The following is a 94,824-nucleotide window of genomic DNA, read 5'->3' as shown; positions in this document are numbered from 1 at the left end:
GGGCGCGGGCGCGGGGACGGCGGCGGGGACGGCGGCAGGGACGGCGGCAGGCGAGGCGGCCGGCGCGGCGGCGGTGACGGCGGCCGGCGGGGGCGCGGCGGAGCAGGTCGGTGACGTCGTCCGCTGGGCGGCCTTCTGCTGCGTCCTCGTCCCCGTGGTGCTCGTCGGCTACGGCACGTCCCTCGGCGGGGCCGCCGGGACCGCGCTGGGGCTCGTGTCGGTGACGGCGGCCTGCCGGCTGCTGCTGCGCCGCTCGGAGCGCGGACTGCGGGCGGAGACGGTCCGCCCGAGGCGCCGGAACTAGCCTCCGAGGGCTCCCGGGCCGACCCCGCCCCCCTTCGAGTTGACAGGTTCGTACACTCGACCCCATATGTTTTCAGCCAACTTCCGGTTGCCGGCGAGTCCTTGGCGGAACGGTTGGCCAACCCGGGTGCCGGAGGCCGCGGAAGCCTTGTCCCGGGGGCCCACACCCCCCGCGTACGGGGGCGTTCGCCGCACCGCGCGGCCCGTCGGCGGCTGCCGGAGGGAAGAGTTCGCGATCGATCGCTTCACGCCAAGTTGCCTTGTCGACAATCCACCGGATGGAGAACTTGTCACGCCGGCGCCACGGGACACAGTAGATTCGATCATGGGTACCGAAGACTGGGGTCTCGTGCAAAACCGAGGGGAAACGTGCAGCAGCGACACGACCAGGGAGACGCGAACACCGAGGGGGGCTTAGCGTCATGAGCCAGGACTCCGCCGCACCGGAGGTCGCACGGAAGCTGTCCGGGCGCCGCCGTCGCGAAGTCGTCGCGGTGCTGCTGTTCAGCGGCGGCCCCATCTTCGAGAGCTCCATCCCGCTCTCCGTGTTCGGCATCGACCGGCAGGACGCCGGAGTGCCCCGCTACCGGCTGCTCGTCTGCGCCGGCGAGGAGGGCCCGCTGCGGACCACCGGTGGGCTCGAACTCACCGCGCCGTACGGCCTGGAGGCCATCGGCCGGGCGGGCACCGTCGTCGTCCCGGCCTGGCGGTCGATCACCTCGCCGCCGCCGCCGGAGGCGCTCGAAGCGCTGCGCCGTGCGCACGAGGAGGGGGCCAGGATCGTCGGTCTGTGCACCGGGGCGTTCGTCCTGGCCGCGGCCGGACTGCTCGACGGCCGCCCGGCGACCACGCACTGGATGTACGCGCCGACGCTCGCCAAGCGCTATCCGTCGGTCCATGTGGACCCGCGGGAGCTCTTCGTCGACGACGGGGACGTGCTGACCTCCGCCGGCACCGCGGCCGGAATCGATCTGTGTCTGCACATCGTGCGGACCGACCACGGCACCGAGGCCGCGGGCGCCCTGGCGCGCCGGCTGGTCGTCCCGCCGCGGCGCAGTGGCGGTCAGGAGCGCTACCTCGACAGGTCTTTACCTGAGGAGATCGGCGCCGACCCGCTGGCCGAGGTCGTCGCCTGGGCGCTGGAGCACCTCCACGAGCAGTTCGACGTGGAGACGCTCGCCGCGCGCGCCTACATGTCACGGCGGACCTTCGACCGCCGGTTCCGCTCTCTGACGGGCTCCGCCCCGCTCCAGTGGCTGATCACCCAGCGGGTGCTGCAGGCGCAGCGGCTCCTGGAGACCTCCGACTACTCGGTCGACGAGGTCGCCGGCCGGTGCGGCTTCCGCTCCCCGGTGGCGCTGCGCGGCCACTTCCGGCGCCAGCTCGGCTCCTCGCCGGCCGCCTACCGGGCGGCGTACCGCGCGCGGCGGCCGCAGGGTGAGACCGGCACCGCGGTGCTGGAGCAGGCGGTGCCGGCCCAGGGCTCCGCGGGGCTCCGCAGGCCGCTGGAGCCGGGCAAGCCGCAGTCGGACGCGTACGCGCCGGGCCGTGCGGCCCTGCCGGGGCAGCGCAGCGCGCCGTAACGAGACCGCCGCCGCCACAAGCGGTGCGACGCAGGACCGACGGGCCCTCGGGGACACCTCCCCCGGGGGCCCGTCGGCCTGCCCGGGCCGGGGGGCCGCCCGGTCGGTCACGGCGCGGTCCCGGCCTGATCGGCACGCCGCCCGCCGGGGCGGGAGCCCCTAAGGTAGGACGCATGAACGATCGCATGGTGTGGATCGACTGCGAGATGACCGGGCTCTCGCTGACGGACGACGCACTCATCGAGGTGGCCGCGCTGGTCACCGACTCGGAACTGAACGTGCTCGGCGACGGGGTGGACATCGTGATCCGCCCGCCGGACGCGGCCCTGGAGACCATGCCGGAGATCGTGCGCCAGATGCACACGGCCTCGGGGCTGCTCGACGCGCTCGCCGACGGCACGACGCTCGCCGACGCGGAGGCCCAGGTCCTCGCGTACATCCGCGAGCACGTCAAGGAGCCGGGCAAGGCGCCGCTGTGCGGGAACTCGGTCTCCACGGACCGCGGCTTCCTCGCGCGCGACATGCCCGCCCTGGAGGGCCACCTGCACTACCGGATCGTCGATGTCTCCTCGGTCAAGGAGCTGGCCCGCCGATGGTACCCGAGGGCGTACTTCAACAGTCCGGAGAAGAACGGCAACCACCGGGCGCTCGCCGACATCCGCGAGTCCATCGCCGAGCTGCGCTACTACCGCGAGGCGATCTTCGTCCCGCAGCCCGGCCCGGACTCGGAGACCGCGAAGAAGATCGCGGCCCGTCACGTCCTGCCCGCGCAGTGACCCCCCGCTCGCGCCCCCGGACACCCCCGGAAGCCCCCGCGGAAAACGGTGGCGCGAGCACCCTCCAGAACCCTGTAGACTTCTTCTCGGCCGGTCGGGGAAACCTTCGGGAAAACCGCCGGTCGTGGTGGGTATAGCTCAGCTGGTAGAGCACCTGGTTGTGGTCCAGGATGTCGCGGGTTCGAGTCCCGTTACTCACCCTGATGACTCAGGCCCCGGTTCGAAAGAACCGGGGCCTGAGTCGTTTTCGCATGCCTTCACCCGTACGGGCGAGACGGTGATCCACTTCACCGGACCCACTGTTAGCTTCCCCTTATGTCCCGAATCTCCACAATTCACACGTATTGGGCTGGGTGAGGCCGCGTGGGAGTCCTCCGTGACCACCCCGAACTCGCCCTCTTCCTCTGCCTCGCCGGCGGCTACCTCCTCGGCAAGGTCCGCGTCGGCCCCATCACACTCGGCGGCATCTGCGGCACGCTGATCGTCGCGCTGCTCCTCGGCGCCTGGACGAAGGTCACCGTCTCCGACGACGTGAAGACGATCTTCTTCGCGCTCTTCATCTTCTCGCTCGGCTATCTGGCGGGTCCCCAGTTCTTCGCCAACCTCAACAAGAAGAGCCTGCGCTTCTTCACCCTCTGCCTCATCGAGGTCGTCTGCGTCGTCGGCATCGCCCTCGGGCTCGCCAAGGCCTTCGACCTCGACGTCGGCACCGCCGCCGGAATCCTCGCCGGCGCCGCCACCGAGTCCGCGGTCGTCGGCACGGCCACGGAGGCCATCGGCAAGCTCTCCGACCTGACCCAGCAGCAGATCACCGAGTACCAGGGGCACGTCGCCACCGCGTACACGGTCTGCTACCTCTTCGGCCTCGTCACCATCGTCATCTACACCAGCCAGATCATGCCGATGCTGCTGCGGATCAACCTCCGCGACGCCTCCCGCGCCCTGTGGGAGAAGATGCGCGGCGCCGGCGGCGGTCTGGAGTCCGACGAGCGCGAGGCGCTCCCCGGCATGGTCGGCCGGACGTTCCTGGTCACGCTCGCGGACGGCGCCACCGTCTCCCAGGTGGAGCGGCAGAACGGCAGCCGGGTCACCGTCGAGGCGGTCAAGCGGGGCACCAAGGTCCTCACCCCTCCCCCGCCGGACTTCGAGCTGACCCTCTCCGACCTGGTCCTGATGGTCGGCCGCCGGTCCAACATCATCGACGCGGGGCGACACGTCGGCCCCGAGACCCCGGCGATCCCCGGCCTCGACACCCCGCTCGCCACCACCCAGGTCTCCCTGACGGACAAGGCGGTGGCCGGCAAGTCCATCGACACCCTCACCAAGGAGCACCCGGAGTTCTCCTCCGGCGGGGTGTACGTGACGGACGTGCTCCGCAACGAGCAGCACCTGCCCGCGACCCCGGAGACCGTCGTCCACCGCGGTGACGTGCTCACCCTCGTCGGCGCCCGCTCCGGCCTGGGCAAGCTGGCGGCGAAGGTCGGCGCGACCGTCAGGAACGACGCCACCGACTTCATCTACCTGGGCCTCGGCATCGTCTGCGGCAGCCTCATCGGCCAGATCTCGGTGAAGTTCGGCGGCGTCCCGATGTCGCTCGGCACGGGCGGCGGCTGTCTGATCTCCGGGCTGCTCTTCGGCTGGTTCCGCTCCCGGAGCCAGACCTTCGGCGCCTTCCCGCCGCAGGCCGCCACCACCCTCAAGGACATGGGCCTCGCGATCTTCATCGCCTGCACCGGTCTGGTGTCGGGCCCCCAGGCCTGGCCGCTGCTCAAGGAGTACGGGGCGCTGCTGCCGTTCGCGGGGATCGCGATGGTCCTGATCCCGGCGACGATCTCGCTGATCGTCGGCCGCAAGCTGCTGAACATCGAAAAACCGCTGCTCATCGGCGCCATCGCGGGCCAGCAGTGCTCGACCCCGGCGATCACCTCGGTGACGCAGGTCGCCCAGAGCTCGGTGCCGATGCTCGGCTACACGGTCACGTACACGCTCTCGAACTTCCTGCTCCCGCTGACCGGGCCGCTGCTCGTCGGCATTCTGGGGGCGTGAGGAGCCGCAATGATCGATTTCCTCAACCGGAACATCTTCCAGCCCCACCCCGAGCTGCTGGTCTTCATCACCGTCGCGCTCGGCTTCCTCTTCGGCAAGCTCCGCTACAAGGCGATCGCGCTCGGCGCCGTCACCGGTTGTCTGGTCGCGGGTCTGCTGCTCGGCGCCCAGTTCAAGATCACGATCGACGGCACGGTGAAGAACCTCTTCTTCACCATGTTCCTCTTCGCCCTCGGCTACAAGGTCGGCCCCCAGTTCTTCCGCGGCCTGAAGAAGGACGGCCTGCCGCAGGTCGTCAACGCGGTCGTGGTCTGCGTGACCGGCCTCCTGGTCTCCTGGGGCTTCGCCGTGATGCTCGGATACGGCCCCGGGCTCTCCGCCGGTCTCCTCGGCGGCGCGCTCACCCAGTCCGCCGTCATCGGTGTCGCCCAGGACGCCATCGGCAACCTGCCGGGGCTCTCCGCCGACCAGATGAAGACCGAGGAGAACCTGGTCGCGATCGGCTACGCCGTCACGTACCCGCTCGGCACGATCCTCTGCGCGATGCTCCTCGCCAACGTCCTGCCCAAGCTCTACAAGCGGGACCTGGCCGCCGAGTCGGCGCAGATGGCGAAGGAGCTGGACGCGCCCGGCGACAACCCCGACCTGGCCGAGGGCTACTACGAGGTCGTCCTCCGCGCGTACGAGATGGACCACTCCCCGCTCGTCGGCCGGACCATCGACGACTTCGAGAACCAGCAGAAGGAGCTCGGGCACCGGATCTACATCACCCGGGTGCGGCGCGAGGGGCAGATCCTCGCGCACAGCCGGCAGACCGTGCTGCGCTCGGGCGACGTGCTCGCGGTCAGCGCCCTGCGCGGCTCGCTCATCGACTTCGACGCCCGCACCCACATCGGGCCCGAGACCGACGACGTCGAGCTGCTCGGCTACCAGACCGAGACCCTGCACGTGGTCGCCTCGGAGAAGGCGCACCTGGGGCAGACGGTCGCGGAGCTGCGCCGTGAGCCGTTCATGGTCGGCGTGTACATCGACAAGATGTACCGCTCGGGCGCGGAGTTCCCGTACCGGCTCTCGACGAAGCTGGAGCGCGGCGACACGGTGATCCTGTCCGGTCCGAAGCGGCTCGTGGACCCGGCGGGCAAGGCGATCGGCAAGCCCGTGCCGACCTCGTTCGCGACCGACATGCTGTGGGTGGGGCTCGGGATCTTCCTCGGCGGCTGCATCGGCATCCCGGCCCTCACGGTCTCCGGCGTCCCCATCTCGCTGTCCACCTCGGGCGGCGCGCTGATCATGGGACTGGTCTTCGGCTGGATCCGCGGCAAGTACCCGACGTACGGCAACGTGCCGCCCGGCGCCCAGTGGTTCATGGACACCCTGGGGCTCTGCCTCTTCGTCGCGGTCGTCGGCATCAACGCCGGACCGAGCTTCACCAGCGGCCTGTCGACGGCCGGCTGGGGCCTGCTCGTCTGGGGCGCGGTGGCGACGGTGATCCCGCTGATCGTGGGCTTCCTCGTCGGCCACTACGTACAGAAGATCCGGTTCCCGATCCTGATGGGCGTCCTGGCGGGCGGCCAGACGACGACCGCGGCGATCGGCGCGATCAACGAGCAGTCCAAGTCCCAGATCCCGACGCTCGGCTACACGATCCCCTACGCGGTGGGCAACGTCCTGCTGACCATCTGGGGCGCCGTGATCGTCATCCTCAACCACTGACCACGTGATCGTCATCCGCACCCCCAGACCCACGTGATCGTCATCCTCACCCACCGACCCACCTAAGGACGCCGTCATGCCCAGGACCACGTTCACCCGTCAGGAGATCCAGTCCTTCGCGCAGCTCTCGCCGTTCGAGCTGAAGGACAAGTTCATCCAGCTCGCGCAGGCCGCGCAGGCGGACAAGCCGGGCCAGAAGGACAAGTCGCAGACCCAGATGCTCAACGCCGGCCGCGGCAACCCGAACTGGGTCGCCACCGGCCCCCGTGAGGCCTTCTACGCCCTCGGCTACTTCGCGCTCTCCGAGTCGCGGCGGGTCTGGACCGCCGACAACCTCGGCGGCATGCCCGAGCTCCCCGGCTCCGGAGAGCGCTTCGACACCTTCGTACGCCGCCACCCGGACCTGCCGGGCATCGAGCTGCTGCAGAACTGCGTGGAGTACGCGGTGGAGCGCTTCGGCTTCGACAAGGACGCGTTCGTGCACGAGCTGACCGACAGCACGATCGGCGACAACTACCCCGTACCGGACCGGATGCTCACCCACACCGAGCAGATCGTCCGCGGCTACGTCCACGACGAGATGTTCGACAAGCGGCCGCCGGCCGGGAACCTGTCGCTGTTCGCGACCGAGGGCGGCACGGCCGCGATGTGCTACGTCTTCGACTCCCTGATGAAGAACGGGATCCTGAAGAAGGGCGACCGGATCGCGCTGATGGTGCCGGTCTTCACCCCGTACATCGAGATCCCCGAGCTCGACACGTACGAGTTCGACGTCGTCACCGTCAACGCGAGCGATTTCGCGGAGACCGGCGTGCGGGAGTGGCGCTACCCGACCGAGGAGGTCGCCAAGCTGGCCGACCCGTCGGTCAAGCTGGTCTGCGTCGTCAACCCGTCCAACCCGCCGTCCCTGGCGATGAGCGAGCGCGTCGCGCACCAGATCAAGGACATCGTCGCAGGACCGAACCCGAACCTGCTGATCGTCACGGACGACGTGTACGGCACCTTCGTGGAGGGCTTCCGCTCGCTCGCCGCGGACATCCCGCGCAACACGCTCCTCGTGTACTCGTACTCCAAGCACTACGGCTGCACCGGCCACCGGCTCGGCGTCATCGGCCTGAACGACGACAACGTCATCGACGAGATGCTCACGAAGCTGCCGCAGGCGGAGAAGGACCGGCTGAACAGGCGGTACGGATCGCTGTCCCTGGAACCGGAGAAGATCCGCTTCATCGACCGGCTCGTCGCCGACTCCCGCCAGGTCGCCCTCAACCACACCGCCGGGCTCTCCCTGCCCCAGCAGGTGATGATGGCGCTCTTCTCCCTCTTCGACATGCTGGAGGAGGGCCAGGCCTACAAGCACAGGATCCGGGCCATCGTGCGGCAGCGCCTCGACCTGCTCCTCGAAGGCGCCCAGATGAAGATCGCCGACGACCCGCAGCGCGCCGGGTACTACATCGAGCTCGACCTCCTCGCGGAGGCGGAGCGGGTGCACGGCAAGGACTTCGCGGACTTCCTGGAGAAGAACTACGAGCCGGTCGACCCGCTGTTCCGGCTCGCCGAGCAGACGAGCGTGGTGCTCCTGAACGGCGGCGGCTTCGACGGCCCCGAATGGTCGGTCCGCGTCTCGCTGGCCAACCTCGACGACCTGGACTACCTGAAGATCGGCCACCACCTGCGGGCGATCTTCAACGACTACGCGGAGGAGTGGAAGGCCACCCGGGTCGTCTGACCCGTACCAAGGGGGGCGCGCCCCGGTCGGCGGTGGGGTGGAACCGGCCGGGGCGCGCGGTGTGGGGGGACGGGCAGGTCCGCTACTTGTACGTGCCGAAGGCCTTCGTGAAGGCCAGCGGCTGCTGGAGGATCGAGGAGCAGGTGGGGTCGGCGTAGGTCACGGCGCCGGCCGCGCACTGCTTGTCGCGGGTCGAGGACCACATGGAGAGCCAGCCGAGGCCCTTGGACTTCGCGAAGTCGACCAGCTGGGTGGCGTCCTCGACCTTGAAGACCTCGCTGCTGACGTCGTTGACGCCGATCATCGGGGTGACGGCCACGGCCTTCCAGGCGGCCGCGTCGGAGAGGCCGAGGACGCCCTTGATCTGGGCCTGGGTCGCGGTCGCGGCCTGGATGGCGTACGTGCCCATGTCGGCGCTGTACGCGGGGCCGTAGTCCATCGCCATGATGTTGACGGCGTCGACGCGGACCCCGTTCCGCTTGGCGTCGGCGATCAGGTCCACGCCGGGCTGGGTGAGGCCCTCGGGCATGACGGGCAGGGTGAAGGAGACGTTCAGACCGGGGTGGGACTTCTGGAGCTGGGCGATCGCCTGGGAGCGGCGGGTGTTGGCGGCGGTGTCCGGCAGGGCCGCGCCCTCGATGTCGAAGTCGACCTTGGTGAGCTTGTACTGGTCGACGACCTTGCCGTACGCGGCGGCGAGCGCCGAGGAGGTCGAGCAGTTGAGGGCCAGCTCGTGGCCCGCGGCGCCGCCGAAGGAGACGCGGACGTCACCGCCCTTGGCGCGCAGGGCGCCGATCTGGGCGGCGACCTTGTCGTTCGCGAGGTCGGTGACGCCGCCCCACAGCGGGGCGCAGGAGCCGCCGGAGGTGATGAAGGCGAGGTTGAACTCCTTCACGCCGGTGGCGTCGGCGGTCGCGAGCAGGTCGTACGTGGGGTAGAGCGAGGTGTCGACGTACGGGGCGTACCTGGCGGCGGTGGCGGGGGCGCCGGTCGGGGTCGGCGTGGGGGCCGGGGTCGCCGTGGCGGTGGGCTTCGGGCTCGTGGTCGCGGTCGCGGTCGGTGTGGGCTTCGCGGTCGCGGTGGCGGTCGGCTTCGGGGTGGCCGTCGCGGTGGGCTGCTCGGTGGGGCGTCCGCTGGGGGTGGGGGCGGGGCCTCCGGCGGAGCAGACGGCCTTGTTGATGAGGCAGTTGGCGGGGTCGCCGGCCTGGCCGGTGGCGGAGGTGACGAAGCCGACGGTGACGGACTGGCCGGGCGCCAGCTGCTTGTTCCAGCTCGCGGGCTTCACGGTGACGTGGCTGCCGGAGACGGTGTGCTCGCCGTTCCAGAGGGAGCCGATGGTGGTGCCGGCCGGGAGGTCGAACTCCAGGGTCCAGTCGGACTGGGTGGCGGTCGTCTCGTTGGTGACGACGTACTGGCCGGTGTAGCCGCCGGTCCAGGAGCTGGTCCGGGTGTAGGCGGCGCCGACGGCGGCGGCCTGGGCGGTGCCGGTGAGCCAGAAGGCGGCGCCGCCGACCACGGCCGCCGTGACGACCGCTCCGACGGCCTTGTTCCGGGTGCTCGTCCTGCGCCGGTGCGAACTGCTGCCCATCGCGTGCCTGCCTCTGTGTGCCGGGGGTGGGGGTGGGGTGCGGCAGCACGCTAGCGCCGGGGAATCGGACAAATGGGCCCACTCGGGCCGAGGTTGGGATTCTTACGCTCCGCTTAAGGAAGGCATCGGAACCACGAAAGGTTGGGCGCGGTGCGTCACGCCCTGCGGCGGCGGCCGCGCCGGCCCGCGCCCCCATCCGTACGGGCTCCGCGTCCGTCGAGGTTGATCCAGATCCGTACCTCCGTGCCGCCGAGGACCGAGTGGCCGATGCGGACGTCGCCGCCGGTCGACTCGGCCATGCGGCGCACGATGTCGAGGCCGAGGCCGGTGGAGCCGTCGCGTCCGCTGCCCGCGCCGCGGGCGAGCGCGGCGGCGGGGTCGGGGATGCCGGGGCCCGCGTCGGAGACGAGGACGATGACGGCGTCCTCGCCGTTGTGGACGTCGAGGGAGAAGGCGGTGCCCTCGGGGGTGTGGCGGAAGACGTTGCCGAGCAGGGCGTCGAGGGCGGCGACGAGTTCGGGGCGTGCGACGGGGATGCGGACCGGGCGCTCGGTGCCCGCGACCCGGACCCGGCGGCCCTCGTCCTCGGCGAGCGCCGACCAGAACTCCATCCGCTCGCGGACCACTTCGGCGGCGTCGCAGCCGGCGCCGGGGCCGGTCGCCTGGGTCTGCGGCTTCGCGTCGCGGGCGGTGCGGATGATGATGTCGACCTCGCGCTCCAGCTGCTCGACGGCCGCGCGGGTCTGCTCGGCGGCGGGTCCCGAGCCGAGGGAGGCGGCGTTGAGCCGGAGGACGGTCAGCGGGGTGCGGAGCCGGTGGGAGAGGTCGGCGGCCAGCTCGCGCTCGTTGGCGAGGAGCTGGACGACCTGGTCGGCCATCGAGTTGAAGGCGACGGCGGCCGACTTGAGTTCGGGCGGCCCCTCCTCGGGGACGCGTGCGCCGAGCTTGCCCTCGCCGAGGTCGTGGGCGGCGCCCGCGAGCCGCTGGGCGGGCCGGACCATGCGGACGCCGAGGCGGTCGGCGACGGCGACGGAGCCGACGATCAGGGCGATGCCGACGCCGGCGAGGACGAGCCAGGCGGTGGCGACGCCGTTGCTGACCTCGCCCTCGGGGACGAAGAGCTCGACGACGGCGACCTGGCCGCTGCTGAGCGCGGTGGGCTGGAGCAGGGCGAAGCCGCCGGGCACCTCGGCGATGGAGGCGCGGCCGAGGCTGCGGGTGGCGGCGAGTTCCGCCGGGTCGGCGCGCCGGGTGCCGATCTCCAGGGCGGTGCCGCCGGGTTCGGCGGCGGGCACGTGGATCGCGAGCCGGCCCGCGGCGCCGTCCTCGGTGGTGGCGACGGCCTTGTCGAGTTCGTCGCGGTCGGTGGTGATCGCGAGGACGGGGGCGAGCCCGGCGGCCCGCCGTTCGGCGTTGGAGAAGGCCCGGTCGCGGGCCATCTCCTTGACGACGAGTCCGAGGGGGACGGCGAAGGCGAAGACGACCATGGCGGTGACGGCCAGCGACACCTTGACGAGCGCCCATCTCACGGCTGCGTCCCCGGTTCCTGCTCGCGGGGCGGCTCCAGCTTCACGCCCACCCCGCGCAGGGTGTGCAGATAGCGGGGCCGGGCGGCCGTTTCACCCAGTTTCCGCCGCAGCCATGACAAATGTACGTCGATGGTCTGGTCGTCCCCGTACGACTGCTGCCAGACCTCGGCGAGCAGCTCCTTGCGCGGGACGACGACGCCGGGCCGCCCGGCGAGGAAGGCGAGCAGGTCGAACTCGCGCCGGGTCAGGTCCAACGGCGCCCCGTCGAGCTCCGCCTGACGGCGCAGCGGGTCGACCGTGAGCCCGCCGACCCGGATGACCCGCGAGGGCGGCACCTCGCCGGCGCCGGCCCGGGAGCGGCGCAGGACGGCGGCCATCCGCGCGGAGAGGTGGTCGACGGAGAAGGGCTTCACGAGGTAGTCGTCGGCCCCCGCGTGCAGGAGCCGTACGATCTCGGCCTCGTCGTCCCGGGCGGTCGCGATGATCACCGGGACGTCGGTGATCCCGCGCAGCATCTTGAGCGCCTCGGACCCGTCGAGATCGGGCAGACCGAGGTCCAGGATCACGACGTCGAAGCGGAAATGGGCGACCTCGCGCAGTGCCTCCAGGGCGGTGCCGACGCTCCGTACGGTGTGGGAGGCCTCGGTCAGCTGCCGGATGAGGGCGGAGCGCACGAACTGGTCGTCCTCGACCACGAGCACACTTGCCATGGCCCGCACCGTACGCCATTCGGGTGAGGCTGTGAGCAAGGTCCACCCTCCGGTACGGACCTGATCCCGGTGGTGCACTATGTCCCGGTGCGAAGAGGACTCGTTCACGCCCTGGCCTGGTCGCTCGCCACCGGCGCGGCGGTCACCCTGTCCTGGTGGGGAGTGCACACGGTGCTGTCCGGCACGGTCTACGACCCGCCGCGCGCCCTGCCCCTCCCGGCCGGCACCACCATCGGAACGCCCGCGTCCGGCGGCGACCCGCAGACCTCCTCCACCGCGCGGCCCGGGAGCACCACGCCCTCCGCGCCCGCCACCCCGAAGTCCACGCCGAGCGGGCCCCGTACGACCCCGGCGACGCCGTCCGCCACCCCTTCGCGCCGCCCGACGCCCACGGCGGAGGCGCCGGCCACGACCCCGCCGCCGGACTCGGGCTCGGGCGTGCAGACGTACCCCGTGGACGGCGGCCGGGTCACCTTCGACCTCGGCGAGACCTCGGCCGAACTGGTCTCGGCGACGCCCGCGTCGGGCTGGCAGATGCAGGTGTGGAAGCAGCCGACCTGGATCCGCGTCACCTTCACCAGGGACGGCCGCGAGCTGTCGGTCTTCTGCGTGTGGCACGACAGCGCGCCCCGGGTGGAGATCGACGACCGGCAGACCTGATCCCCCGGGTCAGCGGAAGACGGACGCCGGCGGTACGGGTGAGGGCTTGGCGCTCGCGTCGGTGACCGGGGACGCCCCGCCGGCGAAGTCGGCGAGGGCCCGGCCGTGCTCCACCCGGCCCGGGTGCGGGTCGGTGGCGACCCGGCGGGTCAGTTCGGCCACCGGCAGTTCGCGGTCCGAGGCGAGCAGCACGGCGTTGCCGAAGCGGCGGCCGCGCAGGACCGTCGGATCGGCGGCGAGCGCCAGCTCGGGGAAGACGGCGGCGGCGGTGGCGATCTGGCCGCGCAGATGGGTCAGGGGCGGCCCGTCGGCGAGGTTCGCCGCGTAGAAGCCGCCCGGCCTCAGCACCCGCCGCACCTCGGCGAGGAACTCGGTGCTGGTCAGATGGGCGGGGGTGCGGGCCCCGCTGAACACGTCGGCGATGACGAGGTCCGCCCAGCCGTCCTGGACCTTGGCGAGTCCGGCGCGGGCGTCGGTGGAGCGGACCCGGATGCGGGCCCCGGCGTCGAGGGGCAGTTCGCGGCGGACGAGCTGGACCAGGGGCCCGTCGAGCTCCACGATCTGCTGGGTGGAGCGGGGCCGGGTCGCGGCGACGTACCGGGCGAGGGTGAAGGCGCCGCCGCCGAGGTGCACGACCTGGAGCGGCCGGTTCGGCGGGGCGGCGAGGTCGGCGATGTGGCCGAGGCGCCGCTGGTACTCGAAGGTGAGGTGCGCGGGGTCGTCGAGGTCGACGTGCGACTGCGGGGCGCCGTCGATGAGCAGCGTCCAGCCTCGCGGGCGCTCCCGGTCGGGTATGAGTTCGGCGAGACCGCCGTCGACGGTCTCGACGACGGAGACGGCCGCCGCCGCCCGGTCACGCTGCTTGTTCCTGGCCACGGGCCCATTATCCGGGCAAGCCCGGACAGCAGCTCAGTGGCAGCCGTCGGCCGCCTCGATGAGGCGGGCCGCCTCGCCGAGCGCCTCGCGCAGGACGACGGGGTCGGTGACGGGGTCGGTGTCGCCGGGGGGCAGCAGCCAGCCGGCCGGCCGGGGCGCGTCGCCGGCCGGCTCGGGGAGCTCCGGCAGCTCGGGGAGGCGCAGGCCCCGGCCCGAGGTCCGCGTACAGGCGCTGCCCGGCATGTCCCAGGCGGCGGCGGTGCCGGGCGGCACCAGGAAGCCGAGGGTGTCGCAGGTGCCGTCGTGGACGACGGGGCCGACGGCGGGGGCGGCGGCGCGGCGCAGGATGTCGACGGCCTCCAGGCCCTGGCGGACCGGGACGGTCACCAGGTCCCAGGGCCCGACGACGGGCCTGGCCCCGTCGACGTCCGGAGCGGGCGCGTGGCGCACGGCGTCCGCGGCGGGTGTGGGGCGGACGGCCTCCGGGGCGGGCACGTGCCGCGTGGCCGACTGCGAACCGATCTCCGACATGGGGACCCCTCCTCGCTCCAGAGGAGACACGTTCCGTCTCTCCCTTACGGTTCAACGCCCGTGCGCGTCAACGGCTACGGCGGGATGCCGCCGCAAAGGATGGCAGTTCATGGCAGATCACAGGCGAGATATCCGATTTGTAGCCAAACTCAGCGTACGCATCCGGTCACAGCAGGTACGTTCATGCCCGCCGGACACCCGGCAGCACCAGGAGAGGGCTCGGCCATGGCGATGTCACGGGCAGTTCCCAATCTCGCCTTCCGCCGGCTCCGCGGACAGCACTCGCCGGCGGAGTTCGCCGCGGCGGTCCGCCGGGCGGCGCGGGAGATCGGCGAACAGGTCGCGTGCGACGCCCGCTACATCGGGCGCGTGGAAGCGGGCGAGATCCGCTGCCCCAACTACGCGTACGAGCGGGTCTTCCTGCACATGTTCCCCGGTCTGGGCCTCTCCGACCTGGGGTTCTCGGCGCGGGAGACGGTGCGCGGCCGGCGGCAGAACGTCCCGGCCGGGGCAGCGCCTCCCGCCGCCCTCACCACCCGGAACGATGAGGAGAGCGACGTGCTGCGTCGCGCATTCATGACGAGCGGCTCCGCCACCCTGGCGGCCGCCTCGCTGGGACTCGGCGGCCCCGCCGTCGCGATCCCCTCCCCCCGCGGCACCCACCGGATCGGCGAGGCCGAGGTGCGGGCCGTCGAGGACGCCGTACGGCGGATCCGGCTGCTCGACGACCGGCACGGCGCCGACGGGCTCTACAAGGTGGCCGCCCAGCCGCTCCGTACCGCGTACGCGCTCCTCGACACCGGCACCATGACCCGCCGCTCCACCGAGGACCGGCTGCACGCGGGCGCGGGCGAGCTCTCCCTCTCCGTCGGCTGGCTGGCCCACGACTCGGGGCGGCACGAGGACGCGCGCTCGCACTACGCGGAGGCGCTGGCCACCGCGCGCGTGGCGGGGAACGCGGCCCTGGAGGCGCACGCCTTCTGCAACACCTCGTTCCTGGCCCGGGACACCGGCCGCTACCGCGAGGCCGTCCGGGCCGCACAGGCCGGACTGCGGGCCGCGCAGCCGCTGGACTCGGCCCGGCTGCTCTCGCTGCTGTCGCTGCGGGAGGCGGGCGCGTGGGCGGGCCTCGGCGACCGGTCCGCCTGCGAGCAGGCCCTCGGCCGCGCGCACGGCTGGTTCGACCGGGGCCCGGCCGAGGGCGACCCCGAATGGATGTCCTTCTTCGGCGAGCCGGAGCGGGAGGCCCTGGAGGCCGGGTGCTGGGCGGCGCTCGGCGACTGGGGCCGGGCGGCCCGCCACGCGCAGCGCGCCGCGGTCCTGCAGAACCCGCACTTCGCCCGGAACCTCGCCCTCTACCGGGCCCACCTCGCCAAGGCCCTGGCCCACGCGGGCCGCCCGGACGAGGCGGCGGCGGAGGCGAGGCGCGTCACGGACTCCCTCGACGGCATCGCCTCGGCCCGCATCCGCGGCCTCCTCTCGGAGACGAGCCGGGTGCTGGCCGGGACGCGCTGACCTCGGCGGCTGCTACTGCTCCAGGTGCCCGGTGTCGTTCCAGCGTTCGATCGCCGGGGCGCCGTACGCCCAGCCGAGGACCGAGAGGCTCGTCGGGTCGAGCCGGATGCGGGAGGCGAAGGAGACGTCCTCGCCGAGCCAGCGCGCGCCGATGGACCGCAGGATGTGGCCGTGGGCGAAGACCAGGACGTCACGGTCGGCGGAGCGGGCCCACTCCACGATCTCGTCGGCCCGGTCCGACAGCTGCGCGAGGGTCTCCCCCTCGGGGACGCCGTCGCGCCAGATCAGCCAGCCCGGCTGGATCTCCTGGATCTGCGCCGGGGTCAGCCCCTCGTACGCCCCGTAGTCCCACTCCATCAGCGCGTCCCAGGGCTCGGCCCTGTCCCCGAAACCGGCGAGCTCACAGGTCTCGCTCGCCCGGACCAGCGGGCTGGTGCGGACCTCCACACCGGGCAGCCCCTGCCAGGGGCCCCGGTGCAGGCGCTCGCCGAGCAGCTTCGCGCCGCGCCGCCCCTCGTCGAGCAGGGGTATGTCGGTCCTGCCGGTGTGCCGGCCGAGAAGTGACCACTCGGTCTGACCGTGCCGGGCGAGCAGGATGCGCGGTGCCATGGGAAGGACGCTCCAGAGGTTCACGGGTGCGGACGTGCCTCTCCCATCATCGCCGACGTAAATCCGGGGTGACCTCCGGGCAACCCCCGGGGGGCGGGCGGCGTCCCCTCCCCCGGGGCGATCACCGACGGGGGGAACCGATTCATGCGCAGGCCACGCTGGTGGGCGGAGCTGTCCCTGATCGCCGTCGTGTACGCGGCCTACTCGGGCGGGCGGCTCCTGGTGAAGGGCGACGAGGCCTCGGCCGTGGCGCACGGGCTCGCGATCCTGCGGTTCGAGGAGGGCCTCGGGATCGACGCCGAGCACCCGCTGAACCGGCTGTTCACGGACGTCCCCGCGCTCGGGGTCCCCGCGGACTTCGCGTACGCCTCGCTGCACTACCTGGTCACCCCGGCGGTCCTGGTCTGGCTGTTCCGCCGCCGCCCCGCCCGGTACCGGGCCGCCCGCACCTGGCTGATGCTCTCCACGCTGCTCGGGCTCGTCGGCTTCACGCTGCTCCCGACCTGCCCGCCCCGGCTGCTCGACGCGGCCCACGGCTTCACCGACACGATGGCGCACTTCGCCTCGTACGGCTGGTGGGGCGGCGAGGCCAGCGCGCCGCGCGGGCTCGGCGGTCTGACGAACCAGTACGCGGCGATGCCCAGCCTGCACGTCGGCTGGGCGCTGTGGTGCGGGGTGATGCTGTGGCGGTACGGGCGGACGCCGCTCACGAAGGCCCTCGGGGTGCTCTGTCCGCTGGTCACCGCGCTCGTCGTGATGGGGACCGCCAATCACTACCTGCTCGACGCGGTCGCCGGGGCCGCCGTGATGGGCGCCGGGCTGCTCCTCGCCCCGTACGGGCTGCGGCTCGCCGACCGGATCCGCGGAAGGGCGGAAGCTCCCCCGGTTGTCAGTGGCGGATGCGAGACTTCCACGGGTGAGCGCATCCCTGGACAGCGGTCTGTCCGCACCACCGCAGACGACACGACGAAAGCTGCTCGCTGAGCTGCGTGGACCGGGGGTCGTGCCGCGCCCGCTGGACGCCCGGGCCCTCGCGGCGCTGGCCGCCAACCCGGGCTGCAAGCGGCGGGCCGTCCTCGACGGCGCCGGGGTCGACAAGTCGGCGCTCGCCGCGAAGCTCGGCTCGCCGGCACCGTTCGGTCAGTCGCAGTTCGCGATCGTCCGCGGCAACTCCTTCGAGGCGAAGGTCAAGGCGGACGGCGGCCGCGAGCTGCTGCGCCTGATCGGCGTCGAGGAGCCGGGCGAGGTGTCGGTGCCGGACCTCGCGGCGGCCGGACCCGAGGGCCGGGTGGCGCGCACCGCGCTCGCGCTGCGGGAGGCGACCGAGGCGGGGACGTGGGCGCTGCTCGACCACCCGCTGCTGGCCCTCGAGGTCGCCGGCTCGCCCGTCTACCTGGAGCCGGACGCGGTGGTCGTGCGCCCCGACGGCGGGTGGACGGTGGTGGAGATCAAGTCGTTCCCGATGATCGACGGCTCGGCCGACGCGTCGAAGGTCGGCGCCGCGGCCCGCCAGGCCGCCGTGTACGTGCTCGCCCTGGAGCGGGTGGCGGCCCGCACGGAGGGCGCGCGGGTCGCGCAGTCGGTGCTCCTCGTCTGCCCGAAGGACTTCTCGAACGTGCCGACGGCGTCGGTGGTCGACGTCCGCAAGCAGCGCTCGGTGACCCGGCGGCAGCTGGCCCGGCTGACCCGGATCGACGAGATCGCGCGGGCGCTGCCGGAGGGCCTCAGCCTCGACGTGGTGGAGCGGACGGCGGAGGAGCTGACGGCGGCCGTGGAATGTGTGCCCCACCAGTACGCGCCGGAGTGCCTGGCCGCCTGCGAGCTGGCCTTCCACTGCCGGGCGCGCTCCCGGGAGGCGGGCGCGGTGGAGACCCTGGGCCGTTCGGTACGGGGCGAGCTGGGCGGCCTGACGACGGTCGGCGCGGTCCTGGCGGCGGCGCGCGGCGAGGAGGGCGACCCGGAGGACCCGGCGGTGGCGGCGCTCCGAAGGGCGCGGGCGCTGCGCGAGGAGGCGCTGGCGGGGGTGGCGGCATGTCGCTGATCTCCACGCTCGCCCGGATGGAGGCCGTCGAGTCGGGCCGGGCGCAGCCGCTCGCGACCGTCCGGCACCGGCGTCTGTCGGAGCGGCCGCTCGTGCTCGTCCCCCTGACGACCGCCGGTGAGGCGGGCGCCCCGCTGGGCGCGCTCGTCGGCACCGACCCGGAGGAGCCGCGGCTGCTCGTGGTGCCGCAGCCGCGCGACCGTGACCTGCGGTTCGCGTTTCTCGCCGACCTGGCCGAGGAGGTCCTGCCGTACGTCGACTCGTTCACGGACGTCGTCGAGGCGGCCGAGAGGAACGAGGTCGACCCGGAGACGGGCAAGAAGGTGAAGGTCGAGGTCGAGCTGTGCGCCGACGCGCCGCAGCTGATCGTGCCGAGCCGGGCGGGCGTCGAGTACGTACGGCTGCTCGGCCGGTCCACGCGGTTCCGGCGGACGGCCGAGCAGGACCCGGAGACGCCGTTCCCGGCGCCGCCGCGGGTGCCGCTGCTCGGGCGCTGGCTGACGCACTTCGGCGAGCGGGCCCGGGTGCCCGGCTCCTCGCTGCTGCTCGCGGCGACCGACCTGCTCAACCGGCACTGGGCGACCGGCCAGTCCTCCCTGGAGGACCAGCACCTGGGCGCGCTGCTCGCCTGGATCGACCCGTACGACGGGGAGCCGGGCGCGGAGGCGGCGCTGCGGGCCGAGGTGGGCCGGGACGCGCAGGGCCAGCTGCTGTGCCCGCCGGCCGGTCCGGCGACCGACCCGGCCTTCGACAACAAGCTCCTGGCGCCCGCGATCGAGCGGTACGACCGGGCCCGGCAGGCGCTCGGCGCGGCCGAGGACGGCGAGGCGGCCGACACGGGCCTCGGCGAGCTGCACGCGGCCGAGCGGGAGCTGCGCCGGCTCGTCGTCTCGCAGCTGAAGCCGACCTGGGACGCGGTCTGGCGGGCGATCGGGCTGCTGCGGGAGCTGCCGGAGGGCGCCAGGGTCGAGGACCGCTGGACCCGCGACCGCTGGTCCTTCACCGGCCACCGGGACCGGGTCGCGGCCGGTGAGCCGCCGCAGCCGCGCCGGGACGACGCCGTCACGGCGGCGCAGAAGCTCGCGGCCCGTGAGCAGGCGCAGGGGCAGCTGGAGGCGCAGGAGGCCCTCGACGACCCGCTGGTCCTGGCGGGGCGGCGGCTCGCGGGCGAGGCGTTCACGGCCGAGGTGGTCGAGGTGACGATGGCGTGGACGGAGTCGAAGCGTCCCGCGCCGCGCCCGCTCGTGACGGTCCGGACCGACGACCGGCCGCACCTCGGCGAGAGGGTGAGGGTGTACCGCTCGCTCGACGGGAAGCCGCAGACGGCCGAGTTCGTGCGGTACGAGGAGGACGGCTCGCTGCTCCTGCGGATCCTGGACCGGATGGGGCGGTCCAAGGAGCCCGCGGAGGGCTCGGTGCCGGAGAAGGGCGAGCGGATCGCCTGGACGCTGTTCGAGCACGACCAGCGGGTCGGCCCGAAGCTGCCCGACCCGGAGGAGACGCCCTGGACGCACGGCGGCCCGCCGCGTACGGACGCCGTGGAACTGCCCGACGCCGTGACCCCCGAGGACGTGCTGTGAGCCCCGAGATCTTCGACCCGTCGGCGGAGGCCGCCCGGGCGACGGACGCCATCCTGGCGGACACGCTGTACGGCACCTCCCGGGGCGTCGTCGTGGACTCCCCGCCCGGCGCCGGGAAGTCGACGCTCGTGGTGCGGGCCGCCCTGGAGCTGGCCGCCGCCGGGCGGCCCCTGATGGTGGTCGCCCAGACGAACGCGCAGGTGGACGACCTGGTGCTGCGGCTCGCGGAGAAGGAGCCGGACCTGGAGGTGGGCCGGCTGCACTCGAACGACTCCGACCCGTACGACAAGGCGCTCGACGACCTGGCCAACGTACGGAAGTCGGCGAAGGCGGGCGAGCTGACCGGGCTGCCGGTCGTGCTGTCCACGGCCGCCAAGTGGGGGCACGTGAAGAACGTCGAGCCGTGGGCGCACGCGATCGTCGACGAGGCGTACCAGATGCGCTCGGACGCGCTGCTCGCGGTGGCGGGCCTCTTCGAGCGGGCGCTGTTCGTCGGCGACCCGGGGCAGCTGGACCCGTTCTCGGTGGTGGGCGCGGACCAGTGGGCGGGGCTCTCGTACGACCCGTCGGCGAGCGCCGTGTCCACGCTGCTCGCGCACAACCCGGAGCTGCCGCAGCACCGGCTGCCGGTGTCCTGGCGGCTGCCCGCGTCGGCGGCGCCGCTGGTGTCGGACGCGTTCTACCCGTACACGCCGTTCCGCAGCGGCACCGGGCACGGGGACCGGAAGCTGTCCTTCGGGGTGGCCGCGGACGGTTCGGGGACCGACCGGGTCCTCGACGAGGCCGCCGAGTCCGGCTGGGGCCTGCTCGAACTCCCGGCCCGGCACACCCCGCGCACCGACCCGGAGGCGGTCGGCGCGATCGCGCTGGTCGTGCGGCGGCTCCTGGACCGGGGCGGCGCGGCGGTCTCGGAGCGCTCGGAGACCCCGGTCCCGCTGACCCCGGACCGGATCGCCGTCGGCACCGCCCACCGCGACCAGGCGGCGGCGGTCCGGGCGGCGCTCGCGGAGCTGGGCGTGGCGGGCGTGACGGTGGACACCGCGAACCGGCTCCAGGGCCGCGAGTACGACGTGACGGTCGTCCTCCACCCGCTGTCGGGGCGCCCGGACGCGACCGCCTTCCACCTGGAGACGGGCCGGCTGTGCGTGCTGGCCTCCCGGCACCGGCACGCGTGCATCGTGGTGTGCCGCGCGGGCGTGGCGGAGCTCCTCGACGAGCATCCGTCGACGGATCCGGTGCAGCTGGGGGTGGCGGTGTCGTTCCCCGACGGCTGGGAGGCGAACCACGCGGTCCTCTCCCACCTGGAGGAACACCGCGTCAGCTGGACGCCCTGAGTTCGGCGGCCAGGGCGAGGAGTTCGTCGACCGACCACTGGTCGTAGGCGTGCTCGCCGTACTTCGCGGCGGCGACGCGACCGTCCGGGGCGATCAGGAAGTCGGCGGGAAGGCCGAGCCGGCCGGCGGGCTGGGAGCCGGCGGGCAGCCGGTCCCGGCCCCGGAGCACCTCCCAGGCGCTGCGGAGCACGGACCGGAGGATCACGGGCCACACCCGCGGGTCGAGCAGGGCCCGGCGGTGGGCCTCCACGCCGAACTCGGCGTAGAGGGCCTTGCCGGGGTCCGCGACGACGGCGAACGGAAGATGGGCCACGTGCTCGCGGAGCTCGTCGGCGGGGGAATGGAAGAGGACCACCTCCCGGATCCCGGCCCCTTCGATCTCCTGGTGCCGCAGGACCACCGACCTCAGGTGGAGGTTGCAGACCGGGCAGCCGGCGAAGCGCCGGAACTGCACATGGGTGGCACGCTCGGGGTCCGGGAGGGTCAGCGGAGGACCCAGGACCGGGGTGAGCGTCCGCGCGGGCACGGAACGACCGGGCTCCAGGCGGGCGTGGGGCCGGGGCGTGCGGGGCGATGACGTTCGGGGAGGGGACGTGTTCATGGGACACCTTCCTCGTGGGCACGTAGGCGTACGCCGTACTCCTAACAGCGTAGGCGTAGGGCGTACGCTGTCAACCGCCATGCCTCGCCCCCGCTCCCTCACCCTGGACCGACTCGCCGCCGCGGCCCTCACCGTCATCGACCGCGACGGGCTCGCCGCCCTGTCCATGCGCACCGTCGCCAAGGAGCTCGGCATGAGCCCCATGGGGCTCTACCGCTATGTGAGCGACCGCGAAGAACTGGAGGGTCTCGTGGTCGACCGTGTCCTGGGCTCCGTCGACACCACCCCGCCCGCCGCCGACACCCCCTGGCAGGAGCGGATCCAGACCATGGCCGGGCGGTTGCGTGAGGCCATGGCCCGGCACCCGGAGGCGATCCCGCTGACCGTCGCCCACCGACACCACGCGGCCGGGGGCCTGCGCTGGTCGGAGACGGTGCTCGGCATCCTGACCGAGGCGGGGATCGACGGCGGGCGGCGGGTCGTCGCCCTGCGCGCGCTCCACGGGTACATCACCGGGGCGATCCAGCTCGAACACCTGGGGCCTCTCGCCGGGGAGGGCACGGCGACCATCGCGGCGCTGCCCGAGGACCGGTTCCCGCACCTGGCGGAGACGGCACGGGCCGCCGCCACGGTCAGCCCCGACCAGGAGTTCTTCGACGGCCTCCGCCTGCTGCTGCGCGGCCTCGGCCAGACATAGAGCGGCGGCCGGCGCGGTCAAACCGGGGCTCGGGGGACACCGGGGGCGTACGGGGAAGGTCTCGCGCTCTTGCGGGGCGCGAGACAATGGAAGACGGCCCGGGATTCCGGGCCGTGCCTGTGCGAGGAGGAGAAGAACGATGGCGGAACCCGCGGAGCGGAGCGCACAGCGGCGGCTTCGGCCGGCACCGCTGATCTTCGAGCCTGCCGAGGCGACCGCCGATCCGGAGCACTTCTTCGACCTGGAGTCGATAGAGGATCCGCGCGAGCTGCTGTCCCGGGCGACGGAGCTGACGCTCGCGTTCCGGGCGGCGACGGACCGGGCGACCGAGTTCCAGGCGATCGCGGCGGCTCAGCTGGCCGATCCGCGCCGGTTCGACCGGCTCACGGCGGCGGACGTCGCCGAGCGGGCGGAGTGGACCGAGGACTACGCCCGGAAGATGATCGAGTTCGGCCGGGACCTGATCCGTACGAACGGCCGCCCGTCGGAGGACTGAGCCCCGCGCCGCCGTCGACCTGGCGGCCCGGCTCGGAGGCGTACCCGCCTGGCTCGGAGACGTACATCTGACCGAAAAAGCCCCCCTGGCATATGCCGAGGGGGCACGATACTCCTCGGCCGCCTCTCCTGTCCGGGATTCCGGGAACACTCGGCAATCGCTCCATCACGCCCGGTAGACCTGGATCCATGACGACCTGGCTGCGCGACGAGACCCCGCACGACATCTTCCGGTTCCTCCGGGAGGGCGACGAGGGACGGCACCAGACGGCCCGGGTGACCGCCGACGGGGCCGCCTGGCTCGCCTCGGCCGCCGGGGGGCGCGACGGCGCCGCGCTGACCCGCTGGGAGTCCCGGCCGGCCTCCCCCGCCGCGCTGCCCTGCGGAACGGTCTTCGACGTCGTCAACGTGGACCCGGTCTTCGGGCGGCGGATGCTGGACCGGCTGTGGGAGGAGGGCCCGGGTTCGGGGCCCGTCGCGGTGCACCGGGGCCGGATGATGCTGTTCGCCGCGCCGGGGACGGCCCAGCGGCTGCCGGCCCTGCTCGACTGGGAGGAATGGGGGGACGCGGTCCCCCGGCCGCTCTGTCACGGCCTCGGGGACGCGGTGACCGTGCCGCCGCTCGTGCCCTCCGGCTCCGCCGGGCCCCGCTGGCTGGTGGCCCCCGACACCCGGAACCCGTGGCTGCCCGGTCCCGAGGTCGTGCTCTGGGCCTGTGTGCGGGCCGTCCGGGCGGCCTCCGCCGCCGACGTGCGGGTATCGATTTTTCCTCCCGCCGATCCGGATGCTAATGTCTACGACGTCAGCAGGCGCCGCTAGCTCAGTTGGTTAGAGCAGCTGACTCTTAATCAGCGGGTCCGGGGTTCGAGTCCCTGGCGGCGCACAGACGGAAGAAGCCCCTCGCGGAAGCGGGGGGCTTCTTCGTGTTCCGGTTTCTTCGTGTTCCGGATCATCCCTTGCCCGGCGGGGTGATCTTCACGTTCCAGACGCCGGACCCGGTGCGCTCCAGGACCTCCACGCGGACGCCCGTCCCCGGCACGGTCAGGGTCTCGCCCTCCCCCACGGGTGCGTCCGCGAGCGGCGGGTAGACGGAGTTCTCCGCGCACGCCTCGGTGTGCGGGTGCGCGTCCACGACCTCGACCGGGCCGTCGCCGGAGGCCGCGCCGTTGCGGACCCGGTAGACGAGGACGCCCTTGGTGCAGGTGTCGGCGTCGTTCCCGGCACCGCTGCGGGCCTCGATCGCGAGGACGCTGTCGGGGCCGGTGCGGACGACGGCGAGCCGGGTGCCGAGGGTGCCGCCGTCCGTCGGCGGGGCGTCGGTCGGCTCCAGGCTGACCAGCCGGGCGCCGGGGCCCTGGACGCAGGTCACCTGGGCGCGGGAGAGCCAGCCGAGCTTCCACTTGTGCCAGCCGAAGAGGTCCGGGGAGAGCCCGAACTGGCTGCCCATGACGTCCCAGTCGCCCACATGGGTGTCCCAGTCGCCCTTGCCGTCCACCGGGCGGTGGTAGAGGTCGGGCAGGTCGAAGACGTGGCCGGTCTCGTGGGCGAGGACGTTGCGGTCGGGCGGGTGGCGCTCGAAGACCGTGACGACGCGCTTGATCTCGGTGCCGTCGACCTCCAGCGGGCGCTCCAGGTTGACGACCTTGGTCGCGTCGGAGTCCACGCCGGGCGCGTCCGGGTCGGCGACCAGGTAGACGACGTCGTACCGGGAGAAGTCGACGTCCTTGTCGGCGGCGGCGATCGCGTCGCGGAGGTAGGCGGCCCGCTTCCCGGCGTCCCAGTCACGCCGTATGTCGTAGTCGGCCGACTCGTGCGGCATCGGCGTCCAGTCGGCCCGGGGGTGCGGGCGCAGGCTGAAGCGCCCGTAGGAGGCGCGGTCGAAGAACTCGCTCGTGGCGGGGAAGTGGTCGGCGGCGAGTTCCGCCGGTTCGGTGAGCGGGGCCGAGTCCGGGAACGACAGGAAGATCATGACCGCGTCGAGGGTCTGGTTCGGGCGCGTGTACGAGCCGTTCCAGGTGTCGAGGCCGAGCGAGTGATGGGCGGCGGTACGCGGCAGGACGCAGGGACTCGCCGAGGACGCGCCGACGGCAGGGCCGGCGACGAGCCCGGTCGCGGCCAGGGCGGCGAGCGAGGTGAAGGCCGCCGCGCCGGCACGCAGCCGCGGGCGTTCCACTCCCCCGGGTGGCTGCTGACCCCTCACGTGGACCTCCGGATCGGGAATGCGGGACACCCCACCCACCTTGTGATGGTTCGCGGGGTTTCGCATGTTTCCGCTGCCCCGGTCGGGTGAGGGCCCGCCATCGGGTCGACGCGACACGGGCGCGCTTCAGCTCACGGAAAGTCACATTCGGTCAGGCCCCCGACGGCCCGTGTCAGACCCGTGCAGAAACGATCGGGCGGAGGTGTGCGGTGGGCGGCCTCACAGCCGCCGGGCCCCGTCACCGAGGCCTGGGAGCTGGAACGCTCCTCCGGCTGGCTCTATGATCGGCTCACTCTTCCTTGGCCGACCATCCCGATCACATGTGACCGGCCCGACTGCACACGGGAGCGAGCGGTGAGCGGAACCCCCGAAGGACCGGTGCACCCAGAGCCGGCGGAGACACACGCGGCCGAGCCCGCACTCACGGAGCGTCACCTCACGCGACGGGCGGCCGAACTCAGCGACTGCCGCGCCGCGTTCCTGGTCGCCCAGCTCGCCATGGCCGTCGTCGACGAGAACGGCGTCGTCGTCCTCGCCAACGACTCCTTCGGCACCCTCCTCGGCAGCGAACCCGCGGCGCTCCGGGAGCAGGCCGCGGCCGACCTCGTCGACCTCGCCTCCGACGGACGCACCTGGCACGCCTACCGCGAGGTGCTCGGCGGCCGCCGATCCCGCTTCCGCTGCACCCGCCGCCTCAAACACGCCGACGGGCGCTCGCTGTGGGCCGAGGTCACCGTCGCCCCCGTGCCCGACAGCCGGCGCGTCCTGCTGTCCATCGCGGACATCAGCGACCGGCGCGAGCTCCACGCCCGGCTGCGCCACCTCCAGATGCACGACCCGGTGACCCGGCTGCCCAACCGGGCGCTGTTCTTCGAGCGCCTCTCCGGCGCCCTCGAGGCCGCCGCCCAGGACGCCGCACACGCCGAACCGGTGGTCCCGTCACACGAATCACATGAGTCGTACGAGTCGTACAGCTATGGCAGAACAGGGCGGATCGGCCTCTGCTACCTGGACCTCGACGGCTTCAAGGCGGTCAACGACACCCTCGGCCACCGGGTCGGCGACCGGCTCCTGGCCGCCGTCGCCACCCGTCTGACGGAGTGCGCGGACAGCGACGGCTACACCCGCAACGGCGGCCACCTCGTGGCGCGGCTCGGCGGCGACGAGTTCGCGATCCTCGTCGAGGACTCCACCGGCACGGAGCAACTGGCCGATCTGGCCCGCTCGGTGCTCGACGCCCTCCAGCGCCCCTTCGACCTGGGCGGACAGCGGCTCTCGGTCTCCGCCTCCATCGGCGTGGTCGAGCGCGCGGCGCCCGGGACGACCGCGACCGCCCTCATGCAGGCCGCGGACACCACGCTGTACTGGGCGAAGGCGGACGGCAAGGCCCGCTGGACGCTCTTCGACCCCGAGCGCAACGCCCACCGGATGACCCGGCAGGCGCTCTCCTCCACGCTGCGGCCGGCCGTGGAGCGCGGGGAGTTCGCCCTGGAGTACCAGCCGCTCGTGGACCTGGCCGACGGTGCGGTGCGCGGGGTGGAGGCGCTGGTGCGCTGGAACCACCCGCAGTTCGGCTCGCTCGCGCCGAATCGGTTCATCGGGATCGCCGAGGAGGACGGCTCCATCGTGGAGCTGGGCCGCTGGGTGCTCGACACCGCCTGCCGGCAGGCCCGGCAGTGGCAGAAGGACCATCCGCGGGAGCGCCCCCTCTTCGTCAGCGTCAACGTGGCGGTCCGTCAGGTCTGGGACTCCGACCTGGTCGCGGACGTGGCCGGCATCCTCGCGGAGACCGGTCTCGCGCCGCACCTGCTCCAGCTGGAGCTGACCGAGTCCGCCGTGATGGGCTCGAACGGCCGGCCGCTCCAGGCGCTGCAGGCGCTGAGCGACATGGGCGTGCGGATCGCGATCGACGACTTCGGCACCGGCTACTCGAACCTCGCCTATCTGAGCCGGCTGCCGGTCTCCGTCCTCAAGCTGGACGGCTCCTTCGTCCGCGGCTTCCAGGACGAGGAGCACGCCAACCCGGCGGACGAGCTGATCGTCGAGGCGCTCGTGCACCTCGCGCACCGGCTCGGCCTCACCGTGACCGCCGAGTGCGTCGAGACGGCCGGGCAGGCGAGCCGGCTGCGGCGGATCGGCTGCGACACCGGGCAGGGCTGGCTGTACTCGCGGGCGGTGGCCCCGGACCGTATCGCCGAACTGATCGGCACGGAGCCGCTGCCGGTCTGACCCGCAGGAAGGCTCTGACCGCGCATGAAGGGTTCTGCCCCGCAGGAAGGGCATGGAACTGCCCCCGGCCGGAGGGACATTCCGGGCGGGGGCAGTGGTTCATTCAGCGGGCCGGATCAGCAGGCGCCCTGGTCCTTCCAGACGCCCCACTCGCCGGTCGTGCCCGGCTCCTCGTTCTGGGTCCACCACTGGGCGAGCCACTTGTGGCCCTTGTGGGAGACGACCGAGCCGCCGGTGTAGACCGTGCCGGCCACGTACGCCGGGGCGGTGCAGCCGGTGGGCGGCGTCGTCGGCGGGGTGGTGGGCGGCGTGGTGGTCGGCGGAGTGGTGGGCTCCGTCGTCGGCGGGGTCGTGGGCGGGGTGGTCGGGCTCGTCGGGGAGGAACCGACCGCCGTCACGATGTCCTTGAAGAGGGTCGCGTTGGCGTCGAGGCCGAGGAGCGAGTACATCATCGCGCCGGCGAGACCGCGCTGGTGGGCGTAGTCGGCGCGGGCCTGGATGGTGCGCTTGTCCAGGCCGGTGAAGAACTCGCCGTCCTTGTAGAAGTACGCGGACTTGGCCTGGTCGTCCCAGAAGGTGGTGGCCGCGTTGTCGACGATGCCGCCGAGCTCCTTGTAGTACGCGATGCCGGCCGCCTGGCTCAGCGGGCGGGCGTTGGAGCCGCCGGTGGCGGTCTGCGCGAGGCCGTTGGTGGTCCCGGCGGGGACGCCCTTCCAGCCGCGGTAGTAGAACTCGTAGCCGAGGGTCAGCTTGTTCGCCGGGAAGCCGCCGGTGATGCCGTAGGCGGGCTTGCCGTCGATCCAGGAGTCGATGGCGTTGTCGATCGAGTACTTCTCGGTGCCCGGCTTGATGACGTCGGTCGGGTCGTTCGTGCCGGAGTTCAGCGGGGACTGGTGGTACGTCGGCCCGTCGCCGTCCCAGGCGCCGTGCATGTCGTACGTCATGATGTTCGCGTAGTCGAGGTACGCGCCGATCTTGTCCGTCTCGATGTTCTTGATCTTGTCCTGGCCGGCCGGGAGCGCGGCGGTCAGGAGGTACTTCTTGCCGCCGTGGGCCGCGCCGTACGCGTCGAGCTGCTTGCGGAACTCGGCGAGCAGGAGCGTGAAGTTCTGCTTGTCCTCGGGGGCGTAGTGGTTGCCGAGGTGGCCGCCGTCCGAGCCCGGGTACTCCCAGTCGATGTCGATGCCGTCGAAGATGCCGGCCGCGGTGCCGGGGCCGCCGTAGCCGCCCTCGACCGGGAGGTCGCCCTGGATGTACTGCTTGATGCAGGAGGCGACGAACTTCTGACGGCCGGCGTCGGTCTTGGCCACGTCCGAGAAGTACTTGGAGTAGGTCCAGCCGCCCAGCGAGATGTTGATCTTCAGGTTGGGGTGCTTCGCCTTCAGCTCCTTGAACTGGTTGAAGACGCCCACGATCGGCTGGTCCCACTTGTCGGCGACGCCGTCGACGCTGTCCGCGGCCGAGAAGGACTTCTGGTAGTCGGCGTACGAGTCGCCCGCGCCGTCACCCGCGTTGGGGTTGTTGTCGTCGCCCGCGGCCTTGTTCGCCTCGAAACAGGTGAGGTCGGTGGGGTGGATGTTGCCGAACGAGTAGTTGATGACGTCCAGGTTCGCCGCGATCCCCCGCTCGTCGAGGTGCTTCGGGTAGAAGGCGTTCCCGTAGACGCTCCACTGGTCGTAGTACGCGATCTTCACGCCGCCCGTGGAGGCGGTCGTGGCGGTCTCGGCGGCCTGGGCGGAACCGAGGCCGGCCGTGGCGGCGAGGGCGCCGGCGGCGAGGGCCGAGCTGAGAAGCGCGGCGATCAAGGGCTTACGGGGGTGCACGTGCTGCCTCCGAGTGGGGGTGGCGGTACGGAAGTTGGAGCAGTGATATCCGCCGCATGAACAGCGCGTCAATGGTCTGAACCAGATTGAGGACTAGACCAATTTGAAGGGGAAAGCCCTTGTCAGAGCCGTGAAGCACAAAACGGAACCGCTCGCCACCATCGGTGACGAGCGGTTTAAGGTTCACTTAGGGGAGGGCGGCGGTTCGTTGGGGAGTGAACCAACCGGGCCTCGACATCAGGGTTTCACAGCGCGGGAACCTCAGGGAGATCCCCGAGATCCGGGAGCTCGTACGCGTCGGCGATCAGCTCGTAGCTCCGCACCCGCTCCGCGCCGCCGTGCCCGTTGGCCGTGATCATCAGCTCGTCCGCGCCCGTCCGCTTCCGCAGGTCGTCCAGGCCCGTGCGGACCTCGTCCGGGGTGCCGTAGACGATGTTCGCGAGCCAGCCGTCCACGAACTCCCGCTCGGCGGGGCTGAATCCGTACGCCTCCGCCTCCTCGGGCGTCGGCACCAGACCGGGCCGCCCGGTCCGCAGCCGCAGCATCGCGAGCGCGCCGGCGAGGACCTGGCGGCGGGCCTCGGCCGCCTCCTCGGCGGCGAAGGCCGAGACGCCGATCATCGCGTACGGGGCGTCGAGGACCCCCGAGGGCCGGAACGAGTCCCGGTAGAGGTCGAGCGCCGGGATCGTGTTCCTGGCCGAGAAGTGATGGGCGAAGGCGAAGGGCAGCCCGAGCAGGCCCGCGAGGCGGGCGCTGAAGCCGGAGGAGCCGAGCAGCCAGATCGGCGGGCGCCCCTTCGGGCCCTGCACCGGGCCGGGCACGGCATGGATCCGGGCGTACGGATGCCCGTCCGGGAAGTCGTCGTCCAGGAACCGGGTCAGCTCGGCGAGCTGCTCCGGGAAGTCGTCCGCACCCTCGTTCAGGGTGTCGCTGCGGCGCAGGGCGGCGGCCGTCGCGCCGTCCGTGCCGGGGGCGCGGCCGAGGCCGAGGTCGACGCGGCCCGGGGCGAGGGCCTCCAGGGTGCCGAACTGCTCGGCGACGACGAGCGGGGCGTGGTTGGGCAGCATCACGCCGCCCGAGCCGAGCCGGATGCGGCGGGTGTGCGCCGCGAGGTGGGCGAGGATCACGGCCGGCGAGGAGGAGGCGACCCCGGGCATGGAGTGGTGCTCGGCCACCCAGTGCCGGTGGAAGCCGCGCCGCTCGGCGAGCCGGCTCAGCTCGACGCTGGTGGCGAGCGCCTGGGTCGCGGTCCGCCCGCTGCCGACGGTCACCAGGTCCAGTACGGACAGCGGTACGGGCGCGGTCCCCCGTGCCTCTCCTCGAATAGCGTCGCTCACCGTCGGAGCCCTCCTCGGCACACGTACAGATACATCCATCGACTAACAGGAGGGTGTCTCCGCTTATTCCGCCCTCCGCGCGGCGAAATTTTCTCCCCCGTCCATTGGCCGAACACCGACGCCCGGCACCCCGGCGCACGCCCCTGACCTGAGGCTCTGCGCACCACCCATGACGTGGGCATATGCCAGAGTGGCGAAGCCCAGCCCAGAGGCCCGGACCTCCGCATCATTCTCGCCAACAGCCGCCCCGTAAACGGTCCTTGGCGGCTATCGTGGTACGAAAGCTTGCGGTCACAACCTGGTAGGGGGAAACCGTGGCGCTGAAGCCCGAGCCCACCGCGCCGTTCCACTCGGTGCAGTACGCCCTTCGCGTCCTCGAGACGGTCTCACGGCACGGTGGCGGAGTGACAGACGTCCAGATCGCGCGCGAGACCGGCCTGCCCGTCGCCCATCTGTCCTCACTGCTCCTCATGCTCCGCCGCGAGGGGTACGTCGAGCAGGTCGCCGACGGCGCGTACGTGATCGGGGACTCCCTCGTCCTCCTCGGCTCCGGCCTGACCCGCCGCGAAGCCCTGGAGGCCAAGCTCCAGGAGACCCTGACCGAGCTACGCGACTCCGTCGGCGCGGCGGTCTACATCAGCCGGCACATCGACGGCGAGGTGAAGATCACCCAGTTCGCCGACGGCCCGCGCACACCCAAGGTCAACGAGTGGGTGGACTTCCGCTCGGCCGCGCACGCCAGCGCGGTCGGCAAGTGCCTGCTCACCCAGCTCGATCAGAACGGCCGCCGGGACCATCTCTCCCGGCACAAGATCGCCCGGCTGACCTCCCGGACGATCACCAGTGAGCGGATCCTCTTCTCCAAGCTCGACAGCCAGCCGGCCACCGTCCCCGTCCTGGACCTCCAGGAGTACGCGGTGGGCACGGTCTGCGCGGCCGTCCCGCTGACGGCGGGCTCGGCCGTGGGCTGCCTGGCGCTGTCCCTGCCGATCGAGCACGCCCACCGGCTGCGCGCGGCGGCCGACACGCTGAACCGCCGGGCCGCGCCGGTGGTGCTCTCGCTGGCGATCTGAGGCGACCGGAGACCTGGTCCCGCGGGGTGGTCATGAGCACCCCGCGGGACCAGGTAGTATTTTCTCTGTCAGCAGGCGCCGCTAGCTCAGTTGGTTAGAGCAGCTGACTCTTAATCAGCGGGTCCGGGGTTCGAGTCCCTGGCGGCGCACAGACAGGGAAGGCCCCCTCACTTCGGTGAGGGGGCCTTCTTGCATGCCCTTCATGCTCTCAGGTACGTCAGGACGGCGAGGACCCGGCGGTGGGTGTCCTCGGCCGGGGGCAGGTCCAGCTTCGCCAGGATGTTGCCGATGTGCTTGCCGACGGCGGCCTCGGTCACGACGAGGCGGCGGGCGATCGCCCCGTTGGAATGGCCCTCCGCGACCAGGCCCAGGACCTCCCGCTCGCGCGGGGTCAGCGCCTCCAGGGGATCCCGGTGCCGGCGCAGCAGCTGCCGGACGACCTCCGGATCGACGACCGTGCCGCCGTCCGCCACCCGGGCCAGGGCGTCCGCGAACTCCTCCACCTGCCCGACCCGGTCCTTCAGGAGATAGCCGACCCCGGTGCCGTCGCCCGCGTCGAGGAGATCGGCGGCGTAGCTGCGCTGCACGTACTGGCTGAGGACCAGGACCGGCAGGGCCGGCCGCTCGGCGCGCAGCGCGACCGCCGCGCGCAGGCCCTCGTCCTGGAAACCGGGCGGCATCCGCACGTCCGTCACGACGACGTCCGGGTCGTGGGCGGCGACCGCCCCGCGCAGGGCGTCCGCGTCACCGACGGCGGCGACGACCTCGTGCCCGAAGCGAGCGAGGAGGCCGATCAGCCCTTCCCGGAGGAGGACGCTGTCCTCGGCGAGGACGACGCGGAGCTTTCGGACAGTGCGGGACACGGGATCTCCACTCGCAGGAGGGTCGGCCCGCCCGGCGGGCTCATGATCGTCAGTGTGCCATCGAGGACGGCGATCCGGTCGGCGAGTCCGGTGAGGCCCGAACCGCGGGCCGGGTCGGCGCCGCCGCGCCCGTCGTCCTCGACGTCGAGCCGCAGGACGCCGTTCCTGTGCCGGGCGGTGAGTCGCGCACGGCGGGCCCCGCTGTGCTTGCCGATGTTGGCGAGGGCCTCGCAGCCGGCGAAGTACGCGGCGCTCTCCACGGCGCGGGGAAGCCGGGGCAGCGCGTCGGCGTCGCCGTCCATGTCGATGTCGATGTCGACGGGGACGGCGGAGCGGTCGGCGGCGTCGGCGAGGGCCGGGCCGAGGCCGTAGTCGGCGAGGACCTGGGGGTGGATGCCGTGGATCAGCTCCCGCAGCTCGGTGAGCGCCTGCCCCGCCTCCGCGTGCGCCTTCGCCAACTGCTCGGCCAGCGGGCCGCCCGGCGGGGCGTCGAGGCGGGCCAGGCCCAGGGTCATGGTGAGGGCGACGAGGCGCTGCTGGGCCCCGTCATGGAGGTCCCGCTCGATGCGGCGCCGCTCGGCCTCGAAGGCGTCGACGAGGCGGGCCCGGGAGGCGATGACCTCGCCGATGCCGTCCTGCAGCTCGCTCTCCCGCGGAGTGAGCAGGGCCCTTGCCAGGGCGGCGCGGGCACCGGCGACGGCGGCGAGCGGGTAGGCGAGGGCGAGGAGGAGGACGGCGCCGAGGAGGGCGGTGGCGAGGGCCTCCGGATAGGAGGTCACCAGGTACGCCTTGACGACCTTGGCCTCGTGGCCGTCCACGGCCAGCTGGAAGGGGGCGCTGAGGAGCGCGACCGGCAGGCCGATGCCGACGGCGAGGGCGAGGAGGTCGAGCGGCCACAGGACGGTGGCGAGCAGCAGGGCGTACGCGAACTCCCGCCAGGTCGCCTGCTCCGCCACCCGGATCCGGAACCAGGCGGCGAGGCCGGGGGCGGCAGGGAGGCGGTGCGGGTCGGGGAGCGGGTCGAGGTCGACGATCCTCGTCCGGAGGCGCTCGATCCGGCCGAGGGCGATGCCGGAGAGCAGGAGCAGCGGCAGGCCGACGAGGAAGAGCGAGAACACCCCGAGCACCAGGAACACGACCCCGGCCGCGGCCCCGAGGACCCCACCGGTCGCGAGATACCCGACGGCCCGCCAGGGCCAGGTCCCGAACGTGAAACGGGGGCGGGTGAGGGCCTGCCAGGGGGTGTGGGGGTCCATGGGGGCCAACGGTAGGGCGGAGGCGGGGGCGGTACCAGGGCCCTACTGGGCGCGCCGGGGGTAGTGCTGTCCCTACCGGGGCCCGCCGCGGGCCCGCGCCCGGCCGGGCGGTGCCCACCCCCGTTGTGGGCATGCGTTCCGCCGGGGCGGAACGGGTGGGCACAACGGACGGCGCCCTTGCCGGCGCCAGAGGCTCCCGCGCCTGAACCCGCACCCCTGGTGACGGCACGCTCGTGGTGCGGGTCCAGGCTCGGAACGCGGAGGCGCCGCTGGGCGCGCCGTCCCGTGTGCCCACCCTCCCCCAAGCTCTCGGCTTCGCTCGAGCAGGGGGGACCCCCATCGCCCCAGCGGGACGATTGCCCACACGGCGGTGGGCCGGGGCGCCGCCCGCCCGAGCGCGGGTGCGACACGGGATCGGGGCACCGCCCGCCCGAGCGCGGGCCCGTACGGCGCGGGGCGCAGGCCCCGGCGGGCGCGGGCCAGCTCCGGGCGCGGGGGCGAGGTCTGGGGTGGGTACCGTCCTGGTTATCGCAAGGCGCGGCCGTGGTGGGTGTACGTGGCGTGGAGCGCGGCCGTTTGCGACGGGGTCAGGGGTTCGTAACCCCGGCCCGCCCCCGCCCGCCACCACACCGGATCCCCGCAGTCGAAGGCCTCCCGCCGGAGCGCCACGCGGTGGATCTTGTTCGTGGCCGTGAGCGGCAGCTCCCGCATCACCCGGACGAAGCGCGGCGGCATCTTCGTCCCCAGGTCCGGCTGCGCCGACAGGAACGCCGCGAAGGCCGACGGCTCGAACACCTCCCCCTCCCGGAGGGCCAGCGCCGCCATCACCTGGTCCCCCGCCACCGGGTCCGGTACCGCGTAGACCGCGACCCCCGCCACCCGCTCCCAGCGCGCCAGGATGTGTTCGATCATCGCCGCCGCCAGGTTCTCGCTGTCGACCCGCAGCCGGTCGTCCGTACGGCCCGCGAAGTACAGGAACCCGTCCGCGTCCCGGTAGAACAGGTCCCCCGTCCAGTACCAGCCGCCGCGCAGCCGCGCCGCCTCCGCCTCCGGGTTCCGCCAGTAGCCCTCGAAGGGCGACCGGCCCCGGTTGACCAGTTCGCCGACCGCCTCGGTCGCGTTGAGGAGCCGCCCGGTGGGCGAGAAGCGGGCCGGCGGGCACTCCTCCCCCGTCTCGGAGGAGATGACCGCCAGGTCGTCTCCCGGTGCCGCCCGGCCTATCGCGCCCGTCGGCGTGTCCGGGGTCCGCTGGATCGCCGCCCCGCCCTCCGAGGAGCCGTACCCCTCCACCAGCGGGACCCCGAAGCGTTCCCGGAAGCGGGCCGCGTCCACCGCCCCCGCCTCCGTGCCGAAACCGAGCCGCAGCCGGTGCGCGCGGTCCTCGGGCCCGGGCGGGGTGGCGAGGACGTACTGGACGGCCCGGCCGACATAGGTGAAGTAGGTGGCGCCGAAGCGGCGTACGTCGGGGAGGAAGCGGGAGGCCGAGAAGCGGGCCCGCAGCGCCACCCCCGCCCCGGCCACCAGCGCCGGCGCCCAGTCGGCGATCACGGCGTTCCCGTGGAACATCGGCATGCAGATGTAGTGGACGTCGTCCCGGCCGACACCGAAGTGGGAGACGAGCGACGCGCCCGCCGCCGCGAGGCGCCCCTGGCTGCACAGGGCCGCCTTCGGCGCGCCCGTCGAACCGGACGTGAAGGAGAGCAGGAAGCGGCTGTCGGGCCGTACGGGACCGAGGGTGGCGTCCCCCGGCCGGGCGCCCTCGTACGGGGCGAGGAGCTCCCCGTACGCCTCGGTGTCGGTGACCAGGATCCGTACGCCCGGGAGCGCGAGCCCGTCCAGGAGCGGCAGGTGGGCGCGCTGGGTGACCAGGACCCGGCATGCGGTGTGCCGGATGTCGCGGGCGAGTTCGGCGCCGCGCCGGGTGGGGTTGATCCCGGCGACGGCGGCCCCCGCGAGGGCCGCCGCGCTGAGCCAGAGCGGGTACTCCGGCGTGTTGTCGAGCAGGATGCCGAGGTGCGGCTCGCCCCCCGGCACGGGTGGCATCAGGTCCACGAGCAGTGCGGCCCGCGCGGCGGCGCCGGCGGCGACCTGGTGGTGGGTGAGGGTGTGGTGCTCGTCCCTCAGGCCGGTCCGGTGGTCGCCCCACTGGCGCCGTACGAGCTCCGCGACGGTGTCCGCGCTCCTCATGGGCCGGACTGTAACTGACGGCCCATCAGAACTGAACCGCCAGGACCGGACCCTCAGGACCGGACGGTCAGGACCGGACCGTCAGAACGAGACGTCCGAGCAGGCGTAGAAGGCGTTCGCGGTGTCCGCGATCGTCCACACCGCCAGGATCAGGTGCCGGCCCGTCTTGCCCGCCGGGACCGTCCCGGAGTGCGAGAGCGTGGACGGCGGCTGCTGGTTGTTGTAGGGGACGGTCAGGAACGGCTGGGGGTCGAGGTCCGCCCGGGTCAGCGCCTTGGACCCGGTCCAGCCGTTCTTGGTGATGTAGTAGCGGAAGTCCGTGGTGGCGTGGCGGGCGGTGAACTGCCACCGGAAGGTGTAGCTCTGCCCGGACACCAGCCGAGTCGTCGGCCAGGCGCCGCCACGGGGGTCGTCGAGCTGCGCGAAGCGGGAGTTCCCGCCCGCGCAGATCTTCCCGTCGGCGGGGCCCGCGGCCGGGAAGCCCTTGAGCCCCTCGACCGACTGCGGCTCCCACTGGATGTCGCCGCAGTTGCTCACGGTGCGGTTGGCACAGAGCTTCTGACGGCTGATCGGCGAGTCGGTGTAGCCGTGACTGCCGGCGGTGCCGGTGGCGAGGACGGTGGCCCCGGCGATGCCGAGAGCCACCATCGCCGCCCCGAGTGCCTTGTTGCGCATGCTGTCGCTCCTGGAGAACGTGGGGAGTTCCTTGGGGCCGTGCGCGCGCGTACGGGGTGCTGCTTCACGTGCGTTTTGGTCTGGACCAACTATCAAGGTAGGGACGGACGTTGGACATGTCCATCCCCGTCACGCACCCTCCACCGGGCCCGTCCTGCCCGTGTAGAACGCCACCGTCAGGTCCTTGACCAGCGCCTTGCGCTCGTAGTCGTCCAGCTCCACCAGACCACGACTGGTCAGCCGGTGGACCACGTCGTCCACCGCGTCCACCACCGAGGTCAGGACGCTGTCCCGGTGCTTCGCGTCGATCGCCGCGATCCGGCGCCGACGCATCGCCGCCGCCACCTCCGGCGCGTACTCGATGCGCGTCGGCTGCGCCGAGAACACGTCCACGCCGACCGGGGCGCACTCCGCCGACAGCATCCGCGTCAGGGCCTCGCCGACCGCCTCCGCGTCCCGCAGCGTCGGCGCGTCCTCGTGGAACGCGTCCGCCGGCAGCTGCGACAGCACCCGGGCCATCGCCGCCTCCACCTGCTCCCGCAGATAGTCCTCGTGCCCGTCGACCCCCAGCGAGGCCCGGACCGTGTCCCGCACCCGCCACACCACCAGGACGGTCACGTCCAGCGCGGTGCCCTTCGCGTCCACCGCCGACAGCGGCTCACTGCGCCAGTGCCGCAGCCGGACGTCCACCCGGCGGCGCAGCAGCAGCGGGCTGACCCACAGCAGGCCCGTACGGCGGATCGTCCCGCGGTAGTCGCCGAACAGGGTCAGCACATAGGCGTAGCCGACCCGGCCGCGGCCGAGACCGCCCAGCGAGAAGAGGGCGAGCACCACGCCGAGGGCCAGGAGGGCCCACAGTCCGAGATGAATGCCGTGGTACGGGCGGGCCGGCAGCCGCAGCATCCGCGCCGCCTCGGCGGGCACCGCGCCGGCCCACCACACGACCACCGCGCACCAGGCGAGCGCCAGCGCCCCGACGGCCACGCCGACCCAGCCCGGCAGCACCGGTCCTGGCCGCTCGACGAGGGCGGGATCGGCGGTGGGGGCGGGACGGGAGGCGGACGTGGGCTTGAGCTCGGGTCGCTTCGTGGACCGCGCCTTCGGCTGCGCCGTGGACGTCGACCCGCCCGCGGACTGCCCGTCGGGCCTGTCCGGGGCCTGGACCTTGGACGGGGCGGGGATGGCGGCCCGGCGGGCGGACGCCGGGGGCGGCGGGGTGGGCGCGGCCATGGCGATGGTGTCGGGCCCCCCGTCGCCCTCGTCCGCCGCGACGGGGCTCCCGGGCTCGTCCCGGAAGAGCAGGTGCACGGGGATGGAGCCGGTGGTCTCGGCCCCGATCACGTTCTTCCGCCGCGCGACCCGCACGACACCGGCGACGGGCACCGCGACGGAGGCGACCTGCGCGCCGCGGATCCGCTGGAAGTCGAGCGCGCCGTCACCGCGGGGGGCGTGGGCGTCGGTATCGGAACCACCCGGCACCGCACCGGCACGGGACTCCGCCGAGGCGGCGGGCGAACCGGATGCGGGCCCACCCGACACAGCCCCCACCGGGGCGACCGGCACGGAGGCGGCCCCGGCCACGCGGGACGGGGACACCGCCGGGGCGACGGGTGCCGCACCGGCCGCGGGGCCGGCGGAGGCGGAGGCGGTCCCGTCCGGGGCCGCCCCGGGCACACCGGCGCGAGCCCCTGCCGGGGTCAGAGGTGCCGTAACGGCCGCGGGGCCGGCGGAGGCAGTCCCGGACCCGGGCCCCACGGGGGCCACCCCCGGCACACCCGCGCGAGCCCCGGCCGGGGACACCGGCGCCGTACCGGCCGCGGGGCCGGCGGAAGCAGTCCCGGGACCGGACACCACCGGGGCCAGCCCGGACGCACCCGCCGGGGCCCCGGTCGGGGCCAACGGCGCCGTACCGGCCGCGGGGCCGGCAGAAGCAGACCCGGACCCGGACACCACCGGGGCCGCCCCGGACGCACCCGCCGGGGTCAGCGTGGCCCCCGCAGGGCCGGCGGAGGCAGTCCCGGACCCGGACACCACCGGGGCCGCCCCCGGCACACCCGCGCGAGCCCCCGTCGGGCTCACCGGCGCCTCACCCGCTGCGGGACCGGCAGACGCATCCCGGGCCACCCCCGGCCCACCCGCCGTCGCGCACCCTGGGGGCACCGGTGCCGTACCGGACCCCGACACCGCCGGTGCCGTACCCGGCGCGGAACCGGCCGTGGGCACCCCCGGCGTGCCCGGCGCGACCCCCGCCCGGGTCACCCGCTTCGTACCGGACACCGCTCCCCCGGGCCCACCGGGTACGGGACCGGTCGGTTCCGGGGTCGGTGGGGACGTGCGGGGGAGGGTGCCGTCCGTCAGGCGTCTGGCCGTGCGGGCCGCGTCACGCGAGGCCGCCGCGCCGGAGTCCGCGGGGTTCGGGGTCGATGCCGTCATTCGGGTCCACCTCATGCTCTCGGGGTCATCGGAACAAGCGCCGCCAGGTCTCCGGGCCCGGGTAGCCGTCGGCCGCTGCGCCGCGCCAGCCCTGTGCCCGCTGGAACGCCTCGACGTTGCGGCGGTCCGCCTCCGTCCAGCGCGGACCGGGTCCCGACAGGTAGTGCTTGCCGAAGCCCCGCTTCACCAGTTGTTTGCCCAGCTTCTCCACATACGCGTTGGATTGCCCCGGACGGAAGTAGCCACGCCCGGGAAACCCCGTCGCATTCGTGCTCGGACCGGCCGAACCACTCGAACCGCCGATGTTCTTGCCCCCGCCGGTCACGAGGAGCCGCCAGGTCTGCGGGCCGGGAAGGCCGTCCGCCTCCTTGCCCTTCCAGCCCTGCGCGAGCTGGAACGCCTGGGTCGCCCTGCGGTCCGCCTCGCCCCACCGCGGACCGGGCCCCTGGCTGTAGAAGGTCTTGCCGCCGCGCTCGACGAGGAGCTTCCCGAGCTGGGTGACGTACGCGTTGTTCGCGCCCGGGCCGAACTTCCCCGCCCCCGGGTACGGCGCCGCCTCCGTGGGCTCCGGCCCGCCGCCGGTGCCGCCGCTCACCACGCCCTTGTAGCGGTAGGCCACGTACCGGTCGGAGTTCTCCCAGTACGCCATCGGCGTCGCCTGCTTCCGCGTGCGCGGCTTCGTCTGCTCGTACGCGATGTAGGAGGTGTGCGTGTAGTCCGTCCACCCGCCGAAGATCGTGACGTGCGAGCCGCGCGTCGGGTTCGCCGGGTTGTGGAACAGCAGCATGTCGCCGGGCTGGAGCTCCGTGCGGTCGATCCGTTCGGCGAAGCGGTCGAGGCTGCCGGTCCACTCGTTGCTGCGCAGGTTCCAGGCCATCGAGATGTAGCCGGAGCAGTCCTGGCGGTAGCCGTCCGCCCAGTACCTCTCCATCGAGTACGGGACCTGTGCCGAGACCCATGTCTTGGCGCGGTTGATGATCTCCGCGCGGGTCGTCCGCCGCAGCGACTCCGTCGAGATCTGACTGGTCGTCGGGACGGCGTCGGGGGCCGGTGCCGAGCCCGGTCCCGGCGCGCCGCCGTGGAGCGGCCCCCGTCCGCCCTGCGGGGTGTCGGCCCGCGGCCAGGACGTGTCGGGGGACCCGGGCGCCGCCGGCCCGCGCAGGACCGCGGGACCCGCGTCCGCCGGGAGCACCGCCGAGACCTTCCCGTCCATCGGCCCCGCGTCCGCCGGGAGGGCCCCCGAGACGTCCACGTCCGCGGGCGCCGCGCCCACAGGAACCGCCGAGACCTCCCCGTCCGCCAGGACCCCGTCCGCCGGGACCCCGTCCGCCACGGCCCCGCTCGCAGGCGCCCCGCCCGCCGCCGTCCCGCCCGCCGCCGCCCCCTCCCCCGGCGTCTGCGGACCCGGCCCCGTGAAGGCCGTCGCCACCCCCGCCCCTCCCCCGCCCAGGACCACGCCCGCCGCCGTCACCAGGACCAGCGCGCGGCGGGCGCCGTGCGCCGCCGGGTGGCCGCCCGCGCGGACGGGCAGGCCCAGGGCGAGGTCGCGCCGCTGCCGGGCGCAGCCCGGGCAGCCGCAGTCGGCCGCGGGTTCGAACTCCTCGAAGACCGGCACGCTCATGCGATTCCCCTCCACACTCGTCAAGATCTTTTTGGCCCTTGTTTCGGGCGTCAGTGTCTCAACTGTCTGGACAAATCGCATTTTGACGGATCGAAGGCCTGATACGACCATCCGACAGGCCGGAGGCGACCGGTATTGGTCAGGAGCACCCCCTCACGTCAGGTAGAGTTCTCTTTGTCAGCAGGCGCCGCTAGCTCAGTTGGTTAGAGCAGCTGACTCTTAATCAGCGGGTCCGGGGTTCGAGTCCCTGGCGGCGCACGCAGAGCCAAGGCCCCTCACCATCGGTGAGGGGCCTTGGTCTTTCTCCGGGCTTTCTGCTCCAACTACCGTGCGTCGTCGGCCAGTTACGCCGTATCCCTGGGCCGGGCGAGGGCAGGGCCTCTACAGTGTGCGGAACCCCGACCTCCCGCGGCGGCACCGGGCTCCTCCCGCGGCCCGTGAGCCCCGCGGTCGAGGACCGGCCCGGTCGGCGGCGGCCCGGGACGCGCCCCGCCGGCCGCGGCCCGGTTCGGCCACCCGCGCCGCTCGCCGGCCACCCGCGCCGCTCGTCGACCGCCCGGGCGCCCGGTCGCCCGGGTCGACCGGATCGCTCAGCCCTTGCCCGTCAGGTACGCCGACACCACCACGTTCGCCGTGTACGTCCCCGCCGCCCGGTCGAAGGTGCCGCCGCAGGTGATCAGGCGCAGCTCGGCGCGCCGGGGGTCGCGGGCCCCGTAGACCCTGCGCGCGTCGAAGTCGTCCCGCGGGAAGACCTGGACGTCGTCGACGGTGAACTCGGCGACCGATCCGTCCGTCCGGGTGATGCGGACCTTCGCGCCGGGGCGGGCCGCGCTCAGGCCGTAGAAGACGGCCCGGCGGGTCTCGGTGTCGACGTGGCCGACGAGGAGGGCCGCGCCCGCCGCGCCCGGCCGGATGCCGGAACCGAACCAGCCGACGGTGTGCGGCATCGAGAAGGGCGGCGGGTCGATGGCGCCCGTGGCGTCCAGGCCGCGCGCCACGACGGGCGCGCTGATGCCCAGGGAGGGGATGTCGATCCGCCGGGGTTCGAGGGGCGGCAGCGGCGCGCGGGCCGGGGGCAGCGGCTCGCCGAGGGGGCGGCCGACCGCGGCGATGTCGCCGGTGGTGGGCGCGGAGCTGCCGCCGGGTCCTTCGGTGGCCTCGCGGCCCCAGAGCCAGAGCCCGGACAGCAGGACCGCCCAGGCCACGCCGGTGACGAGTCGCCCGGTGCCCGCCGGGCGGGTTCCGGACGGCACGGTCACCCGCCGTCGCCGCCGGTGCCGGTGCGGCGGCGGGAGGAGCTGCGGAAGGCGACCGCCACGGCGGCGATCGCGGCCATGCCGAGGCCGAGCAGGGTGTACGGGGTGCCGAGGCCGCTCTCGGAGGTCGTCTGGGCGACGCCGGGGGCCACGGGCGCGGCGAAGGCGGCGGTGCCTCCCCCGCCGGCGCGGACCGGGGCCACGGGGGTGGCGTGGTGCGTGGGCCGGTGGGTGGGCTCCTGGTGGTGCTGGATCCGCACGGTGCCGACGTCCCGGTGGTCGTGGCCGTCGCAGGTCACGCTGACCTTGTACGTACCGTCCTGGAGGCCCGAGCGGAGGGTCGTGTCGCCGAACAGCGGGTTGCCGCCGCCGTCCCGTCCGGTCAGCTCCGCGTCGGCGACGAACGCCGTGGACGTGGCGGCGCCGGTCGTGCCCTTGCAGCCCTGGACGCGGACGTCGACGTCGGCGCCGGGTGAGGCGGTGGACGGGGTGACGGTGGCCTTCACCCCGTCGTGGGCGTACGCGCCGCCGGCCGCCTGTGCCAGTACGAGCACCACGGCCGCCCCTGCGGCACGGAGAGCAATGGGACCTGAACGCATCGTGACCTCCTGGTACTGGCAGGGTCACCCGGATCGCCGCTTCTCGCATCCGCAGGGGACGGCGCGGGGGCCGTCAGACGCGGTCGACGATGTCCGCGATCGACTGGACGATCTTCGACGGGCGGAACGGGAAGCGGTCGATCTCCGCCTGCGTGGTCAGACCGGTCAGCACCAGGAAGGTCTGCATGCCCGCCTCGAGACCGGCGAGGATGTCGGTGTCCATCCGGTCGCCGATCATGGCGCTGGACTCGGAGTGGGCGCCGATCGCGTTGAGGCCGGTGCGCATCATGAGCGGGTTCGGCTTGCCCGCGAAGTACGGCTCCTTGCCCGTCGCCTTGGTGATCAGGGCCGCCACCGAGCCCGTGGCGGGCAGCGGGCCCTCCAGGGACGGGCCCGTCTCGTCGGGGTTGGTGCAGATGAAGCGGGCGCCGGCGTTGATGAGGCGGACGGCCTTGGTCATGGCCTCGAAGGAGTACGTACGGGTCTCGCCGAGCACCACGTAGTCGGGGTCGTGGTCGGTGAGGACGTAGCCGATGTCGTGGAGCGCGGTGGTGAGACCGGCCTCGCCGATGACGTACGCGGTGCCGCCCGGGCGCTGGTCGTCGAGGAACTTGGCGGTGGCGAGGGCCGAGGTCCAGATGTTCTCGACGGGGACTTCGAGGCCCATGCGGGCGAGTCGGGCGTGCAGGTCGCGGGCGGTGTAGATCGAGTTGTTGGTGAGGACCAGGAAGGGCTTCCCGGTCTCCCGCAGCTTCTTGATGAACGCGTCGGCGCCGGGGATCGGCACGCCCTCGTGGATGAGGACGCCGTCCATGTCGGTCAGCCAGGATTCGATCGGCTTGCGCTCTGCCATGGGTGCGGGACTCCTGCCGTACAAAACGTGCGGTGTACTGGGGGCGCCGCGACAGCGCTGTGGCGACGCCCCCAGGGTAGTCAGGATGTGCTGATCTTCACCCCGTCGATCGTCCAGTACCAGTTGTTGGACCCGGTGTAGCGGAAGCGGAAGCTCACGCTGGAGGCGCCGGCCGGGACGGCGACGCCGAGGGACTGGGGCTGGGAGATGACGTCGGAGGTGTAGCTCTTGACGAGGGTGGGGGTGCCGCCGTTGAAGCTCACCAGGATCTGGGCGGTCTGCGGCGCCTCCTGGCGGTAGAAGGTCGTGAAGTCGAGGGTGACGGTGCTCGCGCCGGAGACGGCGTACGCGGGCGTGACCAGGGTCGAGTCGTACGTACCGGAGAAGGACTTGTCGGCCCACTCGTCGGAGTCGGCGACGGCGAACACGCCCCGGGCGCGGACGTTGAGCTCGCGGGACTGGTCGCGCTGGGTACGGGACCAGAACTCGTCCGTGGCGAAGGACCAGCCGCGCCACTCGGTCATGCCGCCGGTGCCCATGGCGTTGTTGATGACGGACCAGCCGCTGGGCGCGGTGTGCGTGAAGCCGAGGATCCCGTTGGGGATGCCGGTCTCGTCGACGCGGCCGGAGAGGGACGGGTAGAGGGCGTCGAAGGGGTCGGTGGACCGCTGCTGGATCGGCTTGCCGTCGAGGCCCCAGGAGGGGTCCGGGACGATGCCGAGCTGCTGGAAGACGGTGGCGGCGACGTCGACGAGGCGGGTGTCGATGGGGCGGGCGCCGGCGGCGATGCCGGGGCCCTGGGCGAGGACGAAGGTGCGCCGCTCCTCGATGGCGGAGCCGCCGTGGCCGCCGGCGTCGGTGTGGCCGTGGTCGGTGGCGACGATGACGGTCCAGCGCTCGGTGGCGTACGAGGGGCGGGCCTGGATCGCCGCGAGGAGCCGGCCGAGGTAGCCGTCCTGGACGTCGATGGCGTCGAGGTACTTCTGGCTGGCGGCGCCGTAGCTGTGGCCGATCTCGTCGGTCTCGCCGAAGTAGACGAAGAGGACGTCGGGGTTCTGGTTGCGCAGGACGTCCTCGGTGATGTCGGTGATGAGGAGGTCGTTGACGGCGTAGTCGTTGTTGTAGACGAGCTTGGCGTCGGCGCCGGGGGTGACGGTGCCGTGGGTGTCGAGCTCGGGCCAGTCGACGGCGGCGAACAGCGAGAGCTCGGGGCGGATCTGGTTGAGGCGGGCCAGGAAGCCGGGGTAGCGGCCGTAGTTCTTGCCGGTGAAGGTGTTGTCCTTCACGCCGTGCTTGTCGGGCCAGACGCCCGTGGAGATGGTCGACCAGCCGGGGCCGGAGGAGGTGGCGGCCATCGGGTTGGCGTAGAGCAGGGAGCGGCCGTAGGTGCCGTTCGCCATCAGGGACTTGAGGGTGGGGGCCTTGGCGGCGTCGATCCGGTCGTACCGCAGGCCGTCCATGCCGACGAACAGCACCTTGTCCTTGCTGGTGCCGTTCGGGAGCGTCGGGGCGGTGACGGCGGCCTGGGAGGCGGGGGCGGCGGCGAGCCCGGTGGCGGCGACGGCCGCGGTGGCACCGGCGGCGGCGAGCACGGTGCGGCGGGAGATGCGGGAGATGCCGGTGGTCGGCATGTCGGAGTCCTCCGTGAGGGGGTCGATGGGGGGGGACGAACACACGTCAACGCCCCTGATTTCTCAGGGGCGTTGGTCCGTACCCGTTATCTTTCCGCGATGTTCGGAGGCTTTCCAGAGGGCGTACGGTGAACTCTTAGCTTCCGGTCGCGGACTTCCACGCGTCGACGTACGCCGCGAGGTTCTTGTCGATGTCGGCCCAGTCCGGCTCGAAGACCTCGACCCCCTCCATCAGCTTGGCCAGTTCGATGGCGTTGGCGTCGGTGGCCTTGACGTCCTTGCGGGCCGGGAAGCCGCCGCCGATCGCGCTGACCTCGCGCTGGGCGCCCTCGCTGAGCATGAAGTCGAGGAGCTTCTTGCCGTTCTCGGTGTGCGGGGCCTTGTTCACCAGGCCCGCGGCGTACGGCAGGGCGAAGGTGGTGGGCTTGCCGCCGTCCTTCGCCGGGAACCAGATGCCGAGGTTCGGCATGGACTTGGCCTGGGCGAAGTTCATCTGGACGTCGCCGTTGGCGACCAGGAGTTCACCCTTGTCCACCTTGGGGGCGAGCTTGGAGGTGGAGGAGGACGGGCCGACGTTGTTGGCCTGGAGCTTCTTCAGGTACTCCATCGCCGGCTCCTTGCCGCCGAAGTCGTGCATCGCCTTGATGAGGACGGCGGTGCCGTCGCCCGCGACGCCGGGGGTGGAGTACTGCAGCTTGTCCTTGTACTTGGCGTCCAGCAGCTCCTCCCAGGTCTTGGGCGCGGCCGGCAGCTCCTTCTTGTTGTGGACGAAGCCGAAGTAGTTGTTGACGACCGAGGTCCAGGTGCCGTCGTCGGACTTGTCGCCGCCGTTCACCTGGTCGGCGCCCTTGGGCTGGTACGACTGGAGCAGGCCCTTGGAGCCGGCCTGCTGGATGAAGGGCGGCAGGGTGACGAGGACGTCGGCCTGGGTGTTGGACTTCTCGCGGAGGGCGCGCTGCACCATCTCGCCGGAGCCGCCCTCGACGTACTTGACCTTGATGCCGGTCTGCTTCTCGAAGTCGGCGAAGACCTTGTCGTACCAGCCGTCGCCCGCCTCGCCCTTGAGGCCGTCGGCGCTGTAGACGGTGACGACCTTCTCGTCGGAGGCGGCGGAGGACCCGTCGCAGGCGGTGAGGGTGGCGGCGAGGACGAGCGCGCCGGTGACGGCGGCGACCGGCTTGGCGTACGTACGCATAACGTTGTTCTCTCCTAGCAGTACGGGGGTACTAGCGGTACGAGGCTTTGGTACGGATACGGGAGACGGCCAGCAGGGCCAGCAGGGTCGCCGCCATGAGGACCACGGCGAGCGCCGAGCCGGTGAACAGGGAGCCCCGGTCGGTGGCGGTGAAGATGAGCACCGGCAGCGGGGTCCAGTCGGGCGGGTAGAGCATCATCGTGGCGCTGAGCTCTCCCATGGACAGGGCGAAGCAGAGCCCGGCGGCCGCGTTCAGGGACGGCAGCAGGAGCGGGAGCTTCACCCGGAGCAGGACGTACGAGGGGCGGGCGCCGAGGCTGGCCGCCGCCTGCTCGTACATCGGGTCGAGGCGCCGGATGGCGGCCGAGACCGACTGGTGGGCGAACGCCGTGACGAGGACGGTGTGCGCGAGGATCACGATCCAGCGGGTGCCGTTGAGGAGCATCGGCGGCTGCGAGAACGCGACGAGGACGGCGAGGCCGACGACCACGGACGGCACGGCGACCGGCAGCATGAACAGGGCGTCGAGGAGGCGCTTGCCCTTCTTGCCGAGCGCGGACGCGGCGAGCGCGGCCCAGGTGCCGACGGTCAGCGCGATCACGCTCGCGGTGACGGCCGTGACCAGGCTGGTGGTGAGCGCCTGGAGGGACTCGCCCCGGGTGGCCGCCGCGTAGTGGGCGGTCGTCGGACCCGACGGGAAGGCGCCGGACCAGTGGGTGGAGAACGAGGCGGCGAGGATGACCAGGAGGGGCAGGGCGAACAGCGGGACGAAGAGGACGGCGAACAGGGCCCAGGCCGTCCACCTGCCCGTACGGCTATGCACCAGCACGGCGGCTCACCCCCCGGTAGAGGACGTAGAGGCCGACCGAGAGCGCGACGTTGACGACGGCGACGACGCAGGCGGCGGCGTAGTCGGATTCGAGGATCGCCTTGCTGTAGACGAGCATCGGGAGGGTCGTGACGCCCTTGGCGCCGGTGAAGAGGACGATCCCGAACTCGTTGAGGCACATGACGAGCACGAGGCTGCCGCCGGCGGCGAGCGCGGGCAGCGCCTCCGGCAGGATCACCTGCCGGACGATCCGCAGCGGCCGGGCGCCTAGCGAGGACGCCACCTCCAGCTGGGCGGTCTCCATCTGCGAGAACGCGGCCAGGAGCGGGCGCATCACGAACGGGGTGAAGTACGTGATCTCGGCGAGCAGGACGCCCCAGGGGGTCGTGAGGAACCGGAACGGCCCCTCCGGGTCTCCGGTGACGTCCGTCCAGATCCCGTTGGCCATGCCGACCGTGCCGTACAGGAACAGCAGGGCCAGCGTGATCAGGAAGGACGGGAAGGAGAGGAAGACGTCGATGAACTTCGACACCGCCTTCCCGCCGGGGAAGGGCACGAACGCGATCACCAGGGCGAGGACGAAGCCGAGGACGAGACACCCGACGGTGGCGGCCACGGCCAGCCACACGGTGGTGACGAGCGCCTCGCGGAAGGAGGCGGAGGAGAAGACCTCGGCGTACGCCCCGGGGGCGAAGGACTCCTGGACGACGAGGGCGAGGGGATAGAGGAAGACGAGCGCGAGCACGGCGACGGGGGGCAGGGCCCAGAGCCAGACGGGCGTTGTGGGCATGCGTCCCGCCGGGGCGGGACGGGTGGGCACAACCCCCGGTGCCGGGCGCTCCTTGACGAGACCCGCAGCCCCGCTACCCATCGGTCACCCCCGCGCCCAGCAGCACCGCGTCGTCCGGTGCGAAGTGCAAGGTCACCTCGGTGCCGAGCGCCGGCGTCTCCCTGAGCTCCCGGACGTCCGCCTTCACCCGGTGCCCGCCCACCTCCACGTACAGCCGGTGGGTGGACCCCCGCCACTGCACCTCGACGATCCGCCCGCTCAGGGCGTTGGGCCCCGGGCCGAGGCCGACGAGGTGGGGCCGTACGCAGAGGGTGGCGGTGGAGCCGGGCACGGCCTCGGAGGGCGGCACCTCCAGCTGGGTCCCCTCGAAGGTGACCCCCTTCGCGGCGACCGTCACCGGCAGCAGGTTCGCGTTGCCGACGAACGAGGCCGTGAACTCCGTACGGGGACGCCGGTACAGCTCCTCCGGGGTCCCGCAGTCCTGGAGCCGCGCCTTGTCCATGACGGCGATCCGGTCGGCCAGGGTCAGCGCCTCGACCTGGTCGTGGGTGACGTACAGGATCGACACGTCCGGGAGTTCGCGGTGGAGCCGGGCCAGTTCGGCGAGCATCCCGGAGCGCAGCTGGGCGTCGAGCGCCGAGAGGGGTTCGTCGAGGAGGAGCACGTTCGGGCGGATGGCGAGCGCGCGGGCGATGGCGACGCGCTGCTGCTGCCCGCCGGAGAGCTCCCGGGGGTAGCGCTGGGCGTAGGCCGCCATGCCCGTCATCTCCAGGGCCTCGGCGACCCGCCCCGGGATCTCGCCCTTCGGCACCTTCTGGGCCTTGAGGCCGAAGGCGACGTTGGCGTCCACCCTGAGGTGGGGGAAGAGGGCGTACTGCTGGACGACCATGCCGATGCCCCGCTTGTACGGCGGGAGCGCGGTGACGTCGCGGTCGCCGATGAGCACCCGCCCGGAGGCCGGCCGGACGAATCCGGCGACGGCCCGGAGCGCGGTCGTCTTGCCGGAGCCGGAGGGCCCGAGGAGGGCCATGACCTCGCCGGGCTCGACGGTCAGGTCGAGGGAGTCGAGGACGGTGTTGCTCCCGTACGTGACGGTGACGCCGTCGAAGCGGATGCCGCTGGTCATGCCCCGTGCTCCTCGTACGCCCGTATCAGTGCGGGGAGTTCGGCGACCGAGGCGAGGACGTGCGTGGCGCCGTGCTCCTTGAGCGCGGTCTCGTCGTGCGCGCCGGTGAGGACGCCGGCGACGATCCCTGCGCCGGAGCGGACGCCGCTGAGCATGTCGTACGAGGTGTCGCCGGCGACCGCGATCTGGCGGACGTCGTCCACGACTCCGGTACGGAGGAGGGCGGCGAGGACCATGTCCGGGTACGGGCGGCCCCGGCCGCCCGCGTCGGCCGGGCAGAGGGTCAGCTCGACCAGGTCCCGCCAGCCGAGGGCGTCGAGGATGGCGTCCTGGGTGACCCGGGCGAAACCGGTGGTGAGGACGACCGCGCGGCCCTCTTCGCGGAAGGCGGCGATCGCCTCGGCCGCGCCCGGGACCGGGGCGATCCTGCCGTCGGCGACCAGCTCTCCGTACGCCGCCTCGAAGGCGACGTTGGCCTCCTGGGCGCGGGCCTCGTCGCCACCGAAGAGGTGGCGGAAGACGGAGATCTTGGACTCGCCCATGGTGGCGCGGACGTAGTCGATCATCGTGTCCGGGTCTTCGCCGAGGCGTTCGGCGGCGGCCGTGAAGGCCTGCTCGACGAGGCCGCCGTCGGCGACGGTCGTTCCGGCCATGTCGAGGACGACGAGGTTCATGTCGGTCAGCTGCTTGCTCACGGTGTTCACCAGCCCAGTTCGTTCGCGGTCTTCTCGGCGATGGCGGGCGAGCAGGTCATGCCGCGACCGCCGGGTCCGGTCACCAGCCACACGCCGTCGCGGACCCGCTGGCGGTGCACGACCCGGCTGGTGTCGACGCACTGCGCGTACACCCCGGCCCAGCGGCGCCGGATCTTCGGCAGCGGGCGGCCGAGGAGGGACTCGACGACGCGGATGAGGTGCTCGTAGGGGTCTTCGAGGGTGTCGAAGGCGAAGGGGTGCTCGTACTCGTGGGTGTCGCCGATGGTCAGTCCGCCGTCGAGGCGCTGCACCATGAGCAGCTGCATCTTGTGGGCGGCGGCGGTCGGGTCCTGCGCCTGGCCCTCGTTGAGGGCGTCCAGGGCCGGGGACGCGTAGGCCGGGTAGTAGCGGAAGGAGTCGGCGTCGGCGACGGAGGTGGTGAGCGGCTCGCCGAGGGGGTCGGTCTGCATCATCTGGAGCCGGACGCGGCGGACGGGTATCTCGCCGGCGACCTCGCGGACGAGGCCGGAGAGCCAGGCGCCGGTGCACAGGACGACGGCGTCGCCGGTGTGGACCTCGCCGCGGTCGTCGCGGACCCCGTTCTCGCCGACGACGTCCCGGACCTCGCGGTTCGGCAGGAACGTGTACCTGCCGGTGGCGAGGAGGGCCTCGCGGAGGGCGAGCTGGGCGAGGCGCGGTTCGACGGCCGCGTCCCGCTCGCACCACAGGGCGGCCTCGAACTCACCCCGGAGGGCCGGGTTGACCGTCCGGGCCTCGGCGGCCGTGAGCAGCTTGTAGCCGCGGGAGGCGGCGTCGGGGCGGGCCACGGCGGCCTCGGCGACGGCGAGTTCGAGCTCGTTCCGCACGGGGGTGAGGGAGCCGATGGCCCGGAAGCCGAGGCCGGGGACGCGGGCGCCGATGCCCTCCCAGAGTTCGCGGGCGCGCAGGGCGGTGTCGAGCTCCTCCCCGCCGGCCCGTCCGCTCACCCAGATCTGGCCGAAGTTGCGGAGCGACGCCCCGCGGGCCTCGGCCTCGCGCTCGATGTGTACGACCTCATGGCCGCGTTCCACTGCGTGCCAGGCGTGCATGGTTCCCACCACGCCGGCTCCTACGACGATCACCTTCATGACGACGACGGTCGCGGGATCGGGTGGACCGGACGGATCCGGCGGGCGACGGGACGGTGAACGGACCGACAAGCTTGGACCAGACCCGTTATCGTTCCGTTACCTCATCCGGGTCCGGTCCCGGGGGTCGCGTCGTCAGCCCTGCTGCCCCAGATGGGTGGTGAAGCTGAACCTGTCCCCCCGGTAGAGCGTGCGGACCCGCTCCAGGGGCTGCCCCGAGGTGTCCCGGGAGACACGGTGGAGCAGCAGCATCGGCAGGGCGGGCGGCGTGCCGATGAGCAGGGCCTCGCGCGGGGTGGCGAGGACGGTCTCGATGCGCTCGTCGGCGTCGCCGAACGAGATGCCGAGCCGGTCGTGGAGGTAGGCGTAGAAGGAGGAGTCCGGGTCGAACTCGGTGTCCAGGCGCGGGGCGCGGGCCTCGGAGACGTACGTGCTCTCCAGGCCGACCCGCTCGTCGTCGGCGAGGAGCACGCGCTCCATGTGCCAGACGGGCTCGCCGCGTTCGACGCCGACCTCGGGGGCGAGCGCCTCGGGGCAGGGGAAGCGGTCGAGCGAGATCAGGCTGCGGCCGGGGCGGCGGCCCTGCTTGCGCACGCCCTCCGTGTAGCTGGCGAGCGAGAGGGGCTGCTCCAGCTTGGGGCCCGCGACGACCGTGCCCCGGCCCTGGCGGCGCAGCCGCCCCTCCAGGAGGAGTTCACGCAGGGCCTGCCGGACGGTCTCGCGGGACACCTCGTACCGGACGGCGAGATCGCGCTCGGTGGGCAGCAGCCCGCCCTCCCCCAACTCGTCGACCATCAGGGCGATCTTCGCCTTGACGGCGTAGTACTTGGGGACGCGGCCGTGCTCGGGGATGCCGGAACGGACGGGGGCGCCGGGGCTGGTCTGGTAGTTCATCAGGGGATCGTCGCAGACGGTGATGAACAGGAAGGTGTACGGAGCATGACTCAGCGGTGCCGGCGGCGCCGGGCGGCCCGGAGCAGGAGGACGCCGAGCAGGACGAGGCCCGCGGCGAGCGGGGCGAGGACCCGTTCGTACGCCTCCGACTCCCGCCCCGTACCGGCCAGTTCGTCGCTACTGATGGCGGGTGCGGTCGGGGCCGGCGGGCGAGCCGTCTTCGCCGGGGGTGCCGAGGGGGCGGCGGGGGCGGGTCTGTCAGGTGCGGTGGGGGTGCCGGGCGCGGCGGGGCCCACGGTCAGGCGGTAGTCGCCGGACTCGCCGACCCAGTCGCCGTCCTCGCCCTGGCGCTGCACGACGGCCGCGTTGACGACGACCTCGTCGGGTGCCGTCTCCGCCTCGAACGTCAGGCGTACGGGGACGGTGAGGGTCCGGCCCGCGGGCACCGCGAAGCCGCCGAAGCCGGTGAACGCGCCCACGTTCTCGGCCTCGTCGGTCACCTCGAAGGCCACCGGGTGCCAGCGCGCCGACCCGGCGTCGTAGAACTCGAACCGGATCTGCTCCGGGCGCAGGGCCCGGTCCCGGTCGGTGAGGACGAGCACCGGGTGGATGCCCGAGCAAGGCGCGTCGGTGGTGTTGGTGAGGTCGAGCTTCCAGGCCTGGAACGGGCCGCCCGCCGGATAGCCGGCCGGCCCTCCGTGGATCCGGGTGTCCAACGGGAAGCCGCCGTCGGCGGGGGTCCCGCAGGAGGGGGCGGGCGGGTCGGGGGCGGGGGCGGCGGGGACCGGGGCGGCGATGGCCACCGTGGCCGCCGCCGCTGCGGCGGCCACGGTCGCGGTGCGGACGCCGCACAGACGCAGGGGGGCGGGGGCCATGGGCGGGGCCTTACTGCTCGCAGACATGGGGACGGCGGTGACGCTGCCATGGGGGGAGGGGTGGCTGGGGCAGCGACACCGGGGGGAGGTCCGTTGGGGCGGGCAGATCCGCCTGATCGGCCTACCTTCCGATGATCGGAGGAGTGCTGGTTTCCGAAGACTGGTGGACTGCTGGTCTCCGAAGACCGGTGGACCGCTACTTCCCGAAGACCGGTGCCAGGGTCAGCCACGCCGCGCCCTCCGCCACCGCGTCCCGCCCCGTCGCGAGGCCCACCGGGGCCGTCAGGCCGAGGCCGCCCAGCACCTCCCGTACCCCCTCCGCGAAGACCTCCGGCGCGGCGAGCACCACCCGGCCGCCCAGGAGGACCTGGTCGATGTCGAGGAGCCGGACGAGGTTGGCCGCGCCCGTGCCCAGGATCCGCGCGGCCTCGGCGAGTTCGCCGCGCGCGACGGCCGCCAGGCACAGGACCTCCAGGCAGCCGCGCCCGCCGCAGCCGCACGGCGGTCCGTCGAGCTGGACGGTCTGGTGCCCGAGCTCGCCCGCCCCCGTCCTGTCCCCGCGCAGGGGCGCGCCGCCGAGGACGAGGCCGGCGCCGAGCCCCGTACCGAGGTGGACGTAGGCGAAGGAGCCGGGGGCCGCGGGGCGCAGGGCGAGGCCGAGGGCGGCGGCGTTGGTGTCCTTGTCGAGGACGACGGGCAGCCCGAGGCGCCCGGCCAGCTCGTCCCGTACGGGATGCCCGGCCCACTCGGGGAAGCCGGTGACGCGGCCGGGGACCCCGGCCCGGTGGTCGAGGGGGCCGGGCATGGCGACGCCGACGCCGAGGACGGTGCCGTGGGAGGGGGCGGCACCGAGCAGGCCTCGTACCTCCTCCGTCACCGCGTCCAGGACCGGCCCCGCCCCCGCGCCCAGGTCCACCGCGCGGCGGCGTACCTCAAGGACCGTGCCCGCGAGGTCGGTCAGGAGGGCCGTCAGCTCGTCGCGGTCGAGATGGACCCCGACGGCGTGCGTGGCGGAGGGCACCAGGCGCAGGACGGTACGGGGCTTGCCACCCGTCGAGGCACGGTGGCCGGCCTCCGCGGCGAGGCCCTCCGACCGGAGCCGCGCGGTGATCTTGCTGACGGCCTGCGGGGTGAGCCCGGTCCGCTCGGCCAGCTCCAGACGGCTGATCCCGTGCTCCCCCGCCGTGCGCAGCAGGTCGAGCACGAGCGCCGCGTTCTGGCTGCGCGCTGCCGGCACGTACACGTTCTCTTTTCTCACTCCCCCATTGTGGCCGTCGCTTGCACTTTGGCAACGGCGTTGCTTAAGTGGAAGCCATGACCACCCCGCTCCGCGTCGGACTCGTCGGCTACGGCCTCGCGGGCTCCGTCTTCCACGCCCCCCTGATCGCCGCCTCCGAGGACCTCGTCCTCGCCGCCGTCACCACCGGCAACCCCGAGCGGGCCGCCGAGGCCCGCGCCGCCCACCCCGGCGTCCGGGTCGCCGCCCGCCCCGAGGAGCTGTGGGAGCAGGGCGCGGAGGAACTGGACCTGGTCGTCGTCGCCTCCCCCAACAAGACGCACGTCGCCGTCGCCACGGCCGCCCTGGAGGCCGGCCTCCCGGTCGTCGTCGACAAGCCGCTGGCCGGGACCGCCGCCGAGGCCCGCGCGCTCGCCGCCCTCGCCGAGGAGCGCGGCCTGCTGCTCTCGGTCTTCCAGAACCGCCGCTGGGACAGCGACTTCCGCACCCTGCGCCGGCTCCTCGACGAGGGCGCGCTCGGCGAGGTCCAGCGTTTTGAGTCCCGCTTCGAGCGCTGGCGGCCGCAGCTCAAGGGCGGCTGGCGCGAGTCCGGCGCACCCGAGGAGATCGGCGGGCTCCTGTACGACCTGGGCAGCCACGTCGTCGACCAGGCCCTCGTGCTCTTCGGCCCGGTCGTCTCGGTGTACGCCGAGTCGGACGTGCGCCGGCCGGCCGCCGAGGCCGACGACGACACGTTCCTCGCGCTCACCCACGCGAACGGGGTCCGCTCCCATCTGTACGTGAGCGCCACCACCGCCCAGCTCGGGCCCCGCTTCCGGGTGCTCGGGCAGCGCGCGGGCTTCGTGAAGTACGGGCTCGACCCCCAGGAGGCCGACCTGCGCGCGGGCCTGCGGCCGGAGCCCGGCAGGGTCTGGGGCGCCGAGCCCGAGGGGCTCTGGGGCCGGATCGGGGCCGGGGAGTCTCCGCTGACGGGCGGCGGCACCCCGGTGGAGTCGCTGCCCGGCGACTACCCGGCGTACTACGCGGCCGTCGCCGCCGCAGTGCGCGGGACCGGCGCGAACCCGGTCACCGCGCACGAGGCGGCCGCCGCCCTCGACGTCCTGGAGGCGGCTCGGACCTCGGCCCGCGAGGGCCGCGTGGTCTCCGTGCAGCAACCGCTCAGCTCACCCCACCCCTCCGCCGACGGCTGAGGAACACCAGCGCGCCGCCCCCGAGGGAGAGGACGACCGCGCCGGCACCCATGACGATCTTCCCGGTACCGGCACCGGTGTCGGGGAGTGCGCCGTCGGGACCGTCGGGACCGTGGGGGCCGTGATTGCCTCCGGAATCGCCGTGCCCACCGGAGTCACCGCCACCGTTGCCCGAACCACCGGTCGTCCACCCGCCGCTCGTGTGGTCGGTGTGGGTGGGGGTGGGCCTGGGGGTGGGCGTGGGGTCCGTCGGGGTCGGAGTAGGGGTCGGATCGGTCGGCGTGGGGGTCGGATCGGTCGGCGTAGGCGTGGGATCCGTAGGGGTCGGCGTCGGATCCGTCGGAGTGGGAGTCGGGTCAGTAGGGGTCGGCGTCGGATCCGTCGGAGTGGGAGTCGGGTCAGTAGGGGTCGGCGTCGGGTCAGTAGGGGTCGGCGTCGGATCCGTCGGAGTGGGAGTCGGCGTCGGCGTCGGGTCCGTGCACGACGGCAGGTCACCGTTGAACGGATAGGCGTGGAACTCCTGCCCCCGGGCCCCGTCGATCTGCGACGTGTGGGTCAGGTCGCCGGTGGTGAAGAAGCGGCCGTTCATGCCGGGCATCGTCACCGTGGTCGTACTGTCCGGGTTGCCGATGAGCACGCTGCCCGCGAATTGGGCCGTGCCCTCGAAAGTGACCTTCGTGGCGTCGGGGAAGTTCCACAGGACCCGCTCGCGCAGGCCGTCCGGCAGCTGGTTGATGTACGAGTCGACGGTGCGGTGGGCGCCGAGGACGTTGACGAGGACCGTCGCGCCGGCGGGGATCCGGGTGAAGCGGATGCCCTGCTGGCGGCCGGTCGTGGACTCCAGGTCGAAGTCGACGTTGAAGACCTGGAGCGCCGACGTGCCGTCACCCGTGAAGACGGTCTCGGTGCTGTTGTTGGAGGCCGTTCCGGTGGGGGTGCGGGAGGCCCCGTTCACGTACGCGTAGCACCGGCTCGCGTCGGTGAGCTGCCCGCGGAGCGCCTGGTACGGCTCGGCGGCCGCGGTGTCGTGGAACGGGACCGGGCGCACCGTGCCGGAGACGGTGCCCCCGTACCGTACGACGCCGTGGACCGCGCCCTCCTCGGCCAGCAGGCTCTGCCGGTCGGCGACCGTCAGGTTCTGGCCGACGGTGAGGAAGTCGGTGCCGTCCGAGGGCGGGACGCGTGAGCCGACGCCGGCGACGCCGACGTTGTAGACGCCGGAGAAGCCGGGCCTCTTCCGCTGGTCGAAGTCGCCGAGGACGACGATCTTGCCCTCGGCCTCGGCCGCGGCCTCGCGGACGAGGAAGTCGCCGCCGACGAAGACGTTGATGTTGTCGTCCCGGCGGGTGACGGCGCCGCTGCCGTTGTCGGCGGGGTACTTCGTGGGGCAGTTGCCCGGCTTGCAGGGACCGAGGTCACCGGGCAGCGGGTCGGCGTGGCCGGTGACGGCGAGCGCGCCGACGAGGGCGGTGGCCCCGACCGTGGACGCGGCGATGAGAGCGAGGCGGCGCCGGTCACGCCTCCGCTCCGGTGTGATTTTCTCCATATCGGGCAATATGCAAAAAGGGTACGAAAATGGCGACGCTCCACGCGGAACGTCGCCCCTTTCGTACGCATGCGTCAGGCCCGTACGGCTCAGGCGCCCTTGAGCTCCTGGCGCTGCCGGCCGAGGCCCTCGACCTCCAGCTCGACCACGTCACCGGGGCGCAGGTACGGCTTGGGTTCCGGCTGGCCCATGGCGACGCCCGCGGGCGTACCGGTGTTGACGATGTCGCCCGGGTAGAGGGTCATGAACCGGCTGACGTACCGGACGACTTCCGCGACCGGGAAGATCTGGTCCGAGGTGTGGCCGTCCTGCTTGAGCTCGCCGTTGACCCAGAGCTTCAGACCGAGGTCCTGCGGGTCGGGCACCTCGTCGGCGGTGACCAGCCAGGGGCCGAGCGGGTTGAAGGTCTCGCAGTTCTTGCCCTTGTCCCAGGTGCCGCCGCGCTCGATCTGGAACTCGCGCTCGGAGACGTCGTGGGCGACCGCGTACCCGGCGATGTGCGCGAGGGCCTCCTCGTCGGTCTCCAGGTAGCGGGCGGTGCGGCCGATGACGATCGCGAGCTCGACCTCCCAGTCGGTCTTCACGGAGCCGCGCGGTACGAGCACGGTGTCGTCCGGACCGACGACGGTGTCGGCGGCCTTGAGGAAGACGACGGGCTCGGCGGGGGTGGCCTGACCGGTCTCGGTGGCGTGCCCGTGGTAGTTCAGCCCGATGCACACGACCTTGCCGATCCGCCCGACCGGCGGGCCGACGCGCAGACCGGTGGCGTCGAGCGCGGGCAGCACGCCGGCGGCCGCGGCGCCGCGGATGCGGTCGAGGGCGGAGGCGTCGGCGAGCAGACTGCCGTCGATGTCGTCGACGAGGGCGGACAGGTCGCGGAGCGTTCCGTCCTGGTCGAGCAGGGCGGGACGCTCGGCTCCCGGCGGCCCGACACGCAGCAGCTTCATGGTCTTCTCCCTGTGGTCGAGGTGGGCCCGGGAAGGGCCCTGAGGGTGCCCCGGCCGATGGAGTGCGGCCATCGGAGGATTGGTCGATCCTCCAAGCAAAAGGGTCAGTCTGCAAGACCCCGTTCACACACTGGACCCTTACGCGGGAGTAACCAGGGCCGCCTGAGGCATGTCCCGGTAGAGGAAGGCCCGCTCGACGGCCGTCCAGGTGGTGCTCGTGACGATGTAGAGCGCGGCGGCCAGCGGCACGACGGCGACCGAGATCAGGGTCGCGAAGGAGAGCAGCGGCATGAACCGGGCGAGGCCCGCGGCCACTCCCGCGCCCGGCTGGCCGGGCTCGACGGCGACCGCGACCGGCTGCCGCTTGGCCCGGAGGTAGTTGTACGTGGCGACGCAGCCGACGATCGCGAAGAGCACGAGGTAGACCAGGCCGGCGGGGCCGAAGACGCCGCCGTGGGCGAGGGCGTCGGCGTAGTGGTCGCCGAGCGGGGCGGCGAAGAGGCTGTGCCCGGTCATCCGCCCGCTGGAGAAGAGGTGGAACATCAGGAAGAACGCGGGCGCCTGGAGCAGGCTCGGCAGGCAGCCGGCGAGCGGCGAGACCTTCTCCTTCGCGTGCAGCTCCATGATCGCCTTCTGGAGCCGGTCGGGGTTCTTGGCGTGCTTCTTGCGCAGCTCGGCGAGCTGCGGGGCGAGCCGGGTGCGGGCCTTCTGGCCGCGGGCGGCGGCCCGGGAGAGCGGGTGGATCGCGAGCCGTACGAGCAGGGTGAAGAGGACGATCGCGGCGGCCGTGGCGGTGGTGGTGAAGAGCGGCTGGAGCAGGTCGGCGAGCCGCTCGACCAGGGAAGCGAAGACGTTCAAGGGAGCCCTCCGTGGGGGTCTCGTCGTGCCGGGGGTGCGGGATTTCGGCATGACGGATCCGCGAGAGGTGCGTGAACGTGCTGTACAGGCTCCCTACGCGGCCGTCGGGAGGGGACGGCCGGGAGCGCGGGGTCTGCGGCGCCCGGCGGCGTCGGGGTCGCGCTGGGGCAGGAAGGCGGTGCGCCGCTCGCGGTCGCGTATGGCGGTGCGGACGGCGGTGGGCGGCACGGCCGGGGCCGTACGGGCTCCGAAGAGGGCGCAGACGACGCCGGTCGCGGCGAGGGCGACGGCGGCGGAGAGGCCCGCGCCGTCGGAGAGGAGCAGGTCGGCGAGGGCGAGCAGGAAGAACAGGGGCGCGACGAGACGCAGCACCAGGGTTCTGATCGTCATGCCGTCACCTCCTCCTCGTCACCGCTGTCTCAGGGTGAGGACGCACGGGGAGGCGCGGAAGTTCCCGCGAGGCGCGTCACCTGCTCAGGAATTCACGTGCTCCAGGGGAACGAGGAGGCGGCGGGGCCGGAGGAAGGCGCGGCTGACGGGATCGGCGGGGTCGGGGTCGAGCCCGGCGCCGGGCCGCATCTCGATGTCGGCGAGCGGTACGACGACGTGGCAGGAGGCGCAGGCATCGTACGGATCGAGTTCGGTGCCGCAGTCGGCGTGGTGGAAGTGGCGCAGCGGTACGGCTCCGGGGGCCTCGCCCCGGCCCCAGGTGCCGAGGGCGCGCAGGACGGGCCAGAGGGCGAGGCCGCGTTCGGTGAGCACGTACTCGTCTCGCGGGGGCGAGTCCTGGTAGCGCCGCCGGTCGAGCACGCCGGCCTCGACGAGGGCCTGGAGGCGGGCGGCGAGGACGGCGCGGGGGGCGCCGAGGTGAACGAGGAAGTCGTTGTAGCGCCGGACGCCGTAGAAGGCGTCGCGGACGACGAGCAGGGTCCAGCGCTCGCCGATGACCTCCAGTGAGCGGGCGATGGAGCACTGCTGCTGGGCGTAGTCCTTGCCGAGAGCCATGCCCCCCATCGTACGACAGCGGGTTCATTGAACGAACCGACCTGGTACCGTGAGTTCATTCATCGAACCGACGACGGGTGGAGGTCCTGCCATGCCCCAGCTCGCCACCACGACCCGGCGCGGGTCCCCCACCCGGACCGGCCGCCCCCGGGCGACCCTCGCCGTCACGGCCGCCGCCACCGCGGTGGCCCTGATGAACTACACGGCCCCGATGCTGACGCTCCCGGACATGGCCGCCGCCTTCGGAACCCCGGCCTCGGCGCAGGCCTGGCTGCTCAACGGCACCCCGCTCGGCCTCGCCGTCCTGCTCCTGGTGGCCGGCAGCCTCGCGGACTCCCACGGACGGCGCCGGATCTTCCTCCTGGGCACGCTCACGCTCGGCCTCACCACGGCGCTCGGCGCCTTCGCCGGCTCGACGCTCACCTTCACCGCGGCGCGGATCGCGCAGGGCGCGGCGAGCGCGGCCGTCCTGGCGGGCAGCCTGGGCCTGCTCGCCCACGCGTACCCGGCGGGCCGGGACCGGATCAGGGCCACCGGCATCTGGGGCGCGTCCGTCAGCGGCGGCATCGCCCTCGGCCCCCTCCTCGCGGGCGCACTGAGCCTGGCGGACTGGCGGCTGGCGTACGGGACACTGGGCGCGGCGGCGCTGGTGATCGCGGGGACGGGAACGCGAACGCTGGCGAAGGACGCGACACCCACGGAATCACCCCGCCCGGACGTGGCGGGAGCCCTGACCCTCGGCCTGGCCCTGACGGCGCTGCTCACCGCCCTGACCCTCGGCCGGGACGGCTGGCTGCGACCCCCGGTGGGCGTCCTGCTGGTGGGTTCCGCCGCGCTGACGGCGCTGTTCGTGCTGGTGGAGCACCGGCGCCGGACGCCCATGATCGACCTGGCGCTGCTGCGGAGGCGGGCGTTCCTGGCGTCGACGCTGGGGGCGCTGTTCACGGGCCTGGCGGTGATCGGCCTGTTCAGCGTGGTGCCGGCGCTCCTGCAAGTCGGGGCGGGCATGTCACCCCTCGCCTCGGCGTGGCTGTTCCTCCTCTGGTCGGGCACGGCGTTCGTGGCGGCGCTCCAGGCCCGCCGCCTCGCGGGCCGGCTCTCGGCCACGTACCAACTGGCCGTGGGCTTCACGCTGTCGGCCGCGGGCATCCTGGCCCTCCTGGGCAGCCTCGAAGGCCCCTGGCCCCGCCTCCTCCCCGGCCTCGTGGTGGCGGGCGCGGGCAGCGGCCTCCTGAACGCGGCGCTGCCCCGGCTCGCGGTGGACTCGGTGCCGCCGGAGCGGGCGGCGATGGGCTCGGGCGCCAACAACACGGCCCGCTACATCGGCTCCTCGGCGGGGGTCGCCCTGACGCTGGCCCTGGTGACGACGGGCCCGGACACGGCGCTCCTGGTCTCGGCTGCCCTGGCACTCACGGGCGGGGTGCTGACGCTCGTACTGGGCCGTGACTGATCACCCGGCGGAGACGAGCTTCGCCCAGACGACGAGCCGGTAGGTACTGCTGAACTCGGGGGTGCAGGTGGTGAGGGTGAGATAGGCACCGGGGGCGGAGTACCCGTAGGAGGGCTTGACGAGGGACCGGGGCACGGCGCGAATGACCCCGACGTCACGGGGAGAGGTGGAGCCCAGCACGAGATCGACGCGATAGACGTAGGTACGCGCACGCGTACGCAAGAAGATCTGATCCCCGGCTCCGAGCCGATTGATGTACCGAAACGGCTCACCATGCGTGTTCCGATGCCCGGCGAGAGCGAAGTTCCCGACACGCCCGGGCTCACCGGTACCGGGGTAGTGCCCGGCGTACCCCTTGTCGAGAACGGACCGCTTGGAGACGCCTTCGGCGACGGGGACGGTGAGCCCGAGCCGGGGGATACGAAGAACGGCGAAGGCGGAGGAGAGGGCGGGGGCGGTCCGGGAACGATCGACGGCGGGCGAGGAAGAGGGCGCCGACGCCTCACCTGCAAGGGACGCATCAGCCGGACCAGGCACAGCCTCCGACACATCAGGCACAACATCCGCATCCGCATCCGCACCAGGCACGACATCGGCACCAGGGGGAGAGATGTCCCACTCCCGCTCCAGGACGCGCACCTGGTCGAGCGCCTCGGCGCGGGCCTCCCGGTTGGTCCACCAGAGCTGATGGACGACAAGAAGCAGGACGAGAACCCCGCAGGTGACGACGGTCTCGGCGGCCAGCCACAGCGCGCGGGCGCTCGTACGAGATCGTCCTCCCGTCTGGACGACGACCGGCACCCGCTCCCGCACCCTGGCCCGCACGCGGGGCACGATAAGCGCTGAGGCGCCAACTCTCCAGGCCCGTACAGCAGTACGGTGGAGGGCATGCGCCCCGACACGCCTGCCGCCCACACCACCGAAGCCGAGCGTCTGCTGCGCACGGCAGCGCAGTACCCGGGAGACCGGGAGCCCCTGTACCTCCAGGCCGCGGCCCACCGGGAACTGGCGGGAGACCGCGAGGGCGCGACGGCCCTGTACGACGAGCTCCTCACGGGGGAGCCGGCGAACCCGCACCTGATCAGGGCGCTGAAGGCGGCGAACCTGTGGGAGTACGGCCACGAGGCGGAGGCGCGGGCGATCATCGAGGGCGTGCGGCGCGCGAAGCCGGCGGACGCGGCGCCCTGGCAGATCACAGCGGAAACACTGGAAGCCCACGACGAACTGGAAGCAGCGGAATCCACCCTGACGGAAGCGGCAACCCTCCTGGCGGGCCCGGAAGACCTCCCCCACGCCACCCAGTCGCTCCTGATCACCCGCCACCGAATCCGCCGCATGCTGGCTCGGGACCACGACGCCTGGGACGAGCAGGCGGACCACCTCCACACGGGCACAGTCGCCCTGGACGAACTCCACGACCCGAAGCGCCTGTGGTCACTGGGCTCCTCGGACCCGGCGGAGCTCCGGGCGGAGATCACCCGCCTCCGCTCGGAACTGGGCACGTACCGCACGGCCCTCTCGCGCCCGTTCCCGGTGGCGGTCCTCCACTGGCCGGAACCGGAACTGGACGAACTCCTGGTGGCCTATCCGGAACTGGAAGCGGAGTACCCCACGTACCGGGCCCACCTGACGGACATCGAAGCGTCCCTCCGCGAACTGTCCGCCGCCGGCACCCCGAACCTGGGCATCGTCCGCGCCACGGTCCCCTCCTACGAAGCCTTCGCCGCCTCGGAATCCACCCCACCCTCCAACGCCGACCTCCTCCCCCAATACGCCACCACCCTGGCAGCCCGAGCCCGAGCAACACCCTGGCCCCCAGCCCGCTCCGCGGCCTGCTGGTGCGGCTCGGGGAGGACTTACGGGGAGTGCCACGGGGCGGAGTGACGCATCCGGCTGTCCGGCAGAATGCAAGTGTGTCCGAAGCCGTTCCGTCCTCCCCCGCCGTATCGGCCCGCATGAGCCGCCAGGGCTCCCGCGACACCGCTCAGGAGCTGGCGGTACGCCGCCTCCTGCACGCCTCGGGCCTGCGCTACCGCGTCAACGTCCCCGTCCCGGGCATGCCCCGCCGCACGATCGACATCGTCTTCGGCCCGGCCAAGATCGCCGTCTTCCTCGACGGCTGCTTCTGGCACGGCTGCCCCCAGCACGCCACGCAGCCGAAGGCCAACGCGGAGTGGTGGCGGGCCAAGCTCGACAAGAACATGGCCAGGGATCGCGAGACGACCGAGCACCTGGAAGCCCAAGGGTGGACGGTGCTCCGCTTCTGGGAGCACGAGGACGAACGCGCGATCGCGCGCGTCGTGATCGGTGCGAAGGCCGAGAGCGCCGAGCGGAATCGACACTGAGGTCGGCCAGCCGCCGGACCCCTGGGCCGTGGGAGCCCTCCGTGAAGACCCGAGAGCATTGCCCGACAGTCGGACCGGTGGTCTACCGTCACTGTTCGACCCGTCCTCAACATCGACAACTCGAGGCAAGCCCATGACTCAGGACTGGCAGTTCGACGTTCCAGTCGCCGGGAGCAAGGTGCTCCCTCCCGACTCGCGATACATGGAAGCGCTGAGCAGTCAGGGATACGGGTTCGAGGTGGCCGTCGCCGACCTCGTCGACAATTCGATCGACGCCGGCGCCAAGGACGTCGTCATTCATTTCCTCCGCGACGGCGACCAGTTGGTGAGCCTTCTCGTGGTGGACGACGGTCGAGGCATGACCGAAGAGGAGCTTGATGTCGCGATGACCGTCGGCGGTCGCCGCGACTACGCACCCGACGCACTCGGGATGTTCGGTACCGGTCTCAAGTCGGCCTCCCTCAGCCACGCATCGGCCGTGACAGTGGTCAGCACCACCAAGCGCACCCGGGCGGTGGGCCGTCGCTGGCTCATGGAACGGGCGGTCTCCGGCTTCCAGTGCGACATCGTCACCCCCGACTACGCCCAGACCCTTATCGACCGCTACGACGACGGTCGGCCCATCACATGGCAGGGCACCGTCGTCCGCTGGGACGGGGTCAAGGACTTCCCGAAGCACGGGGGCGGCGGGCAGACGGACCGCTACCTTCAGCGCACCATCAACAAACTGGGACTCCATCTGGGCCTCCACCTGCACCGCTTCCTCGCACGCGAGGACTTCAACATCACCATCGCGGTCGAGGACGTCCGTACGGGTTCGGTGTACATGAACTTCGGTGTGGAGCCGTTGGACCCCTTCGGCTACCCGGTGTCGGGGGCACCCGGCTATCCGCGGTTGTTCACCACCTCTCTGCCGGGAGTCGGCGACATCGGTCTCACGGCCCACGTCTGGACTCCGAAGTCCAACCTCGACGAGTACAAGGCGATCGGCTCGGTCCTCGACCGCCAGGGCTTCTTCTTCTACCGCCACGACCGCCTCGTGCAGGCCGGCGGGTGGAACAATTTCCGGCAGCCCGAACAGCACCTCTCCTTGGCCCGCGTGGCCGTCGACCTCCCGGACGGTGCGGGTGACGTGTTCCGCCTCACCGTCAAGAAGTCCGGAGTCGAGACGTCACCGGAATTCAGCGCGGCACTGGAGATGGCGACCGAGGGTGCGGCCGAGGGAGACACCGTTCCCACGTTCCTCGACTACCTGGCCGCAGCGGACACGGCGTACAGAGATGCCCGAAAGCGTGCGGGAACCACGCGCAGGGCAGTGATCGCGGCCGGTGAGGGGTTCGCGCCCGCACTGCGCGACACGATCGTCGAGGAATCGCCGACCCTTCCCCACGAGACCCCCATCTCCGTCGAATGGCGCCGCCTCGGGAACGAGGTGCTCTTCGACATCGATCGGGAGCACCGGACCATCGTTCTCAACGACCACTACCGTGACGCGATCCTCGGGGGGAAGGCACGCGACCTTCACGACGCCCCACTGGTGAAGGCCATGTTCTACCTCCTGCTGCACCAGACCTTCGAGAAGGAGTACAGCGGGAGTCGCGAGAGGGACAACCTGCAGCTGTGGCAGTCGATCCTTGTCTCGGCGGTCAGGGCGGAACTCCGTGGGAGCGAACAGTGACGACGCCCGACACCCATGTGCGGTGGACCGCGGTGGAGCACTACCTCGGCGCCCGACAGGCGACCACCTACAAGCTGTCCCCACCCGGGTCCCACCCCGAGGTCACCTACGTCGTGGGGGACGGCGGCCAGGGCATCGCCCTGCACGTCGAGCTCACCGGGCGACACCGCCCGCCCACCTCGCCACTGCCGTCCGTCCTCATCGACACCATCGCCGCACACGGCATGCGCATGGCCCGCATCAGGACCACGCAGGAACCGCTCCTCCGCGACTTCCACGACCTCCTGAACGCGATCGCCGACCGCATCATCACCCACGACCGAACCCTGGAGCAGGCGTTCTCAGAGACGGTGCGCGCGTGGAGCGCCCTCCTGGGCCGCTCCCGGGACATCGGCGCCGCGAAGCGCATCGGTCTCATGGGAGAGCTTGCCGTCCTCGGCTCGGTGGCGGCGGCTCACGGCTGGTCGACGGCTGTGGACTCGTGGATCGGCCCCGAGGGCGAGGAACACGACTTCGGACTTCCCGAGGTCGACGTCGAGGTGAAGACCACCTCCTCCGAACGTCGACGACACATCGTTCACGGAATCGGTCAACTGAGCCCGGCGCCCGACAGGGACCTCTGGCTGGTCTCCATACAGCTCACGCGCGGGGGCGGTCATGGCAGAACCCTGTCCGACTGTGCGCGTACCGTTCGCCGCAGGGTCTCCGAGCATGCGCCGTCTCTGGTCGATCTCCTCGACCACAAACTCTTCGTGTCCGGGTGGCGACCGGACATCCCTGACGACGAGCGGTGGCGCCTGCGTTCCGCGGTCGTGCCTCTTCTCGTGGACGGCACAGTGCCGCGCCTGGACGAGTCGGCCGTTCCACCGGAAATGCGCGACCGCATAAGCGACATCACCTACACCGTCGACGTGACAGGTCTACCCCCTTCCGCCGGGGCGCCGTCCGCCCTCACCGACATCTCGCTCCCCTGACGCCCGAGGAATCACCAATGACCCCGCACGAGTCGCTCAGGCTCACACTGCACACGTCCGCGCTGGCCGGCATGGACACCCGTCCGAAGAATCTTCTGCGCGCCCTCGCCTACCAGGCCGAGGACGAGGGGCCGCACGCGGAGAGCCTGGCCGAGGAGACGGACTTCCGGGCCGTACTGAGCACCGCCCACTCCACCCATCAGCTCGTGGAGCTGTGGCGCAAGCGCCTCACACAGTGGGACTACGCCGAGAATCCGTCGTGGGCGACCGCCCCGGCACGCACGGAAGAACGGCGGGCGGAGGTTCTGAACCTCCTCGCTCTGTCCGAGGACACCCGAAAGCTGCTCAACTCGCTCATTCCCGTGCCCAAGGAAGCGGGCCCCGTCGTCATCAGCGACGAGTTCACCCCGTGGTACACCCCGCAGTCCCAGCAGGGACGCAGCTGGTACTGGCCGGCTTACCGGCGGCTCCTTGCCGAGAAGGGTTGGTCCGAGACTGCGGTCGCCGGACTGGACACTGCCACCGACCGGGTCGTCGAGCGGTTGGCCGATCCCGCGTCCCCGACGGCCTATCAGGCCAAGGGGCTGGTCGTCGGGCACGTGCAGTCCGGAAAGACGGCCAACTTCACCGGAGTCATCGCGAAGGCGATGGACGCGGGCTACCGCCTCGTCATTGTTCTCGGAGGCACGCTGAATCTGCTGCGTGCCCAGACCCAGCGGCGCCTCGACATGGAACTCGTCGGACGCGAGAACATCCTCCGCGGCGCGGCCGAATACGAGTCCGACTACGCCGACGACCCCGCCTGGTCGAAGGGAAAGTTCCTCTCGCACGGCGGGCTCCCCTCGGCCCTGGGTGGGTTCGACATCGTCCGCATGACGACGAGGAACGACGACTACAAGAGCCTTCTGCAGGGGATCGTCGCCCTGGAGTTCGAGAAGCAGGAGCCGGCCCTCGACCTCTTCGACCCCCACAATCTCCATCGCTCGTCCGCTCGACTGATGGTGGTCAAGAAGAACAAGACCGTCCTCGCGAAACTGGTGAAGGACCTCAACAAGATCAAGACTCCGTTGGACCAGATTCCCGTCCTGATCATCGACGACGAATCCGACGAAGCCTCGGTCAACACCGCCGGCCCCGACCGGCCCAACGCGGAGCGCACCGCGATCAACGACAAGATTTCGGAGCTCCTCGGAATCCTTCCGCGCGCCCAGTACGTCGGCTACACGGCGACTCCCTTCGCCAATGTGTTCATCGATCCGAGCGACGCCCAGGACATCTTCCCGAAGGACTTCATCGTCTCCCTGCCGCGTCCGTCCGGCTACATGGGAGTGCGGGACTTCCACGATCTCGACTCGCCGATCCCTCCGTCGGAACGCACCTTTGCCAACTCCAACGAGAAGGCGCACGTCCGAGACATCCTGCTGACCTCGGAGGACGACACCACCGCCCTGCAGCAGGCCCTGGACATGTTCGTCCTCACCGCCGCCATGAAGCTGTACCGGGAGGAGAACGGGCTCGGAGAGCGGCACTTCCAGCACCACACGATGCTCATCCACGAATCGGTGCGAACGGCCGACCACCGTGAGCTCCACGGAAAGGCGAGCCAACTGTGGTGGAACTCCGGTTACACGGGCCCGAGTGGACACGAACGTCTGCGAGCACTGTTCGAGACTGATGTGGCGCCGGTCTCCCGCGTCCGCGCAGAGGGCTTTTCCGTTCCGGCCACGTACGACGAACTCTCCCCGTACGTCGGCACGGCCGCCATTCGCATCGGCGGTGACGATCAACCCATCATCGTGGTGAACGGCGACAGCGACCTGAAGACGGGCGGAGATGCCGACTTCGACAAGCGGCCCATCTGGAAGATCCTGATCGGAGGCCAGAAACTCGCCCGCGGTTTCACCGTCGAGGGACTCACCGTCACCTACTACCGCCGGCGTGCGGGCAACGCTTCCACTCTCATGCAGATGGGGCGATGGTTCGGGTTCCGCAATGGCTATCGCGATCTCGTACGCCTCTATCTCGGACGCGAGGAGGGGAAGCAGGGACTCGACCTCCTGGAGGCCTTCGAGGCCATCTGCCGGGACGAGGAGACGTTCCGCGACCAGCTGGACCTGTACTCCGCCATGGTCGACGGGAAGCCCCAGGTCACCCCGGCGCAGGTGCCGCCGCTCGTGTCGCAGCACCTGTCCTGGCTGAAGCCCGCCAGCGCCAACAAGATGTACAACACCCGTCTCGTCGAGATCCACTCGCCCGGCAAGTGGGAAGAGCCGACCGCGTACCCCTCGAAGGCGTCGGATCTCCGCCACAACAGCGAACTGTGGCTCCCCGTGCTCGACTCGCTGAGTCCGCGTCCGCTCACCTTCTCCTACCGCGACGAGAGCACCGGGAGGGAGCTCGCCTTCCCCGCTCTGGTGGGACGTCTCGATGCCGACGCGTTCCTCCGACTCATCGGTTCGCTCCGCTGGGATGTTCCGGAGCGGTTCGGCCCGCACCTGACATATCTCGAGGAAATCACCGCCTCGTCGCCGGCCAAGGTGGACGACTGGCTCGTCCTCGCCCCTCAGCATTCCGCGGGCACCCGGCACTTCTCCCCGGCTGGTTCGAGTCGCCGTTTCTCCTGGTTCGGACGGCAGCGCAGGCGTGGCGACGCCTTCGGCGCCATCAGCGAGCCGAAGCATCGAGCCGCCCCGCTCCGCATCGCCGGGGCTCTCCCCTTCGGAGGGAACGCAACGACGGAGGAGCACGTCGGGGAACGTCGAGGAGTGGTCACGGTGTATCCGGTGGTGCAGCCCGAGGACCGTCCGGAGGTGGAGACGACCGGGACTGTCGCCCCCGGCCGCCTGGTCATGGCCTTCACCTTCGTCGCACCGGCGTCGGCCCGCAGCACCGACGGAAAGGTGGTGAGGTTCGTGACGATCGACTCCGGAGGCGGCTTCCAGGACGATCACGCCGGCTGAAGCCGGCCCGATCTGATCGTCGTGATCGACGAGGGCTCCTACGATGAACGACCTTGACGACGGTGGGGGTGGGACCTGTGCGGAGACACGACTTCACGGCGATCGAGCTGTGCGCGGGGGCCGGGGGTCAGGCACTCGGGCTGGAACGGGCCGGGTTCCGGATCGCCGCGGCCGTGGACATCGACGGGGACAGCTGCACGACCCTGCGGAACAACCGTCCCGACTGGTACGTGATCCGGGGTGATCTCAACGAGATCGAGCCCGTGGATCACGACCAGTTGGATCGGGCGGACGTCCTCAGCTGCGGGCTGCCCCGGTCTCCGTACAGCATCGCGGGCAAGCAGCTCGCCGTGCGGGACAAGCGGGACACCCTGCGGGCAACACTCGACATGGCCTCCTACGTCCGCCCGCGGGTCCTGGTCCTCGAGTGCATTCCCACCTTCCACAACGCCTCGAAGTTCGAGGTCGAACGCGAGATGGTCCGGGAGACGATCTCCGATCTCGGCTACAAGTCGACGTGGAGTGTTCTCTCGGCCACCGATTTCGGAGTCCCCCAGCTGCGCAACCACGGTTTCGTCGTCGCGATGGCCCCCTCCGATCTCGCACACTTCGCATGGCCGGCGCCCAGCGGCGCCCCTTGCCGCTCGCTCGGCGAAACCCTCCACGAGTCCATGGCCTCGAAGGGGTGGCCGGAAGCAGCCGCATGGGCGGCTCACGCCACGGGGCCCGCGCCGCTGATCATGGGCGGCGCCACCGGACGAGGAGGGGCGGATCTCGGCGCGAGCCGGGCGAAAGCGATCTGGGCGCGAAGGCAGGTCTACGGGGGAAGTCTCGGGAACGACGTGCCCGGTCCGGATTTCCGGATCGACCTCGCCGCCGAACCGAAGCACGGCCTGGTCAAGATCACCGTGCCTCAGGTCGCCCTCCTTCAGGGGTTCACCCCCGAATGGCAGCTCCACGGCCTCAAGACATCCGCATACCGCCAGATCAGTCAGGCGACTCCCCCGCCGGTCGCCGAGGCCCTGGGCAAGCGAATCCTCGCGGCCCTGACACACACCTCGGGAGACTCTCCGCAATGAACGGGATGCGGACGGTGACACTTCGACGGGATCTTGATCATCGACCTGATGTACCACGGTGATCGAAGTAGAATCTGGCCCCATGGCCACCAGCACCGCGACCGAAACGCCCGCGAGCCCCAAGCTCTCCGCAGGGGCGATCAAGGTCGTGGACCTCTTCTCGGGAGCCGGTGGCTTTTCGGCCGGCTTTCGGGCGTACGAGCCTGACGGCCCCGGTTCGTCGCCCTTCGTGTCCGTCGCGGCGGTGGAGTTCGACAGGGCCGCGGCGGCTACCTACGCAGCCAATTTCGGCTCGTCGCACGTCGCCAATGTGGACATCGCGGAGTGGGACCCGAGTCCCTACCGGGACGCGGTCGACGTCGTCATGGGTGGCCCTCCGTGCCAGGGGTTCTCCGGACTGAACAAGGACAACCTCGAGCCGGACCGGAACGATCCGCGCAACCTCCTGTGGCGCGAGTACATGCGTGTCGTCACGACGATCAGGCCCAAGATCTTCGTTCTGGAGAACGTCGATCGTTTCTTGAGGTCTCAGCAGTTCGTGGACCTGGAGAAGGCGACGGCGGAGGGTGGCGAGCTCTCCGACTACAGCCTGACGACAAAGGTGTTGAACGCCGCCGACTTCGGCGTGCCCCAGGCCCGACGTCGTGCGATCGTGATCGCCACGCACAAAAACCTGCACTCAGCGCTGACTCACCCGGCGCCGACCCATTCGCGCCACGCCGACGCACAGCAGCCGACCCTCGGTGAGACCGGCACCGACCTGAAGGCCTGGGTGGCGGTCGGGGATGCCGTTTTCGCCCACACCCCCCTGAAGGCGCCGCAGACCGAGCTGCCGGAGGACCGGACCGGCAGCCCTCTGGGCGACTCCCTCCTCCCGGGTCCGTACCGGACGACCGAGCTGCACGTGGGACGACGCCCCACCGACCTGTCGCTCGCCCGTTACGCGGCCATCGGCCCCGGCGGCAACCGCCACGATCTTCGAGGCAAGTACGCCCTCGTCGAGGGCCAGGAGGTCTACCTCTCGACCACGAGCTGGGACAAGCACAACAGCGGGTCCGGAGACGTGATGGGACGGATGCGCGCGGAACGCCCGTCCGTCACCATCCGCACCGAGTTCTACAAGCCGGAGAAGGGGCGTTACCTCCACCCCAAGGAGAACCGCCCCATCACGCACTACGAGGCCGCCCTCATCCAAGGGTTCCCCCCGGACTTCCAGTGGTTCGGCAGCAAGGTCGAGATCGCCCGACAGATCGGCAACGCGGTGCCGATCGGCCTGGGCCGCGCTCTGGCCCAGGCGATCCACGAGCACCTGTCGGTCGACCTCCCGAAGAACTAGCGGCCGGCCGCTCCCTCTCGGTCGGTCTTTCCCCGAACCGGCACGGTCGCGAAGAGCTCACCGAACCGGACCGTCAGCGCCTCCGCGGCAGCGTGCGGCACGCGTCCGTCGTTCGGGCCGCTCGGAACGGTGTCGAAGGGCGCAGGCGGGTGGTCTCCCGCCGCCTCGATCCACTCCCTCAACGCTTCTGCATCCTGCAGCTCATCGGGAGCCAGGGCCTCGAAGACCAGCGTGGCGCCGGCGGCGTTCGCAGCGGCGGCCGCGGCGTTCAGGTCCCGCCCCGTACGCACCGTCCCCTTGTGCATCAGCCTGAGGAGAGCCTGTGCCGTCGGCCGGTGCTGGATCATCTCCTGTCTCAACGCCGTGTTCAGGATGTCCTGATTACGACAGGCCAGCTCCGCCGGCCCGTAGTTGGCCCCGTCCCTGAACAGCTCGGCTGCCCACCACAACCGGGAAAAGCACTGCAGGTCCCAACGCCCGGCGAATCGAGCCGCCTGCGCCACCTCCCGGCTCGTCCCACCCCGACTCCACCGCCAGCGCACAAAGCCGGGGGCGAGGCAGACTCCGAGGAAGTTCCAGATACGGGTGTCCGACGCCTCGGCACGCGTCAGCCTCATCGTGTAGTGCAGGCGAGGTGCCAGCCAGGCATCGCTCAGCGCGGGGGAAACGTCAGCGAAGCGCCTGCGCGCCTCCGTCAACAGCTCACTGACGGGCTCCGCGTCCCAACGCGGCGAGTCGTCCTCCGGGTACTCGACGTTCTCCCGCAGGCTCGCGAACGAGGGCGTCTCGTACCCTTCGAGAACGCGCGGGGTGATGGCCCGGGCGGCGACGACCTCCGGCAGCGTTCCGATGCGCGACGCCACGGTCTCTGCGTCCGTCGGCCTCATATTTCCTGTCCTCCGTCCGCCAGGCGGGCCAACGCCCGCACCGTACCGGCCACGGTCTTCTGCTTCTTGGAATGGATCGACGCGGAGTGCATGAGGCGCGCGTGAAGATCCGATCCGTTCTCGCCACGACTCCGTCGATCAACGAGTTCGGCCAGTGCCTCGTCGGGAGACAGGCCGGGAAAGAAGTCCGGAAGCATCCTCCTGAGGACCTCCTCCTGCCAGCCACCCGGCCACTGGAGTTCGTCGTCGTCCGTACCTGCCGCGTAGAGCGCCGTGTTGAACAGGGCCGTCCAGGCCTCGGACGCAATCTGGGACGCCATGACCTCGCGTACGAGCTTGCGCTCGGCACCCGGGCCACCGTCAAGAAGCGGGCGGAGGCCCTCCAGAGAGGCATTGAGGTAGAGGATCGGCTCGCCGGCCTCCGCATCCAGGACCCAGGGGTCGTCACGGAAGTCCTTCAGGAACGGGTCTTCCGCGAATTCCCGCCAGGCCATCTTGATGCTCCGCTGCCGCTTCGGCTGCTTCGCCTCGAAATCGGCACTCCAGTTGTCCTCGGTCCGGCCGATCAGGCGTCCCGGGAACCCTCCCACTTCCGCGACGACGACCGCACCGATCTCGGTCCGTCCGACGTGATCGCCTCGGTGGAGCTCCACTTCACCGGTCCAGCGCCCCTCGCCGTCATAGCTAAGGGGGAAGGAATGCCGAACGTTCGTCGCCCTGTTCCTCGCGAACACCAGGCATTGCGGAGACGTCCAGACGCCGGAACCCAGCTCCTCTGGGTCGGCACTGACCACCACCTTGACGCGTATCTCGTCCCAGTCTCTCCGGATCGCGTGCAGCGCGATGACACGTTCCTTGTCCGACACGAGGTTGAGCGAGAGCGGGATGTTGTCCACGCGCACCTCGTCGGCCGCGAGGGTCACCTCCCCCGCAAGAATTCGGTAGGGGAATGCCGTCTTCACTCCGCGCTCTCCTTGGCCCTCGGCACGTCTATCTCGATGCACGACATCTCGGCGGCGACGGGATGGCTGGACACATCGGTGAGCGCCTTGAACACTCCACGTCGCGTACCCTCCCTGAACCGCAGATTGCCGCTGCGCGTCAGCTCGCAGTCCCGCTCGGGCACCAGAGCGCCCGCCCACGCGACGGGAAGCCCTCCGCCCGAGCGGACGACGAAGCGCGCGACCGGGGCCAGAATCCAGGCACCGTCCTTCTCCGGCAGCTTCACCGTCACGCGGACGCACCACGCACCGCTCGGCAGCACTTCGCCCTCGACCGCGTGGACGACCGGATAACTCTGCGTCCGGGCCTTCTTGGGCGATTCGAACGTCAGCAGCTCTCGCAGGACCTGGGGACCCTCGTCGGGGTCGCTCTCCTCCTCCTGCCCTCTCAGCAGGTCGCGCACCGCTTGTTCCGCGGCCTTCTTGAAGTTGAGGACGCACTGCCGTGCTCCCCGCACATACGTGGCGGTGAGGTCCTCGGTGCCGCACCAGTCGTTGTGGTCCGGCGGCTCCGCCGCGCGCAGCAACTGCTCGGCCGCGAACGCGTCCGGCGTACGGCTGCCCGTTGCCAGTCCCGCGAGCAGCACGGCCTGGAACGAACGATGCCCCAGTGGAAGGTCACCGACCCGCTTGCTCCGAACGACCATGCGCGTGGCACGCATGTAGGAGATGTGGTCGGGCTTCTCCTCGTCCTCGGGCGTGGGAGTGACGAGCAGGACGGCGTCGTGCGACTTCGGGGCGGCCCCGGGACCCACCGGCTCCTTCCGGGCGGGCAGTACGAGCGGCACCGATGTCTGCAGCACGTCCTCGCGGGACGTCAGTTCGGACGAGGTCCGTCCGTCGAGGAACGCCTTCACGGCACGTGATCTGGCGGGCTCGTAGCGATGCGGATCGATCGACTCCTCGGCCTTCGCGACCCTGCCGTTCCGCCACGAGGCCACCGTCGTACGCAACAGCGGCCCACTGCGCTCGCCGCCGACCATGGAGGCCCAGAAGTTCCTCGCCACCCCCAGGGCGAGCTTCTCGTGCATCTCCTCGACGTCCTCGGCGTCCCCGGACCCGTCGTACGCGCCGACGACCAAGAAGGAGGTCCCCGGGTCACTGTCGCCCCGTTCGAGATGGAGGCTCTCGGCCGTCGCACGGTCGGACCACCAGGACCGCGCCGCGTTGCCACGCTCCTTGTCCGGCGCTCCGAACCACGCGGGCCCCGCGTACTCCTCACCGTCGAGCGCGTGCCAGGGAAGTTCGAGCCGGCCGGCCATGCGCCGCTCGTGGCGACCGGCCTGCTGCTCCGACAACGTGCTGTTGACGAGCACGAGGCCGAAACGGCTCGCCGACCAGAGTGCCGCCTTGCCCAGGCCGTATGACCCGCCCTGGGACCCTTCCTTTCCGCTGTCCAACGTGCGCCGCACCACGCGGGCGAACCGCCCGTCGCCGTACTCCGGACCAGTGAGGCCGCGAGCGTTGAAATCGTCGATTCGGAGCAGCACGAGCCGGCCGGTCCGTTCGAACTCGTTCAGGCCGTCGGTCAGCACGCGCCCCGCCTTCTGACCGGGGTCCGCGGCGCTCCGCAGGTGGCGCTCGATCGCCTCCCACTGCAGGGCGTCGAGGAACCTCTCGAGATGGTCTCCCGTCAGCTCGTGCAGCACGAGTCGCGTCGTGACCGGACGCGTCTCGTCGAAGCGCTCGTCGAGACTGTTCTGCGTCGCCTCTCGGGCGAGGACCTCCAGGTCCGCCGAGAACGCGTAGGCGGCCGCGTTGCCACCGCTTCGACTCCCGTCCTCGGGGGCCCGCTGGAACACCCAGGACAGATCGGCGCGGTCGGACTCCGGCGGCCGCCGACTGACCGCGTCCTCCACGGCCACGCCGAGCGCCGAAGCCACGGCCTGGATCTTCTCGTACCGCGGCACGGCCCGCCCCCTCGCCCACGCGTTCACCGCAGCCGGAGTCACCCCCACGAGCTGCGCCAGCTCCTTCTGCGGCATCTCCCGTTGACGGAGTACGTCGCTGAGCCAGTCCGCGAAATCCTGCGACACTCACCCACCCCTTTCGCTTGACCGAGACCCTACCGGACTGCATTTCATTTGATCAAGAAAATGAAAAAGTCATTCATTGAAGATGGAGCAAAAGGAACTTTTCACGTAAAACCCCCTATGGAGTTGACCATGGAGGGTTTCGGTGTCGATCATCGGAGCGTGCATCTGTGGACAGGTGTACGATCCCGAACGGCTTCAGGGTCGCCCCACACGGCGGAACGGGAGCCGACCGAACGGGAAAGAGCACGACGGGGGCTGCGACTTGACGTTCACGCGGCCACGCGATTGAGCACGACGAATAATTCCTAAATGCACCTTTTGCGCCACTCTTCACGTAATGTGCGGGGGTGCATGGTGTGCTCTGAAGCTCAGAGAGGATGAGCGAATGGCCGCGAAGAAGAGGGTGGAGTACAGCTTGTCCGTGCCCGCCGACAGCACCGCTTCGATCGCCATCAACCACACGCCGCACGGAACCGTGGCCACCATCGAGACGGAAGACGGACGCTACGACTGGGGACGCCTCGAGCACGAGATCCCCGACGAGGACTGACCGGAGCGTCGGGGCCCGCGCGTCGCTCGGCGGCGGGCCCCGTCCCCCTGGCCCCACAAGAACACCAGCCACCGAACGAAAGGCCCGTCATGCCCCGCATCCCCTCCCCCGTCATAGCCGCCGCCGGGCTTGTCGGTGGGTATGCCGTTGCTCGGTGGACCAAGAAGCGGCCCCTCGGGGGTGTCGTGCTCGCTGCCGCCGGGGGCGTGGCCGCGCGGGAGTGGCAGCAGGTTGGTGGGGTCAAGGCTTCCGTGGGGTTGACCTCCGCTTACGTCGCCGCGTTCGCCGGGTCCCATCCGCTGGCCAAGAAGATCGGGGCCTGGCCCGCGGTGTTCTCCGTGGCCGGGGGCATGGCCGTCGCCTCCTGGGCCGTCACCCGGGGGAAGTAGCCTCAGCCGCCCGCCGCGTGGCTCACCGTGTAGATCAGGAGGCCTGCCAGGGCGCCGACCACCGTGCCGTTGATGCGGATGAACTGGAGGTCGCGGCCGATGTTGGCCTCGATCTTGCGGGAGGTCTGGGTGGCGTCCCAGCCGGCGACCGTGTCCGTGATCAGGGACGTGATCTCGTGGCGGTAGGTCGTGACCACGTACGCCGCCGCGTCCTCCGCCCAGCCCTCGACCTTGCCCTGCAGGCGGGCGTCCGTCGACAGGCGGGTGCCCAGGGAGATCAGGGAGGCGCGGGCGCGGAGGCGGAGCTGGCTGCGGTCGTCCTCGGCCGCCGCGATGATCAGGGACCGGACCGAGGACCAGGCCGAGGTGATGATGTCCTGGACCTCCGGGCGGGCCAGGAGCTCCCCCTTCAGACGCTCCACGCGCGCCCGGGTGTCCGTGTCGGCCTGGAGGTCGGCCGCGAAGTCCGTCAGGAAGCGGTCGATCGCCCCGCGCGCCGGGTGGGCCGGCATGTCCCGCATCTCCGTGATGAAGCGGAGCAGCTCCTTGTAGACGCGTTCGCCGATCTTCCGGTCCACGAAGCGGGGCGTCCAGCCCGGTGCCCCGCCCTGCACCGCGTCCATCACCGAGTCCCCGTGCATCACCAGCCAGTCGTGCGCGCGCGTGCAGACCAGGTCCACCGCCCGGTGGTGCGCCCCTTCCGCCACCACCTTCTCCAGGGTCTTCCCCAGGCCCGGCGCGATCTCCGCCGACTCCGCGCGACGCGTGATCGCCTCCCCCACCACCGCCTGGACGTCCGCGTCCCGCAGGACCGTCAGGGCGCCCCGTAGGGCCGTGGAGAGTTCCGCCGTCACGCGGTCCGCGTGCGCCGGGTTCGCCAGCCATGCGCCGAGCCGGGCGCCGATGCCCAGGGCCGCCAGCCTGCCCCGTACGACATCCGCCGACAGGAAGTTCTCGCCCACGAACGTGCCCAGCGACGCTCCCAGCTGGTCCTTCTTCGTCGGGATGATCGCCGTGTGCGGGATGGGGAGGCCCAGCGGGCGCCGGAACAGCGCCGTCACCGCGAACCAGTCCGCGAGGGCGCCCACCATGCCCGCCTCCGCCGCCGCCGCGACATAGCCGGCCCACCCGCCCCAGCCGGCGTTCCGCGCCCACGTCGCCAGGCCGTAGATCACGGCCACCAGGGCCAGCAGCGCCGTCGCCAGGGCCTTCATGCGGCGGACGCCTCTGCTCTTCTCCTCGTCCGCCGCCGTGTACGAGAAACTCACCATCGACTCGACCTCCTACATCAGGGACTCCCGGCGCTCGTCCCGAGTTCCCCCGTACATCTTCGCGATCACCGCCTCGATGTCCGGCTCCCGCACCGAGAGGTCGAGGAGGGGGTATTTCGCCGCCACCGCCGCCACCAGGGGCGCCGCCGACTCCGCCGCCCCGAACGCCAGCCACTGGCGCGGGCCCTCCGACCTCACGAAACGCGCCCCCGGCAGATCCTCGATCGGCGGCAGCTCCCGCTCCAGGTCCACCACAAGGAGGCGTTCGCTCTCGCCGACCGCGTGCAGGCCGGCCAGCTCCCCGTCGTACATCAGCCGCCCGTGGTCGATGACCATCACCCGCGAGCAGAGCTGTTCGATGTCCGTGAGGTCGTGGGTGGTCAGGAGGACCGTGGTGCCCCGGGTGGCGTTCAGGTCGCGGAGGAACTCGCGCACCCTCGCCTTCGACACCACGTCCAGGCCGATCGTCGGCTCGTCCAGGTACAGCACCTCCGGGTCGTGCAGCAGCGCCGCCGCGATGTCGCCGCGCATCCGCTGGCCCAGGGACAGCTGCCGTACGGGGACGTCGAGCAGGTCCCCCAGGTCGAGCAGGTCCACGCAGCGGGCCAGGTTCTCCTCGTACCGGGCGTCGGGGATCCGGTACATGCGGTGCATCAGCCGGTACGAGTCCTTCAGCGGCAGGTCCCACCAGAGGGTCGTGCGCTGGCCGAAGACCACCCCTATCCGCTGGGCCAGTCGGGTGCGCTCCCGCGCCGGGTCGATGCCCGCCACCCGCAGCCGGCCGCCGCTCGGGGTCAGGATGCCGGTGAGCATCTTGATCGTCGTCGACTTCCCGGCGCCGTTCGGGCCGATGTAGCCGACCATCTCCCCGCGCTCCACCCCGAAGCTGATGCCGTCGACCGCCCGGACCTCCCGCTTCTCCCGGCGGATCACCCCCGCCTTCCGGCGGACCGTGAAGACCTTCTCGACGCCGTCCAGTTCGATGAAGGGCATGCTCTTCTCGCAGCTCACCTTCTCGCAGCTCACCGTGGTCCCTCAGCTTCCCGTCGATCGGTACGAGCGGATTCCCGCCCGCCACGCCAGCCCCGCCACCCCGCAGCTCACCACCGCCACCAGCGGCGACACGAACGCCGCCCAGTCCGGCACCCCCGCCGGAGCCGGCCGGCCGAGCACGTACAGCGCGGGCAGCCAGCTCACGAACGCCAGCGGTACGACGTACACCACCCCCCGCACCAGCTCCTGCGCGAAGATCGTCGGCGGGTACTGGAGGAGCGTGTTCCCGCCGTACGTGAAGGAGTTCGTGACCTCCGCCGCGTCCTGGATCCAGAAGAGCGTCGACGCGCCCACCACCATCACCGCACCGAAGATCACCGCCCCGCACACCACCGTCACCGGCAGCAGCACCACCTTCAGCGGCGTCCAGTCCACGTCGAGAAGGAGCAGGCTCCACACCAGGACGAGCAGGCCCTGTGCGACCCTGCCGAACCTCCGCAGCGCGAACTTGTCCGCCGCGACCTGCGCGAGCAGCGGCGCCGGACGCATCAGGAACGTGTCGAGCGAACCGTCCCTCACCCGCTTCCCCATCCGCTGCAGCGAGCCCATCGTCAGGTCCGCGATCCCGAACGACGTCCCCGCCGTCCCGTACAGCAGGGCCACCTCCGCGAACGAGAACCCGCCGAGACCCCGCACCTGACCGAACATCAGGAGGATCACGACGAAGTCGAAGAACGTCACGCAGAAGCTCGTGAGGAGGGTCAGGGCGAAGGACGAGCGGTACGTCATCGTGGAACGGATCCACATCCCCGCCACCATCCGGTACGTCCGCCACGAAGCCCCGAACCCTTGGTACGTACGCCCCGAAGCCCCGATCCCCCGGTACGTGCGCCAGGAGTCCCCCACCCATGCCTTAGCCACCCTGCACCACCACCTTCCGCGTCGCCGCCGCCTGCGCCGCCCTCCCCGCGCCCAGCAGGACCAGCGCCCAGGAGGCCTGGAAGCCGTACGCCCCCGCCAGCTCCCAGCCCTCGTACCTCCCCAGGTACACATCGGCCGGCACCTGGAGCAGCGACGCCCACGGCAGCAGCCGCGCCAGCTCGCCCAGCGCGCCCGGGAACACGTTCAGCGGGAGCAGCATCCCCGAGAAGAACAGGCCGCCCAGCCAGGCCACCTGCACCACCCCCTGGCCGTCGAGCAGCCAGAACGCGCTCATCGCCACCAGGTACCAGATCGCGAAGCCGACCACCGAGCCCAGCGCCACCGCCAGCAGGAACGCGAGCCAGCCGCCCGGCCCCGACGGCAGGGTGAAGTCGAAGACCAGTGCGCCGAGGGCCATCGGGGCGACCCCGCGGCCCAGCAGCTGGAAGGCGGAGCGGCCGGCGTTGGCCGAGAACCACCAGGCCTGGAGGTCGGCGGGGCGGTAGAGGTCGACGGCGATGTCCCCGGTCCTGATCCGCTCGATCAGCTCCTCCTCGAAGCCGCCGCCCATCAGGCCGCAGACCGTGATCAGCGCCTGCCCGATCCACACGTAGGCGAGGGCGTCGTCCATGGAGTAGCCGCCGAGCCGCGGCCGTTCGTCCCACAGGGCGATGTAGGTGGCGGAGAGGACGAAGCCGAAGACGCTGTTCGTGAAGACGCCCGCGGCCGTGGCCACGCGGTAGGTGGCGAAGCGCCGGAAGCCGCCCGCGGCCACCGTCCCGTACAGCCGCAGCATGAGAGGCCCTTTCCGGTACGAATGACGGCGAAGCGCACGACCCTAGTGGCTTCGCCCGGCGCGCCGCGAGCGGTTTTCGCGCCACCTACGGGTCGGTTAGGGGAGTTTCGCCGCAATCCATGCAGTATGTGATGCCATGTCCCCTTCCTCTGGTACGAGCTCGGATACGAACTGGGAGCCGAGGGACCCCACCCTCCCCGCACCACGACCGGACGACGACAGACCGAGAAGACCCCTCCGCCGACTCCTGCGGACCCTCCTCGGGCTCCTCCTGCTCGGCACGCTGCTGCTCGCCGGCGCCTTCGTCGCCGGCTACCTCCTGGTGGAGATCCCGCCCGCCAACGCCGCCGCCGTCGCCCAGTCCAACGTCTACCTCTACCGGGACGGCACCCCCCTCGCCCGCGACGGCGAGGTCAACCGCGAGAACGTCCGCCTCGACCAGGTCCCGCTCACCGTCCGCCGGGCCGTCCTCGCCGCCGAGGAACGCGACTTCCACACCTCCCGCGCCGTCGACCCCAAGGCCATGGTCCGCGCCGCCTGGAACACCGTCACCGGCAAGGGCCGCCAGTCCGGCTCCACCATCACCCAGCAGTACGTCAAGAACTACTACCTGGGCCAGGAACAGACCCTCAGCCGCAAGGCCAAGGAGTTCTTCATCGCGATCAAACTCGGCCGCGAGAAGAGCAAGGAGGAGATCCTCCAGGGCTACCTGAACACCAGCTACTTCGGCCGGAACGCGTACGGCGTCCAGGCCGCCGCCCGCGCCTACTACGGCAAGGACGTCGAGCGCCTCGACACCGCCGAAGGCGCGTACCTCGCCTCCCTCCTCAAGGCCCCCAGCGCCTACGACGTCACCACCCACCCCGAGAACCGGGCCAAGGCCGTCGCCCGCTGGCACTACGTCCTCGACGGCATGGTCACCGAAGGCTGGCTCTCCCCCGCGGCCCGCACCGCCGCCCGCTTCCCCGCCCCCCAGACCGCCCGCGCCGCCACCGCCCTCTCCGGCCAGCGCGGCTACCTCGTCCAGGCCGTCGAGGAGTACCTCACCGACCACGGGATCGTCGACGAGAAGACCCTCGCCGGCGGCGGCTTCCGCATCACCACCACCCTGGAACCCGCCAAACAGGAGGCCCTCGTCGACGCCGTCGAGGAGCGGGTCGTCTCCCGGCTCGACCCGGCCAGCGCCCCCACCGACCGGTACGTACGCGTCGGGGCCGCCGCCGTCGACCCGGCGAACGGCAAGGTCCTCGCCATGTACGGCGGCGTCGACTACACCCAGCAGTACGTCAACAACGCCACCCGCCGCGACTACCAGGTCGGCTCCACCTTCAAGCCCTTCGTCTTCACGGCCGCCGTCCAGAACGGCTCCCAGACCCAGCAGGGCCAGCCCATCACCCCGTACACGATGTACGACGGCACCAACCGGCGGCCCGTCGAAGGCTGGGCCGGCAGCCCGTACGACCCCGCCAACGAGGACGACGCCAGCTACGGCGACATCGCCGTCGGCGCCGCCACCGACCTCTCCGTGAACGCCGTCTACGCCCAGATGGCCGTCGACGTCGGCCCCGCCCACGTACGGCGCACCGCGATCGCCCTCGGCGTCCCCGGCACCACCCCCGACCTCACCGCCTCCCCCTCCATCGCCCTCGGCCCCGCCACCGCCAGCGTCCTCGACATGGCCTCGGCGTACGCGACGCTCGCCGCGCACGGCCGGAACGGCAGCTACTCCCTCGTCGAGGAGATCAGCCGGAACGGCGAGGAGATGGAGCTGCCGGGCGTCGCCCGCCGGCAGGCGGTGAGCCGCGAGGCCGCCGACACCACCACGTCGATCCTGCGGAGCGTCGTCGAGACCGGCACCGGCACGGCCGCGCAGGCCGCCGGCCGCCCCGCCGCCGGCAAGACGGGCACCGCGGAGGACGACAAGGCCGCCTGGTTCGCCGGCTACACCCCCGATCTCGCGGCCGTCGTCGCGGTCATGGGGCAGGACCCCGAGTCCGGCTCCCAGGAATCGCTGTACGGCGCGCTCGGCCAACCGCGCGTCAACGGCGGCGGGGTGCCGGCCGAGATCTGGGGCCGCTTCACGCGCGAGGCCCTGGCCGGGACGCCCGCCCGGGACTTCGAGCTCCGGCTGATGCCGGGCGCGGAGGCGCCGCCGCCACCGCCGGTGTTGGACGAGTCGGAGGACTGGTACGAGACGGGCGAGGCGGGGCCGCCGGGAGCGGCCTCACGGGGCCCCGTCCCCTCCCGCAGACCGACCGGTCAGTGACCGCTGGTCGCCTTGAGCCCCACCACGGCGACGAGCAGCAGACAGACGAAGAAGATCCGGGCGGCGGTCGCCGGCTCACCGAGCACCACCATGCCGAGCACCGCCGCACCGGCCGCGCCGATGCCGACCCAGACGCCGTACGCCGTACCGATCGGCAGCGTCTTGGCCGCCTGCGACAGCAGCATCATCGAGGCGACGATCCCGGCGCCGGTGAACACGCTCGGCCAGAGCCGGGTGAAACCGTCCGTGTACTTCATACCGATGGACCAGCCGACCTCGAGCAGACCGGCGACGATCAGCAGAACCCAGGCCATGACGAGACACCTCCGCGAGACGGATCAACAGGGGTGCGTCGTCTTGTCGTGAACCCGGTACGGCGCGTCTCGTCGGGGTGTCTCCAGGCTAGCAAAGAACAGGCAAAGGCCCCGGTGACTCCGGTCACCAGGGCCTTCACGCGTCTCTCAGAGGTACAGCCCGGTCGAGTCCGTCGTGCCGAACCGATCCGCCGCCACCGCGTGCAGATCGCGCTCGCGCATCAGGACGTACGCGATGCCCCGCACCTCGACCTCCGCGCGGTCCTCGGGGTCGTACAGCACCCGGTCGCCGATCTCGACGGTACGGACGTTCTGCCCGACCGCGACCACCTCGGCCCAGGCGAGGCGGCGGCCCACCGCGGCCGTCGCCGGGATCAGGATGCCGCCGCCGGAACGCCGCTCCCCCTCCGGGGAGTCGGTGCGGACCAGGACCCGGTCGTGGAGCATCCGGATGGGCAGCTTGTCGTGCGTGTTCTCGCTCACGGACTGAACCTACCTGCCGGGGAGTGCCGGAAGGCCGTCACCCCTTGTTCCTCCGCGAGGAGGACACGATCAGGCCGACGACGGCGAGCGCCACGACGGCCGCCGGAACGACGCGCTCCAGGCGGGGCGCGCCGTCCTCGTGGGTGAAACGGGCCTTCACGTCCGAGACGACCCGGTTGACGGCGACGAAGGCCCGTCCGGCCGTCTGGTCGACCGTCGAGGCGACCTTGGCCTTGGCGTCCCCGATGATCGTCTTCGGGTGCATCCGAATGCCGATCTCGTCGAGAGTGACGGCGAGCTGCTCGCGCCGGCGGACGATGTCCGCCTCGATCTGCGCAGGGGTCCTGGCCTCCGACACCGCGCTGCCTCCGTAGTCGTAATGGGTCGTTGACAGCCAGTCTGTCAGCTCCGCCGCGATCGGGTCGCCCCAGACCCCCATTCGCCCGCATTAGGCTCTGGAATGCGTACGCGAATATTCCGAGGAGAGCCAGCCATGAGCGAGCGACTGCAGCCCGGCGACACCGCCCCCGCCTTCACCCTTCCCGACGCGGACGGCAACGAGGTCTCCCTCGCGGACCACAAGGGCCGCAAGGTCATCGTCTACTTCTACCCGGCGGCCCTGACCCCCGGCTGCACCAAGCAGGCGTGCGACTTCACGGACAACCTGGAGGCCCTGGCGACCGCCGGCTACGACGTGATCGGCGTCTCCCCCGACAAGCCGGAGAAGCTCGCGAAGTTCCGCGAGAAGGAGAACCTGAAGGTCACGCTGGTCGGGGACCCGTCGAAGGAGACCCTGGAGGCCTACGGCGCCTTCGGCGAGAAGAAGCTGTACGGCAAGGTGGTGACGGGCGTGATCCGCTCGACGGTCGTGGTCGACGAGCAGGGCAAGGTGGAACACGCCTTCTACAACGTCAAGGCCACGGGCCACGTCGCCAAGATCATGAGGGACCTGGGCGTCTGAGCCCTCACCTTCGCCGGAACGGCCCGCACCTCCGATGGGGTGGTGCGGGCCGTTCCGTTTATCGCACGCGACAGTACGCGATATGGCGTAACCGTCCGATATTCGACTCGTTAACCCGTACGAGATCCGTACTGGGGAGGGGGTCCGATGGGGACGAGCCCGTACACGAAGGACCGGCTCAGCGCCGCCGTGGCGGAATCAAAGGGGTGGGCCGACCTGATGCGTCGGCTCGAATTGGGGGCGAGCGGCGGCCGACGCCGGACACTCCAGTCGAAGGTTGCCGAGTACGGCATCGACACCAGCCACTTCAAGCAGCAGAGCCCCTGGCGCAAGTACACGGACAACGCCATCGCCGAGGCGGTCGCCGCCTCTACGACGCTCCGCGAGGTCGCGCAGAGGCTCGGCGTTCCCCCGGCGACCGGAACGCTCTCGCACATCAGCCGACGGATCGCCGCAGCCGGAATCGACGTGAGCCAGTTCCCCGGCCTGAACCGCTCGACCACGGACCTGCCGTTCACCACGGAGGAGCTCAAGAGCGCCGCAGCGGCCACACGGAGCGTCAGAGAAATGGCTCGCCTGCTGGGCGTAGGCGATGACGGCAGGTCCCGCGCCGCACTCCGGCACATGCTCCACGAGCGGGCAATCGACATCGCCCACTTCACGCACAGGCGCGTCGAGGTACCGGAGGAACGCCTACGAGCCGCGGTGACGGACGCCACCAGCTTCGCCGACGTGATGCGCACGCTCGGCCTCCCCGTGACCGACCAGAATCACCGCCGGGTACGGCGGCGGGTGTCCGAGCTGGGCCTCGACACGTCGCGCTTCAAGCGACGCACATGGGGCACGGTGCGGGTCGTGGCGCCGAAGGCCATCGCGGACGCGGTGTTCCGGGTACGCCCGGAAGGATCGTCGCGCGAGAACCGCGACCGGCTCCATCGCGCCCTCACCGAGGTGGGCGTCCCGTATCGCTGCGTCGAGTGCGGGAACGAGGGCAAGTGGCGGGGCGGGTCCATCACTCTGCAGATCGACCACATCAACGGGAACTGGCTCGACAACCGCCGGGAGAACCTTCGCTACCTGTGCCCCAACTGCCACTCGATGACCACCACTTGGTGCCGAGGCGGCAGGCGTCGCCAGTCGACATAGCAACATCCCCGCCCACACCGGCCGCCCGCCCGCTAGCATGGCAGGCGCTAGCGGCCTTGGCGGAACGGCAGACGCCTCGCGTTTAGGGCGCGATGGGAGCAATCCCGTGAGGGTTCGAATCCCTCAGGCCGCACAAACCGTTAAATCGAAGGCCTCATCCGAAACTTATCCGGATGAGGCCTTCGCCGTACGCCCCTCAGCCCAGCAGTTCCCGCACCACCGGCACCAGCGCCCTGAACGCCTTGCCCCTGTGGCTGATCGCGTTCTTCTGCGCCGGGGTCAGTTCGGCGCAGGTCACCTCGTGGCCCTCCGGCTGGAGGATCGGGTCGTAGCCGAAGCCGTTCGTGCCGACGGGGGCGTGGCGGAGGGTGCCCCGCATCTGGCCCTCGACCACGCGTTCCGTGCCGTCCGGGAGGGCGAGCGCTGCCGCGCAGGCGAAGTGGGCTGCCCTGTGGGCGTCGTCGATGTCCGACAGCTGCGCCAGCAGGAGGTTCAGGTTCGCCTTGTCGTCGCCGTGGGTGCCGGCCCAGCGGGCCGAGAAGATGCCGGGGGCGCCGTTGAGGACGTCGACGCAGAGGCCCGAGTCGTCGGCGACGGCCGGGAGGCCGGTGGCCTGGGCCAGGGCGTGGGCCTTCAACAACGCGTTCTCGGCGAAGGTGACGCCCGTTTCCTTGACGTCGGGGATCTCGGGGTACGCGTCCGCGCCGACGAGGTCCAGGTCTAGGCCCGCGTCGGCGAGGATCGCGTGGAGTTCGGTGATCTTGCCCGCGTTGCGGGTGGCGAGGATCAGGCGCTGTCGGGTCATGCTCCCGATTATCCCGGGGCGTTTCAGCCCGGGGTGCAGACCTTGGCCACCTCGCCGGCCGCGTCCGTGATCGGCGTGATGTCCGGGGTCGTGTCGCCGTTCTTGACCGCCGTGCGGACGGAGTCCACGCCCTTGGTCAGGTCGTCGACGGCCTTCGACAGGTCGGCGTTGTCCGTCGTGTTCTTGAGGTTGCCCAGTTCCGTGGAGATCGAGTTCAGGGACTCCTCGATCTGCGTGACGTCGTTGGACGCGTTCGAGACGGCGGTCTGGAGGTTCTGGACGGACGTGGCTATCGCGTCGGCGGTCTTGACGCAGTCCATCGCCGTGTCGAGGGCTCCGCAGCCGCTCAGGACGGTGGTGAGCGCGGCGGCCGTGGCCATGGCGAGTGCGAGACGGCGCTGCTTCAAGGTGGGTCCTTCCCCAGATACGTACGACGGGCGGGCGCCCGGAGCTTATCCGGGTGCCCGCCCGTCAGGACGCATCGAGGTGTCAGAGGGTTCCTTCGAGCGCCTTGCGCTGGATCTCGGCCAGTTCGGCGCAGCCGCCGGAGGCGAGGTCGAGGAGGGCGTTGAGCTCCTTGCGGTCGAAGGGCTCGGCTTCGGCGGTGCCCTGGACCTCGACGAAGCGGCCGTCGCCGGTGCAGACGACGTTCATGTCGGTGTCGGCGCGGACGTCCTCCTCGTAGCAGAGGTCGAGGAGGGGGACTCCGTCGACGATGCCGACGGAGACGGCGGCGACGGTGCCGGTGAGGGGCTTGCGGCCGGCCTTGATCAGCTTCTTGCCCTGGGCCCAGCCGATGGCGTCGGCCAGGGCCACGTACGCGCCGGTGATCGCGGCGGTGCGGGTGCCGCCGTCGGCCTGGAGGACGTCGCAGTCGAGGACGATGGTGTTCTCGCCGAGGGCCTTGTAGTCGATGACGGCGCGCAGGGAGCGGCCGATGAGGCGGGAGATCTCGTGGGTGCGGCCGCCGATCTTGCCGCGGACGGATTCGCGGTCGCCGCGGGTGTTGGTGGCGCGGGGGAGCATGGAGTACTCACCGGTGACCCAGCCCTCGCCGCTGCCCTTGCGCCAGCGCGGGACGCCTTCGGTGACGGAGGCGGTGCAGAAGACCTTGGTGTCGCCGAAGGAGATGAGGACGGAGCCCTCGGCGTGCTTGCTCCAGCCGCGTTCGATGGTGACGGGGCGGAGCTGTTCGGGGGTACGGCCGTCGATGCGAGACATGGCACGAGCCTAGCCGGACATGACGGAGGGCCCGTTCCCCTGCCGGAACGGGCCCTCCTCAGGAAGTGAGCGGGGTGCTCACGCTCACATCAGGTCTTCGATCTCCGCGGCGATGGGGTCGGCGTCGGTGCCGATGACGACCTGGATGGCGGTGCCCATCTTCACGACGCCGTGGGCGCCGGCGGCCTTCAGGGCGGCCTCGTCGACGAGGGCGGGGTCCACGACCTCGGTGCGGAGGCGGGTGATGCAGCCTTCGACCTCTTCGATGTTGTCGATGCCGCCGAGCCCGGCGACGATCTTCTCAGCCTTGCTGGCCATGTGTTTCTCCCTGTCCGTTCTGCGTACCGACGGTCCGCTTTGTCACGGTAACCCACGGTTGGCCCAACCTCGCGAGCGAGTGCGGCCGTTCTGCCGAATGATGACGATCACCGGCGGCCTGTCCTCAGCGGGTTCCCGGAGCCTATCGCAACTGGTCTACACCAGTGTGCAACGAGATGCGGACCCGGCTTGTTCCGGGGAGGGAGGACGCCGATGAGTAACGACAGCGCTGCGGCCGCACCGAAACCCAAGAAGTCCCTTTCCTGGGGCGGCCTTTTCCAGGGCCTCCAGAAGATGGGCCGCAGCCTCCAGCTCCCCATCGCCGTCCTCCCGGCCGCCGGCATCATCAACCGGCTCGGGCAGCCGGACGTCTTCGGTGCCGACGGTCTGGGCTGGGACAACGTCGCGAAGGTGATGGCGGGCGCGGGTGGTGCGCTGCTCGACGGCAGTCTGGGTCTGCCGCTGCTGTTCTGCATCGGCGTCGCGATCGGCATGGCGAAGAAGGCGGACGGTTCGACGGCGCTGGCGGCCGTGGTCGGCTTTCTCGTCTACTACAACGTGCTGCGCCAGTTCCCGAAGGACTGCCCGACGGGCACGGTGGACGTCAACGGCGGCTGCCTCTCGCCCGAGCAGGCCTTCACCGGGTACACGTACCAGAACCCCGGCGTCTTCGGCGGCATCCTGATGGGCCTGATGGCCGCCTGGTTCTGGCAGCGCTACCACCGGACGAAGCTGGTCGACTGGCTCGGCTTCTTCAACGGCCGCCGGCTCGTGCCGATCATCATGACGTTCGTGGCGATCGCGTTCGCCGCGATCTGTCTGTGGATCTGGCCGCCGATCGGCGACGGCCTGGAGAACTTCAGCGACTGGCTGGTGGGTCTTGGCGCCTGGGGTTCGGGCATCTTCGGCCTCGCGAACCGCGCGCTGCTCGTCATCGGCCTGCACCAGTTCCTGAACGTGCCCATCTGGTTCCAGTTCGGCACGTACACCAAGCCGGACGGCACGGTGGTCCACGGCGACATCCCGATGTTCCTCGCGGGCGACCCGAACGCCGGTCAGTTCCTGACGGGCTTCTTCCCGATCATGATGTTCGCGCTGCCCGCGGCGGCGCTCGCGATCACCCACACCGCGAAGCCGCATCGCCGCAAGGCGGTCGGCGGCATGATGCTCTCGGTGGCGCTGACCTCGTTCGTCACCGGCATCACCGAGCCGATCGAGTACTCGTTCCTCTTCATCGCGCCGCTGCTGTACGTGATCCATGCCGTGCTGACCGGTGTGTCGATGGCGGTGACCTGGGCGCTCGGCGTGAAGGACGGCTTCAGCTTCTCGGCGGGTCTGATCGACTACGTGATCAACTGGAACCTCGCGACGAAGCCGTGGCTGATCATCCCGATCGGCCTGGGCTTCGCGGTCGTGTACTACGTGATCTTCCGGTTCGCGATCGTCAGGTTCAACCTCCCGACGCCGGGCCGCGAGCCGGAGGAGATCGAGGAGGAGATCGAGCGCGACAACGTCAAGTAGCCCCGCGCTCACGCGGCGGGACCTGACCGTTTTCGGGGCTTTCGGCCCCCTCGTAAGGCGCTTCGAAGGCCCCCGGACCTGACCGTCCGGGGGCCTTTTGTCGTGCATCTCCGGCTATGGCTGAGTACACAAAATTCGCAGGTTCCTTATCTAAGTCTCACGTGCTACAACTGGTCTACACCACTCAATGGTGTAGACCACGCGGTCCAGACCACCGCGTTCCACGAGACGTCGCCTCCCCCCGTGTTCACTGTCCCGGGCGGCGCCTTGCCTTACTGGAGGAAGTTGATGAGTACGGCCACCGCCCAGGCCGCCGCTCCCGCGAAGAAGCGCGGATCCGGCCTGTTCCAGGGCCTGCAGAAGGTCGGTCGCAGCCTGCAGCTGCCGATCGCCGTGCTGCCGGCCGCGGGTATTCTGCTCCGTCTCGGCCAGCCCGACGTCTTCGGCAAGGACGGCCTCGGCTGGGACAAGGTCGCGTCCGTCTTCGCCACCGCCGGCGGCGCGGTCTTCGACAACCTGCCCCTGCTCTTCTGCATCGGCGTCGCCATCGGCTTCGCCAAGAAGGCGGACGGCTCCACCGCCCTGGCCGCGCTCGTCGGCTTCCTCGTCTACAGCAACGTGCTGAAGGCCTTCCCGATCACCGAGGCCGTCGTCAACACGACCGCCAACAAGGGTGTCGACGTCGCCGCGACGTACAACAACCCGGGCGTCCTCGGCGGCATCCTGATGGGTCTGCTCTCGGCCGTCCTGTGGCAGCGCTTCCACCGCACCAAGCTCGTCGACTGGCTCGGCTTCTTCAACGGCCGCCGTCTCGTCCCGATCATCATGGCCTTCGTCGGCACCGCGGTCGGCGTCGTCTTCGGCCTGGTCTGGGAGCCGATCGGTGAGGGCATCTCCAGCTTCGGCGAGTGGATGACCGGCCTCGGCGCCGGTGGCGCCGGCCTCTTCGGTCTCATCAACCGCGCGCTGATCCCGGTCGGCATGCACCAGTTCGTGAACACCGTCTCCTGGTTCCAGATCGGTGACTTCACCAACGCCGCCGGCGAGGTCGTCCACGGTGACCTCAACCGCTTCTTCGCCGGTGACCCGAGCGCCGGAATCTTCATGTCGGGCTTCTTCCCGATCATGATGTTCGGCCTCCCGGCCGCCGCGATCGCCATCGCCCACGCCGCCCGCCCCGAGCGCCGCAAGGCCGTCATGGGCATGATGGTCTCCCTCGCGCTGACCTCCTTCGTCACCGGTATCACCGAGCCGATCGAGTTCACGTTCATGTTCATCGCGCCGGTCCTGTACGCGATCCACGCGGTCCTGACCGCCGTCTCCATGGCCGTCACCTGGGCCTTCGGCGTCCACGCGGGCTTCACCTTCTCCGCCGGCGGCATCGACTACCTGCTCAACTGGAACCTCGCGACCAAGCCGTGGCTGATCATCCCGATCGGTCTCGTCTTCGCGGCGATCTACTACGTGGTCTTCCGCTTCGCGATCACCAAGTTCAACCTCCCCACCCCGGGCCGCGAGCCCGAGGAGGAGATCGAGGACCTCACCAAGGCGTGAGCCCCTCCCCCGCACGACGGAAGGCCCCGGAACCAGGACGGTTCCGGGGCCTTCCCCGTGCTCGTACGCGGACTCAGATCTCGTACACCGCTCCCGGCCGCGCCAGCTCCGACGGGCCCTTGAACACCTCGCGCGCGTCCGCCAGGTTCCGCTCGCCGTCCGTCCACGGCGGGATGTGGGTCACGACCAGGCGTCCGACCCCCGCCCGGGCCGCCTGCGCCCCGGCCTCCCGGCCGTTGAGGTGAAGGTCGGGGACGTCCTCCTTGCCGTGGGTGAAGGAGGCCTCGCAGAGGAAGAGGTCGGTGCCGGCGGCGAGGTCGTGCAGCGCCTCGCAGACCCCGGTGTCCCCCGAGTACGTGAGCGAACGGCCGCCGTGCTCGACCCGGATGCCGTACGCCTCGACCGGGTGGCACACCTTCTCCGTACGGACGGAGAACGGGCCGATCTCGAAGGCGTCACCGGACTTCAGCGTGCGGAAGTCGAAGACCTCGCTCATCGCGGACGGCGAGGGGGTGTCCGCATAGGCCGTGGTCAGACGCTGCTCGGCGCCCTCGGGGGCGTACACGGGGAGCGCGTCGCAGCGCCCGCCGTCGTGCCGGTAGTAGCGGGCGACGAAGTAGCCGCACATGTCGATGCAGTGGTCGGCGTGGAGGTGGCTGAGGAAGATCGCGTCGAGGTCGTACAGACCGATGTGGCGCTGCAGCTCGCCCAGGGCGCCGTTGCCCATGTCGAGGAGCAGCCGGAAGCCGTCGGCCTCGACGAGGTAGCTCGAACAGGCCGATTCCGCGGACGGGAACGACCCGGAGCAGCCGACGACGGTGAGCTTCATGGAGCGTGAACCTCCGTGGACGGGTGCGGAAAGCGCGCTGAGGGAGGGGGAGGCTGTGCGGTCTGTCGAGCGTACGGCGCACCCGGGCCCGCCGCTCCTTCGTGGTGGCCCGTTGTGGGCGAACTCACGGGCTCTGTCACCGGTTCGGATGGATGGCGGGGCGCGGCGGCGGGGTGGGGCGCGCACCGGTACCTTCTTGAGGTATGGACACGTCGTGGTGGCCCGCGCTGGTCGCGGTCGTGGTGATCGCGCTGGTGGTGGCGGTCGCCGACGGATGGAAGCGGTCCTCGCGGCGGACGTCGTCCCGGGGGCCGGCGGGGCGGACGCGGCCTCCTCGCGGTCCGGCCGGGCCCCGCAGGGCTCCCGCGCGACCGGGCCGGCCGCCGAGGGCGGCGGAGATCTGGTGGGCGGACGTGCCCTTCGAGGACGGGCCCGGGTCGAAGGACCGGCCCTGTCTGGTGCTCGGGGTACGAGGGGACAGCGCGCTCGTCGTCAAGATCACCAGCAAGTACCACGACGAGCGGCCGGGGGTCATCGCGCTGCCGCCGGGGGCGGTGGGCGACGCGCAGGGCCGGCCGAGCTTCCTGGAGACGGACGAGCTGCGGGAGGTGCCGGTGGCGGACTTTCGGCGGCGGGTGGGGGAGGCGGACCCGGTCGTGTGGGACCAGGTCCGCCATTTGGCGCGGTAGCGCGCGTGCGGTAGCGCCGGGTGCGGGTTCAGGCGCTGGAGGCTGGGCGCGGCTGAGCGCGCCGTTCCGTTGTGCCCACCCGTTCCGCCCTAGCGGAACGTATGCCCACAACGGGGCCCTACGCCCAGAGCTGGCCCTGGACTGCTTCGATGGCTTCTTCTGTCGTCTTGGCCGTGTAGAGGCCGGTCGACAGGTACTTCCAGCCGCCGTCCGCGACGACGAAGGCGATGTCGGCGGTTTCGCCGGCCTTGAGGGCCTTGTTGCCGACGCCGATGGCCGCGTGGAGGGCGGCGCCGGTGGAGACGCCCGCGAAGATGCCCTCCTGCTGGAGGAGTTCGCGGGTGCGGGTGACCGCGTCGGCGGAGCCGACGGAGAAGCGGGTGGTGAGGACGGAGGCGTCGTACAGCTCGGGGACGAAGCCCTCGTCGAGGTTGCGCAGGCCGTAGACGAGGTCGTCGTAGCGCGGCTCGGCGGCGACGATCTTGACGTCGGGCTTGTGCTCGCGCAGGTAGCGGCCGACGCCCATGAGCGTGCCGGTGGTGCCGAGACCCGCCACGAAGTGGGTGATCGACGGGAGGTCGGCGAGGATCTCCGGGCCGGTGGTGGCGTAGTGGGCGCCCGCGTTGTCGGGGTTGCCGTACTGGTAGAGCATCACCCAGGAGGGGTTCTCGGCGGAGAGCTCCTTGGCGACGCGTACGGCCGTGTTCGAGCCGCCGGCCGCGGGGGACGAGATGATCTCGGCGCCCCACATGGCCAGCAGCTGGCGCCGCTCCTCGCTGGTGTTCTCGGGCATGACGCAGACGATGCGGTAGCCCTTGAGCTTGGCGGCCATGGCGAGGGAGATGCCGGTGTTGCCGCTGGTCGGCTCCAGGATGGTGCAGCCGGGGGTGAGGCGGCCGTCCTTCTCCGCCTGCTCGATCATGTGGAGCGCGGGGCGGTCCTTGACCGAGCCGGTGGGGTTGCGGTCCTCCAGCTTCGCCCAGATGCGGACGTCGCCCGAGGGCGAGAGCCGGGGGAGGCGGACCAGCGGCGTGTTGCCGACCGCGGCCAGCGAGGAGTCGTAACGCATGTGGATCAGACCATGCCGCCGGCGACGGCCGGCAGGATCGTGACGTTGTCGCCGTCGGTGAGCTTGGTGTCGATGCCGTCGAGGAAGCGGACGTCCTCGTCGTTGAGGTAGACGTTGACGAAGCGGCGGAGCTTGCCGCCGTCGACGATGCGGGCCTCGATCCCGGCGTGGCGGGTCTCCAGGTCGGCGAAGAGCTCGGCGAGGGTCGCGCCGCTGCCTTCGACGGCCTTCTCGCCGTCGGTGTAGGTGCGGAGGATGGTCGGGATGCGGACCTCGATGGCCATGGCGTGGGCTCCTGTCGGAAGTGGCGTGATGGGCGCGCTTCTGTGGCCCCGCGCGGAGGGGGTCGTACGGTGAGGGCGCTCGGCCGGTCGCTCAGAACGCAGCGCGTGCGGTACAGCCTGAGGTACAGATCGCGCTGGAAAGGCGGCACAGGTCGACGTGCAGGCGTGCCACGAGCAGGGTGGTGCTCGGAGTCTCTTCGCTCACGTCGTGGGAAACCATGGGCTCATCGTATCGATTCCCGGTCCGGGTTCCGGAATGTGATCTCACATTCTGGATGATTTCTGACCGACTGACGGACGTCGCAGGTGGGGAGGGGGTCGTCACTCGGGCCAGGCGGAGTCCCTGATGGTCGTCACGAAGTCTCCGGGGGCGAAACCGGGCACGAAATGGCGCAGGACGTCCGCTTTGACGTTGCCGAAGGTGGTGTCCGGCCTGGGGGCGATGCCGTCGGTGAAGGCGGCCAGGATGCGGCGCTTGAAGTCGGGGCGGGGGTGGGCGGCGACGATCGCGGCGCGGTCCTCGGGGGTGACGGCGGCGGGGTCGTCGTAGCCGATGCCGAGGACGTCGTACTCGACGCCGGCGGTGACGAGGGCGACCTCGGGCTCCATGAACGCGGGGATGCCGGGGGTGGTGTGGAGGGCGATCGCGGTCCAGACGCGGCGGACGGCGTCCTCGTCGGCGCCGTGGGAGCGGAGGAAGGCGGCGGCCTCATCGGCGCCGTCGACCTCGAAGCGGCGGCCACTGGTCCGGTGTGCCTCGCCGAGGCCGAGGTCGTGGAACAGGGCGCCGACGTAGAGGAGTTCGGGGTCGAAGGCGAGGCCGCGGGCGCGGCCCTGGAGGGCGCCGAAGAGGTAGACGCGGCGGGAGTGGTCGTAGATCAGCTCGCTCGTCGTGTCGCGGACGAGTTCGGTGGCGGCGGTGGCGAGCTTGCTGTCGGGGATGAGCGCCATCGGGTTCATGGGGCAAGCCTCGCCGTCGGGGGCGGGGGCCCGCCATGTCCTCACGGACAGGTGTCCCACAGAATCGGACACATGACGAGGACGCACGAGGTGTGGGTGTTCGCCTTCGACGGGGTCCGGCTGCTCGATGTGTCGGCCCCGCTGGAGGTCTTCTCGACGGCCGGGTCCGGCTATGAGGTACGGGTGTGCTCGCCGGACGGGCGGGGTGTACGGACCTCGTGCGGGCTGCGGATCGGCGTGGACCGGGCGGCCGGGGAGGTGCGGGGCGCGGACACGCTGATCGTCCCGGGGGCGGTGGACGTGGAGCGGTGCGTGGCGGTCGCGGCCGAGGTGGCGGGGCTGGCGGGGCGCTCGGGGCGGGTGGCGTCGGTGTGCACGGGGGCGTTCGCGCTGGCGGCGGGGCTGCTCGCCGGTCGGCCTCGCGCCGCGCGGCCATCGTCCTGCCGGGGCGCTGCCCACCGCCCGTGTGGGC

Annotated in this window: 89 protein-coding genes, 5 tRNA genes and 1 riboswitch; of the genes, 40 read left to right on the top strand and 54 right to left on the bottom strand. The window is 71.6% G+C overall.

Going from position 1 to position 94,824, the window contains the following annotated elements; translation table 11 throughout:
* From ACWGN5_RS21445 to ACWGN5_RS21415, 7 genes are all read left to right on the top strand, one after another.
* Window positions 1–304: hypothetical protein (locus ACWGN5_RS21445; RefSeq protein WP_453517435.1), on the top strand; the 304-nt coding region annotated here is incomplete at its 5' end.
* Window positions 305–725: 421 nt separating this feature from the next.
* Complete coding sequence (locus tag ACWGN5_RS21440) at window positions 726–1,886, top strand: helix-turn-helix domain-containing protein (protein WP_453517432.1); 1,161 nt, start codon at window positions 726–728, stop codon at window positions 1,884–1,886.
* 173 nt (window positions 1,887–2,059) lie between these two features.
* Complete coding sequence (orn, locus tag ACWGN5_RS21435) at window positions 2,060–2,662, top strand: oligoribonuclease (protein WP_453517429.1); 603 nt, start codon at window positions 2,060–2,062, stop codon at window positions 2,660–2,662.
* A 127-nt stretch (window positions 2,663–2,789) separates the two neighbouring features.
* Window positions 2,790–2,862: transfer RNA gene (locus tag ACWGN5_RS21430), tRNA-His, on the top strand.
* Window positions 2,863–3,025: 163 nt separating this feature from the next.
* On the top strand, window positions 3,026–4,708 hold the full coding sequence (gene aspT, locus ACWGN5_RS21425) for an aspartate-alanine antiporter (RefSeq protein WP_453517427.1): 1,683 nt from the start codon (window positions 3,026–3,028) through the stop codon (window positions 4,706–4,708).
* A 9-nt stretch (window positions 4,709–4,717) separates the two neighbouring features.
* The gene (gene aspT, locus ACWGN5_RS21420) at window positions 4,718–6,421 is read left to right on the top strand and encodes an aspartate-alanine antiporter (protein WP_453517424.1); all 1,704 of its coding nucleotides are present in this window, start codon (window positions 4,718–4,720) and stop codon (window positions 6,419–6,421) included.
* Window positions 6,422–6,497: 76 nt separating this feature from the next.
* Window positions 6,498–8,150 carry a bifunctional aspartate transaminase/aspartate 4-decarboxylase gene (locus ACWGN5_RS21415; RefSeq protein WP_453517421.1) on the top strand — a complete coding sequence of 551 codons (1,653 nt, stop codon included), beginning with the start codon at window positions 6,498–6,500 and terminating at the stop codon, window positions 8,148–8,150.
* Window positions 8,151–8,232: 82 nt separating this feature from the next.
* On the opposite strand, the gene ACWGN5_RS21410 is transcribed toward ACWGN5_RS21415, so the two are convergent.
* From ACWGN5_RS21410 to ACWGN5_RS21400, 3 genes are all read right to left on the bottom strand, one after another.
* Window positions 8,233–9,738 carry a glycoside hydrolase family 18 protein gene (locus ACWGN5_RS21410; protein ID WP_453517418.1) on the bottom strand — a complete coding sequence of 502 codons (1,506 nt, stop codon included), beginning with the start codon at window positions 9,736–9,738 and terminating at the stop codon, window positions 8,233–8,235.
* Between the two features lie 155 nt (window positions 9,739–9,893).
* Window positions 9,894–11,267 (bottom strand): sensor histidine kinase, encoded by a 1,374-nt coding sequence (locus ACWGN5_RS21405; RefSeq protein WP_453517416.1) that lies wholly within the window; start codon window positions 11,265–11,267, stop codon window positions 9,894–9,896.
* On the bottom strand, window positions 11,264–11,977 hold the full coding sequence (locus ACWGN5_RS21400) for a response regulator transcription factor (protein WP_453517414.1): 714 nt from the start codon (window positions 11,975–11,977) through the stop codon (window positions 11,264–11,266). The genes ACWGN5_RS21405 and ACWGN5_RS21400 overlap by 4 nt, the downstream gene beginning before the upstream one ends.
* Before the next feature lie 87 nt (window positions 11,978–12,064).
* Here ACWGN5_RS21400 and ACWGN5_RS21395 point away from each other — a divergent pair, with 87 nt between their 5' ends.
* Window positions 12,065–12,637, top strand: coding sequence for a hypothetical protein (locus tag ACWGN5_RS21395; protein ID WP_453517411.1), 573 nt, complete (start codon window positions 12,065–12,067; stop codon window positions 12,635–12,637).
* A 9-nt stretch (window positions 12,638–12,646) separates the two neighbouring features.
* Here the strand turns inward: ACWGN5_RS21395 and ACWGN5_RS21390 are convergent, their stop codons facing one another.
* Window positions 12,647–13,513 (bottom strand): spermidine synthase, encoded by an 867-nt coding sequence (locus ACWGN5_RS21390; protein ID WP_453517408.1) that lies wholly within the window; start codon window positions 13,511–13,513, stop codon window positions 12,647–12,649.
* Window positions 13,514–13,546: 33 nt separating this feature from the next.
* Window positions 13,547–14,044, bottom strand: coding sequence for a hypothetical protein (locus tag ACWGN5_RS21385; RefSeq protein WP_453517407.1), 498 nt, complete (start codon window positions 14,042–14,044; stop codon window positions 13,547–13,549).
* Between the two features lie 225 nt (window positions 14,045–14,269).
* Here ACWGN5_RS21385 and ACWGN5_RS21380 point away from each other — a divergent pair, with 225 nt between their 5' ends.
* Window positions 14,270–15,559, top strand: a complete 1,290-nt coding sequence (locus ACWGN5_RS21380) for a tetratricopeptide repeat protein (RefSeq protein ID WP_453517406.1) — start codon at window positions 14,270–14,272, stop codon at window positions 15,557–15,559.
* A 12-nt stretch (window positions 15,560–15,571) separates the two neighbouring features.
* On the opposite strand, the gene ACWGN5_RS21375 is transcribed toward ACWGN5_RS21380, so the two are convergent.
* Window positions 15,572–16,168 carry a histidine phosphatase family protein gene (locus ACWGN5_RS21375; protein WP_453517404.1) on the bottom strand — a complete coding sequence of 199 codons (597 nt, stop codon included), beginning with the start codon at window positions 16,166–16,168 and terminating at the stop codon, window positions 15,572–15,574.
* 144 nt (window positions 16,169–16,312) lie between these two features.
* On the opposite strand from ACWGN5_RS21375, the gene ACWGN5_RS21370 reads away from it, so the two are divergent.
* From ACWGN5_RS21370 to ACWGN5_RS21355, 4 genes are read left to right on the top strand one after another with little or no spacing between them, the layout of a single operon-like run.
* Entirely contained in the window at window positions 16,313–17,152 is an 840-nt protein-coding gene (locus ACWGN5_RS21370) for a phosphatase PAP2 family protein (protein ID WP_453517401.1), read from the top strand.
* Window positions 17,085–18,209, top strand: a complete 1,125-nt coding sequence (locus ACWGN5_RS21365; RefSeq protein ID WP_453517399.1) for a hypothetical protein — start codon at window positions 17,085–17,087, stop codon at window positions 18,207–18,209. Before ACWGN5_RS21370 ends, ACWGN5_RS21365 begins: the two co-directional genes overlap by 68 nt.
* Window positions 18,200–19,789, top strand: coding sequence for a hypothetical protein (locus tag ACWGN5_RS21360; RefSeq protein WP_453517397.1), 1,590 nt, complete (start codon window positions 18,200–18,202; stop codon window positions 19,787–19,789). Before ACWGN5_RS21365 ends, ACWGN5_RS21360 begins: the two co-directional genes overlap by 10 nt.
* The gene (locus tag ACWGN5_RS21355) at window positions 19,786–21,123 is read left to right on the top strand and encodes an AAA domain-containing protein (RefSeq protein WP_453517396.1); all 1,338 of its coding nucleotides are present in this window, start codon (window positions 19,786–19,788) and stop codon (window positions 21,121–21,123) included. Before ACWGN5_RS21360 ends, ACWGN5_RS21355 begins: the two co-directional genes overlap by 4 nt.
* Here ACWGN5_RS21355 and ACWGN5_RS21350 read toward each other — a convergent pair.
* Window positions 21,107–21,724: a peroxiredoxin-like family protein gene (locus ACWGN5_RS21350; protein ID WP_453517393.1), complete on the bottom strand. Its 618-nt coding sequence runs from the start codon at window positions 21,722–21,724 to the stop codon at window positions 21,107–21,109. The genes ACWGN5_RS21355 and ACWGN5_RS21350 overlap by 17 nt on opposite strands.
* A gap of 79 nt (window positions 21,725–21,803) precedes the next feature.
* On the opposite strand from ACWGN5_RS21350, the gene ACWGN5_RS21345 reads away from it, so the two are divergent.
* The 4 genes from ACWGN5_RS21345 to ACWGN5_RS21330 all read left to right on the top strand — a co-directional run bounded on the left by ACWGN5_RS21345 (window position 21,804) and on the right by ACWGN5_RS21330 (window position 23,799).
* Window positions 21,804–22,421 (top strand): TetR/AcrR family transcriptional regulator, encoded by a 618-nt coding sequence (locus tag ACWGN5_RS21345; RefSeq protein WP_453517392.1) that lies wholly within the window; start codon window positions 21,804–21,806, stop codon window positions 22,419–22,421.
* Between the two features lie 139 nt (window positions 22,422–22,560).
* The gene (locus ACWGN5_RS21340) at window positions 22,561–22,917 is read left to right on the top strand and encodes a hypothetical protein (protein ID WP_369144412.1); all 357 of its coding nucleotides are present in this window, start codon (window positions 22,561–22,563) and stop codon (window positions 22,915–22,917) included.
* A gap of 188 nt (window positions 22,918–23,105) precedes the next feature.
* Entirely contained in the window at window positions 23,106–23,735 is a 630-nt protein-coding gene (locus ACWGN5_RS21335) for a hypothetical protein (RefSeq protein ID WP_453517389.1), read from the top strand.
* Window positions 23,726–23,799: transfer RNA gene (locus ACWGN5_RS21330), tRNA-Lys, on the top strand. Before ACWGN5_RS21335 ends, ACWGN5_RS21330 begins: the two co-directional genes overlap by 10 nt.
* A gap of 66 nt (window positions 23,800–23,865) precedes the next feature.
* Here the strand turns inward: ACWGN5_RS21330 and ACWGN5_RS21325 are convergent.
* A complete protein-coding gene (locus ACWGN5_RS21325; RefSeq protein WP_453517450.1) occupies window positions 23,866–25,116 on the bottom strand; it encodes a M6 family metalloprotease domain-containing protein in 1,251 nt (416 codons plus the stop codon).
* 354 nt (window positions 25,117–25,470) lie between these two features.
* On the opposite strand from ACWGN5_RS21325, the gene ACWGN5_RS21320 reads away from it, so the two are divergent.
* Complete coding sequence (locus ACWGN5_RS21320) at window positions 25,471–27,345, top strand: putative bifunctional diguanylate cyclase/phosphodiesterase (RefSeq protein ID WP_453517387.1); 1,875 nt, start codon at window positions 25,471–25,473, stop codon at window positions 27,343–27,345.
* A 116-nt stretch (window positions 27,346–27,461) separates the two neighbouring features.
* On the opposite strand, the gene ACWGN5_RS21315 is transcribed toward ACWGN5_RS21320, so the two are convergent.
* The gene (locus ACWGN5_RS21315) at window positions 27,462–29,168 is read right to left on the bottom strand and encodes a glycosyl hydrolase family 18 protein (RefSeq protein WP_453517386.1); all 1,707 of its coding nucleotides are present in this window, start codon (window positions 29,166–29,168) and stop codon (window positions 27,462–27,464) included.
* Between the two features lie 245 nt (window positions 29,169–29,413).
* Window positions 29,414–30,544: an LLM class flavin-dependent oxidoreductase gene (locus tag ACWGN5_RS21310; protein ID WP_453517383.1), complete on the bottom strand. Its 1,131-nt coding sequence runs from the start codon at window positions 30,542–30,544 to the stop codon at window positions 29,414–29,416.
* A 275-nt stretch (window positions 30,545–30,819) separates the two neighbouring features.
* Here ACWGN5_RS21310 and ACWGN5_RS21305 point away from each other — a divergent pair, with 275 nt between their 5' ends.
* Both ACWGN5_RS21305 and ACWGN5_RS21300 read left to right on the top strand, forming a co-directional pair.
* Window positions 30,820–31,578: an IclR family transcriptional regulator gene (locus tag ACWGN5_RS21305; protein ID WP_453517380.1), complete on the top strand. Its 759-nt coding sequence runs from the start codon at window positions 30,820–30,822 to the stop codon at window positions 31,576–31,578.
* A gap of 75 nt (window positions 31,579–31,653) precedes the next feature.
* Window positions 31,654–31,727, top strand: a tRNA-Lys gene (locus ACWGN5_RS21300).
* Between the two features lie 51 nt (window positions 31,728–31,778).
* Here the strand turns inward: ACWGN5_RS21300 and ACWGN5_RS21295 are convergent.
* From ACWGN5_RS21295 to ACWGN5_RS21270, 6 genes are all read right to left on the bottom strand, one after another.
* Window positions 31,779–32,441: a response regulator gene (locus ACWGN5_RS21295; protein ID WP_453517378.1), complete on the bottom strand. Its 663-nt coding sequence runs from the start codon at window positions 32,439–32,441 to the stop codon at window positions 31,779–31,781.
* Window positions 32,372–33,697 (bottom strand): sensor domain-containing protein, encoded by a 1,326-nt coding sequence (locus ACWGN5_RS21290; protein WP_453517376.1) that lies wholly within the window; start codon window positions 33,695–33,697, stop codon window positions 32,372–32,374. Before ACWGN5_RS21290 ends, ACWGN5_RS21295 begins: the two co-directional genes overlap by 70 nt.
* 525 nt (window positions 33,698–34,222) lie before the next feature.
* The gene (locus ACWGN5_RS21285; RefSeq protein WP_453517374.1) at window positions 34,223–35,884 is read right to left on the bottom strand and encodes a long-chain-fatty-acid--CoA ligase; all 1,662 of its coding nucleotides are present in this window, start codon (window positions 35,882–35,884) and stop codon (window positions 34,223–34,225) included.
* Between the two features lie 81 nt (window positions 35,885–35,965).
* A complete protein-coding gene (locus tag ACWGN5_RS21280; RefSeq protein ID WP_453517372.1) occupies window positions 35,966–36,559 on the bottom strand; it encodes a lytic polysaccharide monooxygenase auxiliary activity family 9 protein in 594 nt (197 codons plus the stop codon).
* Window positions 36,560–36,688: 129 nt separating this feature from the next.
* On the bottom strand, window positions 36,689–38,233 hold the full coding sequence (locus ACWGN5_RS21275) for an SPFH domain-containing protein (protein ID WP_453517370.1): 1,545 nt from the start codon (window positions 38,231–38,233) through the stop codon (window positions 36,689–36,691).
* 784 nt (window positions 38,234–39,017) lie between these two features.
* The gene (locus ACWGN5_RS21270; RefSeq protein WP_453517368.1) at window positions 39,018–40,613 is read right to left on the bottom strand and encodes a peptidoglycan-binding protein; all 1,596 of its coding nucleotides are present in this window, start codon (window positions 40,611–40,613) and stop codon (window positions 39,018–39,020) included.
* 184 nt (window positions 40,614–40,797) lie between these two features.
* On the opposite strand from ACWGN5_RS21270, the gene ACWGN5_RS21265 reads away from it, so the two are divergent.
* Window positions 40,798–40,871: transfer RNA gene (locus tag ACWGN5_RS21265), tRNA-Lys, on the top strand.
* Between the two features lie 332 nt (window positions 40,872–41,203).
* On the opposite strand, the gene ACWGN5_RS21260 is transcribed toward ACWGN5_RS21265, so the two are convergent.
* The 13 genes from ACWGN5_RS21260 to ACWGN5_RS21200 form a co-directional block, all read right to left on the bottom strand.
* Window positions 41,204–41,872 carry a class F sortase gene (locus ACWGN5_RS21260; protein ID WP_453517366.1) on the bottom strand — a complete coding sequence of 223 codons (669 nt, stop codon included), beginning with the start codon at window positions 41,870–41,872 and terminating at the stop codon, window positions 41,204–41,206.
* Window positions 41,869–42,426: a hypothetical protein gene (locus ACWGN5_RS21255; RefSeq protein ID WP_453517364.1), complete on the bottom strand. Its 558-nt coding sequence runs from the start codon at window positions 42,424–42,426 to the stop codon at window positions 41,869–41,871. The genes ACWGN5_RS21260 and ACWGN5_RS21255 overlap by 4 nt, the downstream gene beginning before the upstream one ends.
* Before the next feature lie 115 nt (window positions 42,427–42,541).
* Window positions 42,542–43,321 (bottom strand): HAD-IIA family hydrolase, encoded by a 780-nt coding sequence (locus ACWGN5_RS21250; RefSeq protein WP_123452652.1) that lies wholly within the window; start codon window positions 43,319–43,321, stop codon window positions 42,542–42,544.
* Window positions 43,322–43,401: 80 nt separating this feature from the next.
* Window positions 43,402–44,952, bottom strand: a complete 1,551-nt coding sequence (locus ACWGN5_RS21245; protein WP_453517361.1) for an alkaline phosphatase family protein — start codon at window positions 44,950–44,952, stop codon at window positions 43,402–43,404.
* A gap of 136 nt (window positions 44,953–45,088) precedes the next feature.
* Entirely contained in the window at window positions 45,089–46,147 is a 1,059-nt protein-coding gene (locus tag ACWGN5_RS21240; protein ID WP_453517358.1) for a 2-aminoethylphosphonate ABC transporter substrate-binding protein, read from the bottom strand.
* Between the two features lie 31 nt (window positions 46,148–46,178).
* Window positions 46,179–46,976 (bottom strand): ABC transporter permease, encoded by a 798-nt coding sequence (locus tag ACWGN5_RS21235; RefSeq protein WP_453517356.1) that lies wholly within the window; start codon window positions 46,974–46,976, stop codon window positions 46,179–46,181.
* Window positions 46,963–47,766 (bottom strand): 2-aminoethylphosphonate ABC transporter permease subunit, encoded by an 804-nt coding sequence (locus tag ACWGN5_RS21230; RefSeq protein ID WP_453517354.1) that lies wholly within the window; start codon window positions 47,764–47,766, stop codon window positions 46,963–46,965. The genes ACWGN5_RS21235 and ACWGN5_RS21230 overlap by 14 nt, the downstream gene beginning before the upstream one ends.
* 73 nt (window positions 47,767–47,839) lie before the next feature.
* Entirely contained in the window at window positions 47,840–48,892 is a 1,053-nt protein-coding gene (locus tag ACWGN5_RS21225) for an ABC transporter ATP-binding protein (protein ID WP_453517352.1), read from the bottom strand.
* On the bottom strand, window positions 48,889–49,566 hold the full coding sequence (locus ACWGN5_RS21220) for a phosphonatase-like hydrolase (protein ID WP_453517448.1): 678 nt from the start codon (window positions 49,564–49,566) through the stop codon (window positions 48,889–48,891). The genes ACWGN5_RS21225 and ACWGN5_RS21220 overlap by 4 nt, the downstream gene beginning before the upstream one ends.
* A 26-nt stretch (window positions 49,567–49,592) precedes the next feature.
* The gene (locus ACWGN5_RS21215) at window positions 49,593–50,714 is read right to left on the bottom strand and encodes a TIGR03364 family FAD-dependent oxidoreductase (RefSeq protein ID WP_453517351.1); all 1,122 of its coding nucleotides are present in this window, start codon (window positions 50,712–50,714) and stop codon (window positions 49,593–49,595) included.
* Between the two features lie 135 nt (window positions 50,715–50,849).
* Window positions 50,850–51,608 (bottom strand): GntR family transcriptional regulator, encoded by a 759-nt coding sequence (locus ACWGN5_RS21210; RefSeq protein ID WP_453517349.1) that lies wholly within the window; start codon window positions 51,606–51,608, stop codon window positions 50,850–50,852.
* Between the two features lie 50 nt (window positions 51,609–51,658).
* Window positions 51,659–52,510, bottom strand: a complete 852-nt coding sequence (locus tag ACWGN5_RS21205) for a hypothetical protein (RefSeq protein ID WP_453517347.1) — start codon at window positions 52,508–52,510, stop codon at window positions 51,659–51,661.
* Between the two features lie 169 nt (window positions 52,511–52,679).
* On the bottom strand, window positions 52,680–53,741 hold the full coding sequence (locus ACWGN5_RS21200; RefSeq protein ID WP_453517345.1) for an ROK family transcriptional regulator: 1,062 nt from the start codon (window positions 53,739–53,741) through the stop codon (window positions 52,680–52,682).
* Between the two features lie 56 nt (window positions 53,742–53,797).
* Between ACWGN5_RS21200 and ACWGN5_RS21195 the strand changes: the two genes are divergently transcribed.
* Window positions 53,798–54,910 (top strand): Gfo/Idh/MocA family oxidoreductase, encoded by a 1,113-nt coding sequence (locus ACWGN5_RS21195; protein WP_453517343.1) that lies wholly within the window; start codon window positions 53,798–53,800, stop codon window positions 54,908–54,910.
* Here ACWGN5_RS21195 and ACWGN5_RS21190 read toward each other — a convergent pair.
* The 5 genes from ACWGN5_RS21190 to ACWGN5_RS21170 form a co-directional block, all read right to left on the bottom strand.
* Entirely contained in the window at window positions 54,879–56,456 is a 1,578-nt protein-coding gene (locus ACWGN5_RS21190) for a choice-of-anchor A family protein (protein ID WP_453517341.1), read from the bottom strand. The genes ACWGN5_RS21195 and ACWGN5_RS21190 overlap by 32 nt on opposite strands.
* A gap of 89 nt (window positions 56,457–56,545) precedes the next feature.
* Entirely contained in the window at window positions 56,546–57,403 is an 858-nt protein-coding gene (locus ACWGN5_RS21185) for a fumarylacetoacetate hydrolase family protein (RefSeq protein ID WP_453517340.1), read from the bottom strand.
* 138 nt (window positions 57,404–57,541) lie between these two features.
* Window positions 57,542–58,312, bottom strand: coding sequence for a YidC/Oxa1 family membrane protein insertase (locus tag ACWGN5_RS21180; RefSeq protein WP_453517338.1), 771 nt, complete (start codon window positions 58,310–58,312; stop codon window positions 57,542–57,544).
* 42 nt (window positions 58,313–58,354) lie between these two features.
* Window positions 58,355–58,651 carry a DUF6412 domain-containing protein gene (locus ACWGN5_RS21175; RefSeq protein WP_453517336.1) on the bottom strand — a complete coding sequence of 99 codons (297 nt, stop codon included), beginning with the start codon at window positions 58,649–58,651 and terminating at the stop codon, window positions 58,355–58,357.
* Between the two features lie 84 nt (window positions 58,652–58,735).
* Window positions 58,736–59,275 (bottom strand): winged helix-turn-helix transcriptional regulator, encoded by a 540-nt coding sequence (locus ACWGN5_RS21170; RefSeq protein ID WP_453517335.1) that lies wholly within the window; start codon window positions 59,273–59,275, stop codon window positions 58,736–58,738.
* Window positions 59,276–59,357: 82 nt separating this feature from the next.
* Here ACWGN5_RS21170 and ACWGN5_RS21165 point away from each other — a divergent pair, with 82 nt between their 5' ends.
* Window positions 59,358–60,716: an MFS transporter gene (locus ACWGN5_RS21165; RefSeq protein ID WP_453517333.1), complete on the top strand. Its 1,359-nt coding sequence runs from the start codon at window positions 59,358–59,360 to the stop codon at window positions 60,714–60,716.
* Here the strand turns inward: ACWGN5_RS21165 and ACWGN5_RS21160 are convergent, their stop codons facing one another.
* The gene (locus ACWGN5_RS21160; protein ID WP_453517332.1) at window positions 60,717–61,541 is read right to left on the bottom strand and encodes a class E sortase; all 825 of its coding nucleotides are present in this window, start codon (window positions 61,539–61,541) and stop codon (window positions 60,717–60,719) included.
* Between the two features lie 63 nt (window positions 61,542–61,604).
* Between ACWGN5_RS21160 and ACWGN5_RS21155 the strand changes: the two genes are divergently transcribed.
* From ACWGN5_RS21155 to ACWGN5_RS21125, 7 genes are all read left to right on the top strand, one after another.
* Complete coding sequence (locus ACWGN5_RS21155; RefSeq protein ID WP_453517329.1) at window positions 61,605–62,600, top strand: SEC-C metal-binding domain-containing protein; 996 nt, start codon at window positions 61,605–61,607, stop codon at window positions 62,598–62,600.
* A gap of 71 nt (window positions 62,601–62,671) precedes the next feature.
* Entirely contained in the window at window positions 62,672–63,061 is a 390-nt protein-coding gene (locus ACWGN5_RS21150) for a very short patch repair endonuclease (protein WP_453517446.1), read from the top strand.
* Between the two features lie 133 nt (window positions 63,062–63,194).
* A complete protein-coding gene (locus ACWGN5_RS21145; protein WP_453517444.1) occupies window positions 63,195–64,739 on the top strand; it encodes an ATP-binding protein in 1,545 nt (514 codons plus the stop codon).
* The gene (locus ACWGN5_RS21140; protein WP_453517328.1) at window positions 64,736–65,713 is read left to right on the top strand and encodes a PD-(D/E)XK motif protein; all 978 of its coding nucleotides are present in this window, start codon (window positions 64,736–64,738) and stop codon (window positions 65,711–65,713) included. The genes ACWGN5_RS21145 and ACWGN5_RS21140 overlap by 4 nt, the downstream gene beginning before the upstream one ends.
* 17 nt (window positions 65,714–65,730) lie before the next feature.
* Complete coding sequence (locus tag ACWGN5_RS21135) at window positions 65,731–68,673, top strand: Z1 domain-containing protein (protein WP_453517326.1); 2,943 nt, start codon at window positions 65,731–65,733, stop codon at window positions 68,671–68,673.
* Window positions 68,674–68,750: 77 nt separating this feature from the next.
* Complete coding sequence (locus ACWGN5_RS21130) at window positions 68,751–69,752, top strand: DNA cytosine methyltransferase (RefSeq protein WP_453517323.1); 1,002 nt, start codon at window positions 68,751–68,753, stop codon at window positions 69,750–69,752.
* An 82-nt stretch (window positions 69,753–69,834) separates the two neighbouring features.
* Window positions 69,835–71,088, top strand: coding sequence for a DNA cytosine methyltransferase (locus ACWGN5_RS21125; RefSeq protein WP_453517321.1), 1,254 nt, complete (start codon window positions 69,835–69,837; stop codon window positions 71,086–71,088).
* Here the strand turns inward: ACWGN5_RS21125 and ACWGN5_RS21120 are convergent.
* The 3 genes from ACWGN5_RS21120 to ACWGN5_RS21110 are packed head-to-tail and all read right to left on the bottom strand — an operon-like array spanning window position 71,085 to window position 75,012.
* Window positions 71,085–71,951: a DUF6339 family protein gene (locus ACWGN5_RS21120; protein WP_453517319.1), complete on the bottom strand. Its 867-nt coding sequence runs from the start codon at window positions 71,949–71,951 to the stop codon at window positions 71,085–71,087. The two genes, ACWGN5_RS21125 and ACWGN5_RS21120, sit on opposite strands and share 4 nt — an antisense overlap.
* Window positions 71,952–71,971: 20 nt before the next feature.
* Window positions 71,972–72,937: a hypothetical protein gene (locus ACWGN5_RS21115; RefSeq protein ID WP_453517316.1), complete on the bottom strand. Its 966-nt coding sequence runs from the start codon at window positions 72,935–72,937 to the stop codon at window positions 71,972–71,974.
* Window positions 72,934–75,012, bottom strand: a complete 2,079-nt coding sequence (locus ACWGN5_RS21110; RefSeq protein ID WP_453517313.1) for a helix-turn-helix transcriptional regulator — start codon at window positions 75,010–75,012, stop codon at window positions 72,934–72,936. The genes ACWGN5_RS21115 and ACWGN5_RS21110 overlap by 4 nt, the downstream gene beginning before the upstream one ends.
* A gap of 385 nt (window positions 75,013–75,397) precedes the next feature.
* On the opposite strand from ACWGN5_RS21110, the gene ACWGN5_RS21105 reads away from it, so the two are divergent.
* Together ACWGN5_RS21105 and ACWGN5_RS21100 are read left to right on the top strand one after the other, a co-directional pair.
* Window positions 75,398–75,562: a hypothetical protein gene (locus ACWGN5_RS21105; RefSeq protein ID WP_453517311.1), complete on the top strand. Its 165-nt coding sequence runs from the start codon at window positions 75,398–75,400 to the stop codon at window positions 75,560–75,562.
* An 89-nt stretch (window positions 75,563–75,651) separates the two neighbouring features.
* Entirely contained in the window at window positions 75,652–75,951 is a 300-nt protein-coding gene (locus ACWGN5_RS21100) for a hypothetical protein (protein WP_453517308.1), read from the top strand.
* Between the two features lie 2 nt (window positions 75,952–75,953).
* On the opposite strand, the gene ACWGN5_RS21095 is transcribed toward ACWGN5_RS21100, so the two are convergent.
* The 4 genes from ACWGN5_RS21095 to ACWGN5_RS21080 all read right to left on the bottom strand — a co-directional run bounded on the left by ACWGN5_RS21095 (window position 75,954) and on the right by ACWGN5_RS21080 (window position 79,929).
* A complete protein-coding gene (locus tag ACWGN5_RS21095) occupies window positions 75,954–77,222 on the bottom strand; it encodes a DUF445 domain-containing protein (RefSeq protein WP_453517305.1) in 1,269 nt (422 codons plus the stop codon).
* A 12-nt stretch (window positions 77,223–77,234) separates the two neighbouring features.
* Window positions 77,235–78,215, bottom strand: coding sequence for an ABC transporter ATP-binding protein (locus tag ACWGN5_RS21090; RefSeq protein ID WP_453517304.1), 981 nt, complete (start codon window positions 78,213–78,215; stop codon window positions 77,235–77,237).
* 42 nt (window positions 78,216–78,257) lie between these two features.
* Window positions 78,258–79,022 carry an ABC transporter permease gene (locus ACWGN5_RS21085; RefSeq protein ID WP_453517302.1) on the bottom strand — a complete coding sequence of 255 codons (765 nt, stop codon included), beginning with the start codon at window positions 79,020–79,022 and terminating at the stop codon, window positions 78,258–78,260.
* Window positions 79,023–79,128: 106 nt separating this feature from the next.
* Window positions 79,129–79,929 (bottom strand): ABC transporter permease, encoded by an 801-nt coding sequence (locus ACWGN5_RS21080; RefSeq protein ID WP_453517441.1) that lies wholly within the window; start codon window positions 79,927–79,929, stop codon window positions 79,129–79,131.
* Window positions 79,930–80,068: 139 nt separating this feature from the next.
* Here ACWGN5_RS21080 and ACWGN5_RS21075 point away from each other — a divergent pair, with 139 nt between their 5' ends.
* The gene (locus ACWGN5_RS21075) at window positions 80,069–82,198 is read left to right on the top strand and encodes a transglycosylase domain-containing protein (RefSeq protein WP_453517300.1); all 2,130 of its coding nucleotides are present in this window, start codon (window positions 80,069–80,071) and stop codon (window positions 82,196–82,198) included.
* On the opposite strand, the gene ACWGN5_RS21070 is transcribed toward ACWGN5_RS21075, so the two are convergent.
* The 3 genes from ACWGN5_RS21070 to ACWGN5_RS21060 all read right to left on the bottom strand — a co-directional run bounded on the left by ACWGN5_RS21070 (window position 82,192) and on the right by ACWGN5_RS21060 (window position 83,353).
* Complete coding sequence (locus ACWGN5_RS21070) at window positions 82,192–82,512, bottom strand: DMT family transporter (protein WP_369144463.1); 321 nt, start codon at window positions 82,510–82,512, stop codon at window positions 82,192–82,194. The two genes, ACWGN5_RS21075 and ACWGN5_RS21070, sit on opposite strands and share 7 nt — an antisense overlap.
* A 32-nt stretch (window positions 82,513–82,544) precedes the next feature.
* Window positions 82,545–82,606: riboswitch (guanidine-III (ykkC-III) riboswitch) on the bottom strand.
* Window positions 82,607–82,659: 53 nt separating this feature from the next.
* Window positions 82,660–82,995: a GroES family chaperonin gene (locus ACWGN5_RS21065; RefSeq protein WP_453517297.1), complete on the bottom strand. Its 336-nt coding sequence runs from the start codon at window positions 82,993–82,995 to the stop codon at window positions 82,660–82,662.
* Window positions 82,996–83,032: 37 nt separating this feature from the next.
* Window positions 83,033–83,353 (bottom strand): DUF3618 domain-containing protein, encoded by a 321-nt coding sequence (locus ACWGN5_RS21060; RefSeq protein WP_369144464.1) that lies wholly within the window; start codon window positions 83,351–83,353, stop codon window positions 83,033–83,035.
* A 135-nt stretch (window positions 83,354–83,488) separates the two neighbouring features.
* Between ACWGN5_RS21060 and bcp the strand changes: the two genes are divergently transcribed.
* The 3 genes from bcp (at window position 83,489) to ACWGN5_RS21045 (ending at window position 85,235) form a co-directional block, all read left to right on the top strand.
* Window positions 83,489–83,956 carry a thioredoxin-dependent thiol peroxidase gene (bcp, locus tag ACWGN5_RS21055; protein WP_453517294.1) on the top strand — a complete coding sequence of 156 codons (468 nt, stop codon included), beginning with the start codon at window positions 83,489–83,491 and terminating at the stop codon, window positions 83,954–83,956.
* Window positions 83,957–84,103: 147 nt separating this feature from the next.
* Window positions 84,104–85,102: an HNH endonuclease signature motif containing protein gene (locus ACWGN5_RS21050; protein WP_453517291.1), complete on the top strand. Its 999-nt coding sequence runs from the start codon at window positions 84,104–84,106 to the stop codon at window positions 85,100–85,102.
* 50 nt (window positions 85,103–85,152) lie between these two features.
* Window positions 85,153–85,235 (top strand) — tRNA-Leu (locus ACWGN5_RS21045).
* 63 nt (window positions 85,236–85,298) lie between these two features.
* On the opposite strand, the gene rdgB is transcribed toward ACWGN5_RS21045, so the two are convergent.
* The 4 genes from rdgB to ACWGN5_RS21025 form a co-directional block, all read right to left on the bottom strand.
* A complete protein-coding gene (rdgB, locus tag ACWGN5_RS21040) occupies window positions 85,299–85,907 on the bottom strand; it encodes an RdgB/HAM1 family non-canonical purine NTP pyrophosphatase (protein ID WP_453517289.1) in 609 nt (202 codons plus the stop codon).
* A gap of 23 nt (window positions 85,908–85,930) precedes the next feature.
* Window positions 85,931–86,287: a hypothetical protein gene (locus ACWGN5_RS21035; protein ID WP_453517438.1), complete on the bottom strand. Its 357-nt coding sequence runs from the start codon at window positions 86,285–86,287 to the stop codon at window positions 85,931–85,933.
* 109 nt (window positions 86,288–86,396) lie between these two features.
* Complete coding sequence (gene rph, locus ACWGN5_RS21030) at window positions 86,397–87,128, bottom strand: ribonuclease PH (RefSeq protein ID WP_351187299.1); 732 nt, start codon at window positions 87,126–87,128, stop codon at window positions 86,397–86,399.
* 84 nt (window positions 87,129–87,212) lie between these two features.
* Window positions 87,213–87,446: a glucose PTS transporter subunit EIIB gene (locus ACWGN5_RS21025; protein ID WP_041129428.1), complete on the bottom strand. Its 234-nt coding sequence runs from the start codon at window positions 87,444–87,446 to the stop codon at window positions 87,213–87,215.
* 213 nt (window positions 87,447–87,659) lie between these two features.
* Between ACWGN5_RS21025 and ACWGN5_RS21020 the strand changes: the two genes are divergently transcribed.
* Window positions 87,660–88,967 (top strand): PTS transporter subunit EIIC, encoded by a 1,308-nt coding sequence (locus ACWGN5_RS21020; RefSeq protein WP_453517287.1) that lies wholly within the window; start codon window positions 87,660–87,662, stop codon window positions 88,965–88,967.
* 288 nt (window positions 88,968–89,255) lie between these two features.
* A complete protein-coding gene (locus ACWGN5_RS21015) occupies window positions 89,256–90,521 on the top strand; it encodes a PTS transporter subunit EIIC (RefSeq protein WP_189805268.1) in 1,266 nt (421 codons plus the stop codon).
* Window positions 90,522–90,594: 73 nt separating this feature from the next.
* On the opposite strand, the gene ACWGN5_RS21010 is transcribed toward ACWGN5_RS21015, so the two are convergent.
* The gene (locus ACWGN5_RS21010) at window positions 90,595–91,350 is read right to left on the bottom strand and encodes an MBL fold metallo-hydrolase (protein ID WP_453517285.1); all 756 of its coding nucleotides are present in this window, start codon (window positions 91,348–91,350) and stop codon (window positions 90,595–90,597) included.
* Between the two features lie 203 nt (window positions 91,351–91,553).
* Here ACWGN5_RS21010 and ACWGN5_RS21005 point away from each other — a divergent pair, with 203 nt between their 5' ends.
* Window positions 91,554–92,039: a type II toxin-antitoxin system PemK/MazF family toxin gene (locus ACWGN5_RS21005; RefSeq protein WP_453517283.1), complete on the top strand. Its 486-nt coding sequence runs from the start codon at window positions 91,554–91,556 to the stop codon at window positions 92,037–92,039.
* Between the two features lie 118 nt (window positions 92,040–92,157).
* On the opposite strand, the gene ACWGN5_RS21000 is transcribed toward ACWGN5_RS21005, so the two are convergent.
* The 4 genes from ACWGN5_RS21000 to ACWGN5_RS20985 all read right to left on the bottom strand — a co-directional run bounded on the left by ACWGN5_RS21000 (window position 92,158) and on the right by ACWGN5_RS20985 (window position 94,352).
* Complete coding sequence (locus tag ACWGN5_RS21000) at window positions 92,158–93,108, bottom strand: PLP-dependent cysteine synthase family protein (protein ID WP_453517281.1); 951 nt, start codon at window positions 93,106–93,108, stop codon at window positions 92,158–92,160.
* A 5-nt stretch (window positions 93,109–93,113) separates the two neighbouring features.
* On the bottom strand, window positions 93,114–93,392 hold the full coding sequence (locus ACWGN5_RS20995) for a MoaD/ThiS family protein (protein WP_369144471.1): 279 nt from the start codon (window positions 93,390–93,392) through the stop codon (window positions 93,114–93,116).
* Window positions 93,393–93,483: 91 nt separating this feature from the next.
* Window positions 93,484–93,612 carry a putative leader peptide gene (locus ACWGN5_RS20990; RefSeq protein WP_453517279.1) on the bottom strand — a complete coding sequence of 43 codons (129 nt, stop codon included), beginning with the start codon at window positions 93,610–93,612 and terminating at the stop codon, window positions 93,484–93,486.
* 101 nt (window positions 93,613–93,713) lie between these two features.
* Window positions 93,714–94,352, bottom strand: a complete 639-nt coding sequence (locus ACWGN5_RS20985; RefSeq protein ID WP_453517277.1) for an HD domain-containing protein — start codon at window positions 94,350–94,352, stop codon at window positions 93,714–93,716.
* Between the two features lie 72 nt (window positions 94,353–94,424).
* On the opposite strand from ACWGN5_RS20985, the gene ACWGN5_RS20980 reads away from it, so the two are divergent.
* Window positions 94,425–94,824 (top strand): DJ-1/PfpI family protein (locus tag ACWGN5_RS20980; protein ID WP_453517275.1); only part of this gene is annotated, 400 nt, incomplete at its 3' end.

It is taken from the genome of Streptomyces sp. NPDC055815, assembly GCF_053616475.1.
This window is presented reverse-complemented; position numbering and strand designations above follow the sequence as displayed.

Coding starts and splice junctions, on each gene's coding strand:
- ACWGN5_RS21155 (WP_453517329.1), top strand. CDS start 61,605: ATGCGCCCCGACACGCCTGCCGCCCACACCACCGAAGCCGAGCGTCTG.
- ACWGN5_RS21085 (WP_453517302.1), bottom strand. CDS start 79,022: ATGTGGATCCGTTCCACGATGACGTACCGCTCGTCCTTCGCCCTGACC.
- ACWGN5_RS21175 (WP_453517336.1), bottom strand. CDS start 58,651: ATGACGATCAGAACCCTGGTGCTGCGTCTCGTCGCGCCCCTGTTCTTC.
- ACWGN5_RS21240 (WP_453517358.1), bottom strand. CDS start 46,147: ATGCGTACGTACGCCAAGCCGGTCGCCGCCGTCACCGGCGCGCTCGTC.
- ACWGN5_RS21095 (WP_453517305.1), bottom strand. CDS start 77,222: ATGGTGAGTTTCTCGTACACGGCGGCGGACGAGGAGAAGAGCAGAGGC.
- ACWGN5_RS21020 (WP_453517287.1), top strand. CDS start 87,660: ATGAGTAACGACAGCGCTGCGGCCGCACCGAAACCCAAGAAGTCCCTT.
- aspT (WP_453517424.1), top strand. CDS start 4,718: ATGATCGATTTCCTCAACCGGAACATCTTCCAGCCCCACCCCGAGCTG.
- ACWGN5_RS21410 (WP_453517418.1), bottom strand. CDS start 9,738: ATGGGCAGCAGTTCGCACCGGCGCAGGACGAGCACCCGGAACAAGGCC.
- ACWGN5_RS20995 (WP_369144471.1), bottom strand. CDS start 93,392: ATGGCCATCGAGGTCCGCATCCCGACCATCCTCCGCACCTACACCGAC.
- ACWGN5_RS21165 (WP_453517333.1), top strand. CDS start 59,358: ATGCCCCAGCTCGCCACCACGACCCGGCGCGGGTCCCCCACCCGGACC.
- ACWGN5_RS21100 (WP_453517308.1), top strand. CDS start 75,652: ATGCCCCGCATCCCCTCCCCCGTCATAGCCGCCGCCGGGCTTGTCGGT.
- ACWGN5_RS21210 (WP_453517349.1), bottom strand. CDS start 51,608: ATGAACTACCAGACCAGCCCCGGCGCCCCCGTCCGTTCCGGCATCCCC.
- ACWGN5_RS21415 (WP_453517421.1), top strand. CDS start 6,498: ATGCCCAGGACCACGTTCACCCGTCAGGAGATCCAGTCCTTCGCGCAG.
- ACWGN5_RS21380 (WP_453517406.1), top strand. CDS start 14,270: ATGGCGATGTCACGGGCAGTTCCCAATCTCGCCTTCCGCCGGCTCCGC.
- ACWGN5_RS21360 (WP_453517397.1), top strand. CDS start 18,200: ATGTCGCTGATCTCCACGCTCGCCCGGATGGAGGCCGTCGAGTCGGGC.
- ACWGN5_RS21195 (WP_453517343.1), top strand. CDS start 53,798: ATGACCACCCCGCTCCGCGTCGGACTCGTCGGCTACGGCCTCGCGGGC.
- ACWGN5_RS21335 (WP_453517389.1), top strand. CDS start 23,106: ATGACGACCTGGCTGCGCGACGAGACCCCGCACGACATCTTCCGGTTC.
- ACWGN5_RS21070 (WP_369144463.1), bottom strand. CDS start 82,512: ATGGCCTGGGTTCTGCTGATCGTCGCCGGTCTGCTCGAGGTCGGCTGG.
- ACWGN5_RS21170 (WP_453517335.1), bottom strand. CDS start 59,275: ATGGGGGGCATGGCTCTCGGCAAGGACTACGCCCAGCAGCAGTGCTCC.
- ACWGN5_RS21090 (WP_453517304.1), bottom strand. CDS start 78,215: ATGCCCTTCATCGAACTGGACGGCGTCGAGAAGGTCTTCACGGTCCGC.
- ACWGN5_RS21025 (WP_041129428.1), bottom strand. CDS start 87,446: ATGGCCAGCAAGGCTGAGAAGATCGTCGCCGGGCTCGGCGGCATCGAC.
- ACWGN5_RS21035 (WP_453517438.1), bottom strand. CDS start 86,287: ATGGCCACGGCCGCCGCGCTCACCACCGTCCTGAGCGGCTGCGGAGCC.
- ACWGN5_RS21105 (WP_453517311.1), top strand. CDS start 75,398: ATGGCCGCGAAGAAGAGGGTGGAGTACAGCTTGTCCGTGCCCGCCGAC.
- ACWGN5_RS21270 (WP_453517368.1), bottom strand. CDS start 40,613: ATGAGCGTGCCGGTCTTCGAGGAGTTCGAACCCGCGGCCGACTGCGGC.
- rdgB (WP_453517289.1), bottom strand. CDS start 85,907: ATGACCCGACAGCGCCTGATCCTCGCCACCCGCAACGCGGGCAAGATC.
- ACWGN5_RS21075 (WP_453517300.1), top strand. CDS start 80,069: ATGTCCCCTTCCTCTGGTACGAGCTCGGATACGAACTGGGAGCCGAGG.
- ACWGN5_RS21145 (WP_453517444.1), top strand. CDS start 63,195: ATGACTCAGGACTGGCAGTTCGACGTTCCAGTCGCCGGGAGCAAGGTG.
- ACWGN5_RS21015 (WP_189805268.1), top strand. CDS start 89,256: ATGAGTACGGCCACCGCCCAGGCCGCCGCTCCCGCGAAGAAGCGCGGA.
- ACWGN5_RS21350 (WP_453517393.1), bottom strand. CDS start 21,724: ATGAACACGTCCCCTCCCCGAACGTCATCGCCCCGCACGCCCCGGCCC.
- ACWGN5_RS21400 (WP_453517414.1), bottom strand. CDS start 11,977: ATGGCAAGTGTGCTCGTGGTCGAGGACGACCAGTTCGTGCGCTCCGCC.
- ACWGN5_RS21250 (WP_123452652.1), bottom strand. CDS start 43,321: ATGGCAGAGCGCAAGCCGATCGAATCCTGGCTGACCGACATGGACGGC.
- ACWGN5_RS21230 (WP_453517354.1), bottom strand. CDS start 47,766: ATGCCCACAACGCCCGTCTGGCTCTGGGCCCTGCCCCCCGTCGCCGTG.
- ACWGN5_RS21180 (WP_453517338.1), bottom strand. CDS start 58,312: ATGCCGAAATCCCGCACCCCCGGCACGACGAGACCCCCACGGAGGGCT.
- ACWGN5_RS21375 (WP_453517404.1), bottom strand. CDS start 16,168: ATGGCACCGCGCATCCTGCTCGCCCGGCACGGTCAGACCGAGTGGTCA.
- rph (WP_351187299.1), bottom strand. CDS start 87,128: ATGTCTCGCATCGACGGCCGTACCCCCGAACAGCTCCGCCCCGTCACC.
- ACWGN5_RS21000 (WP_453517281.1), bottom strand. CDS start 93,108: ATGCGTTACGACTCCTCGCTGGCCGCGGTCGGCAACACGCCGCTGGTC.
- ACWGN5_RS21385 (WP_453517407.1), bottom strand. CDS start 14,044: ATGTCGGAGATCGGTTCGCAGTCGGCCACGCGGCACGTGCCCGCCCCG.
- ACWGN5_RS21310 (WP_453517383.1), bottom strand. CDS start 30,544: ATGGATGTATCTGTACGTGTGCCGAGGAGGGCTCCGACGGTGAGCGAC.
- ACWGN5_RS20985 (WP_453517277.1), bottom strand. CDS start 94,352: ATGAACCCGATGGCGCTCATCCCCGACAGCAAGCTCGCCACCGCCGCC.
- ACWGN5_RS21205 (WP_453517347.1), bottom strand. CDS start 52,510: ATGTCTGCGAGCAGTAAGGCCCCGCCCATGGCCCCCGCCCCCCTGCGT.
- ACWGN5_RS21225 (WP_453517352.1), bottom strand. CDS start 48,892: ATGACCAGCGGCATCCGCTTCGACGGCGTCACCGTCACGTACGGGAGC.
- ACWGN5_RS21245 (WP_453517361.1), bottom strand. CDS start 44,952: ATGCCGACCACCGGCATCTCCCGCATCTCCCGCCGCACCGTGCTCGCC.
- ACWGN5_RS21290 (WP_453517376.1), bottom strand. CDS start 33,697: ATGGACCCCCACACCCCCTGGCAGGCCCTCACCCGCCCCCGTTTCACG.
- ACWGN5_RS21135 (WP_453517326.1), top strand. CDS start 65,731: ATGACCCCGCACGAGTCGCTCAGGCTCACACTGCACACGTCCGCGCTG.
- ACWGN5_RS21050 (WP_453517291.1), top strand. CDS start 84,104: ATGGGGACGAGCCCGTACACGAAGGACCGGCTCAGCGCCGCCGTGGCG.
- ACWGN5_RS21215 (WP_453517351.1), bottom strand. CDS start 50,714: ATGAAGGTGATCGTCGTAGGAGCCGGCGTGGTGGGAACCATGCACGCC.
- orn (WP_453517429.1), top strand. CDS start 2,060: ATGAACGATCGCATGGTGTGGATCGACTGCGAGATGACCGGGCTCTCG.
- ACWGN5_RS21285 (WP_453517374.1), bottom strand. CDS start 35,884: ATGAGGAGCGCGGACACCGTCGCGGAGCTCGTACGGCGCCAGTGGGGC.
- ACWGN5_RS21220 (WP_453517448.1), bottom strand. CDS start 49,566: ATGAACCTCGTCGTCCTCGACATGGCCGGAACGACCGTCGCCGACGGC.
- ACWGN5_RS21010 (WP_453517285.1), bottom strand. CDS start 91,350: ATGAAGCTCACCGTCGTCGGCTGCTCCGGGTCGTTCCCGTCCGCGGAA.
- ACWGN5_RS21005 (WP_453517283.1), top strand. CDS start 91,554: ATGGACACGTCGTGGTGGCCCGCGCTGGTCGCGGTCGTGGTGATCGCG.
- bcp (WP_453517294.1), top strand. CDS start 83,489: ATGAGCGAGCGACTGCAGCCCGGCGACACCGCCCCCGCCTTCACCCTT.
- ACWGN5_RS21190 (WP_453517341.1), bottom strand. CDS start 56,456: ATGGAGAAAATCACACCGGAGCGGAGGCGTGACCGGCGCCGCCTCGCT.
- ACWGN5_RS21280 (WP_453517372.1), bottom strand. CDS start 36,559: ATGCGCAACAAGGCACTCGGGGCGGCGATGGTGGCTCTCGGCATCGCC.
- ACWGN5_RS21345 (WP_453517392.1), top strand. CDS start 21,804: ATGCCTCGCCCCCGCTCCCTCACCCTGGACCGACTCGCCGCCGCGGCC.
- ACWGN5_RS21340 (WP_369144412.1), top strand. CDS start 22,561: ATGGCGGAACCCGCGGAGCGGAGCGCACAGCGGCGGCTTCGGCCGGCA.
- ACWGN5_RS21440 (WP_453517432.1), top strand. CDS start 726: ATGAGCCAGGACTCCGCCGCACCGGAGGTCGCACGGAAGCTGTCCGGG.
- ACWGN5_RS20990 (WP_453517279.1), bottom strand. CDS start 93,612: ATGGTTTCCCACGACGTGAGCGAAGAGACTCCGAGCACCACCCTGCTC.
- ACWGN5_RS21185 (WP_453517340.1), bottom strand. CDS start 57,403: ATGAAGCTGCTGCGTGTCGGGCCGCCGGGAGCCGAGCGTCCCGCCCTG.
- ACWGN5_RS21150 (WP_453517446.1), top strand. CDS start 62,672: ATGAGCCGCCAGGGCTCCCGCGACACCGCTCAGGAGCTGGCGGTACGC.
- ACWGN5_RS21370 (WP_453517401.1), top strand. CDS start 16,313: ATGCGCAGGCCACGCTGGTGGGCGGAGCTGTCCCTGATCGCCGTCGTG.
- ACWGN5_RS21125 (WP_453517321.1), top strand. CDS start 69,835: ATGGCCACCAGCACCGCGACCGAAACGCCCGCGAGCCCCAAGCTCTCC.